105 protein-coding genes and 1 pseudogene (1 of these 106 running past the window's edge) are annotated in these 115,343 nt (G+C 61.9%); 64 read left to right on the top strand and 42 right to left on the bottom strand.

The genetic code is table 11. The features are described 5' to 3' along the window. The 3 genes in view from GGR20_RS12950 to GGR20_RS12940 are tightly spaced (at most 52 nt apart) and all read right to left on the bottom strand, a layout consistent with a single transcriptional unit that may run on beyond the window. Positions 1–329: the start of an ABC transporter permease gene (locus GGR20_RS12950; protein ID WP_183311779.1), read on the bottom strand. Its footprint begins 514 nt before the window's first position; only the first 329 of its 843 coding nucleotides appear in the window; its start codon is at positions 327–329; its stop codon lies off the left edge, out of view. Beyond that, positions 329–1,288: an ABC transporter permease gene (locus GGR20_RS12945; RefSeq protein WP_183311778.1), complete on the bottom strand. Its 960-nt coding sequence runs from the start codon at positions 1,286–1,288 to the stop codon at positions 329–331. The genes GGR20_RS12950 and GGR20_RS12945 overlap by 1 nt, the downstream gene beginning before the upstream one ends. A 52-nt stretch (positions 1,289–1,340) precedes the next feature. Beyond that, the gene (locus GGR20_RS12940) at positions 1,341–2,858 is read right to left on the bottom strand and encodes an ABC transporter substrate-binding protein (RefSeq protein WP_183311777.1); all 1,518 of its coding nucleotides are present in this window, start codon (positions 2,856–2,858) and stop codon (positions 1,341–1,343) included. Positions 2,859–3,123: 265 nt separating this feature from the next. Here GGR20_RS12940 and GGR20_RS12935 point away from each other — a divergent pair, with 265 nt between their 5' ends. Further along, complete coding sequence (locus GGR20_RS12935) at positions 3,124–3,975, top strand: MurR/RpiR family transcriptional regulator (RefSeq protein WP_183311776.1); 852 nt, start codon at positions 3,124–3,126, stop codon at positions 3,973–3,975. Positions 3,976–4,094: 119 nt separating this feature from the next. On the opposite strand, the gene murQ is transcribed toward GGR20_RS12935, so the two are convergent. Further along, positions 4,095–5,030 (bottom strand): N-acetylmuramic acid 6-phosphate etherase, encoded by a 936-nt coding sequence (gene murQ / locus GGR20_RS12930; protein WP_183311775.1) that lies wholly within the window; start codon positions 5,028–5,030, stop codon positions 4,095–4,097. A gap of 215 nt (positions 5,031–5,245) precedes the next feature. On the opposite strand from murQ, the gene GGR20_RS12925 reads away from it, so the two are divergent. The 7 genes from GGR20_RS12925 to GGR20_RS12895 all read left to right on the top strand — a co-directional run bounded on the left by GGR20_RS12925 (position 5,246) and on the right by GGR20_RS12895 (position 12,195). Next, positions 5,246–6,097 carry a MurR/RpiR family transcriptional regulator gene (locus GGR20_RS12925; RefSeq protein WP_183311774.1) on the top strand — a complete coding sequence of 284 codons (852 nt, stop codon included), beginning with the start codon at positions 5,246–5,248 and terminating at the stop codon, positions 6,095–6,097. Between the two features lie 174 nt (positions 6,098–6,271). Further along, on the top strand, positions 6,272–7,333 hold the full coding sequence (locus GGR20_RS12920; protein WP_183311773.1) for an ABC transporter ATP-binding protein: 1,062 nt from the start codon (positions 6,272–6,274) through the stop codon (positions 7,331–7,333). Between the two features lie 53 nt (positions 7,334–7,386). Further along, a complete protein-coding gene (locus tag GGR20_RS12915; protein WP_183311772.1) occupies positions 7,387–8,628 on the top strand; it encodes an extracellular solute-binding protein in 1,242 nt (413 codons plus the stop codon). Between the two features lie 174 nt (positions 8,629–8,802). Further along, positions 8,803–9,723, top strand: coding sequence for a carbohydrate ABC transporter permease (locus GGR20_RS12910; RefSeq protein WP_183311771.1), 921 nt, complete (start codon positions 8,803–8,805; stop codon positions 9,721–9,723). Further along, positions 9,720–10,592 carry a carbohydrate ABC transporter permease gene (locus tag GGR20_RS12905; protein WP_246349592.1) on the top strand — a complete coding sequence of 291 codons (873 nt, stop codon included), beginning with the start codon at positions 9,720–9,722 and terminating at the stop codon, positions 10,590–10,592. Before GGR20_RS12910 ends, GGR20_RS12905 begins: the two co-directional genes overlap by 4 nt. Continuing rightward, the gene (locus GGR20_RS12900) at positions 10,589–11,254 is read left to right on the top strand and encodes an N-acetylmannosamine-6-phosphate 2-epimerase (protein ID WP_183311770.1); all 666 of its coding nucleotides are present in this window, start codon (positions 10,589–10,591) and stop codon (positions 11,252–11,254) included. The genes GGR20_RS12905 and GGR20_RS12900 overlap by 4 nt, the downstream gene beginning before the upstream one ends. Then, complete coding sequence (locus GGR20_RS12895) at positions 11,251–12,195, top strand: BadF/BadG/BcrA/BcrD ATPase family protein (protein ID WP_183311769.1); 945 nt, start codon at positions 11,251–11,253, stop codon at positions 12,193–12,195. The genes GGR20_RS12900 and GGR20_RS12895 overlap by 4 nt, the downstream gene beginning before the upstream one ends. Before the next feature lie 4 nt (positions 12,196–12,199). Here the strand turns inward: GGR20_RS12895 and GGR20_RS12890 are convergent, their stop codons facing one another. Genes GGR20_RS12890 through GGR20_RS12870 form a run of 5 tightly spaced genes read right to left on the bottom strand, consistent with a single transcriptional unit; the run spans position 12,200 to position 17,988 of the window. Then, the gene (locus GGR20_RS12890; RefSeq protein WP_183311768.1) at positions 12,200–13,339 is read right to left on the bottom strand and encodes an NAD-dependent epimerase/dehydratase family protein; all 1,140 of its coding nucleotides are present in this window, start codon (positions 13,337–13,339) and stop codon (positions 12,200–12,202) included. A gap of 27 nt (positions 13,340–13,366) precedes the next feature. After that, on the bottom strand, positions 13,367–14,869 hold the full coding sequence (locus tag GGR20_RS12885) for a glycosyltransferase family 2 protein (RefSeq protein WP_183311767.1): 1,503 nt from the start codon (positions 14,867–14,869) through the stop codon (positions 13,367–13,369). Positions 14,870–14,894: 25 nt separating this feature from the next. Continuing rightward, complete coding sequence (locus GGR20_RS12880; protein WP_183311766.1) at positions 14,895–16,325, bottom strand: UDP-glucose dehydrogenase family protein; 1,431 nt, start codon at positions 16,323–16,325, stop codon at positions 14,895–14,897. A 26-nt stretch (positions 16,326–16,351) separates the two neighbouring features. Further along, positions 16,352–17,434 carry a UDP-glucuronic acid decarboxylase family protein gene (locus tag GGR20_RS12875; protein ID WP_183311765.1) on the bottom strand — a complete coding sequence of 361 codons (1,083 nt, stop codon included), beginning with the start codon at positions 17,432–17,434 and terminating at the stop codon, positions 16,352–16,354. Continuing rightward, positions 17,431–17,988 carry a hypothetical protein gene (locus GGR20_RS12870; RefSeq protein WP_183311764.1) on the bottom strand — a complete coding sequence of 186 codons (558 nt, stop codon included), beginning with the start codon at positions 17,986–17,988 and terminating at the stop codon, positions 17,431–17,433. Before GGR20_RS12870 ends, GGR20_RS12875 begins: the two co-directional genes overlap by 4 nt. A 298-nt stretch (positions 17,989–18,286) precedes the next feature. Between GGR20_RS12870 and GGR20_RS12865 the strand changes: the two genes are divergently transcribed. Next, on the top strand, positions 18,287–19,417 hold the full coding sequence (locus GGR20_RS12865; protein WP_183311763.1) for an endo-1,4-beta-xylanase: 1,131 nt from the start codon (positions 18,287–18,289) through the stop codon (positions 19,415–19,417). Positions 19,418–19,432: 15 nt separating this feature from the next. Here the strand turns inward: GGR20_RS12865 and GGR20_RS12860 are convergent, their stop codons facing one another. From GGR20_RS12860 to GGR20_RS19115, 3 genes are all read right to left on the bottom strand, one after another. After that, on the bottom strand, positions 19,433–20,182 hold the full coding sequence (locus GGR20_RS12860) for an AfsR/SARP family transcriptional regulator (RefSeq protein WP_183311762.1): 750 nt from the start codon (positions 20,180–20,182) through the stop codon (positions 19,433–19,435). Between the two features lie 146 nt (positions 20,183–20,328). Continuing rightward, complete coding sequence (locus tag GGR20_RS12855) at positions 20,329–20,811, bottom strand: hypothetical protein (protein WP_183311761.1); 483 nt, start codon at positions 20,809–20,811, stop codon at positions 20,329–20,331. A gap of 5 nt (positions 20,812–20,816) precedes the next feature. Beyond that, positions 20,817–21,698 (bottom strand): LuxR C-terminal-related transcriptional regulator, encoded by an 882-nt coding sequence (locus tag GGR20_RS19115; protein ID WP_183311760.1) that lies wholly within the window; start codon positions 21,696–21,698, stop codon positions 20,817–20,819. Between the two features lie 545 nt (positions 21,699–22,243). Between GGR20_RS19115 and GGR20_RS12845 the strand changes: the two genes are divergently transcribed. The 9 genes from GGR20_RS12845 (at position 22,244) to GGR20_RS12805 (ending at position 34,972) form a co-directional block, all read left to right on the top strand. Then, positions 22,244–23,641 carry a midas domain-containing protein gene (locus GGR20_RS12845; RefSeq protein WP_183311759.1) on the top strand — a complete coding sequence of 466 codons (1,398 nt, stop codon included), beginning with the start codon at positions 22,244–22,246 and terminating at the stop codon, positions 23,639–23,641. 111 nt (positions 23,642–23,752) lie between these two features. Further along, positions 23,753–25,762 (top strand): hypothetical protein, encoded by a 2,010-nt coding sequence (locus tag GGR20_RS12840; protein WP_183311758.1) that lies wholly within the window; start codon positions 23,753–23,755, stop codon positions 25,760–25,762. A 20-nt stretch (positions 25,763–25,782) separates the two neighbouring features. Beyond that, positions 25,783–28,266, top strand: coding sequence for a type I secretion system permease/ATPase (locus GGR20_RS12835; protein WP_246349591.1), 2,484 nt, complete (start codon positions 25,783–25,785; stop codon positions 28,264–28,266). Between the two features lie 3 nt (positions 28,267–28,269). Then, complete coding sequence (locus tag GGR20_RS12830; protein WP_183311757.1) at positions 28,270–29,604, top strand: HlyD family type I secretion periplasmic adaptor subunit; 1,335 nt, start codon at positions 28,270–28,272, stop codon at positions 29,602–29,604. A 283-nt stretch (positions 29,605–29,887) separates the two neighbouring features. After that, complete coding sequence (locus GGR20_RS12825) at positions 29,888–31,747, top strand: feruloyl-CoA synthase (protein WP_183311756.1); 1,860 nt, start codon at positions 29,888–29,890, stop codon at positions 31,745–31,747. A 3-nt stretch (positions 31,748–31,750) separates the two neighbouring features. Continuing rightward, positions 31,751–32,992, top strand: coding sequence for a thiolase family protein (locus GGR20_RS12820; protein ID WP_183311755.1), 1,242 nt, complete (start codon positions 31,751–31,753; stop codon positions 32,990–32,992). Next, positions 32,992–33,753: an SDR family NAD(P)-dependent oxidoreductase gene (locus tag GGR20_RS12815; protein WP_183311754.1), complete on the top strand. Its 762-nt coding sequence runs from the start codon at positions 32,992–32,994 to the stop codon at positions 33,751–33,753. Before GGR20_RS12820 ends, GGR20_RS12815 begins: the two co-directional genes overlap by 1 nt. 8 nt (positions 33,754–33,761) lie before the next feature. Further along, positions 33,762–34,181 (top strand): acyl-CoA thioesterase, encoded by a 420-nt coding sequence (locus GGR20_RS12810; protein ID WP_183311753.1) that lies wholly within the window; start codon positions 33,762–33,764, stop codon positions 34,179–34,181. 20 nt (positions 34,182–34,201) lie between these two features. Continuing rightward, a complete protein-coding gene (locus tag GGR20_RS12805) occupies positions 34,202–34,972 on the top strand; it encodes a crotonase/enoyl-CoA hydratase family protein (protein ID WP_183311752.1) in 771 nt (256 codons plus the stop codon). A 25-nt stretch (positions 34,973–34,997) separates the two neighbouring features. On the opposite strand, the gene GGR20_RS12800 is transcribed toward GGR20_RS12805, so the two are convergent. After that, a complete protein-coding gene (locus GGR20_RS12800) occupies positions 34,998–35,468 on the bottom strand; it encodes a MarR family winged helix-turn-helix transcriptional regulator (protein ID WP_183311751.1) in 471 nt (156 codons plus the stop codon). A gap of 320 nt (positions 35,469–35,788) precedes the next feature. Here GGR20_RS12800 and GGR20_RS12795 point away from each other — a divergent pair, with 320 nt between their 5' ends. The 3 genes from GGR20_RS12795 (at position 35,789) to GGR20_RS12785 (ending at position 38,704) form a co-directional block, all read left to right on the top strand. Beyond that, positions 35,789–36,277 (top strand): TRAP transporter small permease, encoded by a 489-nt coding sequence (locus GGR20_RS12795; protein WP_183311750.1) that lies wholly within the window; start codon positions 35,789–35,791, stop codon positions 36,275–36,277. Beyond that, positions 36,274–37,596: a TRAP transporter large permease gene (locus GGR20_RS12790; RefSeq protein ID WP_183311749.1), complete on the top strand. Its 1,323-nt coding sequence runs from the start codon at positions 36,274–36,276 to the stop codon at positions 37,594–37,596. Before GGR20_RS12795 ends, GGR20_RS12790 begins: the two co-directional genes overlap by 4 nt. A gap of 88 nt (positions 37,597–37,684) precedes the next feature. Continuing rightward, positions 37,685–38,704, top strand: coding sequence for a TRAP transporter substrate-binding protein (locus GGR20_RS12785; RefSeq protein ID WP_183311748.1), 1,020 nt, complete (start codon positions 37,685–37,687; stop codon positions 38,702–38,704). A gap of 95 nt (positions 38,705–38,799) precedes the next feature. Here the strand turns inward: GGR20_RS12785 and pobA are convergent, their stop codons facing one another. Further along, on the bottom strand, positions 38,800–39,957 hold the full coding sequence (gene pobA, locus GGR20_RS12780; protein ID WP_183311747.1) for a 4-hydroxybenzoate 3-monooxygenase: 1,158 nt from the start codon (positions 39,955–39,957) through the stop codon (positions 38,800–38,802). A gap of 50 nt (positions 39,958–40,007) precedes the next feature. Here pobA and GGR20_RS12775 point away from each other — a divergent pair, with 50 nt between their 5' ends. Next, on the top strand, positions 40,008–40,880 hold the full coding sequence (locus GGR20_RS12775) for a helix-turn-helix domain-containing protein (RefSeq protein WP_246349590.1): 873 nt from the start codon (positions 40,008–40,010) through the stop codon (positions 40,878–40,880). Positions 40,881–40,895: 15 nt separating this feature from the next. Here GGR20_RS12775 and pcaQ read toward each other — a convergent pair whose 3' ends face one another. Further along, positions 40,896–41,819: a pca operon transcription factor PcaQ gene (pcaQ, locus tag GGR20_RS12770; protein WP_476699216.1), complete on the bottom strand. Its 924-nt coding sequence runs from the start codon at positions 41,817–41,819 to the stop codon at positions 40,896–40,898. 159 nt (positions 41,820–41,978) lie between these two features. Here pcaQ and pcaD point away from each other — a divergent pair, with 159 nt between their 5' ends. From pcaD to GGR20_RS12720, 10 genes are all read left to right on the top strand, one after another. Beyond that, a complete protein-coding gene (pcaD, locus tag GGR20_RS12765; RefSeq protein ID WP_183311745.1) occupies positions 41,979–42,770 on the top strand; it encodes a 3-oxoadipate enol-lactonase in 792 nt (263 codons plus the stop codon). Next, on the top strand, positions 42,763–43,152 hold the full coding sequence (pcaC, locus tag GGR20_RS12760) for a 4-carboxymuconolactone decarboxylase (protein ID WP_183311744.1): 390 nt from the start codon (positions 42,763–42,765) through the stop codon (positions 43,150–43,152). The genes pcaD and pcaC overlap by 8 nt, the downstream gene beginning before the upstream one ends. Continuing rightward, positions 43,149–43,895 carry a protocatechuate 3,4-dioxygenase subunit beta gene (pcaH, locus tag GGR20_RS12755; RefSeq protein WP_183311743.1) on the top strand — a complete coding sequence of 249 codons (747 nt, stop codon included), beginning with the start codon at positions 43,149–43,151 and terminating at the stop codon, positions 43,893–43,895. The genes pcaC and pcaH overlap by 4 nt, the downstream gene beginning before the upstream one ends. A 1-nt stretch (position 43,896) precedes the next feature. After that, complete coding sequence (gene pcaG / locus GGR20_RS12750) at positions 43,897–44,508, top strand: protocatechuate 3,4-dioxygenase subunit alpha (protein ID WP_183311742.1); 612 nt, start codon at positions 43,897–43,899, stop codon at positions 44,506–44,508. An 88-nt stretch (positions 44,509–44,596) separates the two neighbouring features. Continuing rightward, positions 44,597–45,625: a 3-carboxy-cis,cis-muconate cycloisomerase gene (locus GGR20_RS12745; protein ID WP_183311741.1), complete on the top strand. Its 1,029-nt coding sequence runs from the start codon at positions 44,597–44,599 to the stop codon at positions 45,623–45,625. 156 nt (positions 45,626–45,781) lie between these two features. Then, positions 45,782–46,504 (top strand): 3-oxoacid CoA-transferase subunit A, encoded by a 723-nt coding sequence (locus tag GGR20_RS12740; protein ID WP_183311740.1) that lies wholly within the window; start codon positions 45,782–45,784, stop codon positions 46,502–46,504. Then, positions 46,501–47,172: a 3-oxoacid CoA-transferase subunit B gene (locus tag GGR20_RS12735; protein ID WP_183311739.1), complete on the top strand. Its 672-nt coding sequence runs from the start codon at positions 46,501–46,503 to the stop codon at positions 47,170–47,172. Before GGR20_RS12740 ends, GGR20_RS12735 begins: the two co-directional genes overlap by 4 nt. A 1-nt stretch (position 47,173) precedes the next feature. Then, positions 47,174–48,376, top strand: coding sequence for a 3-oxoadipyl-CoA thiolase (gene pcaF / locus GGR20_RS12730; RefSeq protein WP_183311738.1), 1,203 nt, complete (start codon positions 47,174–47,176; stop codon positions 48,374–48,376). A gap of 99 nt (positions 48,377–48,475) precedes the next feature. Continuing rightward, the gene (locus GGR20_RS12725; RefSeq protein WP_183311737.1) at positions 48,476–49,390 is read left to right on the top strand and encodes an ROK family protein; all 915 of its coding nucleotides are present in this window, start codon (positions 48,476–48,478) and stop codon (positions 49,388–49,390) included. After that, a complete protein-coding gene (locus GGR20_RS12720) occupies positions 49,387–50,106 on the top strand; it encodes a copper homeostasis protein CutC (protein ID WP_183311736.1) in 720 nt (239 codons plus the stop codon). Before GGR20_RS12725 ends, GGR20_RS12720 begins: the two co-directional genes overlap by 4 nt. On the opposite strand, the gene GGR20_RS12715 is transcribed toward GGR20_RS12720, so the two are convergent. From GGR20_RS12715 to GGR20_RS12700, 4 genes are all read right to left on the bottom strand, one after another. Next, positions 50,092–50,673: a DUF6969 family protein gene (locus tag GGR20_RS12715; RefSeq protein WP_420827447.1), complete on the bottom strand. Its 582-nt coding sequence runs from the start codon at positions 50,671–50,673 to the stop codon at positions 50,092–50,094. The genes GGR20_RS12720 and GGR20_RS12715 overlap by 15 nt on opposite strands. Positions 50,674–51,100: 427 nt before the next feature. Further along, positions 51,101–52,315, bottom strand: coding sequence for a YeeE/YedE family protein (locus GGR20_RS12710; RefSeq protein ID WP_183311735.1), 1,215 nt, complete (start codon positions 52,313–52,315; stop codon positions 51,101–51,103). A 93-nt stretch (positions 52,316–52,408) separates the two neighbouring features. Then, positions 52,409–53,311 (bottom strand): sulfurtransferase, encoded by a 903-nt coding sequence (locus GGR20_RS12705; protein WP_183311734.1) that lies wholly within the window; start codon positions 53,309–53,311, stop codon positions 52,409–52,411. 128 nt (positions 53,312–53,439) lie between these two features. Then, positions 53,440–54,132 (bottom strand): FadR/GntR family transcriptional regulator, encoded by a 693-nt coding sequence (locus GGR20_RS12700; protein WP_183311733.1) that lies wholly within the window; start codon positions 54,130–54,132, stop codon positions 53,440–53,442. Between the two features lie 141 nt (positions 54,133–54,273). Here GGR20_RS12700 and GGR20_RS12695 point away from each other — a divergent pair, with 141 nt between their 5' ends. The 5 genes from GGR20_RS12695 (at position 54,274) to GGR20_RS12675 (ending at position 60,149) form a co-directional block, all read left to right on the top strand. Further along, entirely contained in the window at positions 54,274–55,830 is a 1,557-nt protein-coding gene (locus GGR20_RS12695; protein WP_210283174.1) for a sugar ABC transporter ATP-binding protein, read from the top strand. After that, the gene (locus GGR20_RS12690) at positions 55,827–56,822 is read left to right on the top strand and encodes an ABC transporter permease (RefSeq protein ID WP_116588065.1); all 996 of its coding nucleotides are present in this window, start codon (positions 55,827–55,829) and stop codon (positions 56,820–56,822) included. Before GGR20_RS12695 ends, GGR20_RS12690 begins: the two co-directional genes overlap by 4 nt. An 88-nt stretch (positions 56,823–56,910) precedes the next feature. Then, a complete protein-coding gene (locus GGR20_RS12685; RefSeq protein ID WP_183311732.1) occupies positions 56,911–57,855 on the top strand; it encodes an ABC transporter substrate-binding protein in 945 nt (314 codons plus the stop codon). A gap of 125 nt (positions 57,856–57,980) precedes the next feature. Continuing rightward, positions 57,981–58,712, top strand: a complete 732-nt coding sequence (locus GGR20_RS12680) for an SDR family oxidoreductase (RefSeq protein WP_183311731.1) — start codon at positions 57,981–57,983, stop codon at positions 58,710–58,712. 162 nt (positions 58,713–58,874) lie between these two features. Continuing rightward, complete coding sequence (locus tag GGR20_RS12675) at positions 58,875–60,149, top strand: L-fuconate dehydratase (protein ID WP_183311730.1); 1,275 nt, start codon at positions 58,875–58,877, stop codon at positions 60,147–60,149. 21 nt (positions 60,150–60,170) lie between these two features. On the opposite strand, the gene GGR20_RS12670 is transcribed toward GGR20_RS12675, so the two are convergent. The 5 genes from GGR20_RS12670 to GGR20_RS12650 form a co-directional block, all read right to left on the bottom strand. After that, positions 60,171–60,905 (bottom strand): hypothetical protein, encoded by a 735-nt coding sequence (locus tag GGR20_RS12670; protein WP_183311729.1) that lies wholly within the window; start codon positions 60,903–60,905, stop codon positions 60,171–60,173. Between the two features lie 22 nt (positions 60,906–60,927). Next, complete coding sequence (locus GGR20_RS12665) at positions 60,928–61,695, bottom strand: DeoR/GlpR family DNA-binding transcription regulator (RefSeq protein WP_183311728.1); 768 nt, start codon at positions 61,693–61,695, stop codon at positions 60,928–60,930. 108 nt (positions 61,696–61,803) lie between these two features. Then, positions 61,804–63,237, bottom strand: coding sequence for a M81 family metallopeptidase (locus GGR20_RS12660; RefSeq protein WP_183311727.1), 1,434 nt, complete (start codon positions 63,235–63,237; stop codon positions 61,804–61,806). Continuing rightward, entirely contained in the window at positions 63,237–64,487 is a 1,251-nt protein-coding gene (locus tag GGR20_RS12655; protein ID WP_338084930.1) for an MFS transporter, read from the bottom strand. The genes GGR20_RS12660 and GGR20_RS12655 overlap by 1 nt, the downstream gene beginning before the upstream one ends. A 147-nt stretch (positions 64,488–64,634) precedes the next feature. Further along, on the bottom strand, positions 64,635–65,141 hold the full coding sequence (locus tag GGR20_RS12650; RefSeq protein ID WP_183311726.1) for a hypothetical protein: 507 nt from the start codon (positions 65,139–65,141) through the stop codon (positions 64,635–64,637). A gap of 367 nt (positions 65,142–65,508) precedes the next feature. On the opposite strand from GGR20_RS12650, the gene GGR20_RS12645 reads away from it, so the two are divergent. The 7 genes from GGR20_RS12645 to GGR20_RS12615 all read left to right on the top strand — a co-directional run bounded on the left by GGR20_RS12645 (position 65,509) and on the right by GGR20_RS12615 (position 74,206). Next, the gene (locus tag GGR20_RS12645) at positions 65,509–66,663 is read left to right on the top strand and encodes a Gfo/Idh/MocA family protein (protein ID WP_183311725.1); all 1,155 of its coding nucleotides are present in this window, start codon (positions 65,509–65,511) and stop codon (positions 66,661–66,663) included. An 11-nt stretch (positions 66,664–66,674) separates the two neighbouring features. Next, entirely contained in the window at positions 66,675–67,562 is an 888-nt protein-coding gene (locus GGR20_RS12640; RefSeq protein WP_183311724.1) for a carbohydrate ABC transporter permease, read from the top strand. 107 nt (positions 67,563–67,669) lie between these two features. After that, the gene (locus tag GGR20_RS12635; RefSeq protein WP_183311916.1) at positions 67,670–68,512 is read left to right on the top strand and encodes a carbohydrate ABC transporter permease; all 843 of its coding nucleotides are present in this window, start codon (positions 67,670–67,672) and stop codon (positions 68,510–68,512) included. Positions 68,513–68,673: 161 nt separating this feature from the next. Then, positions 68,674–69,861, top strand: coding sequence for an extracellular solute-binding protein (locus GGR20_RS12630; protein WP_183311915.1), 1,188 nt, complete (start codon positions 68,674–68,676; stop codon positions 69,859–69,861). Between the two features lie 205 nt (positions 69,862–70,066). Continuing rightward, positions 70,067–71,143 (top strand): ABC transporter ATP-binding protein, encoded by a 1,077-nt coding sequence (locus tag GGR20_RS12625; RefSeq protein WP_183311723.1) that lies wholly within the window; start codon positions 70,067–70,069, stop codon positions 71,141–71,143. Between the two features lie 27 nt (positions 71,144–71,170). Then, on the top strand, positions 71,171–72,037 hold the full coding sequence (locus tag GGR20_RS12620; protein WP_183311722.1) for a MurR/RpiR family transcriptional regulator: 867 nt from the start codon (positions 71,171–71,173) through the stop codon (positions 72,035–72,037). 162 nt (positions 72,038–72,199) lie between these two features. Then, on the top strand, positions 72,200–74,206 hold the full coding sequence (locus tag GGR20_RS12615; RefSeq protein ID WP_246349589.1) for a beta-N-acetylhexosaminidase: 2,007 nt from the start codon (positions 72,200–72,202) through the stop codon (positions 74,204–74,206). Positions 74,207–74,378: 172 nt separating this feature from the next. Here GGR20_RS12615 and GGR20_RS12610 read toward each other — a convergent pair whose 3' ends face one another. Beyond that, on the bottom strand, positions 74,379–75,836 hold the full coding sequence (locus GGR20_RS12610) for a M81 family metallopeptidase (protein ID WP_183311721.1): 1,458 nt from the start codon (positions 75,834–75,836) through the stop codon (positions 74,379–74,381). A 190-nt stretch (positions 75,837–76,026) separates the two neighbouring features. On the opposite strand from GGR20_RS12610, the gene GGR20_RS12605 reads away from it, so the two are divergent. The 3 genes from GGR20_RS12605 (at position 76,027) to GGR20_RS12595 (ending at position 78,403) form a co-directional block, all read left to right on the top strand. After that, complete coding sequence (locus GGR20_RS12605) at positions 76,027–76,410, top strand: RidA family protein (RefSeq protein ID WP_183311720.1); 384 nt, start codon at positions 76,027–76,029, stop codon at positions 76,408–76,410. Positions 76,411–76,565: 155 nt separating this feature from the next. Continuing rightward, positions 76,566–77,342: an SDR family oxidoreductase gene (locus GGR20_RS12600; RefSeq protein WP_183311719.1), complete on the top strand. Its 777-nt coding sequence runs from the start codon at positions 76,566–76,568 to the stop codon at positions 77,340–77,342. Then, positions 77,339–78,403: a D-TA family PLP-dependent enzyme gene (locus GGR20_RS12595; protein ID WP_183311718.1), complete on the top strand. Its 1,065-nt coding sequence runs from the start codon at positions 77,339–77,341 to the stop codon at positions 78,401–78,403. Before GGR20_RS12600 ends, GGR20_RS12595 begins: the two co-directional genes overlap by 4 nt. Here the strand turns inward: GGR20_RS12595 and GGR20_RS12590 are convergent, their stop codons facing one another. After that, positions 78,404–78,817 carry a type II toxin-antitoxin system VapC family toxin gene (locus GGR20_RS12590; RefSeq protein WP_183311717.1) on the bottom strand — a complete coding sequence of 138 codons (414 nt, stop codon included), beginning with the start codon at positions 78,815–78,817 and terminating at the stop codon, positions 78,404–78,406. It lies immediately after the preceding gene. After that, a complete protein-coding gene (locus tag GGR20_RS12585; RefSeq protein WP_183311716.1) occupies positions 78,814–79,266 on the bottom strand; it encodes a DUF7662 domain-containing protein in 453 nt (150 codons plus the stop codon). Before GGR20_RS12585 ends, GGR20_RS12590 begins: the two co-directional genes overlap by 4 nt. 133 nt (positions 79,267–79,399) lie before the next feature. On the opposite strand from GGR20_RS12585, the gene GGR20_RS12580 reads away from it, so the two are divergent. Then, positions 79,400–80,230, top strand: a complete 831-nt coding sequence (locus GGR20_RS12580; RefSeq protein ID WP_183311715.1) for a sugar phosphate isomerase/epimerase family protein — start codon at positions 79,400–79,402, stop codon at positions 80,228–80,230. 70 nt (positions 80,231–80,300) lie between these two features. Continuing rightward, on the top strand, positions 80,301–82,031 hold the full coding sequence (locus tag GGR20_RS12575) for a diguanylate cyclase domain-containing protein (RefSeq protein ID WP_183311714.1): 1,731 nt from the start codon (positions 80,301–80,303) through the stop codon (positions 82,029–82,031). Here the strand turns inward: GGR20_RS12575 and GGR20_RS12570 are convergent. From GGR20_RS12570 to GGR20_RS12545, 6 genes are all read right to left on the bottom strand, one after another. Then, complete coding sequence (locus GGR20_RS12570) at positions 82,028–82,786, bottom strand: iron ABC transporter ATP-binding protein (RefSeq protein ID WP_183311713.1); 759 nt, start codon at positions 82,784–82,786, stop codon at positions 82,028–82,030. The genes GGR20_RS12575 and GGR20_RS12570 overlap by 4 nt on opposite strands. Then, positions 82,783–83,757: an iron chelate uptake ABC transporter family permease subunit gene (locus GGR20_RS12565; RefSeq protein ID WP_183311712.1), complete on the bottom strand. Its 975-nt coding sequence runs from the start codon at positions 83,755–83,757 to the stop codon at positions 82,783–82,785. Before GGR20_RS12565 ends, GGR20_RS12570 begins: the two co-directional genes overlap by 4 nt. Beyond that, complete coding sequence (locus GGR20_RS12560; protein ID WP_183311711.1) at positions 83,750–84,712, bottom strand: ABC transporter permease; 963 nt, start codon at positions 84,710–84,712, stop codon at positions 83,750–83,752. Before GGR20_RS12560 ends, GGR20_RS12565 begins: the two co-directional genes overlap by 8 nt. Before the next feature lie 69 nt (positions 84,713–84,781). After that, positions 84,782–85,684: a siderophore ABC transporter substrate-binding protein gene (locus tag GGR20_RS12555; protein ID WP_183311710.1), complete on the bottom strand. Its 903-nt coding sequence runs from the start codon at positions 85,682–85,684 to the stop codon at positions 84,782–84,784. A gap of 125 nt (positions 85,685–85,809) precedes the next feature. Then, positions 85,810–86,721: a LysR family transcriptional regulator gene (locus GGR20_RS12550; protein WP_183311709.1), complete on the bottom strand. Its 912-nt coding sequence runs from the start codon at positions 86,719–86,721 to the stop codon at positions 85,810–85,812. A 26-nt stretch (positions 86,722–86,747) separates the two neighbouring features. Next, positions 86,748–87,491, bottom strand: a complete 744-nt coding sequence (locus GGR20_RS12545) for a sulfite exporter TauE/SafE family protein (protein WP_183311708.1) — start codon at positions 87,489–87,491, stop codon at positions 86,748–86,750. Between the two features lie 325 nt (positions 87,492–87,816). On the opposite strand from GGR20_RS12545, the gene GGR20_RS12540 reads away from it, so the two are divergent. Together GGR20_RS12540 and GGR20_RS12535 are read left to right on the top strand one after the other, a co-directional pair. After that, positions 87,817–89,583: an ABC transporter ATP-binding protein gene (locus GGR20_RS12540; RefSeq protein WP_183311913.1), complete on the top strand. Its 1,767-nt coding sequence runs from the start codon at positions 87,817–87,819 to the stop codon at positions 89,581–89,583. Next, a complete protein-coding gene (locus GGR20_RS12535) occupies positions 89,580–91,475 on the top strand; it encodes an ABC transporter ATP-binding protein (protein WP_183311707.1) in 1,896 nt (631 codons plus the stop codon). The genes GGR20_RS12540 and GGR20_RS12535 overlap by 4 nt, the downstream gene beginning before the upstream one ends. Positions 91,476–91,574: 99 nt before the next feature. Here the strand turns inward: GGR20_RS12535 and GGR20_RS12530 are convergent, their stop codons facing one another. The 5 genes from GGR20_RS12530 to GGR20_RS12510 form a co-directional block, all read right to left on the bottom strand. Next, on the bottom strand, positions 91,575–92,555 hold the full coding sequence (locus tag GGR20_RS12530; protein WP_183311706.1) for an acetyltransferase domain-containing protein: 981 nt from the start codon (positions 92,553–92,555) through the stop codon (positions 91,575–91,577). A 148-nt stretch (positions 92,556–92,703) separates the two neighbouring features. Further along, positions 92,704–94,551 carry a DNA helicase RecQ gene (gene recQ / locus GGR20_RS12525; protein WP_183311705.1) on the bottom strand — a complete coding sequence of 616 codons (1,848 nt, stop codon included), beginning with the start codon at positions 94,549–94,551 and terminating at the stop codon, positions 92,704–92,706. Positions 94,552–94,610: 59 nt separating this feature from the next. After that, the gene (locus GGR20_RS12520) at positions 94,611–95,474 is read right to left on the bottom strand and encodes an SDR family oxidoreductase (protein WP_183311704.1); all 864 of its coding nucleotides are present in this window, start codon (positions 95,472–95,474) and stop codon (positions 94,611–94,613) included. 10 nt (positions 95,475–95,484) lie between these two features. Next, on the bottom strand, positions 95,485–95,799 hold the full coding sequence (locus tag GGR20_RS12515) for a plasmid stabilization protein (protein WP_183311703.1): 315 nt from the start codon (positions 95,797–95,799) through the stop codon (positions 95,485–95,487). Positions 95,800–95,982: 183 nt separating this feature from the next. Continuing rightward, positions 95,983–96,558: a DNA-3-methyladenine glycosylase gene (locus GGR20_RS12510; RefSeq protein ID WP_183311702.1), complete on the bottom strand. Its 576-nt coding sequence runs from the start codon at positions 96,556–96,558 to the stop codon at positions 95,983–95,985. A 48-nt stretch (positions 96,559–96,606) separates the two neighbouring features. On the opposite strand from GGR20_RS12510, the pseudogene GGR20_RS19110 reads away from it, so the two are divergent. The 5 genes and pseudogenes from GGR20_RS19110 to GGR20_RS12490 all read left to right on the top strand — a co-directional run. Beyond that, positions 96,607–96,771 (top strand): annotated as a pseudogene (locus GGR20_RS19110) (class D beta-lactamase); the annotation flags it as partial. A 47-nt stretch (positions 96,772–96,818) separates the two neighbouring features. Beyond that, positions 96,819–97,406, top strand: a complete 588-nt coding sequence (locus GGR20_RS12505; RefSeq protein ID WP_338084726.1) for a penicillin-binding transpeptidase domain-containing protein — start codon at positions 96,819–96,821, stop codon at positions 97,404–97,406. Between the two features lie 100 nt (positions 97,407–97,506). Beyond that, positions 97,507–98,430 carry a VOC family protein gene (locus GGR20_RS12500; RefSeq protein WP_183311701.1) on the top strand — a complete coding sequence of 308 codons (924 nt, stop codon included), beginning with the start codon at positions 97,507–97,509 and terminating at the stop codon, positions 98,428–98,430. A gap of 109 nt (positions 98,431–98,539) precedes the next feature. Next, the gene (locus tag GGR20_RS12495; protein ID WP_183311700.1) at positions 98,540–99,085 is read left to right on the top strand and encodes a DUF924 family protein; all 546 of its coding nucleotides are present in this window, start codon (positions 98,540–98,542) and stop codon (positions 99,083–99,085) included. 61 nt (positions 99,086–99,146) lie between these two features. Continuing rightward, entirely contained in the window at positions 99,147–99,329 is a 183-nt protein-coding gene (locus GGR20_RS12490; protein WP_183311699.1) for a hypothetical protein, read from the top strand. 31 nt (positions 99,330–99,360) lie between these two features. On the opposite strand, the gene GGR20_RS12485 is transcribed toward GGR20_RS12490, so the two are convergent. Next, positions 99,361–101,157 carry an ABC transporter ATP-binding protein gene (locus tag GGR20_RS12485; protein ID WP_183311698.1) on the bottom strand — a complete coding sequence of 599 codons (1,797 nt, stop codon included), beginning with the start codon at positions 101,155–101,157 and terminating at the stop codon, positions 99,361–99,363. Between the two features lie 834 nt (positions 101,158–101,991). Between GGR20_RS12485 and GGR20_RS12480 the strand changes: the two genes are divergently transcribed. Continuing rightward, positions 101,992–103,242 carry an aminopeptidase gene (locus GGR20_RS12480; RefSeq protein WP_420827446.1) on the top strand — a complete coding sequence of 417 codons (1,251 nt, stop codon included), beginning with the start codon at positions 101,992–101,994 and terminating at the stop codon, positions 103,240–103,242. A 93-nt stretch (positions 103,243–103,335) separates the two neighbouring features. Here GGR20_RS12480 and ppk2 read toward each other — a convergent pair whose 3' ends face one another. Continuing rightward, positions 103,336–104,190, bottom strand: a complete 855-nt coding sequence (gene ppk2 / locus GGR20_RS12475; RefSeq protein WP_183311697.1) for a polyphosphate kinase 2 — start codon at positions 104,188–104,190, stop codon at positions 103,336–103,338. 87 nt (positions 104,191–104,277) lie between these two features. Here ppk2 and GGR20_RS12470 point away from each other — a divergent pair, with 87 nt between their 5' ends. Beyond that, positions 104,278–105,570: a sensor histidine kinase gene (locus tag GGR20_RS12470; RefSeq protein ID WP_183311696.1), complete on the top strand. Its 1,293-nt coding sequence runs from the start codon at positions 104,278–104,280 to the stop codon at positions 105,568–105,570. Positions 105,571–105,716: 146 nt separating this feature from the next. Here the strand turns inward: GGR20_RS12470 and GGR20_RS12465 are convergent, their stop codons facing one another. Further along, a complete protein-coding gene (locus tag GGR20_RS12465; RefSeq protein WP_183311695.1) occupies positions 105,717–106,256 on the bottom strand; it encodes a GcrA family cell cycle regulator in 540 nt (179 codons plus the stop codon). A gap of 384 nt (positions 106,257–106,640) precedes the next feature. Between GGR20_RS12465 and GGR20_RS12460 the strand changes: the two genes are divergently transcribed. The 6 genes from GGR20_RS12460 to GGR20_RS12435 all read left to right on the top strand — a co-directional run bounded on the left by GGR20_RS12460 (position 106,641) and on the right by GGR20_RS12435 (position 113,676). Next, positions 106,641–107,840, top strand: coding sequence for an aspartate aminotransferase family protein (locus GGR20_RS12460; RefSeq protein ID WP_183311694.1), 1,200 nt, complete (start codon positions 106,641–106,643; stop codon positions 107,838–107,840). A gap of 131 nt (positions 107,841–107,971) precedes the next feature. Next, a complete protein-coding gene (argF, locus tag GGR20_RS12455) occupies positions 107,972–108,904 on the top strand; it encodes an ornithine carbamoyltransferase (protein WP_183311693.1) in 933 nt (310 codons plus the stop codon). A gap of 163 nt (positions 108,905–109,067) precedes the next feature. After that, positions 109,068–110,087: an Hsp33 family molecular chaperone gene (locus GGR20_RS12450; RefSeq protein ID WP_246349588.1), complete on the top strand. Its 1,020-nt coding sequence runs from the start codon at positions 109,068–109,070 to the stop codon at positions 110,085–110,087. A gap of 112 nt (positions 110,088–110,199) precedes the next feature. Beyond that, on the top strand, positions 110,200–110,919 hold the full coding sequence (locus GGR20_RS12445; protein ID WP_183311692.1) for a helix-turn-helix transcriptional regulator: 720 nt from the start codon (positions 110,200–110,202) through the stop codon (positions 110,917–110,919). A 179-nt stretch (positions 110,920–111,098) separates the two neighbouring features. Beyond that, positions 111,099–111,749 carry an acyl-homoserine-lactone synthase gene (locus tag GGR20_RS12440; RefSeq protein WP_183311691.1) on the top strand — a complete coding sequence of 217 codons (651 nt, stop codon included), beginning with the start codon at positions 111,099–111,101 and terminating at the stop codon, positions 111,747–111,749. 13 nt (positions 111,750–111,762) lie between these two features. Next, positions 111,763–113,676, top strand: a complete 1,914-nt coding sequence (locus tag GGR20_RS12435) for a glycosyltransferase family 2 protein (RefSeq protein WP_183311690.1) — start codon at positions 111,763–111,765, stop codon at positions 113,674–113,676. On the opposite strand, the gene GGR20_RS12430 is transcribed toward GGR20_RS12435, so the two are convergent. Then, the gene (locus GGR20_RS12430) at positions 113,607–114,641 is read right to left on the bottom strand and encodes a sulfate/molybdate ABC transporter ATP-binding protein (RefSeq protein WP_183311689.1); all 1,035 of its coding nucleotides are present in this window, start codon (positions 114,639–114,641) and stop codon (positions 113,607–113,609) included. The genes GGR20_RS12435 and GGR20_RS12430 overlap by 70 nt on opposite strands. Positions 114,642–115,343 lie beyond the last annotated feature (702 nt).

Here is a 115,343-nt window from a genome sequence, read left to right as displayed (position 1 = left end):
ATACCGTCCCACAGGCCACCCCACCATGCCGAGAGCAGGCCGATGATCGTACCGGCCACCGTTGCAATGGCCACCGAGGCGAAGGCAATCAGCATGGACTGGCGAATGCCCACCATCAGGCGGCTGAAGGCATCGCGACCGAGCAGGTCCGTGCCGAACCAATAGGTTTCGCTGGGTGCCTTGAGCCGGTCGATGGCAAAGAGCTTGAGCGGGTCATGCGGGGTCAGGCCCAGCGTGCCCAGAATGGCGGCGAGCAGATAGAGCCCGATAATGACCAGGCCAATGCGCCCGGAGGGGTGACGGAACAGCGATGAAAAAAGTTTGCCCATCAGCGCCTCCCGATCCGGATGCGCGGGTCAAGGGCAACATAGGCGAGATCGACGAGTAGATTGACCACCAGGAAGTTGAAGGCAATGAACAACACTGTCCCTTGCACCAATGCATAGTCGCGCTGGGTGATGGCATCGAGCACCAGCCGGCCCAGGCCGGGCAGGGCGAAGATCTGTTCAACGATCACGGCGCCACCCAGCAGATAGCCGAATTCGACGCCGGACAGCGTCACCACCGGAATGAGCGCATTGGGCAGGGCATGATGCCAGATCACGCTCATCGGCGTGGCACCCTTGGAGCGGGCCGTGCGCACGTAATCGTCGCTCAGCACGTCGAGCATGGCTGAACGGGAAATCCGGGTTACCGAGGCGGCAAAGGCAAAGCCGAGCGTGATCGCCGGAAAGATCAATTGCCCGATGCTGGCCAAAGGATCGGTAAAGAGCGGCGTGAAGGTACCCATGGCCGGCACGAAGCCGAAGAACACCGAGAGCACATAAATGATCAGAATGCCGACGACGAAATTGGGGGTCGACTGACCCAGCATGGCCAGAACCCGCACCACCAGGTCGCTGGGGCGCTCATTGCGCGAGGCGGCCAGTACGCCCAGCGGCACCCCGACGCTGAGCGCGATCACCATCGACATCAGCGAAAGCTGCAGGGTGAGCGGGAAGCGCTCGAGGATCACCGTGAACACCGGCTTGCCATAGATCGAGGAAATACCCAGATCGCCCTGGAACAGGCCGGTCAGCCAGCGCAGATACTGCGCCCAGATGGGTTGGTCGATGCCGAAATAGGCGGCCAGTGTCTCGCGCTGAACCGGCGTCAGCAGCCCCGCTTCGGTGCCCAGCATGGCGGTGATGGCGTCGCCCGGCACCAGCCGGATGGCGACAAAGACAAGAATGGAAACCCCGAGAAGGATCAGCGGGAAGGTCAGCAGGCGCTGAACCACATAACTCATGGGACGTGATCCGAATGGGACCGGCCCGAAGGCCGGTCCGTTTGATTTTGGACTATTCTACCGAGACGTTGACCAGGCCGAACAGCGTGCCGGTCGGCGAAGGGGTGAAGCCGGAAACGGTGTCGCGCTGGGCGGTGTAGCTATAGCCGGTCGAGAGCCACAGCCAGGGTGACTGCTCGGCCAGGCGGCTTTCAAAAGCCTGGAAGATTTCCACGCGCTTGGCCGGATCGGTTTCGGCTTGCCCCTGCTTCATCAGGCTGTCCAGTTCTTCGTCCGGGAAGTTGGAGACGTGGGCCAGATTGCCTTCATTGGTGAAGTAGCGGTTGTACATTGGATAGGGGTCCGGACGGCCACCATTCTGGGCCACCGCCATGTCGAAATCCCCGGCAAGCCAGGCGTCGACATAGACGTTGAGTTCCATCATCTCGATTTCAAGATCGATACCGATTTCGGCGAGCTGGGCCTGCAGGACCTGTGCCTCGGACGCAGCGACCGGAGGCTCGCCGGTTGCTGCAATCACTGTTGCCGAGAATCCGTCGACACCAGCTTCGGCCATCAGTTCCTTGGCCTTGTCCAGATCCTGCTCGTAGCAGAACAGGTTGGCCGGGTCCTGCGCAAAGGCCGGCATGGTCAGCGGGCCGGTCACCTTGCCTTCGCCGGCCAGCGCGGCATCGATGATCTCCTGCCGGTCAATGGCGCAGCTCATGGCCTGGCGGACCTTGAGATTATCCATCGGCGGACGCGAAGGGTTGAGCTGAAGCACATTGTAGTTCAGCACGCCGACACGGTTCAGTTCGAGACCGGCTTCCATCGGCACCAGCGTGGCAACCAGCGGGTCGTTGAGCAGGGCGAAATCGGTCTGCCCGGCGCGCAGCGAGGCCAGGATTGCCATTTCGTCGGGCAGCACCGAGATGGTGATGCCGTCAATGGCCAACTCGCCACCGGCCCAATTCTCATTGGCGCTCAGGACTTCGCGGGCATTGGGTTCCCAGCTTTCCAGCACGAAGGGCCCCGAGCCAACGGTTTCGGTGCCAATCGTGCCTGCTTCGATCTCCGCAGCAGGCAGGACGGCGGCGTTGATTGTGGCCATGGCGACCAGGATCGGCACGTCGGCGGTCGAGAGGTTGAACACGACAGTGGCCTCATCCGGCGTATCGATGCTCTCGATCGAAAGGAAATTCGAGCGGGCCGCAGCCGAGGTGGCTTCATCGAGGAGGCGCTCGAATGACGCCTTGACGTCGGCCGAAGTCACCGACGCACCGTCGGAGAATTTGGCATCGGGATCGAGCGAGAAGGTCAACGTCTTGGCGTCGTCGGAGAATTCCCAGCTCGAGGCGATGGCCGGCACCACATTGAGTTCGGCATCCATGCGCACCAGCGGCTCATAGATCAATTCGAGCAGGCGGAGCGAAGAAAAGGCAGTCTGCTTGTGCGGGTCAAGGCCGGTGGCGTCCTGCGACCAGGCCATGCGCAATTCCGCGGCCTGCGCGGGCAGCGCAGTTGCGACCGAAGTCAGGGCAGTGGCAACGGCGAGGCCGGCCAGAAGCGTCTTGGGTGAAAACTGGTTCATCGATATTCCCTCACTGTTGAGCCGGCACCGCTTCCGGGGGCCGTGCCAAGGTCGTCAGGTGCCTGTCCAAACCTACGCGGTCCGCTGGCCAGCCACACCAACCTCTGTGACAAGCCTATGAAGTCCCGGTCCGGGCTGTCAATAATTTTCATGCTTGATGACTACGTTGAACTTTTGTTTCAATGGGCGGTAGCCGAGGGTTCGGGTATAGGGGCGCAGCACCTGCACGCTCCGGTCCCGGAAGGCGGGCCGAAGGGGATATGATTTGGGCATCCAATCGACGATCGAAGCGTCTGCGGACAAGTTCACACCGGCCATGCAGCGCGTCGCCACGGTGATCCGCGATCAGCCCCGCATCGTGCTCGATCAGACTATTTCAGAACTGGCCGAAAGCTGTGGCACCTCGGTCGCCTCGGTGGTCCGCTTCTGTCGCGCGCTGGGCCTGTCTGGCTACGCACAACTGCGCATGTCGCTGGCCACCGAACTGGGCAAGGAGGCGGCCCAGTTCGGTAATGATCTCATTCTCGGGGCTGAGATCGCCCAGTCCGACACCTTGCAGGAAATGGCCTCCAAAGTGGCGTCGCTGGAAATCCTGGCGATCGATGAAACCGTCTCGGGCCTCGACTATGGAGTGCTCGAACGCGTGGTGGCGGCGGTTGATCAGGCCGACCGCATCTTGTTGTTCGGCATCGGCGCTAGCCAATTCGTCGCCCAGGACCTGCATCACAAGCTGTTCCGCATTGGCCGCAATGCCTTCCTCCTCGCCGACCCGCATGAGGCCTGGACCGCAGCTTTGCTGTCGCCCCAAGGCACGGTCGCTTTGGGTTTCTCCCATTCGGGCGCCACGGCCGACACGGTGCGTTTTCTGGAAATCGCCCGCGACGCCGGGGCCCTGACCGTGGCTTTGACCGGTGCGCCGCAATCCGCCCTGGCAGAGGCCGCCGACGAGTGCCTGGTGGCCCGCGCCCGCGAAAGCCGATTGCGCGCCGGCGCCATGGTCAGCCGCATCGCCCAATTGGCCATTGTCGATTGCCTGTTTCTCGGCGTTGCCAGCCAGCGCTACGAACAGACCGTGGATGCGCTCAAGCGGACGCGGGACGTGACGCACCCCAAATAGTCTAGCCATCCCAGAGGGCCGAAGCGCCGCCGGCAATCGTGCCGCGCTCAAATATCAACCCTTCGGGTCGGTCCTGCTCCAGCAAGAGCGGGCCATCGAGATCGACCCAGCGCGCCTGCTCACCCGGCCGCGCGCGGCTGGTGTTGGGCGGCGGCGCGGCGCAGGAAGCCTCCGGCCTCCTCCAGGGCAAGCGCCCCCTCTGCCGCAGTCATGCCGGTCAGGGCCATCAGGATTGCCAGCTTCACATTGTTCTTGCTGGCTACCAAATACGCCTCGGCCTCTTCGGCGGTACAATCGGCCACCTCGATCAGAATGCGGGTGGCGCGGGCTGCCAGCTTCTCATTGCTGACCGAAAGATCGACCATGAGATTTTCATAAGTCTTGCCGATGCGGACCATGCTGGCCGTGGTCAGCATGTTGAGGACCAGCTTCTGCGCCGTGCCCGATTTGAGCCGGGTCGATCCGGTCAGCGCCTCGGGGCCAACCAGCGGCGAAATGGCAATGTCGGCCATATTGGCAATGGCGGAGTCCGGATTGCAGGAAAGCGCCGCCGTCACCGCGCCAACACTCTTGGCGTAGTCCAGCCCGCCAATGACATAAGGCGTCCGGCCGCTCACCGCGATGCCCACAACCACGTCCCGAGAGGAGACGTTCACCCGCTGGAGGTCCTTGCGGCCCTCTTCGCGGGAATCTTCAGCGCCTTCGACCGGGTGGCGCAGGGCGTGATCGCCCCCGGCAATGAGCCCCACCACCATGCCTTCGGGCACGCCGAAAGTCGGCGGACATTCCGAAGCGTCAAGTACGCCCAGGCGTCCGCTGGTGCCGGCGCCCATATAGATCAGGCGTCCGCCGGCCTTGAAGGCCTCAACGATGCAGTCCACGGTGGCAGCGACTTGCGGCAATACCTGTCGCACGGCTTCGGCAACCCGGGCATCCTCGGCATTCATTGCCGCAACGATCTCGCTCGACGACATCAAGTCGATCTGCAGCGTGTTCGGGTTGCGGGCTTCGGAAACGAGCTGTTCCAGCTCAGCCATCAGGGTCGTTTTTGCCATTGTGCCTATGCTCAAATTCCGCTTCGATGCTAGAAGTGAATATTCCTGCTGTCAACGAGACATGGAATATTGTATTCCAAATTGATAATGTCCCTGGGGATATGTCTTTGGCGTGACGGGCTGTCTGACGGGGTACAAGCAGGTTGCAATTTGAGGGGGGTCGGCTTTAGTCCTCGAAAGGCGAGGCGGCTGGGCCGGCGGGCACGGGAACAGACATGTCGATACTCAAGGTCCTCAGCGCCAAGCTGGACACCATGACCCAGGCCGATCGCCAGATCGCCCAATTCATCATCGACCACCCCGAGCAGATGCTGACCCTGTCATCGGCGGCATTGGCCGAAGCGACCGGTCGGAGTCAGTCCAGCGTCGTCAAGTTCAGCCAGAAGCTGGGCTATGCCGGCTACCAGCAACTCAAACTGGCCGTGAACAAGGCCAAGGCGCTGGAATGGCATGCTCCCGGCGGCGTCATTCATGGCTCGATCGATGCCAGCGACAGTTATGTCACCATTCTGCAAAAGCTGATCGGCTCCAAGCTGCTCTCAATGCGCGAAACCCTGGCAGCCAACAATGAGCAGACCATCGATCTGGCCCTCGACGCGCTGGCCAATGCCCGTAAGATCCAGCTTGCCGGCGTCGGGGCCTCGTCGCTGGTGGCCAAGGATTTTTCCTACAAATTGCTCAAGCTGGGGCGCATGGCGCTGATCGACAGCGACAGCCATATCCAGATCTCCAACGCCTCGGCCCTCAATGGGGACGATGTGCTCTTCGCCCTGTCCCATTCCGGGCGCAGCGTGGAAACCCTGCGCATTGCCGAGATGGCCCGCCAGCGTGGCGCCACGGTGATTTCGATGACCGGATTGCAGCCCAACCCTTTGCTGGAACTGGCCGATATACACCTCTTTACCGTCGCCGATGAGGAGCGCGTGCGCTCCTCGGCCATCACCTCGCGTGACGCGCAATTGATGCTGATGGACATGCTGTTCATCCTGATGATCCGCATGCAGGCGGATGCGCACGACTTTATCCACAATTCCGAAACCGCCGTGACGGTGCTCAAGGCCCGCTAGGCGCTCGGGAATTGGCGTCTGAGCGCAGATGGTCGTCGATCATGCCGCTGTGGTCACGATGTAATTTAATATTCTTGACACTTGGAATCGATGGAATTTACTATTCCAACAACGCAGGCAACAGGCTAACCTGCCCAAGGGACCTGCTATCGGCAGGACGGACGGAGAAAGCAATTGGCGCAGCTATCGCTTCGCGGCATCAAGAAGCGCTATCGCGAGACCGAGGTCTTGCATGGCATTGATCTGGAAATCGGAGATCGCGAATTCGTCGTCTTTGTCGGCCCCTCGGGTTGCGGCAAGTCGACCTTGCTGCGCCTGATTGCCGGGCTTGATCCGATTACCCATGGCGAATTCGTGCTCAATGGCAGCCGCATGAACGATGTGGCGCCCTCGCGCCGTGGCATCGCCATGGTGTTCCAGTCCTATGCGCTTTATCCGCATATGGATGTCTATGAGAACATGGCCTTTGGCGCCCGTCTGATGGGACTCGACAAGGCCGAGGTGGAACAGCGCATCGCCGACGCCGCGCGCATGCTGCGGCTTGGCGAGTTGCTCAAGCGCCGCCCGCGCGAACTCTCTGGTGGCCAACGTCAGCGCGTCGCCATTGGTCGCGCGCTGGTGCGCAAGCCCGACGTGTTCCTGCTCGATGAACCGCTGTCCAATCTCGATGCGGCCCTGCGCTCCGAGGTTCGCCTCGAGATCGCGCGCCTGCACCGCGAGATCGGCGGCACCATGATCTACGTCACCCACGACCAGGTCGAGGCCATGACCCTGGCCGACAAGATCGTGGTGATGAACAATGGCCGCATTGAACAGGTCGGCTCGCCGCGCGAACTCTATGAGACCCCGGCCAATACCTTCGTTGCCAGTTTCATCGGCTCGCCACGCATGACGCTGGTCGACGTGACCCGCGACGGGGATCGCCTTGCCATCGCCAATGGCGGGGCAGCGGCGGTCGGTGCGCTGCCGGATGAAACAGACCTCAAGCTGGGCCTGCGGCCCGATGCAGTGCACCTCACCCGTGGCCCGGCCGAGGGCTTCGCTGCCCAGGTCGTCTACACCGAATATCTGGGCGACAATGCTTATGTCTATGCCCGGCTGGCCGATGGCACGCTGCTTTCGGCCCGCACCACACCCAACGATCTATTTGCGCCGGACGAGAAGGTGACCGTGACGGTCGAGCCGGGCGCCGCGCATTTCTTTTCCGCCGAGGATGGCCGGCGGCTGACGCCCTGAACCGGGCGTCGGGACAAGACCACCAAAGAGAACTCGCAAGGAGAGGGAACTCCATGAAGACCAATCTGATACGCATCGGCGCGGCCCTGGGAGCCGTGCTCGTCGCTGCCCCCGCATTCGCGCAGGACTTGACCCTGTGGAGCTGGCGCCAGGAAGACCGCGCAGCCTATGAACAGTTCATCGAGACGTTCGAGGCGGCCAATCCGGGCATCACCGTGAACTTCGAGACCTTCGAAGCCACCAATTACAACACCATTCTGTCCACCGCCCTGGCCGGTGGCACCGGGCCGGACCTGGCCATGGTGCGCGCCTATGGTGGCCTCGAGAACGTCGCCTCGGCTGGCTATCTCGAGCCATTGAGCACCGAAACCGTGCCGGCGCTGGCCGATTTCTCTGCTGCCTCGCTGGCGGCCGAAAGCATGCGCTCGGACGGCCAGATCTATGCTGTGCCCTTCGCCAGCCAGACCCAGTTCGTTATCTACAACAAGGCGATTTTCGACGCCAACGGCCTCGAAGAGCCGCAAAGCTGGGCTGATCTTGAAGCTTTGGGCCAGTCGCTCAAGGACGCCGGCGTCATCCCCTTCGCCAATGGCACCGCCACCGCATGGCAGAACGAAACCGTCACCTTCGGCCTCGGCTCCTCGTTGATGGGCAAGGACTTTTATGAAGAGCTGATCGCCGGCGAGACCGATTTCACCGATGAGCGCTTCACCTCCGCTCTGGGCGAAGTCGCCGATATTGCTGCCGACTACTTCCCCGACGGCTTCATCGGTCTCGACTACCCCTCGGCCCAGCAGCTCTTCGCCTCGGGTATGGCCGGCATGTTCATCGGCGGCTCCTATGAGCTGTCCAACTTCAAGAACCAGAACCCCGACATTGAGCTGGGCATGTTCGCCGCGCCAGGTGAAACGGCCGAAGACGAGAAGCTGGTGGCCGTCTATTTCGACGGTGGCTATGCAGTGAATGCGGCCAGCCCGAACAAGGACGCAGCGATCACCTTCGTCAACTATCTGGCCAGCCAGGAATTCGGTCAGGCCTTCGCCAACACGCTCAATAACATCTCGACTGTTCCGGGCGTCACCTTCGACAACCCGCTGCTGGGCGAAGTGGCAGAGCTGAACCAGTCATCGATCCCCTATCTGATGCTGGCGCATTTCCGCTATGGCGAACCCTCCGGTTCGGTGCTGATCCAGGGCGAGATGCAGAAGCTGTTCGCCGGTGAAACCACGCCCGAGGCCATTGGTGAAGTGCTCACCACCGGTCTTGCCGCCTGGTACGAGCCCTTCCAGAACTAAGGCGGTCTCCCTTCGCCTGCATCTCCTCGCACCCCCACCTAACCTCCCCCTGATAGGGGGAGGGACCGGCTGGTGGGTGTGAGGAGATCATCAAATACTCGATGCGGCTCCTCCCTCTTCTGCAGGGGGAGGCTGGGTGGGGGTGTCCCCTCACAGAACTTCAAGCGAGCTCCAATGCCCAAACTTCGGATGACAGGCCGCGGCCTCTGGATCACCGCACTGATCGTGCCGCCGCTGGCCTTCGTGGCGCTGTTTATCGTCTATCCGATCATTTCGGCCTTCGCCTATGCCTTCTTTGACTGGCAGGGCCTGAAACGTCTCGATTTCGTGGGCCTGGAAAACTTCCGCACGGTGCTGTTTGTCGAGCCCTATCGGAGCTGGACGCTCAACGCCTTCAAGAACAACATCATTGTCTTTTTCGCGCTGATGGTGCTGCAGAACGGGCTGGGCTTCATCCTGGCCTATGCGCTCTGGCGCGAATTGCCCGGCGCCCGTTTCCACCGCATTGCGGTGTTCCTGCCCGTGGTGCTGTCCACCATCATCGTCGCCTACCTGTTCAAGCTGTTCTATCACCCCTTGTTTGGCGTGGTGAATCTCAGCCTGAGAAGTGTCGGGTTGGACGGGCTGGCGCAGCCCTGGCTTGGCCAGAGCGGCACCGCGCTCTGGAGCATCATTGCCGCCCAGGCCTGGCACATGGTGGGTTTCCCCACCCTGGTTTTCCTTGCCGGCATGCAGCGCATTCCGGGGGAAATCCTCGATGCCGTGCGCATGGAAACCCAAAGCGAATGGGTCAAGATCACCAAGATCGTCTGGCCGCTCGTCGCTCCCAGCGCCACCATCGTGTTTACCCTGCTGTTCGTGGGGGCCTTCAACTGGTTTGAGCTGCCCTACATCATGGGCGGGCTCGACGGGTCGCCCTTTGGTTCGACCGACGTGCTGGGGCTTTATTTCTACCGTACCGCCTTTGGCAATGTGTCTGCCGGCCAGCAGGATTTCGGCCTCGGTTCGGCCCTGGCCGTGCTGATTTTCCTTTTCATCGCCGCCGTCGCTACGGTCATCACCGTGCGCCTGCGCGCCAGGGAGATCCAGATATGAGCACCGCGACCACCACCGCCATGGCTTATCAGGACCGCAAAGGGATTCTGGGCACGCTGGGCCGCGACGGGCTGTTGCAGATCATTCTGATCGCCAACACCATCATTATGCTGGCGCCGATTGTCATCATGGTGTTTTCGGCCTTCAAGACCACGCCGCAGATCTTCCAGTCGCCTTTCGGCATTCCCGATTTCACGCAAGTGAGCAACTTCGTCAAAATCTGGACCCAGACCAATTTCCTGCGCTACCTGGTCAATTCCTTTATCGTGACGGGCGCCTCAATGGCGCTGATCCTGACCCTGGGTACCATGGCGGCCTATGCGATTGGTCGCTATGCCTTCACCGGTTCGAACTTCATCCTGATGTTCTTCCTGGCCGGGCTGACCCTGCCGCTCAAACTCGCCATCATCCCGCTCTTCATGCTGATGCGCGACCTCTCCATCCTCAACAACCAGCTCTCGCTGATCTTTGTCTATACCGCCATGGGCCTGCCCACGACGGTGTTCATCATGACCGGTTTCATCCGCACCCTGCCCAATGAGCTTGAAGACGCCGCGCGCATGGATGGTGCCTCCGAAGCGCGTATCATGTGGTCGATCATGCTGCCCTTGGTGCGACCCGCCATGGTGATTGCCGGCATCCAGAACGTCGTGCCGATCTGGAACGACTTCTTTTTCCCGCTGGTCTTCATCCAGAACGATGACCTCAAAACACTGCCGCAGGGCCTCACCACCTTCATGGGCGAATACACCACCGATTGGGGTGTGCTGTTCTCCGGCCTGACCCTGTCTGCCGCCCCGATCATCCTGATCTATATCGTTCTGTCGCGGCAGTTCATCGCCGGCATGACCTCCGGGGCCGTCAAATGAAGCTGCCCAGGGGCCTTATCGTGTCCTGCCAGGCGCGGGCCGATAACCCATTGCATGGTCCCCAGTTCATGGGCGCCATGGCGCTGGCCGCCCGCGACGGCGGCGCCGTGGGTATCCGCGCCAATGGTCCGGCCGATGTCGCCGCAGTGCAAGCAGCGAGTCTGCCGGTCATCGGCATTCACAAGGTGTTTTCCGACGATTATCCGGTCTATATCACCCCCGATTTCTCGGCCGCTCGGGCGATTTCAGCCTCAGGCGCCCGAATTATTGCGCTCGATTGCACGCAGCGCCCGCGGGACGGCGAACATCCCAGCATTCTCATTCGGCGCATTCAGGAAGAGCTTGGCGCCGAGGTGTTTGCCGATATTTCCACGCTGGAGGAGGGGTTGAAAGCTTCCGATTGGGGCGCCGATTATGTCGCCACCACCCTCTCGGGCTACACCGAGGCGACCCAGCCCAAGCCAGAAGAGCCGGACCTGGCGCTGCTTGAGGCTTTAGCTGCCCGGCTTGATGTTCCGGTGGTGGCCGAAGGTCGCTACAATCGCCCCGAGCTTGTCGCCCAGGCCTTCAATGCGGGCGCGCATGCGGTTGTTGTGGGCACCATGATTACCAATCCGCGCGACATTACTCGCATGTTCGTCAACCAGGGCGTGCCCCGGTGAGCGAAGTCCATATGGGTCTTGATGTCGGCGGCACGGCCAGCCGCTGGGTAGCCTGCGATCCAACCGGCGCAGTGCTGGCGCGTGGCCGCGTTGGCGGTGCCACTGCCCATGTGTTCAACCCGGCCGAACGCGCGCGGTTGGCAACGGTTTTCGATCAAGTGGCCGGCGCACTTGCTGAAAACGGGCTCAAACCCACAACCCTCTCCGGCGGTCTGACTGGCTTTGGCGCAGCCGCCGCCGATGAGATTGCCGGCCTTGCCCAGCAAGCGCTCGGATTGCCGCGCGATGCCATCCTGCTGATGGACGACATCATCCTTGCCTTTGCGGCTCATTTCCAACCCGGGGCGGGTCACCTGATCTCCGCCGGCACCGGATCCATCGGCATTCATGTCGGCGCCACCGGCGATGTTGTCCGGGTCGGAGGCAGGGGCATTCTCATCGACGATGCCGGTTCGGGAAGCTGGATTGCCCTCAGGGCGCTCGACCGGCTTTATCGTACGCTCGACCACACCGGCTCTTTTGCCGGTCAGCAAGTCCTGGCCGATCAGATCTTTGCCCTGATGGGCGGGTCGAGTTGGCACGACGTCCGCCAATATGTCTATGCCGGCGACCGGGGGCGTATCGGCACGCTGGCGGTCGGCGTCGCCAGGGCGGCCGAGTTGGGCGATGGGACCGCGCTTGCTATCCTGCAAGAGGCTGGTGCCGAACTGGCCTTGCTTGCCCAGGCCATGCAGACCCGGGCTGGTGAGCTGCCGGTCGCCGTTATCGGGGGTGTGCTGACGCTGCACCCGGCCATTTTCGAGGTGCTGAGCGCACAGTTACCCGGTACGGTGGTTTCCCGTCCCACCATCGACAGCGCCCTGGCCGCCGCCCAGTTGCCGGCAAGCCCTGGCGGCGCACTCTGGCGAACGCTGCTGGCCGATGGGCCGCGACTGGGCTGAGGCCTCAAACAACCAGCCTGCTCCGGGTCAATTCGGCCAGCGATTGCTGTGAGCGATCCTGCGGGCGGTTCACCGTCTGCACCCATTCGATCAACTGCGCCATCCCCGCCTCGAACTCCTGCGTCGGCCTTATGCCGAACAAACGCTCAAGCTTGCTGATATCGGCAAAGCAGTGGCGGATATCCCCGACCCGATACTGGTTGAGGATGGTCGGCGCGATGTTCTTGCGCAGCAGCCGCGCCAGCGTGGACGCGATCTCGTTGACGGTCCGGGCCTGCCCGCTGCCGACATTGCACGCTTCCCACACTTCAAGATCGCTTTCGAGCACTGTGGCAAAGGCATTGGCCACGTCGAGCACATGCACGAAATCGCGCTTCTGTTCGCCGTCCTCGAAGATCATCGGCGGCTGGTCGTTGAGCAGGCGCGAGATGAAAATGGCTGCAACCCCGGTATAGGGATTGCTCAATGCCTGGCGCGAGCCATAGGCGTTGAACAGCCTGAGCGCCACGGTGGGAATCTTGAGCGCCCGGCCGACCGAGAGAAACATCTCCTCGTGGTCGCGCTTGTTGACCGCATAGATCGAGGCGGGCTGGAGCAGTTTGTTCTCATCGGTCGGCACGGGCAGCAGGGTCCCGCCATCCTTGTGCAGTTCCCAGTGATGAGCCTGCAATTGTTCGTGGTCTCGCATATCCGGCATGACCGGGCGACCGCTCTCCGCCTCGACATATTGGCCCTCGCCATAGATCGACATGGATGAGGCAACCGTCATGCGCTCGACACTGTGCTCGGTGCGCGACAGCACTTCGAGCATGATGGCCGCGGCCATGGTGTTGTTGCGGGTATAATCGACAATATTGGTCATGCTCTGCCCGACCCCGACAGAGGCGGCGAGATGGGCCAGATGGGTAATGCCGGAAAGGGCGCTCTCGAACACGCCGTCATCGAGAATATTGCCCCTGATGCGGCGCGCAGCGGGGTTGAGATAGACCGGCCAGCCTTCGGCATCGCGCTCGGCGTCGCCATGCACCTGCTCGAGCAGACAATCGAGAACGGTGACTTCAAACCCGCGGGCCAGCAACAGGTCCACCAGATGCGAGCCGATAAAGCCGGCGCCCCCGGTGACCAGAACATGTCCTTTCGCCATTGTGTTACTCCTTACTCGCTACGCATCTCATGAGGATTTTTTGGCTCCTGCCTCCAGGGCAGTGGGCAATTTTGATTTGGCAACTGCGGCGGAACGCGCCTTTGGGCTCGACTTTCTTGTGCGCGCGACGCGGACAAGATCGTGGTTGGCATCGGTCTTCTCGGTGCGTTCCCACACCAGGCCCTCATTGCGCAGGAACATGCGGAAGCCGATCCAGAGCGGAACCAGCCAAACCAGCCACCACACCAGGATAAAGACCGGATTTACCCGCAACAGATAGCGGATGCGGTCCTTCCGCGTGGGCAGCACCAGCGCCGCGCGGCGCCAGGTCCGCACATACAGCGCGCTCATCGACAAGGCGAAGGCTGCCAAATTAGCCAGGGACAGCACGATGGCCCAATCGGGCAGGACGTTCTGGCCGTTCCAGGCCGACCAGGTGGCCCAGGCGCCGAGCGGCAGGCCGATGGAGTTCAGCGAAAGCGACAGGCAGGGCAGGAAGTTCAGCCAGGCCTTGAAACGGGCCGGCCAGGGCATCCCCATGGCCTTGAGCGGGTGGGTCAGGCTCTGGAAAAAGCCTGCCACCCAGCGTTTGCGCTGGGTAATGCCATGCGCAAAAGTCAGCGGTACTTCCTCAATCAAGGGGTTCTCGATCACGCCCAGCCGCTTGCCATTGGTCCAGAAGCGCATGCCCACCTCCGGATCCTCGATGGTCAGCCAGGGGTGAAACCCGCCCAGCTTGATGAGGTCGGAGGCGCGGAAGAACAGTCCTTTGCCCAGCACCCAGAAGGGGTGTCTCCCGTTGGCCGAGAGATGGGGATATTTCGAACCGTCCCAGGCCATATGGTCAAACGCGTGCCAGCTCGCTGCCCAGCTCGCATTGAGATTGCCCGCAATATTCTGCGCCTGGAGCACGTCATATTGCCCCATGCCGGCGACTGCGGCCAGAAAGTGGTCGCTGGGCGGGCAACTGTCCGCGTCGATATAATTGACCAGGAAATCCTGGTCCGGCATCACCCGCTCGGCGATCTGGTAGAAGGCATAGATCAGCTGCCGGGTCTTTTTGGGCGGCAGGTTACGGTTCTGGGCGAACTTGCCCTCGTGCCACCAATAGGCCTTCTTGCAGCGATCCCAGGCCTTCCACACCACCAGCCACGATTTGTGCGATGTCGCCGGCACCTCGATGATCTGGAGGAAGGGGAATTCCTTTTGCAGCCGCCGCAACGAGCGCACGGTGAAGGCGTCATCGGCATTGGGAATGGCGACGACGCTGAACTTGTCCTTGGGATATTCGAGCTGGGCCAAGCTCAGAAACGTGGTGCGCATAGTCGATTCAAGTTCGCGCAACACCGGATAGAACAGCACGATGTAAGGATATTCTTCCTCGGGCTTGTTCCGCGCCGCATTGGGGTCCACCCAATTGACCGGCCGGGTGAAGAAATAGAGATCGAGCGATTGCGAGAGGGCATAGGCGATCTGCACGGTGCAGAAGGCGCCAATCAGCAACAGGCTCATTGTTTCGTTGATATCCATGGCCCGGCCTCTCGCGACGTGGCTTCTACCCGTTCATGCCATCCTGCAGCGCAGGGTGTGGGCGCTGCTTCGCCCCATTTATGAAGGCCTCCCTGGCCTGATTACGAGCTCTGTGCCGCTGTGCCGCGACGAGGTTGTGCCGGCGGGGTTGCTGGGGCGGTCGACCGATGGCGTGGACCGCAAAACCGGCATTGAGAAAGGCTTGCGGATCAAGGAAATTGCGCAAATCCACCAAGACCTTTTTGCGCACCAATTGCCCCAGCCGCTCGGCATCGAGCGTGGCAAACTCGGGCCAATGGGTTGCCAGCGCGATACAGTCCGCCCCTTCTGCGCAGAGATAGGCATTGTCCGCGAAGTGAACATCATGCAGATGCATCCGGGCACGGTTCATCCCTTGCGGATCAAATACTTGCACCGTCGCGCCGGCTCGCTGCAGGGCATCGATCAAGGCCAGGGACGGTGAATCGCGCATGTCGTCGGTATCGGGCTTGAAGGTCAGGCCCAGCACCGCGACGACCCGCCCGGTCAAATCCCCGTGCAAGGCTTTCGAGATACGTCGGCCCATGGAGCGCTTGCGCGCCTCATTGGAGGCGATGACGGTTTCGACCAGGCGCAGATTGACGCCATGTTCCTGGGCGATCGCCTGCAGCGCGGTCGTGTCCTTGGGGAAGCACGACCCGCCATAGCCCGGCCCGGCCTGTAGAAAGGCTGCGCCAATCCGCTCGTCGAGCCCAATGCCATGGGCGACCTCTTCGACATCGGCGCCGACCGCTTCGCAAAGATCGGCCATTTCGTTGATAAAGGCGATTTTGGTGGCCAGGAACGCATTGGCGGCGCATTTGACCAGTTCGGCCTCCCGCCGGCCCATGCAGATCACTTGCGTTCCGGTCCGCTCCAGTGGGGCATACAGCGCCCGCAGCGTATTGCGCGCTGTCTCGTCGCCAGCGCCCACAACGATCCGGTCCGGCGCCATGAAGTCGTCGATGGCCGAGCCTTCACGCAGGAATTCGGGGTTGGAGATCACCGAGAAGTGCATTCCGGGCCGCGCCTTGTGCATCAGGGCCTGCACGCTGTCGCCAGTGCCCACCGGTACCGTGGACTTGATAATCACCATTTGCGGATGGACCGCCTTGGCAGCGACTTCCTGAGCCACCGCGAAAATGGCGCTGAGATCGGCGCTGCCATTGGTCCGGGGTGGCGTGCCCACCGCGACCATGATCGCGTGGATTTCCTTGCTCAGCGCCGGCAATTGGCTCGTGAAGCCCAAGCGCCCCTGCGCCACATTCCGGGAGATCATCTCGGAGAGTTGCGGCTCGTAGATGGGAATTTGGCCAGCCCGAAGCTGCTCGACCTTGCTCGCATCATTGTCCACGCACATCACGTGGTGCCCCAGCTCCGCCAGGCATGCGCCCGAAACTAATCCGACATATCCCGAACCGATAATAACGAGGCGCATGGTTCTTACTCACTCTGTTACTGTAACTAGATTTGCACGATGGGCTCGCTCTGAGTGGCCGGTGCATAGGCCGACCCACGACTCTGCGCCGGTGCCAGCGGCTGGTTGAGATTGGCAAAGAAGCGGATTGTTTTCTCCAGCCCTTCGGTCAGGGGCACCCGCGGCCCCCAGCCAAGCAGGGTACTGGCACGGGTGATGTCGGGACGCCGGCGGCGCGGGTCATCAACCGGCAGGGGGCGATGAACCAGCTTTGATGGCGAGCCTGTCATCTCGATGATGATGCGTGCCAACTCGCCCACCGTAATCTCGGCGGGATTGCCGATATTGACCGGGCCATCGACCTCGGGTCCCGACGCCATGAGGCGGACAAAGCCTTCGATCAGATCATCGACGTAGCAGAACGAGCGGGTCTGCTGGCCCTCGCCATAGACCGTTATGTCCTCGCCGCGCAGGGCCTGAAGGATGAAGTTGGAAACCACGCGACCATCATCAGGCTGCATCCGGGGGCCGTAGGTATTGAAAATGCGCACGATCTTGACCACCACCCCGCTCTGATGGGCGAAATCGGTGAACAGCGTTTCGGCAAAGCGCTTGCCTTCGTCGTAGCAGGAGCGCGGCCCCACAGTGTTGACATTGCCGCAATAGTCTTCGCGCTGCGGGTGCACTTCGGGGTCGCCGTAAATCTCCGAGGTCGAAGCGTGCATCACCCGGGCGCCGTCCCGCTGGGCGCGGTAGAGCACATTGGCGGCCCCCTCCGCGCAGATCAGCGCGGTGCGAACCGGGTCGCTCTGATAGTGCACCGGCGAAGCCGGGCAGGCGAGATTGTAGATTTCATCAAAGGCTGGCAATTGCTCGGGCAAGGCATCCATCACGTCGTGTTCGACCAGCTCGAAGCGGTTGCTGCGGGCCAGCGCCGCCACATTGGCCGGACGGCCCGTGTGAAAATTGTCGATGCAGGTCACCCGGTGTCCCTCACCGATCAGCCGGGCGCAAAGATGGCTGCCGAGAAACCCCGCCCCACCCGTCACACAGATGGATTTGGGCGTGGCTGTCCCCCGACCGGTGCGGTTCTGACGCACCGGTCTGGTCGCTTTATGTTGCGGGCTCATTGCTGCACCAGTCCGGCGCCGAGCGTCAGATCCTTCGGTCGGGGCAAGGGCATGGGGATATCGAGCATGCCGACCTTGGCGACAGCACCGGTTAGCCAGCCGCCCTGGGGCGGCCGCGCCACCGCGCGAAACCCTGCCTCGTAGATCGGCAGCAGCCCCGCCTGATAATTGTATTCGACGATAGCGCCATCATGGATCAGCACCATGTCGGCCGAGGTCACCTCGATGTCATTGACCCGGACGAAGTCGATGAACAGGTTGCGATCGAGCACTCCGTCCTCGCCGGCGCCATCGATGCGGGTGAACTTGTCATTGGTCAGAATCAGACTGATTTCGGCGTCCGGGGTCAGCAGGTCATCCGGAACCGTGAAGGAGAATTGTTCCAGGAATGAGCTGGGGCGCGGTTTGGTAAACAGGCGCCCATCGGCCTCGGTTTCGATCGCCATTCGCAGCGTGCCGCTGCCAACCACCTTGTCATTAATCAAAAGATCAAAGCTTGGCGGGCCATCATAGGCCTCGCCGGCTATGGAAATGGTGACCAGCGAATCGGCCATAGCGGGCAGTGCCGCCATTAACATAAGGGCCGTAGATGTGCCCAAAATTTTCGCACTTACTACTTGTGATATCTTGCACATCTTGACTCACCACTAACAAAGTTGCTGTACCACAAAGCTGTATGCAGAACTTCTCCCGCACCGAATGACTCTGTAAGTGGATAGTCTAGCTTTTGATTTGGAACGGTGCCATTAATACAACGATCTAGATAGTTCTGACTAATTGCCGCGCTCCGCTCCTTGCTTCACTTTTCCATTGGTAGGGTTGGTCGGTGGTCGATTCGGGGGAGGCAAAACGGTGAAGCGTCGAGAACTGATTATAGGTGCAGCCGCAGCGCTGTCCGTGGGGCAGTTGATTGGCTGCGCTCGTGTCGACAGCACGCAGACCGGATCGGTCACCTCTACCCCGGATCCGACACAGGCGCGCCAACCGCGCCCTGCAACAGCGCCGCCAGTACGCGCCCTGCGCTCAGCGGCGTCCTCGCGCGGTCTTTATTTCGGTGCCGCCATTCAGACCGCAACCCTTGGCGACAGCCGGTTCCGTGCCAGCGTCGCGCGCGATTGTTCCGTCATCACGCCTGAATGGGCCATGAAATGGGACTCTATCGCGCCCAGCCGAAATTACAGTTATGGCGAGATGGACCAGCTCGCCAGCTTTGCCGCCCGCAATGGACTGACTATGCGCGGTCACACCCTGCTCTGGCACAAGAGCCTGCCGCGCTGGGCGGCCTCGGCTCTGGCGTCCAACCGCGACTGGGCGCTGATCGACGATCACTTCTCCAAGGTCATTGGCCGCTATGGCAGCCAGGTGCGCGAATGGGATGTGGTCAACGAACCGATAGAACCCAATCATGGCGGAAACGGCCTGCGGCGGAACCAGTTCTACCAGGCCTTTGGCGAGGCCTATATCGAGCGCGCCCTGGAATCGGCCAAGGCACGCGCGCCGCGTGCCCGTATGGTCATCAATGAATACGGGCTCGAATATAATAGCAGCTATGAAGGCCAGCGCCGTCTCTCGCTGCTCCGCCTGCTGGAGCGGCTGCGCTCGCGCGGCGCACCGGTCGACACGGTCGGCCTGCAGGCTCATCTGGATCTGCGCAAGGGCAATGTCTATGCCGATGGCATATACGGCATGATGCGCGATATTCGCGGCATGGGGCTCAAGGTGGCGATTACCGAGCTCGATGTTGCAGAGGCCAATACCGGCCTTTCCATCGAACGACGCGATGCCCTCGTGGCCGACGAAACCCGCCGCTATCTCGATATCGTCTTGCAGTTCAACAATGTTCTGGGTGTCAGCACCTGGGGATTGAGCGACAGCCATTCCTGGCTGCGCACCCAGCGCAGCGTCGCCAACCGCGGCCTGCCCTATGATCGCGAATGGCAGGCCAAGCCCATGCACAGTGCCATCCTGACTGCATTCGCTTAGAGCATTCGCGCACCGCTAACGCACGGTTTCCATCAGGCTGGTGTAGAGCGCCCGTGTTTCCGGGCTTGGCTCAATACCCAATTCCTTGGACAACACGCTGCGCATCGAGGTGTAAAGCTCGGTCACCCGGCCATAATGCCGACGCTCGGCCGCCTCCTCCATCAAGACGCAAACGGCGTCCTCACGATAGGGGTCCAGTTCGAGCAGCCGCCGCGCGCAGATGCTGCGCTCCGCATGGTTCAGACCAGCCCCCGCGCGCATTCCCTCGGCAATGCCGTCCACCGCATGCAGCAGCAATTCGTTGCGTCGGGAGGAGAGCCAATCCTCGAATTCCTCGCTGCTGGAGTCCTGGTCGGCCAGCAACTCGCCACCATAAATGCGCGCAAGTTGCAGTGGGCTCAGCGCAACCTCACCCTCGATATGCCGGGACAGCTCGATCAGGTCACAATAGACGTCATCGTTCGGGGTCAGATGCAGGGTCGAGATATTGGCCTCAATCAGGGTGAAGCCGTTTTCCTCCTGGACATGCCTGATGCGGGCAACCGCCTGGCGCAGATTAGCGGCCGCCTTGCCGTCGTCGGCATTGGGCCAGAACAGCGCGGCCGTCCTGCTGCGCGCTTGAACCCGTTCGGGAGGGGAGAGGATCAAATAGGCCGCGATCCGGAAAAAATTCGCGGGGACATGCTGAACCAGATTACTGCCCACGAGCAGGCAACTGGGGCCAAGCAGTTTTATTGTCGTGTGGTGTGGCGCTTGAGTACTCATCTGCGCCCTCCATTCCCTCATTTACGCAGTCATACCCCGTATGCGGACTACCATCTTACCCTAACAACGCGGACAACGTGCGATTTACTCTAAGCCTGGCCGAATCTCACGATTATTTGTTCACTCCATTCAGGCTGTTGGCGAACTCATGGCTCGATACCGCTGGCGGCAAAGAACGCCCACAGATCCCGATTGACCGATGTGATAGCCTGGATGGCAGTCTGAACCCGCTCGAACTCAGTATCGTCAAGCGCTTCGGACTTCCCGTATTTCAGCGCATCGTCAAACTCGACAACGCGCATCAATTGTGTCCCGCTCAATTCGCCATTGGAATCGAATGAGTAGATGCAATGATTGTACTTGTTTCTGACTTTGGCCTCTTTCTTGAGGCGTTCGGTCAGGCCTAGCACTGCGACCCGCGTCTCTGGCGGTGTTGCCGGCAGCTTGGCCAGCCGGTCGAGCAGGTCCAGCCGCGCCCGTGTGGTGTTCAGCGTCAGAAAGATAATGACCGCGGCATCCTTGGACGTCCCGGCTAGATAGGCGATCAGATAAATGAACAGGCTTTCCGTATTGGTCCACACATAGTTCAACTGACCGACCTGCTGGAGCACCCTGTCCAGACTAGGCATATCGTTCACCCCAGGCCGGGGGCCGGAGAGTGGTCACCGGCCCCTGCGTGAAGACTGCTTTTGCTGAGAGACCCTGTGCTACGAGCGCTCTTATCGAGCCCGTGTTCGTGCAGATAGGCTGCCGCCTGGGTCCGGTTGGTCACCCGAAGCTTGGCGATCAGATTATGCACATGGGCTTTGACAGTGTGCTCCGACAGGGCCATCCGATTTGCTATCAGCTTGTTCTGGTACCCTTCCGACACCAGGGTGAGGATCTCCCGCTCCCGTGCCGTCAACGTATCCAGTCCATTTTCCGCGCCGTTGCTGACCTGATGGTTCTGCTGAAGGGGAATTTCGGCGGCCTGTTTTTGCCCGCCGGGCGGGGCAGGGCTCGCCGAAGTTAGCGGCGCGCCTCGTGAGCTCCGATGGAGAGGCTCGAAATGGCCCGCTGGGGCGCTGTCGCCGTGCGGCAGATATTCACCACCCGCCATCACCAGCCGCATCAGCGCGAACCAGACATCGAGCGGCAAGGAGGTGGGCAGGATGCCCTGGATGAGCCGCCGCTCGGTTAATTGTGGGTCCACGACCGGCACGCCATTATCGGTGGCAACCGCAATGGCCGCATTGGGAAAGCGCCGACTGCATTGTTCGATGAATTCCACGCCGATCAACCGGGCCCCGGCGCCGAGCAGGACCAGCCCAACGCTATGATCTGGATCACTTGTATCGTCGATCCGGTCGACTAGAAAAACATCCGCATCGCGGAAGTGATCCTGCAATGCACTGCTAAGGCATTGGTATATGGCTTGTTGGGGGGCAACAAACACGAGCCGAAGTGTGCCGGACTTAAATGGACGATCTTCGGTCTGACGCGGATTTGGCAGACCGTCATAGAGGTTTTCACGCACTTTACCACTCCCTCCCCTGGCGATTACTGCGAAGCTTTGTCCACAGCTGTGCCTGACACCGTCGCTCTCAAGGTTGACAAAACGTTAACACTGGGGGCGTGACTCTGACGTGATTCGATCCCCGGGAAGACTAACGCAAAAGGTGGGTCTCTAATCCCTTCGGACCGGCAAAGATCAACCGTTCGATTGAGTTTCCGGCGTGATCCGCCCCCGTACCGGGGATTGAAAACGATCTAGCTCCTTTGCGCACCGGACACATGTCTTACGTCGATAAGATTACTCTTAGGCCCTTCGGGCTAGCCTGAAGTGGCAACTATACTTCGTCTCTCACCCAGCAATACTTGAAGCCGCGATGCAGCATAAGCCGCGTCGTATTGGGTGATTTGAGTTCTGGACCAGACGGTGTCGATCAGGTTTTGCGTGCCACACCAAGCGTCCGAGTTTCTCGCCTGTACCCATCAAGCATGAGCTTCCGAAATACCTCCACTTGAGATGACAGGAGGGTTGTTGGTCGCTCAGCCAAGCCATCAATGAGGAGATTACCAATGGCTGACAACTTCCAAAACAATGGTGCGTTCACCGACAATTCCCAGCAGAATGACAATTCGCAACAGAATGACAATTCTCAGGACAACGACCTGAACGCCACCATTCAGGACAACGGCAACGACAAGTCGACCAATAACTCCAACAACGACAATTCTCAGGATAACGACCTGAACGCGACGTTGCAGGACAACGGGAATAACAAGTCGACCAACGACTCCAACAACGACAACAGTTCGAATGACGACAACTCTCTCGATGTCGATGTGGATGACGTTGCCAACAACAAGTCGACCAACGACTCCAACAACGACAACTCCCAAGACAACGATGTAAGCGACGTTGCTAACAACAAGTCAATGAACGATTCGAACAACGACAATTCGCAAGACAACGACGTCAGCGTATCTGACACTGCGAACAATAAGTCGATGAACGACTCGAATAACGACAACTCCCAGGACAATGACGTGGCTCTGGATGTCGATGTGGATGATGTGGCCAACAACAAGTCGACCAACGATTCCAACAACGACAATTCTACGAAGGATTCGAATAACGACAATCGCGATCAGTCGACGCACTTCGCCATGGCTGATTCGCAAAACAACAACTCAATGAACGATTCCAACAACGACAACTCGCAGGACAATGACATTGCCCTGGACGTCGATGTGGATGACGTGGCCAACGACAAGTCGACCAACAACTCCCACAACGACAGCTCGACGACTAATCAGGATGTCGGAAACAACACTGATGTCGGAAACAACACGGATGTTGGAAACAACAAGTCCATGAATGATTCGAATAACGACAACTCGAATAATTCGATGAACAACTCCAACAACGACGCCTCCACTCATCTTGATGCCGACATCGATGTCGCTATCACGGACGCCTTCAACAGCTCCGACGATGATGGGTCGCACAATTCCGATGATGACTTCGCCGACCTCGATATCGGCACCGCCACGATGGACAATCTGTTCATCAATAGCGGCTCGCTCGAATTCGATCCGGGCGATGACGTCAACTTCGAGAACGTCTTCAATGGCGCCTTCTCGGGTGGCGGAGGTGACACTGGCTTTGCGATCAGCCAGGTGGCCGACATCATCGACAACGACAACATCAGCAATGTGCAGAACAACGCCAACGGCTCGTTCAATGCCCAGGCATTCGGAGCTCACGCTGACGCTTCTGGCAACGCCCAGAGTTCAAGCGGCGGTGACGATGCCTCGACCAGCGCCGGTGCGGACGCCAGCGCATATGTGTACGGCAGCGCCTTCAACATGGAAGTCGTGCTTGGTGCCAACCTGCAGCAGAACGCGGTCGACGCGACCGTGGTGGGTGGCAATAACTCCATGTACAACGACGCCGGCAACGACGACGCATAAAGCGAGCGCCCCCAACGCTTGCAAAGATCTGCGCGGTAGCGCCCCCACCGCGCAGATCATCTTACTTCCGCCAGTCCGCTGGGAAACGAATTGGCGAGTAGGAGGTGTCCCGTGTTTTTTCCAAGCGATCCATTTTCAGAAATTGTTGTCCACTTCCTTGGCTACTTCCAGATTGCCGCCGAGGACATGAAGGTCCGGCTTGAGCTTGCTCTTGCGGAACATGATGCCGAACCAGCGCCAGAAGCCCCGGAAATGCAGCAGGTTTCCGTTGATGTGCTTCAGGCTTATGCCCTCGGCAAATATACGCCAGGCGTGTTCTACGCTCCCCCCGAATACCTGATCCGTGGTGAGGCGATGTTTGGCCCGGCCGAGATCGGTCTTGCCAATACCCCTGATTTCACCGCGTCTGAACTGCACTCGCCGTTGTCGCAATGGCCTGCAGGTCCGGGCGACCTTGTGATCCCGCTGATCGGCATCGAGCCTGGCTCGGTCATCGCGGTGATCTCCCAAACCATTCACCTTTCCGATGATGACGTTTTCATCATGGGCACGCTGGATGAGCCACTGACATTCCGCTCAGGCGCCGACACCGGTCTGCTTGGCTTGCAGGCTGCGAGCAATGAGGTGCTCGGCCCCATCGGCAACGGCCCAGGCATTTCGAGCTATGACGATGTGCCCTTGGTCATGGACGCTGTGAACGCGACCGCCAAAGCGCAGCAATCTAACCCCGACGCCCAGTACGAACAGGTCGAGTTTCTAACCGGCACCTACGTCAACGGCAAGAGTGAAGCGGAAGTGCCCGATCTCGCCGATGCGCTGCCAGAGCATCTGCAGGAACAAGTTGCGGATGCGACCACGCCCAACGCCATCGAAGTCACCGGCGAGCACGAGGCGCAGCTCCAGCTGGAGCACGACAATTCGCAAGGCTCTGTCACCTATAACAGCGGCGGCAACTTCCTGGTCAATGAAGCCACCGTGCTCAATGGTGGCCTGGTCGGGACGCACTTCGTCGTCGGTGGAAATTTCCACCAGCTCGACGCCATCGTCCAGACCAACGCCTTCAGTGATATCGATCATGTTAACGATGACCTGCCTCTGTCCCTCAAGGCAGGCGGGGGGACCAAGGCGGTCAATGTCGCCAGCTTCGTGCAGGAGACATTCGATGCCGCCGGCGACAATGCCGAGGCCAATCCGGGCGTGATGCCGCAGAACTGGCAGGTCACCTGTGTTTCGGGCGACGTCATCTTCCTCGAATGGATGAAGCAGCTTACCTTCATGTCCGATGAGGATATGGGCGTTCTGACCGCCTCAGGCAGCGATGCCGTTGTTACCAGCGGCGAGAACATTGCCTTCAACGGCGTGAACTTCGCCGATATCGGATTGCTGTTCGATCTCATACTGGTCGGCGGCAATGTGTTTGATGCCAATGTCATCGTGCAGAACAATATCCTGTACGACAATGACACCGTCACCATGCTTGGTGCTGGCGAAGATGGGGACTATCCCGCTTCCGGAGAGCTCAACACCAGCGGCAACCTGCTCTGGAACCAGGCCGTCATCCATAATGTCGGAGCTACCGAGATAAAGTCCGGCATCTCCGATCACTACAAGGACGCCATGGACGGCCTTGCCGGTGGCAACAAATCGATGCCGGCCAGCTTCTACTCTGCCGAGGAGTTCGAGGGTATCGCCATTCCGCGCGTACTCTACGTCTCGGGTAGCATCTACGATCTGCGCTATGTCGAGCAGACCAATATTCTCGGAGACGGCGACTTTGTCGCCCTGCAGAAAAAGGCCTTCCTCGATGGGCAGCCCGTCACCGAGTGGAACATCGACACCGGCTCCAATGCCCTGGTCAATGTCGCTGCCATAAAAGACTTCGACACCTTTGGTGACAGCATCGAAGTGGGCGGCAACCACTACTCCGACTCCATCCTGATCCAGGCCAATATTCTTCAGGCCCAGGGCGATGATGGTGAGGACGACGATGCTCTGGTGAGCGAAGTCGTTGCCTTCCTCGATCACACCGAAACGCTCGCCGACAACCCCGACTATTCCGCCCTTGGCGACACGACCCATGACGCGGCTCCGGTCGACCTCATGCAATCCGTCCTCGCGTAATTCAGTTCCGGATAGAGCACATGACTTTTGAGCACCTGAGCCGCACCGACCAACAGGCGCTGGGCCGTCAACTACGCCACGCCAACAAGGTCCGGTCCGATCGGATGGATCAAATCATGGATGATATCCACCTGGCGGCCGCCGAGCTCGATGAACTGGCCCGCGGCCATGCGCCGCCATCCCAGGCCGGTGAAGACAATACTGCGCAACGCGCGGTGGAATCGCCATCCGCCAGGGGCTTGAAGAACGCCCCACCACCACGTTCTGTCCTGCGCCCCCGGCCCGAGGAGCGCCAGACTGCGCCTGCCGGGAGCTCGGAGCGGCCCATCCAGAACGCCAATGTGCCGCCGGCGCCGAAGCAGGCGGAAGCGAAATCTGAACCCACGGCCAGTTCCGCTCCGCAGGCACCGGCGCAGGCCGAGGCGAGGGCGGAGCCTGTTAACGAACCTACCCCACAGGCGCGACAGGCGGCTCCAGAACCAGCGCCCGCGCGTGAGGCGCGCCAGACCGCGCCCAGCCCCGAATCCGCGCCGCTGCAGGATGAACCACAGCCCGCGCAGGCAGACCAGGCCCGTGCGGAATGGCCACAACGCGACTTCCGAACCCCGGACCCGGACAAGCCTGAAACCCGCATTCCACCCATCGTGGAGGGTGACCGCGGGCCACTCAAATCGACCAGCAAGACCTCCTCTGGCGATGGCGGCGGCAAGGGCTCGAACGGTTCGGGGAATGGAGGGGGCAGGGGCGGCGGCGGCGCGGGCTTTCACAAACGCGCCGCCCAGCCCAATTTCACCCAGAGCCTGGCCAATGGCATGGCCGTGGTGCGGACCAATCTCGGCATCGTCATGGGCTTTACGGTCTTCATCAATATTCTGGTGCTGGCCATTCCGATCTACCTGTTTCAGATCTCTGACCGCGTGCTGACCAGCCGCTCGATGGACACGCTGGTCATGCTGACCGCCGCCGTGGTTGGCGCCGTGGTGCTCCAAGCCATTCTCGATGCGGTCCGCCGCTTTATCCTCATGCGCACCGCCGTCGAGATTGCCGTGCAGCTGGGGTCTCCCATTCTCAGCGCTGCGGCACGCGCCTCATTGCACAGCAATGGGCGCGACTATCAGGTCCTGGGCGATCTCCAGCAACTGCGCAGCTTTATCGTTTCTGGAACCCTGCTGTCCTTCCTCGATGCTCCCATGGCGCCGCTCTTCGTGCTGGCGGTATTTCTGATCCACCCTCAGCTCGGCCTGATTGTGGTGGGTGCATCGATCTGCCTGCTGATCATCGCCATGATCAACCAGCGCATGACCGCGCGTCCTTTCACCGACGCCAATAATCTGTTGAGCCGTGCCGCCCTGCATCTCGATTCCATGTCGCGCAATTCCCAGATCATCAACGCGCTGGCGATGATTCCCGAGGTGGTGCGCATCTGGGGGCGCGACACAGCAGCCTCGCTACAGGCGCAGGTGCGCGCCCAGGATCGCAACATCATCATGTCGAGTATTTCCAAGGGCGTGCGACTGCTCACCCAGGTGGCCATGCTCGGCTGGGGTGCCTTTTTGGCTATCCAGGGCGAAATTACCGGTGGCATGGTCATCGCCGGCTCGATCATCGCCGCCCGCGCCCTTACCCCTATCGAAGGCACGATCGAAGGCTGGAACGGCTTTTCCCAGTTCCGCGCCTCGTTCGGGCGCATCAAGGGGCTGCTCCACTCCAGCCCGTTCAATTTCGAACGCCTGCTGCTGCCCGAGCCAAAAGGGCGGCTCGATGTCGAGCGCCTGCTCTTCGTGCCGCCACCCAACAAGAAGGTGTTGCTCAACGGCATTTCCTTCTCCTTGCAGCCCGGCGAGTCGCTGGCTGTGATCGGCAATTCGGGCGCCGGCAAGACGACACTGGGCAAGATGCTGGTCGGCTCAATCTTGCCCACCTCCGGTTCGGTGCGGCTTGATCTGATGGATCTGCGCAATTGGGACCAGCGTCAGTTCGGCGAAAGCATCGGCTATCTCCCGCAGGACGTGCAACTCTTCCCGGGCACCATCAAGGCCAATATCGCCCGCATGCGCGAGGATGTCAGCGACAAGGACATTTTCGATGCTGCCGTCCTGGCCGATGTGCATGAGCTGATCGCGGGCCTGTCGCAGGGCTACGAAACCTTCGTCGCCGGCGATGGTGCACCATTGTCGGGTGGGCAGAAGCAGCGCGTCGCGCTGGCACGTGCCTTTTTTGGCAATCCCAAGCTGGTGGTGCTGGACGAGCCGAATTCCAACCTGGACTCGCAGGGCGAGACCGCGCTGGCCAAGGCGCTCGAACATGCCCGCAAGCAGAAGATTACCGTCGTGACCATCACCCAGCGGCCGGCCCTGCTCAATGTGGTGGACAAGATACTGGTGCTCAACAATGGCTCGGTCTCCATGTTCGGCACGCGGTCCGAGGTCATGGCGGCCCTGACCGGCAAGTCCGGGAACAGTCCCACGGCTATCAACGAGACCAAGCCCTCGGGGGAGAACTAGACCATGTCGGCCGTAGGGGAATTACAGAACCTGGAATGGTATAGCGGTGTGCCGCGCTCGATCCGCGCACCGGTCTGGATCGGTGCATTGCTGGTGGTGCTGGCCTTTGGCGGCTTCGGAACATGGTCGGCAACCGCGCCACTCTCGGCCGCGGTCATCGCTCAGGGCAGCTTTGTCGCGACTGGCGAAAACAAGATCGTCCAGCACCTTGAAGGCGGCATCATCAAGGACTTGCTGGTGCGCGAAGGCGACAAGGTGATTGCCGGGCAAAGCTTGCTGCTGCTCGACGAGACCTCGGCGAACGCGACATCCAAGCAATTGCAATTGCGTGTCATCCGGCTCGAGGCCATTCGCGCCCGGCTCAATGCCGAAGCCCTGGAACTGGACGAATACGTGCCCCCCGAGTCCGTCCAGGATCATATGGGCAATCCCGACATTGCCGCGGTGGTTGAAGGCCAGCGCACCAATTTCATCGCCGGGCGCGAAAAGCTCAACAACGAACTGCAACTGATCGAGCAGAACCTGGCGGCTCTGCGCTTCCGCATCAGCGGTCGCCAGGCGCAGATCGAATCCATGCAAAATCAATTGGCGCTGCTGCGCGAGGACCATCTGGCGATGCTGGAACTGTTCGGAAAGGGCGTGGTGGCACAATCCTCCGTGCGCGCCGTCGAGCGGTCAGTGCTCGATGCCGAGGGTGATATCTCGCGGCTCGAGTCCGAAGTGCAGGAGACCTATACCCAGATCGAGAAATACACCGGTGAGATCGTTCAGGCGCGCGACGCGGTCCGTCAAGCCGCGCTCGATGAGATGCAGACAGTGGAAGCCGAACTCGAGGCGCTACGCGAACAGACCCTGCAGGCGCAGAACATCCTCAACCGCACGACCATTTCTTCCCCGGTCGCTGGCACCATAGTGCGCATGTACTACCACACCACTGGCGGTGTGGTGGAAAGCGGTCTGCCGATCTTCGAGATCCTGCCGGCGGGCGTTCCTCTGATTGTCGAGGTCCAGGTCCCGCGCATGCAGATCGATGAGGTCAAGGAGGGTCAGGCGGCCAACATCCGGCTGACGGCTCTCAATCAGCGCACCACGCCTGTGCTCGAAGGCAAGGTGCAATATATTTCCGCCGATACCATCGCCGGGGTCGAGGGCACCCAGCGGGACGTCTATCTGGCGCGCATAACCATTTCACCTGACCAGCTCGGACGCGTTCCCGGCTTTTCGCCCACCCCGGGCATGCCGGCAGAAGTGCTGGTGCGGACGCGCGAGCGGACCTTTCTTGACTATCTGATCAAGCCGGTGACCGACTCCATGGCGCGTGCCTTCCACGAGCAATAGCTCAAACTGGCGAGTTGAGGGCGACGGCTGAGAGGTCTTCATCGCGCGCCGATCTTGACATAACGCCGCTGGTCCCTGCGCATCGCCGTGCCCGATGGGCTACTAATCGATGTCGAGCTACCCGAGGAGGCGGCGCGGCTGGCGGCGCTCCCCTCGACACATGCGAGACGGCTCCCGGCGGTCGGGGCACCTCTGCAGGGCTGACTTTGGGCTAGGATCGGCACTTGGTCCCTTGCCAAAACAATAGTTATGAGTCATAACAATATCCGTGAGGAGAATGCTCATGGAATATAGGACGACCCCAATCCGCCCCGTGCGGCTGGGCAATATGGCTGCGCGTGAAGAGCGTCGCGCCGATGGCACAAGCATCATTCGCTCGGTTGAGGAACTCGGCCCCTATCCGCGCGCCATCGTTGATGCGCTCGAGGACTGGGCTGCCCGCACGCCAGATGCCATTCTGATCGCCGACCGGCAGGGTGAAGGCTGGCGCAAGCTGAGCTTCGCCCAGGTGCTGGAGCGCATTCCGCCGCTCGCCCAGGCCCTGCTCGACGCGGGTCTGTCTCCTGAACGTCCATTGATGATCATTTCGGGCAATGAGATCGAGCATTTCCTGCTCGGCATGGCGGCCATCTGGGTTGGCATTCCCTATGCGCCCATCTCGCCGGCCTACTCGCTGATCTCCACCGATTTCGGCAAGCTGCGTCACATTGCGGGGCTCCTCACCCCCGGCATGATCTATGCCAGCGATGGCGAAAAATTCGCCCCCGCCATCGACGCCGTGTTCGGTGCCGATGTGCCGCTGATCGTGCGCTCAAATCCCATCAGCGGCCGTGCCGTCAGCGTGTTTGACGAACTGCTGCAAACCCCGGTCACGCCGGCCGTGCAGCAGGCGCATGACGCCATCACGCCCGATACGGTGGCCAAGGTTCTGTTCACCTCCGGCTCCACCGGCCTGCCCAAGGGCGTCATCACCACCAACCGCATGATGGCCTGCAACCAGCAAATGATCCGCCAGGCGCTCGCCTTTGTACAGGACGAGCCGCCGGTCTTGCTCGATTGGATGCCCTGGAACCACGTTGCCGGCGGCAGCCACAATACCGGCATCGCCATCTATAATGGCGGCACCTTTTATATCGATGATGGCCAACCGACCCCGGCGCGCTTTGGTCGCACGCTGGAAAATTTGAAGACTGTTCAGCCGACCCTGTTCACCAATGTGCCCAAGGCCTATGAATTCCTGGTCGCGGCATTCGATGAGCACCCCGAAGCGCGGCGCAACCTCTTTGCGCGCTTGAAGCTGCTGCAATATGCCGGCGCCGGGCTCAGCCAGCACGTCTTTGACGGGCTGGATCGCGCCGCCCGCGCCGAAACCGGCGAGCGGGTGATGATTATCACCGGCTATGGATCGACCGAAACGGCGCCCTTTGCTTTCACCACCACCTGGGCCGTGGAACAGGCCGGCCATATCGGCTTGCCGGCCGCGGGCATGACCATCAAGCTGGTGCCCAATGGCGACAAGACCGAGCTGCGCCTCAAAGGCCCCAACGTCACCCCAGGCTACTGGCGAGACGAAGCAAAGACCGCCGAAGCTTTCGACGAAGAAGGTTTCTACAAGATCGGCGACGCCGTACGCTTCGCTGATCGCGAGGATCTCACCAGGGGCTTTGTGTTCGACGGGCGCGTCACCGAGGATTTCAAGCTTTCGACCGGCACCTGGGTCAACTTCGCCGCCGTGCGTGGCGCCGTCATTGCTGCCTGCGCGCCATTGATCCGCGACGTGGTGGTCACCGGGCTCGACCGCAATTTCATCGGCGCCATGATCTTCCCCGATCTGGCCGCCTGTGCGCGCCATGCCGGTCTGCCGGCTGAGGCCGAAGCGCCGGTCATTCTCGCGCATCCTGCGGTGCGGGAGAAATTTGCCGATAGCCTGGCGGCCCTGGCCCGGCAATCTACCGGCAGCTCCAACCATGTTGCGCGGGCCCTGCTGATGGCAGATGCGCCTGACATCGATAAGGGCGAGGTGACAGACAAGGGCTCGATCAATCAGCGGGCCGTGCGCACCCATCGCGCCGCGCTGGTCGAAACCCTTTATGCCGACACGCCCGGCCCCGACATTTTCGTGCTTTCCCGGAAAGGCGCCTGAGATATGAGCAAAGGCCTTCGCCTCACTTTCGACGACGCCTACCTGCTCGGTGGCGCCCGCACCCCTTTTGTCGATTATCGCGGTGCCCTCAGCGCGATTTCCCCGATTGATCTGGGCATCAAGGCGGCGCGCGCCGCCATCGAGAAGACCGGTGTGAAAGCCGCCGATATCGGCCATACCATTGCCGGTTCGATGGCCCAGGCCTCGTTCGACGCCTATGTCACCCCGCGCCATATCGGACTTTATGCCGGTGCGCCCATCGAGGCTCCGGCCCATCTGGTGCAGCGCATCTGCGGCACGGGTATCGAGGTCATCGCCCAGGCTGCTGACTCGGTGTCTCTGGGCCGTGTCGATCTGGCGCTGGGTGCGGGCTGCGAAAGCATGAGCCGCAATCCCATCGCCGCCTATACCCACCGCAATGGCTTTGCCATGGGGCAGGTGGAGTTCAAGGACTTCCTCTGGGAAGCGCTCTACGATCCTGCCGGTTGCGTCAATATGGGCGACACGGCCGAAAATCTTGCCAAGCAGTATAATATCCCCCGCGAACGGGTGGACCGCTTTGCCGAGCGCAGCTTCAACCGGGCAATTGTCGCGCGCGACGCCGGCATTCTGGCCGAGGAAATCGTGGCGGTGACCAGCGAGGTCTTCGAAATCGAGACGCTCGACAAGCGCGGCATCAAGCTGCCGCGCGGAGTGGAGAGCGTCGACACCGACTCCCATATTCGTCCCTCGCCCTACGAAGTGTTGTCCAGGCTGCGTCCCGCATTCGGCGGCGTGCAGACCGGCGGCAATTCCTCTGCCATTGTCGATGGGGCCGGCGCCGTGCTGGTGGCCTCGGGTGCCTATGCAAAAGCCAATGGTCACACGCCGCTGGCCCGCATTCTCGCCAGCGCTGCTGTCGGCGTGCCGCCCCAGATCATGGGCATCGGCCCCGCCCCGGCCATTCGCGCCGTTCTCGAAGTGGCGGGCATGACGCTCGACCAGATCGACCGGGTGGAAATCAATGAAGCCTTCGGCGCCCAGATCCTGGCCTGTGTCGATGAACTGGGACTCGATGAAGACAAGCTCAACGTCAATGGCGGCGCCATTGCCATTGGACACCCGCTGGGCGTCACCGGCATTCGCCTCGGGCTGACCCTGGCGCTTGAGCTCAAGCGCTCCAATTCCCGCTACGGCATTGCCTCGGCCTGTATTGGCGGCGGGCAGGGCATTGCGCTCCTTATCGAGAATCCGGAGGCCGCGTGATGGACGTTTCGGGCAGAAAAGCCTTCGTTACGGGCGGCGCCTCCGGCCTTGGCGCCGCGACCGCGCGAGCCTTGGCGTCTTCCGGAGCAATTGTCGGCATTTTCGACCGCGATGCGGACAAGGGTCGGGCGATTGCCGACGACCTTGGCGGGCAATTCTTTGCCGTGGATGTATCGGACGCCGCCAGCGCCGAAGCAGCTGTCAATGCTGCCATTGGCGCGCTCGGCACGCCCTCGGTGCTGGTCAATTGCGCTGGCATCGGTACGGCGGCCCGCATCGTCGGTCGTGATGGACCGATGCCGCTCGACGCCTTTTCCCGCGTCATCAATGTCAATCTGGTCGGCAGCTTCAACATGATGCGGCTCTGCGCCCATGCCATGTCGCTGGCCGAGCCGGACGAAAATGGTCAGCGCGGCGTGGTCATCTCCACCGCCTCGGTCGCCGCCTATGAAGGCCAGATCGGTCAGGCGGCCTATGCCGCCTCCAAGGGCGGTATCGTTTCACTGACTTTGCCGGCGGCGCGCGAATTTGCCCGCTTTGGCATCCGTGTCCTCGCCATCGCGCCGGGCCTGTTCCTCACGCCACTGCTCGAAGGCCTCCCACCCGAGACCCAGGACGGTCTGGCCGCGGCCATTCCCAATCCGCCGCGCCTTGGCAAGCCCAGCGAGTTTGCCGATCTGGTCATGGCCATGGTGGGCAATGATTACCTCAATGGCGAAGTGGTGCGGCTCGACGGCGCACTGCGCATGCAGGCGAAATAGGAACTGCCATGTTTTCCAACATCACCAGGGTCGAAATCCAGTTCGGCGATTGCGACCCGGCCGGTATCGTCTATTACCCCAATTATTTCCGCTTTTTCGATAATGCCACCGCGGCCATGCTCTCGGCGGCCTTTGCCATGCACAAGCGCAACTGGCTCGATCATTTCGGTATTGCCGGCATCCCCATGGTCGATACCGGCGCGCGCTTCATCCGCCCATCCAGCTTTGGCGATGTGATCGAGATCAGAAGCGAAATCACCGGTTTGGGCCGCTCCAGCTTCGCGGTGAAACATAGCGTGTTCAGAGATGGCGACCTCGCCATCGAGGCCCACGAAAAGCGCGTTTGGGTGGTGCGCGGCGAGGATGGCGGTATCCGCTCGGCGCCCCTGCCCGAAGACGTGCGCAGCTTGTTGAGCCAGACAAAATGAGTACCGTGAAGGACACATCGATGACCAAGGACCAGGTGCTGACCCTCGAGCAAAAGGACAAGGTCAGCCACCTTATGCTCAACCGCCCGGAAAAGCGCAACGCGCTCAACGACGATCTCGTCGCCGCGCTCGATGCCTTTTTTGCCAACATACCTGAGCAAACCCGGGCAATCGTGATTTCCGGTGCTGGCGGACATTTTTCCTCGGGCCTCGATCTCTCCCAGCATGTTGCCCGTGAACCGCTCGATGTCATGGCCCATTCGCGCAACTGGCATCGCGTCATGGCCCGCATCGCCCACTCGACCGTACCGGTCGTCGCCGCCATGAGCGGCGCTGTCATGGGCGGTGGACTTGAGTTTGCGGCCGCCTGTCATGTGCGCGTCGCCGAGGAGACCGTGCGGTTTCAGATGCCCGAAGGCATGCGCGGCATCTTCGTGGGCGGTGGCGGCTCGGTGCGCATCTCCCGGTTGATCGGGCCGGATCGCCTGACCGAGATGATGTTGACTGGCCGTACCTATTCCGGCGTCGAGGGTGAGCGGTTGGGTCTGGCACATCATCTGGTGCCCGAAGGGCAGGGGCTGGAAAAGGCCTTCGAACTGGCAGGACGGATCGCAAAAAACTCCCCGACCATCAACGGTTTTATTATCCAGGCCATCGCGCAGATCGCCGCGATGCCGCCCGAAGCGGGCCTTTATGCTGAAAGCCTGACGGCGGCCCTCAGCCAGACTGGGCCGGATGCCGAGGAGGGGCTGAAGGCGTTTCTGGAAAAGCGGCCACCCAACTTTGGCTGAGGGCGTTGCGGGCGCCGGGTGGACGTCAGATCAGCCGATCCAGCAGTGCCAGCAATTGCGCCCGCGCTGCCGGGCCACCCAGTTGAGCAACGGTTTCGTCCTCGAGCTGGGCGTGTCGGGCCTGGGCCTGGGTCAGGAAAGCCTTACCCTCCGCAGTCAGATGCAGCGCATTGGCGCGCTTGTCTTCCATCGAAGGGACGCGCTCGACCAGTCCGCGCTCTTCCAGCCCGTGCACCAGCGTGACAAAATTGGCGCGTTTGATGCCAAGCACCTCGGCGATTTCGGTTTGCTTGCGGCCAGGATTATCGCCGATCAGCACGAGCACCGAGTATTCCGCAGGCCGCAGTTTCAATTCATCGAAGACGGCAAGAAATTTCTGGAACACACTGAGCTGGGCGCGGCGCAGCCGGTAACCGACAATCGAGGTTGTCGCATCCGTCTGCAGCGCCGTATCGCCCTCGGAGGGCTCAGGAGGAGGAGTTCTTCGTTGGACCATTGCCAGATGACCCTAGCGAGGCCGATCAGGAAGGCAAGCGGACATGCGAACATCGCGCGTGAATGCATGGGAAAACTCTGCCCCATGAATCGGGTCGGCGGACAGTTTCACCTAATTGGTTATCGATCAGGCCGATTGTGACGGTGTTTAATCGCTATAATCGCAAAAATGTATAATCTGGCTGTTATGGGACGGCGGGCAATTGTCATTTTACTTGACCGCGCCCGACGCCCTAAAACCGGTGTGATGTATGGGGGGAGACCTGCGTGTTTAGAGACGAGTCCCTGTTGGGGCGGTTTATAGTAGGTTTGGCCAGGTGGATGGCGATCGTCGGTGGGCTGGTCTTGCTGGCCATGGTCGGCATGATTGTGGTTAGCATCATCGGTCGTGCCCTGCTGTTCGTTGGTCTCAAGCCGATCACTGGCGATTATGAGCTGGTCTCCATCGGCATGGGCTTTGCGATCTTTGCTTTCATGCCCTGGGCCCATCTCACCCGAAGCCACGCTGTGGTTGCGTTGGTCACCGACAGTCTCGGCCTGCGCGTCAATAGCTGGATCCTGGTCGTCACCGACATCATGATGCTCGCCGCATCCTGGTTCATCGCCTGGCGCCTCTACTACGGCATGATGGACAAGTTTGCCTATCGTGAGACCACCCTGTTGCTGCGCTTCCCGCTGAGCTGGGCCTATGCAGTGGCCTTTGTCGGCGCGGTGGTCATGGCGGTGGTGGCTGTCTATGTGCTGGGCCGCTCGCTCAGCTATGCCCTCAAGGGTGAAGCCGAACCCAAGCAGGCGGGAGCCGAAATATGACCCCCTTGATGCTCGGCTTTCTCGGACTGCCGCTCGTTCTGGTCCTGATCTTTCTGCGCGTGCCGATCGGCCTGGCCATGCTGGGTGTGGGCGTGTTCGGCAGTTGGTTGATCACCGGCAGCTTCAATCCTGTCTCGGCCCAGTTCAAGAACCTGACCTATTCCACATTTGCCTCTTATTCGCTCTCTGTGGTGCCGCTGTTTCTGCTGATGGGCCAGTTCGCCACGCTGGGCGGCTTGTCCTCAGGCCTGTTCAATGCAGCCGCCGCCTGGCTCGGCCACAGGAAAGGCGGGGTGGCCATGGCTGCCATTGGCGCCAGCGCCGGCTTCGGGGCCATTTGCGGCTCTTCGCTGGCCACCGCCGCCACCATGGGGCAGGTGGCCCTGCCCGAGCTGAAGAAATATGGCTATTCCGGTGCGCTTTCCACCGGTGCCGTGGCCGCCGGCGGCACGCTTGGCATTCTCATCCCACCCTCGATCATTCTGGTGATCTTCGCGGTTCTGACCGAGCAGAACATCGCCAAGCTCTTCATGGGCGCCTTCGTGCCAGGAATCCTGGCCGCCATCGGCTACATCGTCGTCATTATGATCTATGTGCGCATGGTGCCCGGATCCGGTGGCGTGCGCGAGCGCTTGCCCTATGGCCATCGGTTCCGCGAGCTGGCCAAGACCTGGCCGGTGCTGGTGGTGTTCGTGGCTGTGATCGGCGGCATCTATGCCGGCATCTTCACCCCGACCGAGGCGGCTGCGGTGGGCGCGGCCGGTACCTTCCTGATCGCCCTGGCGGCCCGCAGCCTGGATCGAAAATCGATCATGCAGGCGTGCCTCGCCACCGCCAGCGCCACTGCCATGATCTTCCTGATCGTGCTCGGCGCCGCGGCTCTCAACAGTTTCCTGGCGCTGTCCCAGGTGCCTCAGGTCCTGGCGACCTGGGTTGGCGAGCAGGGTTTCAATCCCTGGATCGTGATGATCCTGGTGCTGATCTTCTATCTCGTCATGGGATGCGTCATGGACTCGCTCTCCATGATCCTGCTGACCGTGCCGATCATCTTCCCGATGATGTCCGTGCTCGATTTCGGCCTGACGCCTGACGAGTTCGGCATCTGGTTCGGCATCATCGTGCTGATCGTGGTCGAAGTCGGCCTGATCACGCCGCCCGTGGGGATGAACCTGTTCATTATCAATTCCATGGCGCCCGAAACGCGCCTGTCCGACACCTATCGCGGCGTGTTGCCCTTCGTGGCCAGCGACATGGTCCGCACCGCAATCCTGGTAGCCTTCCCGCCCATCACCCTGTGGCTGGTCTGGATGCTCTATTAGGTAAGAACCTGTTCCGGCCTGGTTCCGCTGGAGCCGGGCCGGGACAATGACCCGGCCAGACATGGCCATGACGAGGGAGGGATACCCAATGAAGACCAAGAGCCTGGTAGTGGGGGCGCTGGCTGCGCTCGCCATGTCCACCACCGCCTTTGCCCAGGAAGTCACCCTGCGCATTCACCAGATGCTGCCGGCACAGGCAACCATCCCGGCCCAGGCCATCGAGCCCTGGGCCGCCAAGGTTTCCGATGAATCCGACGGCCGCATCAAGTTCGAGCTCTACCCGGCCATGCAGCTGGGTGGCGCTCCCCCGGAACTGTTCGACCAGGCCAAGGACGGCGTTGTCGACATCATCTGGACCGTGCTCGGCTATACGCCCGGCCGCTTCCCCAAGTCCGAAGTGTTCGAACTGCCCTTCATGATTCCCAACGGGGAAGTGGGTTCGGCTGCCTTCTACAACTATGTGCAGGAAAACTCGGCTGATGAGTTCGCCGGTGTGCATGTCATTGCGCTTCACACCCATGGCCCCGGTCTGTTCCACTCCAAGGACCCGGTCACCAGCCTGGAAGATCTCAATGGCATGAAGGTGCGTGGCGGTTCGCGCATCATTTCCGACATGCTGGCTGAACTCGGCGCCGAGCCGATCGGCATGCCCGTGCCACAGGTGACCGAGGCGCTGTCCAAGGGCGTGATCGACGCCACGACCATTCCCTGGGAAGTGACGCCGTCCCTGCGCGTCGCCGAACTGGTGGAGAACCATACCGGCTTCACCAGCCAGTACGGTCTTTATACCCAGACCTTCGGCTTCGTGATGAACATGGACAGCTACAACAACCTGCCCGACGATCTGAAGGCTGTGATTGACGCCAATTCCGGCCTCGAGACCTCGCGCATGTTCGGCCGCGTTATGGATAATGGCGACGCCACGGGCCTCTCGATTGCCGTCAATGCCGGCAATAATGTCGTGCAACTCGATGAAGCCGAAACCGCCCGCTGGATCGAAGCGGCCGGGCCGGTTGTCGATCGGTGGCTTGCCGACATGGATGGCCAGGGCATTGACGGTCAGTCTCTGCTCGATGCGGCCCGTGCCGCCGTTGCTGCCGAGATGTAATCGGCCGGTTCAGGCAAAAGAAGAGGCCCGGTCGGGAAACTGACCGGGCCTCTTCTTTTTGCGGTAGCCTTGTGCAGCAGAGGGGCGTGCGGCTGCTAGCTTGGCAATCCGACATAGTTCTCGGCCAGCACCTGCTGGGCGGCAACCGAACCGCGGAGATAGTCGAACTCGGCACGCTGGATGCGGCGCCCGAACCGACCGGTTTCGGGGAAGGTGTGTAGCAGGCTCGTCATCCACCAGCTGAAGCGCTCCGCCTTCCAGATACGCGCCAACGCCCGCTGCGAATAATTGTCGATCCCCGCCGCAGACTTCTCGGCATAAAGCTCGATCATCGCATCGGCCAGCATGGCCACATCGCTCATCGCCAGATTGAGCCCCTTGGCGCCCGTCGGCGGCACGATATGGGCGGCATCGCCGGCCAGGAACAGCTTGCCGAAGCGCAGCGGTTCGGCCACGAAGCTCCTTAGCGGCGCGATGGATTTCTCGATCGACGGGCCCGTCTGCAGCGCCTCGGCCGTTTGCGGATTGAGGCGACGGCGCAACTCGTCCCAGAACCGCTCATCGCTCCAGTTCTCGACCTTTTCGTCGTTCGGCACCTGCACATAGTACCGGCTGCGGACATTCGAGCGCTGCGAGCACAGCGCAAAGCCGCGCTCGTGATGGGCATAGATCAGCTCATGGGCCACCGGCGGCTTGTCGACCAGAATGCCCAGCCAGCCAAAGGGGTAGGTGCGCTCGAACGTGGTCAGCGCCTCTTGTGGCACGCTGGCTCGGCTGACGCCGTGATAGCCATCGCATCCGGCAATGTAGTCGCAGTCGAGCCGCTGGGTGACGCCGTCCTGCTCCCAGCTGACCGAGGGGCTGCCGTCGAAGTCATGGATCGCGACATTGGCCGCCTCATAGATGGTATTGCCCTCCCGGGCCTCCATTAGGTCGCGCGTGACCTCGGTCTGACCATAAACAGTGACGTGCTTGCCAACCAGTTTCGTGAAGTCGATCCGCAGCCGGTCACCATCGAAGGAGAGGTCGGTGCCGTGATGAACAAGGCCCTCCGCCCTGAGCCGGCTGGCCACCTGAGCCCGCTCCATCAGATCGACTGAGCCTTGCTCCAAAACGCCGGCGCGGATGCGTCCGAGCACATACTCGGCGCTCTTGCGTTCGATGATGACATTGGCGATGCCGGCAAGGTCCAGCAGGCGGCCCAGCATGAGGCCGGCCGGGCCGGCGCCGATAATGGCGACTTGGGTACGCATTCGCTCCTCCATTTTTGCCGCCATGATGCGCCTGCATGAGGTCGTCGTGAATGGACAGAGCACGCAATCTCTTGCACTATCTGAACATGAATTCGATCCCGACCTATGCGCTCTATGGTGAAACCGAGGGGGAGGCTCGGCAGGACTGGTTGCACTGGGAAACCATCCAGGCCCGTAGCCGCCTGCACGATTATCGTATTGCGCCACACCGGCACGACCAGTTCTTCCAGGTGCTTTATCTCACGGCCGGCCGGGCCGAGATGACGCTGGACGGCGACGATCATCTGTTGCTGCCCGAAAGCATTGCGGTGGTAACCGCGGGAACCGTGCACGGCTATGCGTTCAGCGCCGATGTGCGCGGCACGGTGGTCACCCTGATCGAGCGCGACATCGTCGGGCTCGGCGTGCCGCGCCCGCAGGCCATGGTGATCCATCGCAATTGCCGGGATATCGCCATGGCGCTGGGCCGTTTGACCGCCGAGGCGGACCGGCCCGGGACCGGCCATGACGTGGCAATGCGCGCCCATCTCATGCTCTTGCTGGTCGCCTTGCGGCGCGCCGATGTCGCCGCTATGCCGTCCCAGGAAAATGGCCGGGCCGCGCATCTGGTGGCGCGGTTTCGTGACCTCGTCGAACAGCAATACCGCCATTCGCGCCGCGTGGCCGACTATGCGGCCGCGGTGGGCATCAGCCACACCCATCTCAATCGTCTGTGTCGGCAGCGTCTCGGCCGCTCGGCTCTTGACGTCATCGAACAGCGCATTGCGCTCGAAGCGCGACGGCAATTGCTGTTCTCGACCCTGACGATCAAGCAGATCGGGGCAGAACTGGGCTATGACGACCCGGCCTATTTTTCCCGTTTCATGGCCCGCATGTTCGGCGTGCCGCCAGCGGTCCTGCGCGAACAGATGCGGCGCCGCTAGACGCGCAGTCCTCGCTTAGTGCCCGTCTTTCCGCAGCCGCTCGGCAACCTCCCGCACCGACTGCATCAGACTGGTCGTGGACAGTGATGTCGGGGTGTCGGTGCGCGTGGTAAAGCCCACCGGTCCCAGCGTCTCCCTGGTATCGACCGGCAGCAGCGCCAGCCGCCCCTCGGCGACATCGTCGGCCACCACCCCCTCGGAAATGATCCAGATGGCCTCGGTCTGGCGCACATAAGACCGGCCAAAGGCATTGGACACGGTCTCGATCTCGTCGCGCAACTGCGTCACTCCATGGGCCAGCAGGATGCGTTCCACCACCGGACGGATCACTGAATCCGGGGTCGGCATCAATGTCTGGTAATTCTCGATCAGCCGGAGATTGAACTCGGGTGCGCTAAGAACAGGGTGGCCGGGCCGCACTGCCAGCACCACGCGCTCGGAATAGAGATGCTCGAAGCTGAGGCCCACCATGGCATTGGGTTCGGCCATGCGGCCGATGACCAGATCGACATCGCCGGTGCGCAACAGCGAGAGCAGATAGCCATTGGGGCCGGTGATGATGCGGGTGGTCACCCCGCCATTGTCTTCGGTAAAGCCGCGCACGGCATCGGGCAGCATGCGTGCCGAGACGGTAGGCAGCGCGCCCACCCGCACCATGGCGGTGTCATGCGTCCCGCGCGCCGCGTCGATCCCCTGGCGCAAGGCGGCGATGCTGGTCGAAGCATAGCGGAAAAACACTTCGCCAAAGGCCGTCAGGGCCAGTCGCCGCCGGCTGCGATCAAACAATTGCCCGCCCAGCAGGGCTTCGAGTTCCTGGATCGTCTTGGTGGCGGCGGGTTGGCTGATATTGAGCGCCTCGGCCGCGCCGGCCATGGAGCGCAACCGCGCCACCTCTAGAAAGCAGGCGATATGCCGAAGACGAATGCGAGGGTCGATAATGCGCGGCGACATTGTATTTCCGGTTATGCCATCTGCGCTTTTGATAGCAAATTCGGGGTTACCGGTGCAAATTCAATAATCCCGGAGTTATCGTATGGGGCGGACATATCATTTTACACCTGCGCTGGCATTCCCTTAAATCAGGGGCAAGAGGAAGCCATGCCATTTGTCCGTATCAGCGGCACTTTGCTGCACTACCGCCTGACGGGTCCTGAGGGCGCCCCCGCGCTGGTCTTTGTCAATTCGCTGGGCACCGATGCGCGCATCTGGGATGCAGTGATCGCCATGTCCTCCGACAGCTATCGCTGTCTGTCCTATGACAAGCGCGGCCACGGGCTGAGCGACGCGCCCGAGGGTGACTATGCCCTGGACGAACATCTCGACGATCTTGAAGGCCTGCTCGAGCATCTCGACCTGGGCAAGGTGGCGGTGGCTGGCGTGTCCATTGGCGGGCTGATTGCGCAGGGGCTTGCGCTGCGCGCGCCGGACCGCATTGGCGCACTTGTCCTGTGTTGCACCGCCCCGCGCATGGGAGACGCCGCCATGTGGAGCGCGCGCATCGAGACGGCTCGCACCAAAGGCCTCGAACCCATGGCCGATCCGGTCATGGAGCGTTGGTTCAGCCCCGATTTCCGCCAGCATCGTCCCGATGAGCTGGCTGGTTGGCGCAATCTCTTCCTGCGCACCAATCCCCTTGGCTACGCCAATACCTGCGCAACGCTGCGCGACACTGATCTTGGCGCAGACATTGCGCGGATTCAGGCGCCAACGCTGATCGTGGCCGGCGATGCCGATCTGGCGGCGCCGGTCGAACTGGTTCGCAATTGTACCGCCATACCCGGTTCGCGCTTCGAGATCCTCAGCGGTGTCGGCCATATCCCATCCATCGAACAGCCGGCACATCTGGCTGACCTGATCCAGGACTTTCTCAAGGAGGCCGACCATGGCTGATACGTCATTGTTCGATCGCGGCATGGCGACCCGCCGCGCCGTTCTGGGCGACGGCCATGTCGACAAGGCCGCCGCAAAGACCACCGAACTCGATGACGCCTTTCAGACCTTCATCACCGAAGGGGCCTGGGGCTCGGTCTGGTCGCGTCCGGGCCTTTCCAAGCGCGAGCGCTCCATCGTGACCCTGGCCCTGCTGGCCGGGCTGGGCCATGAGGAGGAATTCGCCATGCATGTGCGCGCCACGGTCAATACCGGCGCCACCGAGGATGATATCAAGGAATTGCTGTTGCACGTCGCCGTCTATGCGGGCGTGCCAGCGGCCAATAGTGCCTACAAGATCGCCAAGCACGAACTGGCTAAACGTGAGGAGACGGCCCAATGAGCGGCATCATTCTACCCGGGGCCGACGGCCAGCTGTTCCAGCGCGATCGCGACTGGCATCCCAAGGCGGATACGCCCGGATACAAATCGACGACGTTCCGCGCCCCAAAACACAGCTTGCTCTCGCTCGGCCCCACCAAGTCTGAGATGACCGGCCCAACCTTCGGTCACGAAAAGCTGGGCGAACTCGACAACGACCTGATCCGCAATTTCAGCCAGGATGGCACCGACGCCATCGGCCAGCGTATGATCGTTTATGGCCAGGTGCTCGACGAGAATGCGCGGCCTGTGCCCAATACGCTGGTCGAATACTGGCAGGCCAATGCCGGCGGACGCTACCGTCACAAGAAAGAGGGCTATGTCGCTGCGCTCGACCCCAATTTCGGTGGCTTTGGCCGCTCGATCACCGACGAGAACGGGTTTTACCACTTCCGCACCATCAAGCCCGGCGCCTATCCCTGGCCCAATACCGGCAATGACTGGCGTCCCGCTCATATCCATTTCTCGGTCTTCGGCCATGCCTTTGCGCAGCGCCTGATCACCCAGATGTATTTCGAGGGCGACCCGATGATCTGGCAGTGCCCGATCGTTGCCACCATCAATGACAAGGCCGCGATCGACCAGTTGACCGCCCGGCTCGACCGCCTCAACACCACACCTATGGATGCCCTGTGCTATCGTTTCGATATCGTGCTGCGCGGCCGCCGTTCGACCATGTTCGAAAACAGAAAAGAGGGGAACTGACATGCTGCACCCCACCCCGACCCTGAAAGAGACCCCGTCCCAGACCGCCGGCCCCTATGTTCATATCGGCATGACGCCGAATTTCTGCGACATCACCGGGGTTATTCCGCAGGATCTCGGTACGACCATGATCCATGGCGAGGTCGAGGGCGAACGCATCAATGTGGCCGTCCGTGTCTTCGATGGCGTCGGCGTGCCACTCTTTGATGGCGTGGTCGAGATCTGGCAGGCCGATGCCAGCGGCAATTTCGTCGGCCCGACCGCCCCCAATTCCAACGCCGTACCCGCCTTCACCGGTTGGGGGCGACAGCCGCTGAGCGAAGCGGGTGCCGCCACTTTCGAGACGATCAAGCCCGGCCGCGTGCCCGGTCCCGATGGCAAGCTCATGGCACCCCATATCGCGCTCTGGATCGTGGCCCGCGGCATCAATATCGGCCTCCAGACTCGGCTTTACTTCGAGGACGAGGCCGAGGCCAACGCGACCGATTTCGTGCTCAACAAGATCATGGATAAGCGCCGCCGCCAAACCCTGATCGCCCGTCGAGAAGGCGCCACCTACACTCTCGACGTCCACCTTCAGGGCGAGCAGGAAACTGTATTCTTTGATATGTGAGCTATAGCCCCCACCCAGCCTCCCCTTTTTCAGAGGGGGCCGGGTGGGGAGCGACTTTACACACAAAAGCCGGGCCAAGGATTGCTGCATGACCCTTCTCTCCGCCCTTGCCGGCGATCCGGAAATTGAAAGCCTGCTTTCCGATGCCGCCCAGCTTGACGCCATGCTGGCGTTCGAGCGGGCCCTCGCCGAAGCCAGTGCCGACACCGGCTGGATCAGCGAAGAAGCAGCGGCGGCCATTGGCAAGGCGATCGAGGATTTCACGCCGGACTGGCCAGTTCTCGAAGCGGGCATGGCGCAGGACGGCGTCGTCGTCCCCGCGCTGGTGAAACAACTGAAGGCGGATCTCGCCGAGCCACATCGGACCGTATTGCACAAGGGCGCCACCAGTCAGGATGTCACCGACACCGCCCTGATGCTGCAATTGGCCGGTATCTTTGTTGTCTATGAGGCGCGCCTGACCGCTGTGATCGACCAGCTCGACGCGCTGAGCAAAGAACATGGTACGCGCGAACTCATGGCCCATACCCGCATGCAGGTGGCACTGCCCACCACCTGGGCTGCAAAACTTGCCAGTTGGTCCGAACCGCTCAGGCGTCAATTGCAGTCCATTGCCAGCCTGCGGCGGAGCCTGCTGGTGATCCAGCTCGGCGGTCCGGTGGGCGATCGGAGCAGCTTCGGCGAGCTTGGCGATGCGATTGCCGCCAGAATGGCCAAACGCCTCGATCTGGGTCTCGCCACACCCTGGCAGGCGACGCGCGATCCGATCATTGCGCTGGGCAGCCTGCTCACGCAGGTTACCGGCGCACTCGGTAAGCTGGGTGTCGATGTGACCCTGCTGGCTCAGAACGAAGTCGCCGCGGTCCGGCTGGCGGGCGGCGGGGGGTCTTCGGCCATGGCGCACAAGTCCAACCCGGTCAATGCCGAGGTGCTGGTTGCGCTGGCGCGCGCCAATGCCGGCCTGTCCGGCACCTTGGCCCAGGCCCAGCTGCACGAAAACGAACGTTCCGGGGCTGCCTGGACGCTCGAATGGCTCACCCTGCCATCCATGCTGATCAACACCGGCGCCAGCCTGCGGCTCGCGCAAAAACTGCTCGATCAATTGCGCCTCGACTAGGTTTCAAGGTTATGCAACTGGCCGCGATCCTGCTGAATTGCCAGCGCAAACGGTCTTTCTCATAACCGCAAGGCTATAGATGGGGCGGCGCATTTCATTTCCGTTGCGTCCCGCTTGCTGTCAGAACAGGCTCGCCCTCTCGGAAAGGATTTGCCCATGGACAAGACAATTTCCGATCTCGCCACGGCGGTGGCAGGGATCGAGGATGGCATGGTGCTGATGGTTGGCGGTTTCGGCGGCTCCGGCGCGCCGATCGAGCTCATCCACGCGCTGATCGATCGCTTCAAGGCCACCGGCAGCCCCAAAAACCTCACGATCGTCAACAACAATGCCGGTAATGGCCGCATTGGTATTGCCGCAATGATCGACGCGGGCATGGTGGGCAAAATGATCTGCTCCTTCCCGCGTTCCGCCGATCCGCGCGCCTTCACCGAGAAATATCTTGCCGGTGAAATCGGACTCGAACTAGTGCCGCAGGGTACGCTGGCCGAACGCATCCGCGCCGCCGGCGCTGGTATCCCGGCCTTTTACACGCCAGCGAGCTACGGCACCGATGTGGCCAAGGGCAAGCCGGTCGCCGAGTTCGACGGCAAGCATTATGTGCAGGAACGCTGGCTCAAGGCCGACGTGGCGATCCTAAAGGCCGAGCTGGCCGATACGCTGGGCAATCTGACCTATCGCAAGGCGGCGCGAAATTTCTCCCCGCTTATGGCCGCCGCTGCCGCCAAAACCATCGTGCAGGCGACCAGGATCGTCCAGCCCGGTGAGATCGACCCTGAACATGTCGTCACCCCTGGCATTTTCGTCGACGGAGTAGTCGAGATTACCGAGCCCCAACAGGAAGAAGCCTTGATGCGGCAAGGAGTAGCCTACGCATGACCAGCAAGCTTTCCAATGCCCAGATCGCCTGGCGCGCCGCGCAGGACATCGAGGATGGTGCCTATGTGAACCTGGGCATCGGCTTCCCCGAAATGGTTGCGAAATTCCAGCCGCCGGGCAAGCAGGCCATCTTCCACACCGAAAACGGCGTGCTCAATTTCGGCGAGGCGCCTGCCGCGGGCGAGGAGGACTGGGACCTCATCAATGCCGGCAAGAAAGCGATCACGCTTCGGCCCGGCGCGGCTTTCTTCCACCACGCCGACAGCTTCGGCATGGTGCGCGGCGGCCATCTCGATGTGGCAATCCTGGGCACGTACGAAGTGGCCGAAAATGGCGACCTCGCCAACTGGTCGACCGGCCCCAAGGGCGTGCCGGCGGTGGGCGGCGCCATGGATCTGGTGCACGGCGCCAAGCGCGTCGCGGTCATTACCGATCATGTGACCAAGGATGGTCGCCCCAAGCTGGTCAAGCGCTGCGCGCTGCCGCTGACCGGGGTGGGTTGCGTTACGCGCGTCTATACCAGCCTTGCCGTCCTGGACATCGAAAATGAACGTTTCGTGCTGCGCGAAAAGCTGCCCACAATGAGCGTCGAAGAGCTTCAGGCCGTTACCGGCGCCGAACTCGTTCTTCCCGACCAGATCGGCGACCTCGTCGCCCCGGAGCTGTGAGATGACCGAGGCCTTTATCTGCGCCTACAAGCGCACCCCCATCGGTCGCTTCGGCGGTTCGCTCTCCGCTGTTCGTCCCGACGACCTCGGCGCTATCCCCCTCAAGGCGTTGATGGCCGAGCACGCATCGGTGGATTGGGAAGCCGTCGACGACGTCATCTTCGGCAATGCCAATGGCGCTGGCGAAGAAAACCGCAATGTCGCCCGCATGAGTGCGCTGCTGGCCGGCCTGCCGGTCGGCGTGACCGGCACCACCATGAACCGCCTCTGCGGCTCCGGCATGGATGCTGTGATCACCGCGGCGCGCGCGATCAAGTCGGGTGAAGCAGACCTCATCATCGCCGGCGGCACCGAGTCCATGAGCCGAGCCCCCTTCGTCATGCCCAAGGCCACCTCTGCCTTTTCGCGCAATGCCGAAATCTACGACACCACCATTGGCTGGCGCTTCGTCAACCCGCTGATGAAGGCGCAATATGGCGTCGATTCCATGCCCGAGACCGGCGAGAACGTGGCGCGCGAATTCGGCGTCAGCCGCGACGCGCAGGACGCGTTTGCCGTGCGCAGCCAGGAAAAGGCCGTCGCCGCACAGAAGAACGGCCGTCTCGCAAAAGAGATCGTCTCGGTGACCATCCCGCAGCGCAAGGGCGACCCCATCGTTGTCGACTCCGACGAGCACCCGCGCTCCGGAACCACGGTCGAGACCCTGGCCAAGCTCAGGCCGCTCTTCCCTGATGGTACGGTGACAGCGGGCAATGCCTCGGGTGTCAATGATGGTGCGGCTGCGCTGATCATTGCATCCGAAGCCGCGATGAAAAAGCACAGCCTCACCCCCATCGCCCGCATTCTGGGCGGCGCCACCGCCGGCGTGCCGCCGCGCATCATGGGCATGGGGCCAGCGCCGGCCAGCAAGAAGCTTTTCGACCGCCTGGGCCTGACAGCAGCCGATTTCGACCTCATCGAACTTAACGAGGCCTTCGCCAGCCAGGGCATCGCCGTGCTGCGCGACCTGGGCATTGCCGAGGACGACGCCCGCGTGAACCCCAATGGCGGCGCAATCGCCCTGGGTCATCCGCTCGGCATGAGCGGCGCCCGCATCACCGGCACCGCAGCGCTGGAACTCAGCCTATCGGGCAAGCGCCGAGCGCTTGCCACCATGTGCATCGGCGTGGGGCAGGGCATCGCGATCGGTCTCGAACGCGTATAGGCTCGGCACTCTGGGTGCGCTCCGGCCATTCTTGGGCGCCCGCGCTTGATCGTGCGGGCGCATCCGGACTAAATGCCGGGCAAAAAAGGCCCCGGCACAATGATCACCTGTTTCGATATTGGCGGCACCACCATCAAGGCGGCCACCGCGACCGGTCCAGACGCCTTGGTGCCGCTGGGCCGCGTGCCCACGCCGCGCGACAATTTCGAAGCCTTTGCCGCGGCGGTTGCCAATCTCATCGAAAAGGGTGGCGCCCCGACCGGCAGCCCGATCTCCATTTCTGTCACCGGCGTTGTCGATCCCGAAACGGGGCTGGTCACAGTGGCCAATATCCCCTGCATCGATGGGCACAATCTGGCCGGCGATCTCGGCGCGCGCCTTGGGTGCCAGGTGCTTGTCGCCAATGATGCTGACTGCTTTGCCCTGGCCGAGGCATTTGCCGGCGCCGGGCGCGGCCACCGCGTGGTTTTCGGTGCCATTCTGGGCACCGGAGTGGGCGGCGGCATTGTTGCCGATGGCCGCCTGTTCCGCGGCGGCGGCGGCCTCTCCGGCGAGTGGGGACATGGTACGGCAGTCGCCACTGGGGTCAGTGTCCCACCCTTCGACATGCCGCATCTGCCCTGCGGTTGCGGCCTTGAGGGCTGCGTCGACACCGTTGGCGGCGCACGCGGCATCGAGAAATTGCACAAACACCTGCATGGCACCGATCTGCCGAGCACGGACATCGTGGCGCAATGGGAAGATGGCGGCGCCCAGGCCGCGCAAACGCTCGATCTCTATGTTGAACTGGTCTCGCTTCCCCTGGCGCTGACCGTTAATATCGTCGGACCCGACATCATTCCGGTTGGTGGAGGCCTTGGTAATGCCCATGGCTTGGTTTCCCGGTTGGATGTGGCGGTGCGCCGGCGTATCCTGCGCAATATTGATCGCCCGCTCGTGGTCCCCGCCCAATTGACCGTCGACGCCGGGTTGATCGGCGCGGCCAGCCTGGCATTCTCGGAGGGAGTGGCATGACCCTGCTCGAAGTCTGCGTGGATACAGCCGAGGGCCTTGCCGCCGCTATTGTTGGCGGTGCCGACCGGGTGGAACTCTGTTCGGTACTCGAACTGGGTGGCCTCACGCCCCAGGCCGGGCTGATGGCGCTGGCGGGCAGGGCACCGGTACCGGTGCGCGCCATGATCCGTCCGCGTGCAGGGGACTTCGTCTTCACCGCCGGCGACCTCGAAGTCATGCTGGGGGATATCGAGACGGCGCGCCAGGCCGGGCTTGCCGGCGTGGTGCTGGGCGCCAACCTGCCCGATGGGCGGCTCGACCTTGAGAAACTGGAACGCCTCGTCGATGAAGCCGGCGAGATGCAGAAAACCCTGCACCGCGCCATCGACCTGGTGCCGGATTTTGCCGTAGCGGTCGAGCAGGCCATTGCCCTGGGTTTCGACACCATCCTCACCTCGGGCCGCGCATCGAGCGCACTCGAAGGCATTGGCGACCTCGAACTCGCCAACAAGGTTGCGGATGGGCGCATCACCATCATGGCCGGAGCAGGCGTCAATGCGGCCACCGCGCCGCACATCCTTGGTCGCATACCGCTGGGCGCCGTGCATGGCTCCTGCTCCGCGTCAGTGCCACCCGACAGCGACGCTGCGCAGCGCCTTGGCTTCGTCAGTCCGACACGCCGCGCCACCAGCCTCGACGAGGTTGCCGCACTAAAGGCCGCTTTAGCGGCCCAGTAGAAGTTCTGAAGTCACTTCCAGCGCCCGGTCTTCGCGGGCCGCAACGCCCTCCGGTGGCTGATGCGCCGCGATCACCGCATCGCGCTGGCGCACCAGCGCGGCGATCTCGTCCTCATAGGCCACCAGCACCGCCGTCAGCCAGCGATTGACCAGATAGGACGGGCGCGGCATCTGCATGTCGAATTGGGCGAGCAGCGCAATGGTGGTATCCGCATCCGCCCAGTCATCGCCCACCACCCATTGATTGACTGTGAACAGCCGCACCAGCCGCCCATGGGCATCAACACCCACAGCGCAAAGGTGATGGATCGGGCCTTCCGGTCCTTCTGGACGGAGGAAACAATGGAAGTGCCCATGCTCGGCCGAGCCTTTCTCGGCCGGGTGGCAATGATAGAACCATTGCGCATTGCTGGCAGGATCGAACACCTCGCCGGGGGGATAATGTTCCCAGGCGGCAATGTCGGTGACGCCCGCAAAGGTCTCGCTCAGCACATTGAGCCCGCCCTTGGCGAGGACGGCCTCGCAAAAGGCGATTTCCGTGCGGGCCTGATCCCGGGCGGCGCTCATCAGCCAGATACCACCAGGTCCGGCGCTTCGTCTGCCCCGTCCGGAAGTGGCTTCGGGGCTGGAGGTGGCGGTGCCAATTGCGGCATAGCGTCTGCTGGCGGCGCGGCTGGCGGTGGTGGAGGTAACGCCTTTTGCGAAGCTGCTGGCGGTTGTGCCGGCGGCGGTGGCGGAGCGGCCTTGGCAGGTGCCCCAGCGGCGCAAGGCGCGGCTGCTGGCGGTGGCGGCGGTGCAGCCTTGACAGGCGCCCCAGCGGCGCAAGGCGCTCCGGCCGCACATGGGGCGGCGCCCGCCGAGCAGGGCGAAGCGCCGGCGCTGGCGCTGGTTTCAGCGGTCGGCCGCGGCGGCACCGGATTGGTCACATGGTCATAGGCAATGGCCGCGGTCGAAACGGCCAGTGCGGCGCCGAAAAGAAGTGTGTTGCGCGAACTCATTTGCGGCTCAATCCATCAAGGCCAAACAGGGGGCGTGCCCAAACGCCGGCGAATGAACCGGCGAAGGCGGCAGCAAACCACAGCCAGCCATGCAGGCTCCCCGTGGCAATGCCCGAGAACAGTGCGCCGATATTGCAGCCGAATGACAGGCGGGCACCATAGCCCATCAGCAGGCCACCCAGGATTGCAGCGAGCAGGGAGCCGAGCGGCAGTTTCGCCTTGGGCGCGAACTTGCCCGCGACCGCGGCTGCAATGGCGGCGCCCAGGACCAGGCCGAAATTCATCACCGAAACCGAATTGGCCAGCACTGAGGAGTTGAGCGCCTGGGCCTGCGCCGGCCAGGTCCAGAATTCCCAGCTCGCGACATCGATGCCGATGCCTTGCGCGATTTTTGCACCCCAAAGGCCAAAACCATAGGTGATCGACCAGGGATGACCGGCGGTCAGCAGCGTGGCGATGTTGAGCAGGGCAAGCAGAAGCCCGGCGCCGACCAGCGGCCAGGGGCCAAGCCACAGCCAGCTCCAGCCCGGGCGGGCCGGCACTGGCTCGGCTTCAAGATTACCATGCGCACGGCGTTCAATCAGCGCGGTGACAAGCGCCACCAGTGCCAGGGCCGCAATGGTTACAGCCAGTGCGCCGGCAATGCCGATTTCGGCCCCCAGGCTGAATGTGCCCAGCGAGGGCTGCTCCAGCCAGAACGGCAGGTGAGCCGTTCCGATCAGCGCCCCGATAATGAAGAATGTCAGCGTCACCAGCATGCGTGCCGATCCACCGCCAACGGTGAACAGGGTGCCTGAGCCGCAGCCACCGCCCAATTGCATGCCCAGGCCGAACATGGCCGCCCCGAGCAGAACGGAAACCCCGACCGGCGCAGCGGCACCAACAATGGCCTGCCCACCGATCGAACCGGCGGCAACCAGCGGGATCATGGCGATGGCGGCCACCCCGATCATCAGCATCTGCGCCCGCATCGAACGGCCGCGTTTTTCCACCACCATGCGGCGCCAGCCGCCGGTAAATCCGAAACTGCCATGAAACAGGGTGGCGCCTAGCGCGCCACCGATCAGGAACAGCGCACCCTGGCGTAGATCGACCAGGCTGGTCACCATAAGGAAACCTGCCACAAGCACGGCTGTGGCGATAATCAGGGGCCAGCGGTCGGGTAGGACCGGGGGCAGGTATTTAGGACCGGATGCGGATATGTCGCTCATGGTGCTTCTGATTTCTTGTGCTGAACACGTTTTGGATGCTGCGCCGGTCGGGCGCAACATCCATTCTGGCGTCTGACCTTTGTGGGGTTCGGTCTATTCGACCGGGCGCGCCGGATCGGCCGTCCACTCAGCCATCGATCCATCATACATGGCGGTGTTCTTGTTGCCGCCTACTTCGTGCAGCGCAAACCACACCACCGACGCCCAGTGACCGGTATTGCAGAAGACGATGTTCTCTTCATCGGCACCCAGGCCGATGCCCTCGGCCAGCGCAGCAATGGTCTCGGGCTGGGCAAAGCTGGCATACTCAGCGCTGTAGACCGCGGAGTTCTCAAGGTTCAAGGCGCCGGGAATGGTGCCGGCAACGCGAGCAACCGGGCTCTTGGCTTCGCCAATGAACTGCGCATTGGGCCGACCATCGACCAGCTTTGTACCTGCTGCCAGTGCCGCTTCCACGTCTGCGGTGGTGGCCCGCAGCTCTTCGCGTACTTCATAGGGGAATTCAGCCGCTTCCGGCACGCTGGCCTCGGCCACGCGCTCGCCGCCCTGGGCGTCATACTGGCGCCAGCCGCCATCGAGGATCGAAACCTCGTCATGGCCGAGATACTTGAAAGTCCAGTAGACGCGAGTTGCGCCACCGAATTCGGAACTGTCGGTGCCCCATGGCACGATCACCACATGGTCATCGCCATCAATGCCCAGGCTCCCGATCAGTTCGGCAATCTGTTCGGCCGGCGGGATCTGGCCCGGCACGCCTTCGATTTCGGTGCGCCAGCCGGCGGTGTTGTACGGGGCAACAACGGCGTTGGCGATATAGGGCAATTCGCCCAGATCGGTGTTTTCGATGTCGGCGCGAATGTCGAGGATGACGAGATTGTCGTCACCGGCACGAGCCTTCAGCCATTCAGCGCTCACCAGCGGGGTGACATCCTGAGCCTGCACGGCAATCGGGGTCACGGCCAGCACAGCGGCGGTGGCAAAGGTGGAAAGGCGCATGGGAGAACTCCAAAGTCTGTTTGTCACAAACCTATAGAACTTGGGTTGTCAAAGCGAAGTCTTGGAACCCAATTTCCGTTCGAAACGGGGAAATTTCGACTGTGGTCCGCAGCGCGCGGGGCAATGGCTTACTCCCAGGCCTCCAGCATGGCATCGGCAACAAAGTCCAGGTGTTGCGCCATGGCAGACCGCGCACCTTCGCTGTCGCCGCCGACCACCGCCGCAACAATCGCCTCATGGTCAATCAGAATGTGTTCGCGTACCGTGCCGGTTTCGATCAGGTGCTGATGAAACCGGGTGTCGAGCTCGTCGCCACGGGCCTTCCACAGGCCATCAAGCAATTCGCGCAGCACTGCGTTGCCGCAAGCATCGGCCAGTGTCATGTGCAGCATGCGATCACTCTCGACCAACCAGCGCCCGGTCGCAGTCTCGTGCCGCATCCGGCTCAGGGTCTCTTCGAGCCGGATCTTGCCTTCGGGCGTAATGGTCTGGCTGGCCAGGGCTGCTGCCTCGGGTTCCAAAAGGCGACGCACTGAGGTGATCTCAAGCGGTGAGGAGCTCAATTCCGGCAGAGCATTCGTGCTGCTCTCGCGCTGCCGGACAAAGGCACCGACGCCAACGCGCACCTCCACCAGTCCGGCCACTTCAAGCGCGATCAGGGCTTCGCGCACTGTCGGTCGGGAAACGCCAAGGCTCAGCGCAAGTTCGCGTTCGGAGGGAAGCTGTTGCCCCGCCTCCACAGCGCCAGCCGCGATCTGATCGCGAATCTGGTCTGCGATCTGAATATAGAGTTTGCGGTTGGATACGGCCTGAAGTTTCATGGTTCTCCCCTCGCCAACTCATAAACAGAAGCCGTCCGCCTGTCTACTGGTCTGACCACTTGACAGCCAGGCGAACTTGCCATTACCTCATGCTGGCATCGGAAGTCCGGCACAAGACCGGATGGCTATGGGAGGCTACCAATGGGAGGATCGACAATCGATGCTGCGGCACGAACCGTGCCGCTGGTAGAAATGCGCAACATCGACAAGTCGTTTCCCGGCGTGCGGGCGCTCAGCCAGGCGCAGTTCGAACTGCTGCCCGGCGAAGTCCACGCCCTGATGGGCGAGAATGGCGCGGGTAAGTCGACCCTGATGAAGGTGCTGTCCGGTGTCTATGACCGGGATGCGGGCGAAGTTCTGCTTGATGGCAAGCCGGCCGAGATCACCTCGCCACGCCAGGCTCAGGACGCCGGCATCTCCATTATCCACCAGGAACTGGCCCTGATGCGCGATCTGACAGCCGCGCAGAATATTTTCATCGGCCGCGAACCGCGCCGCTTCGGCATTCTTGATGAGCGCCAGCTCAACCGCGACACCGACGCCATTTTCAAGTCGATGAATCTCAGCCTCTCGCCAACCGTGCTGGTGGAGACGCTGACCATTGCCAAACAGCAAATGGTGGAAATCGCCAAGGCACTGTCCTATCGCAGCCGTGTGTTGATCATGGACGAGCCCACAGCTGCGCTCAACGACGCCGAAATCGCCGAGCTTTTCGCCATCATCAACCGGCTCAAGGCCGAGGGTGTGGGTATCGTCTACATCTCGCACAAGATGGATGAGATCAAACGCATTTCGGATCGCGTGACGGTCATGCGCGACGGCGAATATGTCGGCACGGTGCCGGCGGCCGAAACACCTATGGAGACCATCATCTCCATGATGGTGGGCCGCACACTGAATACCGAAGCGCACGCCATTCCTGACACCTCCGGCCAGCCGGTCGCGCTCGAGGTCAAGGGGCTCAATCGCGGCCGCGAGATACGCGACGTCAGCTTCTCCGTGCGACAGGGCGAAATCCTTGGCTTTGCCGGCCTGATGGGTGCTGGGCGAACCGAGGTGGCCCGCGCTATTTTTGGCGCTGATCGCAAGGAAAGCGGAGAGATCTGGGTGCACGGCGAGCGCGTCGGCATCACCGCGCCACGCGATGCTGTGGCCAAAGGCATCGGCTATCTGTCTGAAGACCGCAAGCTCTTCGGCCTGGCCACCGGCATGGATGTTCGCAACAATATCGCCCTGGCCAGCTTGGAGCGGTTTACCAATCCCGCCGGCGTGCTCGACGAGGCGGGGATGGAAAAGTCGGCTCGCGATTACATCCGCCAGCTGGCCATCAAGACGCCCGGCGACACCCAGGAAGCCCGGCTGCTCTCGGGCGGCAATCAGCAGAAGGTGGTCATCGCCAAATGGCTGCTGCGCGATTGTGACATTCTGATCTTCGATGAGCCAACTCGCGGCATCGATGTCGGCGCCAAATCCGAAATCTATAAATTGCTCAACAACCTCGCCGCTCAGGGCAAGGCGATCATCGTCATTTCCTCCGAGCTGCCCGAGATTCTGCGTCTCAGCCACCGTATTGCCGTCATGTGCGAGGGGCGGATGACCGGGATCCTGCCGGGCGATGCCAGCCAGGAGGAAATTATGCGCCTTGCCACCATGCGTGAAGCGGCGATGAGACCGGATGCCGAAAGGAAGATTGCATGACCGACACCGCTGCCCCAGCCCAGAAATCCGGCATCCGCATGACTGGCGCCTTCCATCGCCTGCTGGCCTTTTCCGGCCTAATCGCCTTGGTTGTCGTGTTCTCGGTGGCGTCTCCCAATTTCATGCAGACCCAGAACATCCTGGCCATTCTGCAGGCGACTGCCGTCAATGGCGTTCTGGCCATCGCGGTGACCCTGGTCATCATCACCGGCGGGATCGACCTTTCGGTGGGAACGCTGATGACATTCTGTGCCGTGATCGCGGGCGTCTTCCTCACCTATTGGGGACTGCCCATGCCGATCGGCATTCTCGGCGCCATCCTCGCCGGTGCGGCGAGCGGGCTGATCTCGGGAACGGTCGTCGCCAAGCTCAAGGTGCCCCCCTTTATCGCGACCCTGGGCATGATGCTGATCCTGAAGGGGCTTTCGCTGGTCATCTCGGGTACCCGGCCGATCTATTTCAACGACACGCCCGGCTTTAACCAGATCGCCCTGGGTTCCGTCGTCGGCCAGATCATTCCGGCGGTGCCGGTGCCCAATGGCGTGATGATCCTGTTCCTTGTCGCCCTGCTCACCGCCTTTATTCTGGGTAAGACCGCGCTGGGCCGCTACACCTTTGCGCTCGGCTCCAATGAGGAGGCCGTGCGGCTGTCCGGCGTCAATGTCGATCGCTGGAAAATCGGGGTCTATGCCCTTTCCGGCGCCATTGTCGGCGTGGGTGGGGTGCTGATCGCCAGTCGTCTAAACTCCGCGCAACCGGCGCTGGGGCAGGGTTACGAGCTTGAAGCCATTGCCGCTGTCGTCATCGGTGGCACCTCGCTTTCGGGCGGTCGTGGCACCGTGCTGGGCACGCTGATCGGGGCGCTCATCATCTCGGTCCTAGCCAATGGCCTGCGCATCCTTTCGGTGGCGCAGGAGTGGCAGACCGTGGTGACCGGGACCATCATCATCCTGGCCGTCTATGCCGACATACTGCGGCGCCGCAAACTTTAGGCACCGACTCCGCTGCGTGCCGCCGGCGCGCCAAAACCTAGAAGAACAAGTTTTCAGCAGTTTCACAGCAGCATTTGGGAGGATTTCAATGCTCAACCGTCGTAGTCTAATTGGCGCCATCAGCGCCGTCGCCATGCTCGCCGCTTCCGGCCCCGCATTGGCCCAGGATCAGGTCGATATCGCCCTGATTTCAAAAGGCTTCCAGCACCAGTTCTGGCAGGCCGTGAAGGCCGGGGCCGACCAGGCCGCCGCAGATCTGGGCGTCTCCGTCACCTTCGAGGGCCCGGAAAGCGAAAGCCAGGTCGACCGCCAGATGGACATGCTGGCCGCTGCCCTGTCGCGCGAGCCTGACGCGATCGGTTTTGCCGCCCTCGACAGCCAGGCCGCCCTGCCGCTCTTGCAGCAGGCCAACGATGCCGGCATCCCGATCATTGCCTTTGACTCGGGTGTCGACAGCGACATTCCGCTCGCCACCGCAACCACCGACAACGTCGCTGCTGCCGCACTTGCTGCCGACGTCATGGCCGAGAAAATCGGTGGCGAAGGCAAGGTGGCCGTGGTTGGTCACGACCAGACCAGCCGCACCGGCATCGACCGTGTCGAGGGTTTCGTCAACCGCATGAAGGAAGCCTATCCGAACATCGAGGTCGTCTCGATCCAGTATGGCGGCGGCGACCAGCTCCAGTCGACCGAGATCACCAAGTCGATCCTGCTCGCCAATCCCGACCTTGATGGCATCTTCGGCTCCAATGAGGGCTCGGCCATCGGCGTTGCCAATGGCAAGCAGGAGCTGGGCAGCGATGTCGTCGTCATCGGCTTCGACAGCGGTGCGGCCCAGAAGGGTATGATTGAGAGTGGTGTCATGGCTGGGGCCATCACCCAGAACCCGGTCGGCATCGGCTACCAGACGGTCCAGGCAGCCGTTGCTGCTCTCAACGGCGAGGACCTGCCCAAGGTGATTGACACCGGCTTCTACTACTACGACGCCACCAACATGGACGACCCGGAAATCGCGGCCGTTCTTTACGACTAAGACCGTCATTCCTCTCTCTGGGAAGAGGGGTGCACGAAACGGCTGAGGGCTCACCGCATTGGTCCCTCAGCCGCCTTCTCCCCTTTGCGGAGAGGGCTGCCAACAAAACAATATTGGACCAAGCAATGGCCGACCTCTCCGGAAAAACCGTCCTTATCACCGCCGCTGCGCAAGGCATCGGCCGGGCTTCTGCGGAAGCCTTTGCTCGGGCGGGCGCCAGGGTTATCGCCACTGACATCAATGCGGCGCTGCTTTCTGAACTCGATGTGATCCCTCATGTGACGACGCGGGTGCTCGACGTTCTTTCCGGCGATGCTGTCAAACAGGCGGTGGCCGAGATCGGCCATATCGACGTGCTCTTCAACTGCGCCGGAGTTGTTCATAGCGGCACTGTCCTCGAAATGAGCGACGAAGACCTCGACTTCGCGCTCGATCTCAACGTCAAGGCGCAGATACGCACCTGCCGCGCGGTGCTGCCTCAGATGCTCGAGCGCAAGGATGGGGCGATCATCAACATGGCCACGGTCGCCTCCTCGATCAAAGGCGTGCCCAACCGTGCCGCCTACACCATCTCCAAGGCAGCCGTTGTCGGCCTCACCAAAGCCATCGCCGCCGATTACACCACGTCCAATATTCGGGTGAACGCCATCTGCCCCGGCACGGTGGACTCTCCCAGCCTGCATGAGCGCTGGAAGGCCACCGGCGATTTCGAGGCTGCGAAAAAAGCCTTCATCGCCCGTCAGCCGATCGGCCGGATCGCCCGGCCCGAGGAAGTGGCTGACCTCGCCGTCTATCTGGCAGGCGCCACCTATACGACCGGCCAGGTCCATATCATCGATGGCGGCTGGACGGCGTGATGCATTGAAGAGGTGAGAAAGGCCCCCTCACCCTGACCCTCTCCCCCAAGGGTGAGGGGACGCAGGAGCCGTAATATCAAGACGGGCGCGATGCCCCACCTCTCCCTTTGGGGAGAGGTCGGCCCGGAGGGCCGGGTGAGGGGGCCTTATGGATAGTTGTACATGACCAAGATCACCTCCCTCAGCACCCACGACCTGCGCTTTCCGACATCCCAGTCCCTCGACGGGTCCGATGCCATGAACCCGGACCCCGACTACTCTGCCGCCTATGTCGTGCTGGGGACCGATGGCGATCGTGAAGGCCATGGGCTGACCTTCACCATCGGCCGCGGCAACGAGGTGGTGGTCGCGGCCATCAATGCGCTGACCGACCGTGTCGTCGGTCTGGAACTGGACTGGATCGAACAGGACCCGGGCCGCTTCTGGCGCCATGTCACCGGCGACAGCCAGCTGCGCTGGATTGGGCCGGACAAGGGCGCCATGCATCTGGCGACGGGTGCCGTGGTCAACGCCGTCTGGGACCTGCTGGCCAAGCGTGCCAACAAGCCGGTCTGGCTCTACGTCGCGGAAATGAGCCCCGAACAGCTCGTCTCCATCATCGACTTCCGCTATCTCACCGATGCCATCACCCCCGAGGAAGCGCTGGAGATTTTCCGCGCCGCCGAACCGGGCAAGGCCGAACGCATCGCCCGGCTGCGCAATGAAGGCTATCCCTGCTACACAACCTCGGCGGGATGGCTGGGTTATTCGAACGAGAAGCTGACGCGCCTGGCCACCGAGGCGGTGGAAGCCGGCTTCACCCATATCAAGATGAAGGTCGGGCGCGACCTTGATGACGACGTCCGCCGCCTCGAAATCGTCCGCTCGATCATGGGCCCGGACCGCTATTTGATGATTGACGCCAACCAGGTCTGGGAAGTCGATCAGGCCATCGACTGGGTGAACCAGCTCAAGCGGTTCGAGCCCTATTTCATCGAAGAGCCGACCAGTCCCGACGACGTTGAGGGCCACCGCAAGATCCGCGAGGCCGTCGGGCCGGTGAAGGTTGCCACAGGCGAAATGTGCCAGAACCGGATCCTGTTCAAGCAGTTCATCACCCGCGACGCCATCGACATCGTCCAGATCGATGCCTGCCGCATCGGGGGGCTCAACGAAGTGCTCTCGGTGCTGCTGATGGCCGCCAAATACGGCAAGCCGGTCTGGCCCCATGCCGGCGGCGTGGGGCTATGCGAGTATGTCCAGCACCTCTCCATGATCGACTATCTGGCCGTCTCGGGCGAGAAACAGGGCAGGGTGATCGAATATGTCGACCACCTGCACGAGCACTTCCTCGATCCCTGCGTCATCAAGGGCGCGGCCTATATGCCGCCCGCGCGCCCCGGCTTTTCCATCGAGATGAAGCCGGTTTCGATTGCGGAAAATGTGTTCAGGGGGTGAACGGACAGCGCGACCTGCGGATCAAACGCCGCAATTCACGCGCCCCCACTCGCCCAGCACGCCTTCGATCATCTTCGCGCCATTGAGCGGCGCCAAAGCGCGTGCCCCGGTAATGATTTCCTGACCGGCCCTGAGGCTGTGCCCGCGCTGTTCGGCATGGCCAGCCAGCCAGGTAATGGCGCCGACAATATCGTCCCAGCTGGCGCCTTTGCTGACCGTATGGGTCGGCTTGCCATCGAGTTCCAGGGTGACTGGCAATGACGCAAGCGCGTCAACCATGGTGCGGTCCATCGCCCTGCCGACGATGACGGCCCCGTTCGATTGCAGATCGCCGAGCTGCAGATTCCGCGGTGTCGCATCCCGATCGACGAATGGATTGGCGATCAACTCGATCGCCGGATGCAGGCTGGCGATAGCTGCCTCAACGGCCTCGGGCAGAGCACCCCCCGCCAGGTCCGATCCCAGCCGCACCGCCACTTCGATTTCGGCCAGGAAGATGCGTTGCTTTTCGCCATCGATCAGGTCCGCTGTCGCCAGGAACCGATCGGCCGGTATCGGCGCACACAGGGGTGGATCACCAAGACCCGCAGCCACCTTCCAGCCGCCCACCGGGCCGATTTGGGCAATGATCTCGTCCTGCAGTGCATAGACCGCGTCGAGATCGGCGGGCAGCAAATGCTCGGGAACCTGGTCGAGCAGAGGGGCGCCCTCATGCGCGGCAACCAGGGCGGCGGCCAGTTCGGCAATGGACTTCATGGATCTGTAATTTCCGGAATAATCAGGCCGCGCCTGTTTCGATCAATGCGATGTCCGCATCTGCACAGACCTGGCGAATGGAGTCCACTTGGCAGATGTCCGTAATGAAACTGTGCGCCTGGCTCAAATGCCCGATGCGCACCGGGGCGGTGCGGGCAAACTTGGTCTGGTCGGCCACCACGATCACATGGCGCGCATTGGCAATAATCGCCTGGGCCACCTTCACCTCGCGGAAATCGAAATCCAGCAGCGCCCCGTCCGGGTCGATGGCGGAGACGCCGATGACGGCAAAATCCACCTTGAATTGACGAATGAAATCCACCGCGGCCTCGCCCACAATGCCGCCATCGCTGGCCCGCACCACTCCGCCGGCAATCACCACTTCGGTGCTGGGCACCACGCGCAGGTGGTTGGCCACATTGATATTGTTGGTAATCACCATCAGCCCACGATGCTCGACGAGCGCCTGGCTGACGGCTTCGGTCGTGGTACCGATATTGATGAACAGGGAAGCGTGATCGGGGATCAGCGCCGCGGCCGCCTGACCGATGGCGCGCTTTTCCGCCGGTGCAATCTGCCGCCGCGCTTCATATTCGACATTCTCCACGCCAGAGGGATGCATCGCCCCGCCATGGGTGCGTTTCAGCGCCCCCCGGTCGCATAGAATATTGAGATCCTTGCGGATCGTCTGCGGCGTCACGTCGAAGGCGGCAACCAGTTCCTCGACGCTCACCTCGCCCTGCTGGCGCGCCAGCTCGACGATTTTCGCCTGCCGCATCGATGGGGTCATCGCGTTCGCTCCCTTTCGTTTGCTGATTAACCGAAAGGGCGGCGAGGGGGAAGGGGGAGTGCACCGACCTCACCCGCCCCCTTGCAGAAAGATGGCGAAAGAGACCAGCTATTCCGCCCGTTTCGACCACTTCACTTCTGGCTTGAAGTCGAAATCCGTGTCGAATGGATAGCTCGGGCGCGGCGTGTGCTTGCGCTCGGTGCGCTCGACGAACTGGTCCACCACACCGGGCGACAGCGCCATGATACCCGGATTGGCGATGGGGCCCAGTTCGGGCGAGAGATAGCCCGATTTCACCGCAATGATCTTGGCGCTTTGTGGGTCGAGCCCCAACCGGGTGAAATCGAGGATATTGTGGAATGGGCGGCGGCGCGCGGTCAGCACCAGGTCGATGCCGCCAATCCGCACCACCGCTTCGCGCAGATGGGCGCTCTCGGCCTGGACCAGAAACACCACCTCGGCCTCGGTGTCGACCGGCGTGCTCGCTGGGTCCAGGCTTGCCCCGATATGAAGTGCTACGCGCGCGCCCACCCCCGCTGCGTATGCGGCGTCCGTGGCGGCTTTGTCGGCAATGCCGGCAAAAATCACCCCCTGCGCGTCTCTGGCCATCAGCGCTGCCAGCATTTCGGCGCGATCACCCACGCCGCCGCCGGTCGGATTGTCACCCGATTCGGCCAGGACCACTGGATGGGTCTCGCTGGTCACCGCGCGATCCACGCATTGTTCAATCGAGCCGGTTTCCATGCCGAAGACAAAGCCCTCGCGGATATCCCAATAGTCCTGCGCCAGATGGGCCGCCGCCTTCTCGATGGCCGCCCGGTCGGTGCCGGTCACCACCGCACAGGCCGTGGCGCGCGGCTCGTCGGCCCAGACATAGCCGACCTGGAAGCTGGCATCCCAGATTCCGCTCGGCTCCTCGACCTGATGGATTTGCGTATAGAATGTGCGCGCCGGCTCGTCCTGGGTCGAGGTGCGCTCGCCCGGCAGCAGCACCGGCACCGGTGCCCAGGCAAGCACCGGCTTTACGCCGGTCTTGAGCGCTCGCACCAGCATGGTCACGGCACGACGCATGGTGTCCTGCACGTCGATATGCGGTGCGGTGCGATAGGTCGAAAACATGTCCAGCCCGTCGATGATACGCTGCGAAACATTGCCATGCAGATCATAGGACGCCGCGATCATCACATCCGGGCCCACCACCTCGCGCACCGCCGAAATGAAGTCGCCCTCGGCATCGAACATGCCTTCGACATGCATGGCGCCGTGCATGGCCAGATAAACGCCATCGAGCGGCAGAGCGGCTTTGAGGCCATCGAGAATCTCGGCCTTCCAGCGGTCATAAAGCGCCCGTTCCACCGGCCCGCCGGCAATGGCGCGGGCATGCAGGATGGTCACGAACTCGGCGGGAAAATGCGTCAGGAAGTCGAAATATTGATCCTTGAGCATCGCTGGACCGCGCAGCACGCGAAAATCGGCTTCGCGCGCCAGGACGGGGTTATAGGTGCTGCATTCAGTATGCAGGCCAGCAACGGCAATGCGCATCAGAGAACTCCAGGAACTTCGGCTTCGGGGTTATGGGCAGGCTGGGCCCGACGGGGCGTCAGCCGCCCGGTGAGAAACAGGCTCACCACCAGCATGGGGATGACGCAGGCGACGCCCAGTCTGATGTCGCTATGCTCGGCCACAAAGCCGATCAGCGGCGGGCCGATGAGAAAGCCGGTCAGTGCCACAAAGGACAACACGGCCACATTGGCCGAGGCAGCGCGGTCGCCAATGCCGGCAGCCGCTGTCACGGCCAGCGGAAAACCGACCGAAACGCCAATGCCAATGGTGCCAAAACCGATCAGCGCGATCTCGATGCTCGGCGCCACGAACAGCAGGACCGCACCGAGCACCGCCAGCGTGCCGCACAGCCGTGCCGTGTTGACGCTGCCCAGCCGGCGCTTGAGGAAATCGCCGCCAAACCGGCCGGCAGCCACCATGAAGGCAAAGACCGAATAGCCCAGGCCCACCAGCCCGCCCTCGGCATTGAGCGCATCGCGCAGGAATATGGCCGACCAGTCGGCCATTGCGCCCTCCGTCATGGTAATGCCGAAGACGAACAGGCACACCCCGACCAGCGCCGGGCCCGGCAGCGACCATGCCGAACGTTTCGGCGCTCCGGTCTCGCTTTCAGTGCTGTCGTCCAGCGCAGGCAGCGCCCACCCGGCCAGCAATGCGATGGGAAGCACGGCAAAGGCCAGCAGGGGCAGCGCGATGCCCGGCCCAATCCCTGCGGCGACAAAGCTCGAGCCGATCAGGCTGCCCACCATGATGCCCAGCGACCAGCAGCCATGCGAGGTATTCATGATCAGCTTGCCGGTGGATTTCTCCACCAGGTCGGCTTCGACATTCAGCCCCAGTTCGACAAAGGAGATCGACGACCCGGCCAGCATCAGCGCGATGAACAGGAGGATCGGGTCCGGTGCCAGCACCGGCAGGCAGGCGGCAACCGAATAAAATACAAAGCCGATCAGGATCGCCATGCGGGCGCCGATTCTGCCCACCAGCGGCCCGGCAAAGGGCAGCGTTAGTAAGGTGCCCACCGGCATGCCGAGCAGCGCAATGGCCAACGCCGCCGAACCCAGCCCCAGGGCAGACTGGATCTCGGGAATACGCGGCAGCCACGAACCAAAGGCGATCGGCTGAAGAAAGAACACCAGCATGACAAGGCGCTGTGGCGTGAGGAGTGACATGTAGAACCCGGTTGCTGAAGGAAACCCCTCACCCGTCTCGGCCTTGGGCCGATCCACCCCCTCCCCGTATGGGAGAGGAATAACAGGCGAGCGCGCTCGTCTTCTCCCTCTCGGGGAGAAGGTGCCCCAAGGGCGGATAAGGGGGCTTTGAGCCGAAGAGAGAACGCTTCAGCGAAGCGTTCTCAGATCAAAAGCCCATGCGAGCTATGCTCGCATGGCGGGGGACGCCGCCGAGCCCATCGGATAGGGCAGGTAGCCGACAAACCCGGTGAGCTTCCACTGCCCGTCCACCTTGCGGCAGAAATAGAGGGTCTGCCAGTTCAGCACGTCCTTGCTGCCATCCGCCAGGGCGATTTCGCCGTTGAATTTCTTGTGGGCAATGGCACGTTCGCCGGTGATTTCAATCTCGGTCAGGCTGGTCGCGCGGTGGATGCCGGCTTCCTGGTCTTCGGCATAGACCACCTTCTGGCCCTCAGCGGCCTGACGCAGCCACTCGTCGCGATATTGCGCGAGCGTGGGATAGCTGATGGTCCAGCCATCGGGATTGTCGTTTTTGTTGCCATTGATGCCCATGAAGTCATCGGCAATAAAATCGTCTTCCACCATCGCCCAGTCGGCATTGACGAAGGCCTTGATGTCGCGCGGCACCAGCATGGTCCAGATCGCCGAGCGATCGGCGTCGTTGGGGAAGGGGTTGGTCGATAGGCTCATTTAGCGTCTCTTGCCTGCGTGGTGACGCGCTGATGCACGTTCACCAGTTCTGTTTCAAATTTTCACATGCGTCATGTGTTTGTCGCCTCGTGAAAGAGGCCACATGGATACCAATTGCGACATGGTGCGCCCATAAAGGACTTTTGTCCACACCTTCTCCCAAGCTGACCGCCTCGGATATGCCCAGAAAAGCAGCAAAACGGCGCGCATTTACGCAAGTTTTTATGGTGGCTTAAATTGGTATTGTATTGGCGTCGAATGTGTGTTGACATTGTGTTGGCAAGGCGCCTAGTCTTGAAAATCGTTTACACAAACGACGCCGATCCGCAAGAGGTCGGGGATTGAATAAAACAGGGAATGGCAAGGTATGCGGGTAGGCATTATCGGTCTCGGCTATCGTCTGGGTTATCTGGCGCGGGTGTTTTCCGCAGCGCGGGACGATTTCGAGATTGTGGGTTATGTCGATCCGGCGCCGGCCGGTCTGCCCTATACCCAGGAGCATGGCGTTTCCGTTGGTCGGCAATATGACAGCCTCGAACAGTTGATCGACGAGGCCGATCTCGATCTGCTCATGGTTGGCTCTCCCAACCACATGCATCTTGAGCACATCCGCATCGGCCTCGAACGCGGTATGAAACTGTTTGCCGAAAAGCCGGTGGTGACTTCGCTCGAGGATACCATGGCGCTGGCCGAACTGATCGGCCAGTACGGGTCCGACAATGTCATGGTGGGTCTCGTGCTGCGCTACGCCCCGCTCTATGTCGATCTGCGCAAGGCGCAGGCCGAGGGCAGGCTGGGCGACGTCACCTCGATCGAGGCGTCCGAAACCATCCCGCCCTATCATGGCGCGTTCTTCATGCGCGACTGGCGGCGCTACCAGCAGTATTCGGGCAGCTTCATGCTCGAAAAGTGCTGCCACGACCTTGATCTCTATAATGGCGTCATGGGTTGCCGTCCGCGCTATGTGGCCAGCTTTGGCGGGCGCAAGAGCTTTACCCCTGAAAATGCGCCCCAGGATGCCGGCATCAACGATCTCGACGTCTATCACCGCAAGCCGTCCGGCTGGCAGGGCTCGGACAAGGTGTTCGATAGTGATGGCGATATCATCGACTTCCAAACCGCCATCGTGCAGTATGAAAACGGCGCGGCTCTGACCTTCCACACCAATATGAACGTGCCCGACGATTTCCGCCGTTTCGCGGTAATTGGTGCCAAGGGCATGGCGGAAGGCGACTTTATTCGCAACTATTTCAAGGTCACCGACAGCCGCACCTCAGAGCGGCTCGAGGACAAGACTTACCAGACCTCCGAGTTGAGCCAGCACTATGGCGCCGACGAGCAGATGGCCGAGGATATTCTTCTCCATATGATCGACGGTGTGCCCCTGCCTGTCTCGGTAACCGATGCGCTCGAGGCCGGCCTTCTGGCGCTGTCCATGGATGAGGCTATGCGCAACAAGAGCGTCGTCGACATGGCCCCGATCTGGCAGCGCTTCGACGCTGCTCTGGGCAAAGGGAACTGAGGAGAAAGCCGATGACCAGCACCAGAAGCGCTACCCTCTTCGCCCTCGCCCTGCTGGCTCCGGCCTTGCTCTATATCCTGGTCATCGTGGCCTACCCGCTGGTCGATACGATCATCCTCAGCTTCACCAATGCTTCGCTGCGCCCCGGCTATGACTTTATCGGCTGGGCCAATTACGAGCGTATTTTTGGCGCCGGCAACTTCACCGAAGTCATTGTCCGTACCTTTATCTGGACCTTCTTTTCGGTCAGCCTGAAAATGATCATCGGCATGGCGGGTGCCGTGCTGCTCAATGCAGCAATTCCAGGCCAGATTGTGTTCCGCATTCTCACCATGCCGCCCTGGATCGTGCCCATGGCCATCGGCATCTTCATGTGGGGCTGGATGTATAACGGCCAGTTCGGCATGATCTCCGGCCTGCTGCAGAATTTCGGCATCACCGACGGCCCCATCGCCTGGCTGGCCTATGGCGAGACCGCCTTCTGGGCCACGATCATCACCGATGTGTGGATCGGCGTACCCATGGTCACCATCTATTTCCTGGCCGCCATGCAGTCGATCCCGCGCGATCTGCACGAAGCTGCCTGGACCGATGGCGCGGGCCGCTTCTATCGCTTCCGCCGCATCACCGTGCCGCTGATGGTGCCCGCCATCATCACCATGAGCCTGCTTTCGCTCATCGCCACCTTCAATTCCTTCGACATCATCTGGATCCTGACCCAGGGCGGCCCCTCCGGTTCGACCACCACGATGATCATCGACACCTACAAGACCGCCATGGGCTCGCGCCGATATGGCGAGGGTGCGGCACGTGCCGTGGTCATCTCGCTCTTCGTGACCGCCTTCTGCATTGTTTACTTCCGTGCCGTCCGCAAGCTCCAGCAGGGAGAAGCCAAATGAGCGACGTCGCCCGTTCCACCGAGGTCGCGGCCGCCGACAGCAAGGCCAGCGTCCAGCCTCAGCCCAAGGCCGGGGCCCGCCGCGGTCTCTGGTCAGCCAGTCGCCCGATGATCGATCGCTACAGCCTGCTCGAAGTGATCGGGCTCTATGCCGGCATCGCGCTGTTCCTGTTCTTCGTCCTGGCCCCGTTCATCGAAGGGTTCCTGGTGTCATTGAAACCGCTGGCCCAGCTCTTCTCGACACCCTACAGCTTCATTCCCGAAAACGGGTCTTTTGCGGCCTATTTCAGCATGTGGGAATCCGTGCCTGCCCTGGGCATGCACATCTTCAATTCCTTCTTCATCTCCACCGTTGTCACGGCCATCGTGGTCGCCATAGTGGTGCCCGCCGCCTATGCCTTCGCCCGCTTCAATTTCACCGGTGCCGGGCTGCTCCTGGCCGGGTTCCTCGCGGTCAACATGTTCTCAGGCGCCGTGTTGTTGATCCCGCTGTTCCGGCTGATGCGCACGCTGGGCTTGCTCAATACCTATTGGGCCATGATTGTGCCGGGCGCCGCTTTCCTCATTCCGTCCTCCGTCTGGCTCTTGCGCACCTATATGATGCGGATTCCGCGCGAGTTGGACGAAGCCGCCTGGGTCGATGGCGCCAGCCGCCTCTACACCCTGCGCCGGGTCATCCTGCCGCTGGCCATGCCGGGCGTCGTTGTGGTCGCCATCATGACCTTCATCGGTGCCTATGCGCAGCAGTTCATCTTCGCGCTGACCTTCAACTCCAAGACAGAATTCATGCCGCTGCCGGTCGGGCTCTTCGCCTTCTTCGGCAAGCAGGAAGTGATCTGGAACGAGCTGATGGCGGCGTCCTTCATCGGAATCCTGCCGGTCATGATCGTCATCGTGTTCCTGCAGCGCTATCTCGTCGCCGGTCTCACCGCCGGTGCCGTGAAGCAGTAACCGGAACGGTGCCAGTCCGGGCCAGGTCCGGGTCGGAACCGCGCCGTCAAGGTTTGGAGATCGTTCAACAGCCAATGTTGAACGGCTCCGGAAGGGCCGAGGGGCCCGTAAACAAGGGAGACTACCAAGTGAAAAAGACAATCGGTTTGGTGACCGTGTCCATGCTGGCTTTGGCCGGTGCCGCTCCGGCGGCCTATGCCCAGGACAAGGAAATCACCTTCATCAACTGCGGTGACGAACTGACCGCTGGCTATGCCGAGTATTTTGCCGAGTGGGAAGCCGAAAACCCTGGCTACAAGGTCATGCCCGAGATCGTGGGCTGGGGCCAGTGCCAGGACAAGGTGACCACGCTTGCCGCCGCCGGCACGCCGGTTTCCCTGGCCTATGTCGGTTCGCGTACGCTCAAGCAGTTCGCCATGAACGACCTGATCGTGCCCATCCCGATGACCGAAGAGGAAAAGGCTTCCTACTACAACTTCGTGCCCGAAACCGTGACCTTCGACGGCACTCAGTGGGGCGTTCCGGTAGCCTTCTCGACCAAGGCCCTGTTCTGGAACAAGGATCTGTTCGAGGAAGCCGGCCTTGATCCCGACACCCCGCCCAAGACCTGGGAAGAAAAAATCGAGTTCGCCAAGCAGATCACCGAGAACACCGACGCTGCCGGTTACGGTGCTGTGGCCAAGACCTTCGACAACACCATGCACCAGTTCCTGCATTGGGTTTACACCAATGACGGCCTGGTGATCGATGACGAAGGCAACATCACCCTGAACTCGCCGCAGGTTCTCGAAGCGCTGACTGCCCTGCGCGACATCATCCCCTATTCCGAAGAAGGCCCGACGGCCTACGAGCAGAACGAAGTTCGCGCCATCTGGCTCGACGGTGGCGTTGCCATGATCGAAGCTTCGGTCGGTGCCGCTCTGCGCGCCGAGGAAGCCGGCATGAACTGGGGCGTCGCACCGCTTCCGCTCGGCCCGCAGGCCAAGGGTCCGGGCACGCTGCTGATCACCGACTCCCTGGCCGTGTTCAAAGGCACCGGTGTGGAAGAACAGGCGATCGACCTGGCAAAGTTCATCACCGCGCCTGAGCGTCAGTGGGATGCCGAAATGGCCCAGGGTCTGACCCCGCTGCGTCCGCTTGAGCCGCAGACTTCGGACCTGGTTGCCGAAAAGCCATACTGGAAGCCGTTCCTGGACGGCATCGAGTTCGGTGGTCCCGAGCCGCTCTTCAACGACTATATCGGTCTGCAGAACACCATGATCGAAATGGTCCAGTCGGTCGTGACCGGCGCCGCCGAGCCGCAGGAAGCCATCGATAAGGCTGCGTCCGAGCTCGAACTCTATAAGTAACTTCGAGCCGTCCTTAGGGCAGATCGATCCGGTGGATCGATCTGAGGCGAGAAGGCCATGAGAGCTATGCTCGAATGGCACCTCCCGACCGCCAGCCGTCGCCCCTCAGGGGCGGCGGCGCACCAGACGCGTTGCTCATCCTGCCCAACCAGTCACTGGCAGAGCGGCGCGACACCAAGATTCATTTCGCCCGGAGACGCGAACCATGTCGCAGCTGAGCCTCAAGCGCCTCGAAAAGTCCTTCAACGAAGCCCGCATCATCAAGGGCATCGATCTTGATGTTTCCGATGGCGAGTTCGTGGTTTTCGTCGGCCCCTCGGGCTGTGGCAAGTCCACCCTGCTGCGCATGATTGCCGGACTTGAAGATGTCAGCGAAGGTGAGATCGAGATTGGCGGCCAGATCGTCAATGATCTGCCGCCCGTACAGCGCGGCATCGCCATGGTGTTCCAGTCCTATGCGCTCTACCCGCATATGAGCGTTTACGAGAACATCGCCTTCCCCCTTCGCGTTGAAAAACTGCCCAAGGCCGAAGTCGACAATCGCGTCCAGGCCGCCGCCAAGGTACTCCAGCTCGAAAGCCGTTTGCAGCACCGTCCCGGCCAGCTCTCTGGTGGCCAGCGTCAGCGCGTTGCCATCGGCCGCGCCATTGTCCGCCAGCCCAAGATTTTTCTCTTCGACGAACCGCTGTCGAACCTGGACGCTGCCTTGCGTTCGGAAATGCGCATCGAGCTGATGGAGCTGCACAAGCGCCTGGGCTCGACCATGATCTATGTGACCCACGACCAGATCGAAGCCATGACCATGGCCGACAAGATCGTGGTACTCAATGCCGGTGAAATCGCGCAGATCGGCTCGCCCCTCGAGCTTTATCACAAGCCCGACAACCTGTTTGTCGCCGGTTTTATCGGCTCGCCCAAGATGAACTTCATCAATGGCCGGGTGCGCGCCGCCAATGGCACCACCGTCACTGTCGATCTGGGCAAGCTGGGCACCATCGAACTGCCCCGCACCAGCACTGAAGTAGCCGGACAGGACGTGACCCTGGGCATTCGCCCCGAGCACCTGACCTTGGGCCGCGGCGAATTTGTCATCGAAACCACCCCCAATATCGTCGAGCATCTGGGCATCCACACCATCGGCTATGCCACCCTGCCGGGGGGCGAGAACTTCATCGGCCTGTTCGAGGGCAATCCCGATCTGGACGATGGCAAGCCCATGGCCGTTGGGTTCGACATTGCGCAAGCCCACCTGTTCGACGCTAAAGGGCTGGCTGTCTACTAAGGTATCGGCCGGCAAAGGGGGCGCGTGATGCTGGACATAGTGGGGCTGCTGCAGACCGAGAAGGACGCCTTCACGCGCTCCGAGCGGGCCCTGACCGAAATCGTCCTCGCCGATGTCGACAGCGTGCTGAAAATGAGCATCGTCGATCTGGCCGCTGAGGCCGATGTGTCCCCGCCCACCGTCACCCGCTTCTGCCGGCGGCTCGGCTGCGATAGCTACGCCGATTTCAAGGTGCGGCTGGCCCAGTCGCGCTTTGTCGGCCAGCGCTATTTCGCCCCGACATCGGGTCCGCTGAGCGTGCATGAGATTGCGCAGGGCATCGTCAACGGCATTCAGTCCACCATCTACGACACCTTCGATACGCTCGATTTCGACGCCATCGAGCGGGCCGCCGAATCCATCGTCAAATCCAATTTCATCCTCAGCTTCGGCTCCGGTGGCGCCTCTTCGATGATGGCGGTGGAAACCGAGGCCCGCCTGTTCCGGCTTGGCCTCAAGGTCGCCGCCTCGATCGACCATCAGGTGCAGATGATGCGCGCCGCCTCTGCCCCTTCTGGCGCCGTGGTCATTGCCTATTCGCTCTCCGGCAACAACGTCCCGCTGGTCAAGGCGCTCTCGGTGGCCGGCGAATATGGCCTGACCCGAGTTGTGGTCTCACGCCCCGGCTCGCTCATGGCCGAGCAGGCGGACATCTTGCTGCCCGTGCACTGGCGCGAAAATCAGGACATCCTGCGTCCCACCCCGGGCCGCTATGCCTTCCTCGCCACGCTCGACATTCTCTCCCAGACCATTGCTGCGCGCCTCGGCCCCACCGCGATTGCCAGCATGCGCCGCATAAAACATCAACTGGTCGTCAATCGCGACGGCGACGACGCCCAGCCGCTGGGGGACTGATGCTTCCGCACGCACCAACGCAAGCCACCCTCACCTAGCCTCCCCCTGTCCAGGGGGAGGGACGGTCTTGTTGTTGGCGCCGGCAAACCCGCCCAGCACTCGATCAATCCCTCCCCTCCTTCAGGGGAACTCGACCACCACGACACAATACTGGACCCCACCATGTCTTTTTCCCTCGTCACCACCTGGTCCCCTGCCACCGACAGCGAACCGCTGGGCTATGGCATCGAGCTCACCAATAATGGCGATACGCCGATCAGCAATTTCCAGCTTGGCTTTTCCGGTCCCGCCCGTATCGACCCGCAGGCCACCCTGGAAAACGGCAAGCTTTTAAAGCGCCTCTCCAACCACACCATGATCGCCCCGCCCGATGGCTATGTGCTCGAGCCCGGCGCTACCTGGACATCCACGGCCCGCGGCCTGTCCTATGGTCTGCGCCACTGGAGCGACGGCGCCAACTCCGCCTATCTCGTGCTTGAAGGCGGCGAGATCGTCGCCATCCCCACCGCGCCGACCCAGGGCAAGGGCCACAATTCGCCGCTGCTGAAGGGCGCGATGAAATTCCCTGTGCCCGCCAAGGCGCCGGCGCCGTTCTCCATCATCCCCTGGCCTAGGCACGTCGAGGCGAGCGGCAATCGCATTGCCCCTCCGGGCTTCGATCTCAAACCAGAAGGTGACCTGGCCAGCCGCGCCGCCTCGGCCTTTGCCGACCTCACCGCCGAGCTTTTCCCGGTCGAAGCCATCGTGCGCCCTGCTGCCGAAGCCGGCATGCCGGTCCATATCGTGGAAAAGCCCGGCCTCGGCGCCGAAGCCTATGAAATTGCCTTTGCCGACAACAGCGCCACAGTGTCCGCAACCACGCGCCAGGGCATGTTCTATGGCCTGGTGACCCTGGGCCACGTGCTGCGCGGTGCCAAACAATATCCGGCCACCTTCAGCTTTCCCACCGCAGGCACCATCAGCGACGAACCGGGCTTTGCCTTCCGCGGCAGCCATCTCGATGTGGCGCGTCAGTTCTACACTGCCGCCGAGGTCAGTCGCCTTATCCGCCTCATGGCCTGGAACAAGATGAACAAGTTCCACTGGCACCTGACCGAGGACGAGGCCTGGCGCCTCGAGATCGAGGCCTATCCGGCCCTGACTGAAATCGCCGCCTGGCGCGGCCACGGCAAGGCCTTGCCGCCGCTGCTCGGTTCCGGTCCGCAGCCCACGGGCGGCTATTACAGCAAGCAGACCGTGCGCGAGATCGTCGCCCTGGCCGATGATCTGGCCATCGATGTCATCCCCGAGATCGACATGCCGGGCCATTTCTACGCCGCCCTGCAGGCGCTGCCCGAACTGCGCGATCCCAATGAAAAGGGCGAATACCAGTCCGTTCAGGGCTTCCCCAATAACAGCCTCAATCCAGCGCATGAACCGGTCTATACATTCGTCCAGACCGTCATCGACGAGGTGCTCGAGCTCTTTCCAGCGGGCGTCTTCCATCTCGGCGCCGACGAAGTGCCGCTGGCCGCCTGGTCCGGCTCGCCCCTGGCTCTCGACATGATCGAGCAGATGGCTGGTCCCGCCATGCGCAAAAAACACGAGGCCCAGTTCAACCAGCTCGGCAACGCTCACGGCGCCGACGAAATCGAGGGTTCGCCTACCGCGATCCTGCAGGCCGAATTCATCAAGCGCGTGCACAACTACATCGCTTCAAAGGGCGCCATCACCGGCGGCTGGGAAGAGGCGGCCCATGGCGATGCTGTCGCCAAGGACAAATCCTATGTCATCGGCTGGCGCAATGTGGAGATTAACGCCGAACTGGCCGAACGTGGCTTCGACATCGTCGTCTCGCCCGGCCAGCGCTATTATCTCGACATGGCCAATGGCGTCAGCTGGGCCGAGCCGGGCGCCGGTTGGGCCGGTTGGTCCGGCCCGCAGGAAACCTACGAATTCGAAGCCCGCGAGGGGTTCTCCGAGGAGGGCCTGAAGCACCTGATCGGCGTCCAGAGCTGCATCTGGTCCGAGAGCATGACTGACCGCGCCATCTTCGACCGGCTGGTCTTCCCCCGCATCTCGGCCATCGCCGAAGCCGGCTGGACCCTGCCCGAGCGCAAGAGCTGGGAGCGCTTCAAGTCAATGGTCGGCCTGATGCCGATCATGTATGGAAACTGGTCTGCGGAGTAAGCGGCCCCCCGCATCCGACCACGATTATGGCGGTACACCCGATCCGTTCCTCCCCCTATCAGGGGGAGGTTAGGTGGGGGTAAGTAAGGGCAAGCCTGCCGTTCGAGCACTGCTCTCACGGCCATGCCGTCTCAAATCTCTCCACTGGAGAGATTTGCCCTACGGGACAACTTCAAGCCCAGGGATCCTCCACCATCGGCCAGATATCCCTGCGCGCCTTGCGGTAATCCGTCTCCGCCGGCCGGTTGGGATAGGGCTTGCCGGCCGAGCAATAGACGATCTCCGAGGCGATCCTGGAGAATGAGTCGTAAAAATGGTTGGTCGACTTGATCAGCAGGATTTTTCGCGATTTTGGGTCGATCCCCAGCGCCGCAAACAGGCTGGGGTCGAAACTCTGGGCGCGGGTGGAGTTGAGGATCACATCGATCCCGTCGAAATGCACCCATGCCGCATCGCCAAACGGGGCAAAGCTGTCGCCGAATTTCATCTCCGCATTGCGCACCAACCGCTCGACGCGCACTTGCGCATCGATCGGCTGGCCGGTGAACGGCGCCGATTTGGCCCCGAAGCGCAGCGGAATGACCGCGCCTTCGCCCGCCGCAAAACAGATCTGCACCGCAATCGGGTCCCAGATAGTGCCCACTGCGACATCGGTAACGCCACGGGCAATCATCTCGGCCAGAATGACCGTGGCATCGCCCGCCGTGCCGCCGCCCGGATTGTCCCACACATCGGCAATCACCACCGGGCCCTTCGGCGCGGCCAGCGCGGCCTCCACGGCGGCCTTTTCATCCACCTGGGCAACCATGAAGGTGCCGCGCATGTCATAAAGCGCGCGCCCGAGCTTTTCGGCCAAGGCCGCGCCCATGTCGGGCTGATTGTTGGTGATGGCCACCAGCTTGGTGCCCATTTCGGGCACATCGCCCGCCATGAAACCATGCACGACCGAGAGCGAGAGCAGCTCCGGCTCAGACTTTTCCAGCGCCGTCAGATTGTCGACAAAGCCGCGCATGGGTTGTTTCGAGGTCGGGAACACGTCGATCATGCGGCAATCGAAAATGCTCATCACCGGCTTGATTTCCCCCTTGAGGGCGCGCACGGCGATGTCCCACAGCTCGCGGGCCCGCTCGACGAAATCGGTATGCGGGAACTCTTTGAAATAGACAAAGAAGTCCGCGGCTGCCGCGCGCTTGGCAGTCAGGTGACTATGCGGATCAAGCTCGGCACAGACCAGCACATCGGGGCCCACAATGGCGCGGATGCGGGCCAGCAGATCCCCCTCTGGGTCGTCATAGCCCTGGGCGACCATGGCGCCATGCAGTCCCAACACCACGCCATCCACCGGCATGGCGGCGTGCAACTGGCCGATGATTTCGTCGCGCAATTCCTCATAGGTCGCCTGGGCAACAAGGCCAGCCGGATCAGCCCAGCTTGCCGTCCCCTCGATCAGCGTCCATCCTTCCCGCGCGCAGACTTCGCGGCCAACGGTGATCGGCGCTGTGCACAGGGTCGGGGTCGATGGATGCTGGCCCGGCTTGGCATGCAGCGACGCCTCGAAGGCACGCTTGTCGATGGCAATCGGGGAGAAGGTATTGGTCTCGGTGGCCAGGGCTGCGGTGAAAAGGCGCAAGGGAAGCTCGTGCGATAAAAATGGCAACAATGCTGAAGCGGTGTCGCAGCCACGCTACACCATGCGGTGGCGCGATTCACGTAAGAAATTTACATTTTTTGTCATGCCTATCGCATCTTCCTACCGATTGTGGCTATAAAACTGCTACCGAGAGAAATTGAGTTTCAAAAACCTACAGAAAGGACATTCCATGCCGATCAAACGCTATGGTGCAGACAAATCCGGCGCCGGCGGGCAGAACCTGCCCTTCGCTCGTGCCGTCGAGGCTGACGGCTGGCTTTATGTCTCGGGCCAGGTGGCTATGAAGGATGGCGAGATTGTCGGCACCGGCATCATCGAACAGACCCATCTAACCATCAAAAACGTCATCGCCATTCTCGAAGAGGCCGGTTACGGGCTCCAACATGTGGTGCGTTGCGGTGTCTGGCTCGATGATCCGCGCGACTTCTGGAGCTTCAACGCGGTCTACAAGTCCTATTTCGGCGAACATCCCCCCGCCCGCGCCTGCGTGCAGTCCACCATGATGGTCGACTGCAAGGTCGAGATCGACTGCGTCGCCTATAAGGGGCCGTAAAAGCACTTGCTTGATGGGATGGCCCTCACGCCTCCCCTGATGAGGGGGAAGAGTGGGCTTTACCGTAGGGCGCGATTGCGCCGCGCGGGTGGAGAAGTCCCTCCCCCTATCAGGGGGAGGTTAGGTGGGGGCATCCCCATGGTAGGAAGCACGAAATGACCCAGTCCCCTTTCCGTCTCGACGGCAAGACCGTTCTCATCTCCGGCGCCGGTGGCGGCATCGGCCGCACGCTGGTCGAGACCTTCCACGCGGCCGGTGCCAATGTCGTCGGTGCCGACCGCGAAGCTTCGATGCTCGCAGGTCTGCCGCTCGCGCGCAGCATCCTCTTCGATCAGGCCGATGCCACATCGACCCGGGCCGCAGTTGAGGCCGATATCGCCGCCCATGGCGTGGTGGACGCGGTTATCGCTAATGCTGGTTTCACCCGCGCCGAACATCTCGGTCATCTCGACGACGATGTCTGGGCCAGCGAAATGGCCATCAATCTCAATGGCGCCTATGCCCTGGTCGATCCGATCACCAATGCCATGGCCGCGCGCGGCGCGGGCAATGTGGTGTTCGTCTCCTCAGTCAATGCCATCCAGCATTTCGGCAACCCGGCCTATTCGGCGGCCAAGGCGGGGTTGATCGCCTTTGCCAAGGCGATTGCCGTTGAACGCGGTGGCGAGGGCGTGCGCGCCAATGTCGTGGCGCCCGGTTCCGTTCGCACACCCGCCTGGGATCACCGGCTGGAGGCCGATCCAGGGCTACTCGATAAGGTGCTGCCGCATTATCCGCTGGGCCGAATGGTGTCTCCACAGGAGGTCGCCAATGCCGCCCTGTTCCTGGCATCCGAGGCCGCTTCGGGAATTACCGGCGTGACCATCCCCGTCGATGCTGGCCTCACCGCCGGCAATCTGCGCTTCGTCAACGAAATCCTGAGGGCGCAATGACCCACTATTCTGAAATCGACACCCCCGCTGTGCTCATCGATCTTGACCGGGCCGAGTCCAACTTGAAAAAGGCGCAGGACGCAGCCAACAAGGCCGGCATCGCCCTCCGCCCCCATATCAAAACCCACAAGCTGCCCTTTTTCGCCAAAAAGCAGGTCGAATTGGGCGCAGTCGGCGTCACCGTACAGAAACTGGGCGAGGCCGAAGTCATGGCCGATGCCGGTCTCACCGATCTGTTGTTGACCTTCAACATCATCGGGGCGAGCAAGCTCAAGCGCCTCAAGGCATTGCACGACCGCGTCACCATTCGCGTCGTCGCAGACAGCCCCGATTGCGTCACCGGGCTGGCGCAGGCTTTCACCAATGCCGAACACCGCCTCGGCGTCTTTGTCGAATGCGACACCGGCATGGGCCGCTGTGGCGTGCAATCACCCGCCGCTGCATTGGATCTGGCGCGCCAGATCATCGCCGCACCGGGCCTCGGATTTGCCGGCCTGATGACCTATCCGGCGGCCGGAAAATACCGCGAAGCGGCGCAATGGCTCGCCGATGCACGCGATGTCTTTTCCTCCGCAGGCGTCGATCTCCCGGCCATTACCACCGGAGGCACCCCCGATATCTGGCACATGGATGAAGCTGCCAATGTCGCGACCGAATACCGCCCCGGCACCTATATCTATATGGACCGCTCGCAGGTCGCGGCCGGCGCTGCCAGCCTAGACGACTGTGCCCTGACCGTTCTGGCAACAGTCGTCTCCCGCCCCACCGAAACCCGCGCCATCATCGACGCTGGCTCCAAGGCGCTGACCAGCGACTTGCTCGGCCTTGTCGGGCACGGCCATGTCCTGGAATTCCCCGACGCCAAAATCGTCGGGCTCAGTGAGGAACACGGCACGCTCGACATTTCGGCCTGCGCCAGCAAGCCCGATATCGGCGACCTTGTCCGCATCGTCCCCAATCACTGCTGCCCGGTGACCAATCTGTTCGACCAGGTTCACCTGATCCGCGACGACGAACTGCTCCAGGCCATGGACGTCGCGGCCCGGGGCAAAGTGAACTGATCAGCAAGCCAGCGCTCGAACATGGCCCTGTGCAGCATAGCGCAGTATATGCGCGTCCCTCGTCACGATGGTCAGGTCTAGGGCGCGCGCGGTCGCAATGATGATGCGATCGGCCGGGTCTTTGTGAATGGCGCCGGGCAAAAATGAGGCATCAGCCAAAATGTCCGGTGAAAGGTTTGCCAGCCTGAGAGAGCCAACCCTCATGACCCGGTCAAACCAGACCTTCGGGGGGATCGGGGAGTTCATTCGCCCTTTGGCGATTAGCAGGCCCCGTTCCCACGCCGATATTGGCGACACGCTGACCGGTTGATTGGCCTTAAACGCGGCATTCATGGCAACCACCGCGTCTGGCGCCAGGTCTTCATCCTCGGCAATCCAGATGAGGGCGCACGTATCAAGCAGCAACGGGGTCAATGGGATTTTGCACCCTTGGCCGGAAAGTTCGCGTCCTCATATTCATCGTCATAGACCTTGCCCCAGTCCGGGTCCGCTGGCTCGGTCAGGTCCACGCCGGGCATGACAATGCTCGTACCTTTCATGCAGCCGAAGAGCGGATGCTTTGTCTCTGAGGTATTATCGCTGTCGGAAAGAGTGGCCTGCGTCATTTCATCGAACCCCGCCCTCTCCGAGGGCTCAAATTGAACAGTGTGCCGCGCCAGATCGACGTGCCGCGTTTCGTATCCAGCCGATTGCCAGGCAGCCGACTGCACATGCGTGCCGCCGCTATTGCTCCACCATGCCGGGTATAAATAAGCCGACCTTGGCAGCGAAAAACCCAATATCTCCTCTATCTCCGCAAAGGACAGTGGAGCGTTTCCCTGTCGCTGCGCGAGATGCTTCCTCAGTGGTTCGTATTTGGACATTGTAACCTCAATACAGTCACAATAGTACACGGTACTATTAATGTAAAGCGCTTCTGGTCGGCGCCTCTACGCTCTGCCGCTTGCGCACCTGCCGAGGCCATGAGACTCTGGCGGCAAAAAGAGGAGATACCCATTGGCCGACCCGACCCACCGCATTGCCGTTTCCACCTGGTCGCTGCACCGTCTGCTGGGCACCACTTTTCCGCATGATCTGACCACGGACGCGGTGGGGGAAATGCAGGAAACCTACGGGGAAGGCGAGGAATCGCTGCTCGGCCTGCCTTCGGTCCTGGCCAATCACGGCTATCATCGGCTCGAGATCGTCTCGTTCCACCTGCGCAGTCGTGATCCAGTCTATCTGGGCGAATTGCGCGACCAGCTCAACGTCTCGGGTGTGACCCTGCAGACCCTGTTGATCGATGCGGGCGACATGACACATCCTGAACATGGCGCCCGTGACACACGCTGGATTGCTGGCTGGGTCGATGTCGCCAACATGCTGGGCGCGGAAAACGCCCGTATCATCGCCGGCAAGCAACAGCCAACCGCAGAAACCATGGCCCGCTCGGTTGCCGGATTCCAGGAACTGTTGGCTGCCAATGCCGGTTCGCCCCTGCGCCTGTTCACCGAGAACTGGTTCGACCTGCTCTCGACCCCCGAAGCGGTGCACGAACTGCTCGATCGCCTGGAGGGGCAGGTTGGCCTCTTGGCCGATTTCGGCAATTGGACTGGGCCCGATAAATATGAAGGCCTCAAATCCATCTTCCCACGTGCCCAGTTGTGCCACGCCAAGGCCGGGTTCAATGATGGCCAGATGGATGAAGCCGACTACGGGCTCTGCGTCCAGGCGGCAGAAGAAGCCGGCTATGCCGGTCCCTACACTCTGATCTTCGACGCCGACCACCCCGGCGAATGGGCCGGACTGGCCGAGGAGCGGGATTTCATTCTCTCTCGCCTCGAATAAGTTCGGCGCAGGCATGAAATATGTCGCCAGTGAAGCCAGTTGTTAAGGTCCGAGCGCCGAATATGACAACATGGTGACACCAAGTGCGAAACCCCAGGACGTGTTTGCCGCCGATGCCCTGCATTCGGCGCAGACATTCATGCGTCTGCTCGACGCCGCGCCATTGGGCATGCTGGTCTCAACCCTTGACGGCATGGTGGTCTATGCCAATCCCGCCTTCAGCGATTTGTTGGGGCATCGGCCCGAGCCGGGTCATGTGTTTCAGTTTGCCGATTTGGTTTCGGATGAAACAAATACCACCACGCGCCTCCACTTTGAGCGCTTGCTGCGCGGCGAAGTGTCGGTCAGTCGTGGTGAACACCAATTGCGTCACGCCGATGGCTACCCCGTCTGGGCCATGGTCGGGGCCACCATATTGCCGGCTGACGGCGATACGCCGCCGCTCATTCTGGTACAGATGAACTCCATTGAATTGCAGAAGCGCGCCGAGGAAGCCCTGGCCGCCTCCGAAAGCCGTTGGAACTTCGCGCTGGAAAGCGCCCGCCAGGGGGTCTGGGACCACGATATCCGCACCGACACCATGTTTTACTCGCGCATGTGGCGCCTGATGCGCGGCATTCCCGCCGATGAGGCAGTGGACGGCGATCAGGCAAAATGGCTCGAACGCGTTCATCCCGATGACCGTCCCCGGCTCATGGCCAATGTGCATCGTCAGGACCGGGGCGATAGCGACTACGACTCTTTGGAATATCGCGAGCGGACACGCGACGGCGACTATATCTGGATCCTCAGCCGTGGCCGTCCGGTAGAATGGGATGCCCAGGGCACCCCCATTCGCACCATCGGCACCGATACCGATATTACGCACCTCAAGCTAATGGAACAGGAACTGGCCGCCGAAAAGGAGCGGCTGCGGATCACGCTGGAGGCGGTGGCCGACGGCATGATCTCCACCGATCTGGACGGCCGCATCATCTTCATGAATCCGGCTGCCGAAATTCTGACCGGCAGCAACGCCGCCACTACGGTTGGCCAAACGGCCAGCGACGTCTTCCGTCTGCGCAGCGAACGCGGTGAAGAAAAACTGCCCTGTCCGGTGCGCACCTGCCTTGCGCAATCAACCCAAATCCGCATTGATGACGACAGCGTGCTCTGCGCGCTTGACGGGCCTCGGCGCGACATCCGCGCCACCGCCTCCCCGGTTTTTGATGCCGCCGGAACGCTCACCGGCGCCGTATTGGTGTTTCAGGATGTCACCCAAAGCCGGGCCCTGCAGCGTCAACTGGCTCATTCGGCGTCTCACGATGACCTCACCGGCCTGCCCAATCGGGCCAGCTTCGAGCGAGCCCTGTCGGCCGCCATCGTCAGCGCCCGCCATGGCCCGCGCGAGCATAGCCTGGTTTATCTCGATCTGGATCGCTTCAAGCCGGTCAATGATACGGCCGGCCACGCCGCCGGTGATGCCCTGCTCAAGCAGGTGGCGCAAACCATCCGAGGTGTTTGCCGTAGTCACGATCTGGCCGCCCGCATCGGTGGCGACGAATTTGCCATCGTTCTTGAGGACTGTTCCATCGCCCACGGCCGAGAAGTGGCCGACAAGATCGTGCGCGCCATCGGCGCATTGGCCTTTTCCTGGGCCGGCAGGGATTATTCCATCGGCGCCAGCGCCGGGGTGACCATTATTGGTGCTCAGCCCGCTTCGCCATTGGGCTTCATGGGAGAGGCCGATGCAGCCTGCTACGCCGCCAAGGCCCAGGGCAGGGGCTGCGTCGTGGCTTACCCGGAGATGGCGGCCAGCTAGCCGTAATAGACCGAAATCAACTGCCCGCCGATTTCGTGCACCTTGATGTCCATCTCGTAGATTTCGGACAGCACATCCGGCCGGATCATCTCGGGGGCCGGGCCCTGCGCGGCCACCTTCCCGCCCTTCATGGCCACGATATAGTCCGAGTACCAGGAAGCGAAATTGATGTCGTGCAGCACCAGCACCACGGTCTTGCCCAATTCGGACGCGGCCTGCCGCATCAGCTTCATCATGCCCATGGCATGCTTCATGTCGAGATTGTTGAGCGGTTCGTCGAGCAGCACATAATCGGTGTCCTGCGCCAGCACCATGGCCACAAAGGCCCGCTGCCGCTGGCCACCCGAAAGCTCGTCGAGAAAGCGGTCGGACAGCGCGCCGAGATCGAGATAGTCAATCGCCTTGTCGATGTGGCTCCTGTCCTCGACGGTCAGCCGCCCTTTCGAATGCGGGTAACGGCCAAATCCGATCAGGTCGCGCACCGTGATGCGGGCCGAGATATGATTGTCCTGCCTGAGGATCGAAAGCCGCCGCGCCAGCACGTCGCTGGGCGTGCTGGTGACATCGAGCCCATCCACCGTCACGGACCCCGCGCTCATGTCGAGCAGCCGGCTGACCATGGAGAGCAAGGTGGACTTGCCCGCCCCGTTGGGCCCGATGATCGAGGTGACGCCGCACGCCGGAATGTCGAGCGTGACATTGTCGACCACCAGCGTGTCGCCATAGGCGCGGGAGACCGCCTGGGTACGGATCATTTGCGGTTTCCTTTCAACAGCATGGCGATGAAAACGACGCCGCCCACGAGCTCGATGATGATGGCCAGCGCCGAGTCAAAGCCGAATACCCGCTCCAGGATCACCTGGCCGCCAATCAGGGCGATGATGGCCAGCAGCACTGCAGCGGGCAGGATCAGGGCATGTTTGTGACTGCGGATGAGCATATAGGCAAGGTTGGAAACCAGCAGCCCGAAAAAGGTCACCGGTCCGACCAGCGCCGTGGAGACTGACACCAGGATGGCGATGATGATCAGGACCTGGGAGACCACGCTGCGATAGGCAACGCCAAGATTGATCGCATTGTCCCGGCCCAGATTGAGCACGTCGAGTGCCGGGAGCAACCGCCACACCCAGACCCCGGTGCCCAGGATGGCAAGCGTTGACACCATAAGCAGGCTTTTGTCGATGGTGTTGAAGCCAGCGAACATGACGTCCTGCAACACGGCGTAGTCATTGGGATTAATCAGGCGCTGCATCAGCCCGGCAAGGGAGCGGAACAACACGCCAAATACGATGCCGACCAGCACCAGCAGATACAGGTCCCGGGCAGCACGATTGAACAGCCAGCGAAACAGCAGGGTGGACAACCCGACCATGAGCACGGTCTCGAGGGCAAATTGCAGTTGGGCGTTGAACGTGGCGTAGGAGAGGCCGCCCAAAAAGAAAATCTGCACCGTTCGGACCAGCCGGAACAGGGCATCATAGCCCATGATGCCCGGGGTCAGGATGCGGTTGGCTGTTATGGTCTGGAACAGCACGGTCGCCACGGCAATGGCGCCGCCCACCATGGCAATGCCCCAGACTTTCGTCCCCCGGAACGGCAGGACGAAGCCCCAGCTGCCCTTGGCGCCGATCACCATGAACGCGGTAATCGATACTGCGGCCAGCGCGGCCAGAATAATCAGCACCTGCCGTGGCGACAGGCCTGGAGAAGTGGATCGTTCAGGCATCGGCAGGGCGCCTCCGCAACAGCAGATAAAGGAACAGCGCCGAACCGATGACCCCAAAAACCGTGCCGATGGGAATCTCGTAGGGGAAGCGGATCACGCGGCCGATGATGTCGCAAATCAGCAGGAAGCCGGCGCCAAGCAGCACGATCCAGGGAATGGCCCGCCGCGCATTGTCCCCCACGGCCATGGCGACCAGATTGGGCACGATCAACCCAAGAAATGGAATGGTGCCGACCGAAACCACCACGGTCGCGGTGACCATCGCAACGATGGAAAGCCCGAGCGTGAGGACGCGACGGTAGTTCAGGCCCAGATTGGTGGTGAAATCCTGCCCCAGGCCGGCCACCGTGAACCGGTCGGCCGCATACCATGCGATGCCTACCAGCAGCGCGCCGACCCAAAGCAACTCATAGCGGCCGCGCAACACGGCGGAGAAATCCCCAAGTTGCCAGGTGCCCAATGTCTGCAACAGGTCGAGGCGATAGGCAAAGAAGTCCGTGACCGAGGCGATCACGCCGCCCAGCATGATGCCGACAAGGGGCACCATCAGCGTCGAGCGCAGGGGAATCCGGCGCAAGATCTGCATGAACAGGGCGGTTCCGAGTAGCGCCGTGACCGTAGCGGCGAGCATTTTGGCGAGCAGCGGACTGGCAGGCCAAAGGATGGTGATGAGCAAAATGCCAAAGATGGCGCTTTCCACCGTCCCGGCAGTTCCCGGTTCCACGAAGCGGTTGCGCGCCAGCATCTGCATGAGCAACCCGGCGACGGCCAGGGCGGAGCCGGAGAGGATCAGCGCCAGTGTGCGCGGAATGCGGCTGATCAGCAGCACCTGCATCGGCCGGTCTTCCGGCGACGACGAAAACAGGCTCATCGGTGTGACGTCGCTGACACCGATGAACAGGCTGACAATAGCCAGCAAAAGAACGGCGAGAACGCCAATGATAAGCTTGGGCATGGGGCCGGTGCCTGCAGACGCGAAAGCCCCCGCCCGTCAGGGCAGGGGCAAGACATTGAGTTCGCGAGATTAGTCGCTGAGCGCTTCGGTGACTTGGTCGGCCATGATGCCGAACGAGATCAGGCCGCCATTGACGATGTAGGCGCGGACCGGATCGATATAGACCACATCGCCATTTCGCCAGGCAGTGGTCTCGCCAACCAGTTCATTGTCAAGAATGGCAGCGGCGGCGCCCTGGCCTGTGGCGGCATCGCGATCGATGACGAACAGCAGGTCTGGATTGGTTTCGAGGATAAACTCGAAGGAAATGGAATCGCCGTGTGTGGCGGCTTCGACGTCTTCAATGACCGGGGTGACGCCGAGGGTTTCATGAATATACCCGAACCGCGATCCGGGGCCGTAGGCAGTCACTTCGGCACCGCTGGTGAGGACCACCAGACCCTTGCCGGCATCTGCCGCTGCAGCCCGGCTCGCCTCGACCTTGGCTTCGGTCTCGGCGATCAGCGCCGCAACCTCGGCTTCCTTGTCGAAGATCTCGCCAATGATTTCGGCATTGGCCTTGATCGAACCGTAAAAGTTCGTCCACTCGTTGGACAGATCGACCGTGGGTGCCAGATTGGCAAGTTCCGGATAAGCCGTGGAGGAGCGGCCTGCGACGATGATCAGGTCCGGCTCGAGAGCGGCCAGCGCCTCGTAGTCAGGCTCGAAAAGCGAGCCGACCTTGGCATAATCATCGCTGGCATATTTTTCCAGATGCGCCGGCAGGTTCGAACCAGGCAGGCCGGCCACGTCAACGCCGATGGCCTCGAGAGTTTCGATCGCAGCAAAGTCGAAGCTGACAACTTTCTGCGGTACGCCGGGCAGGGTGGTTTCGCCCTGGGCGTGAGTCACGGTGAACTCCTGCGCCAGTGCGGGGGTGGCGAGGGCAACGAGACCGGCGAGAAGCGCGGTGGCGGTACGGCTGAAGGTCATCTCGGTACTTCCGATTTGAAATGGTTAACGCTCTGCGCAAACTTGACTGCGCTGGTCCACTTCAATATCGGCGAGTTTGGGGAGTGTCAAAGCAAAGCTGATATTTTTTATCAGGAAATTTTTGGTCACACGGAGGGGAGATAGGTTTCAGCGGCCAGCGAAACGAAACTCTTCATGGCAGCCGACAGCGGGCTCGATTTACGCCGCGCCACCAGCAATTTACGCATCGCCCAGGGCTCCGATAGTGGCGCGCAGACCAGATCGGTGCCCGCCAGCAGATGCAGGCTTGTCGAGCGCAGAAAGCCGATCCCGAAGCCGGCCTCCACCATCCGCACCAGCGCCGGGAAGCTCTCGACACGCAGCGCTTCATTCAACGGATGGCCCAGCTTTTTCGCCGCTTCGCTCAGCAGCCTGTCGAGCGAACCGGCATGATGAATACCGACGATGGAATGGGGAACCACCGTGTCGAAACTGACCGATTTGCGCGGCTCCATGCTGGCCGCCAATTCATGTTCGGGCGGCACCAGCACCCAGACCCGTTCATCCTCGAAAGGCCGGATTTCGAAGCGCGAGAAATCGTAATTGTCCGAGACGATGGCGATATCGGCCTGTCCTTCATCGAGAGACAACAGCGCCTTGGCCGCGCCCATCTCGGAAATGGCAATCTCGATGCCGGGATATTTGCCCGCGAATTTGGCCAGAAGCTCCGGCAGTCGCCCGGTCAGCGCCGAACTGGTGCAGGCCAGTCTCAGGCTCCCCCGCTGCCCCGAACTGAAATCATCCATGATGGCGTCGAGATCGGCGATGGATCGCAGGACGGTGCGGCATCCCCCGGCATAGGCCTCGCCCGCCTTGGTGAGCTTGACGCCATGGGCCGAGCGGTCGAACAGGACCACGCCCAATCGTCCTTCGAGATCCGAAACCCGGCGGCTGACCGCCGAGGACGCGATGCCTTCTCGTTCTGCCGCGCGGCCAATCGAGCCGGTTTCGGCCAAAAGCAGGATAAGGCGTGCAGTTACACTATCGAATGGTGCCATGTCGTCTCCCGCACGCAACATAGCGATTAGGGGCTCGCGAGCAACAAAATGCCGCGTGCCAGATAGAATATGCCCAGCATAGTGACGATCCAGCGGGTCCATTGGCGGAACCCGTCATCGGACAGACGCTGCAAAATGCGGTAACCCAGATTGGTTCCGGCGATGGCAAAAGGTGCCGCTATTGCCACCAATATCCAGTCGCCGGTGGCCATGGCCACGGTTGTTGCGCTGTAGAACACCACTTTTGCACCATGGGAAATCACTTGCATGCAGGATTTTGTGGCAATCACCTTGCGCCGGTCCATCTGCGTGCGGATGAAGAAGATGTCGATGCTGGGCCCGGCCACGCCCACCGCCAGGTTCAACCCGCCACTGATGAAGCCACAGAAGAACCCGTGCAAAGGCCGACTGGCGTCAAGTTGCAGCCAGCTTCTGGGCAGCCACACCAGGATCGGCATCAGTCCCACAGCGATGCACACGGTTGCCAGGTCCGGCTGATAACGCACCAGGAACAGCAAGGCAGCAGCCACAACGATACCGGCCACCATTGTGGACATGATGCGCCAGTCGATGAAGTGGCGCGAGAACCAGGCCCGAGATCCATTGGCCACGATCTGAATGGCGCCTTGCAGGGCAATCGCTGTGGCCACCGGCAGGATCGTCAGCAACCCTGCCAGCAGCAACATGCCACCAGCCATGCCAAAAATGCCGGAGAGTGTAGAGGTCAGAAAAACCACGCCGACCACTAGGGCCGAGATCAGGGGTGTCATGTGCATGCATCCTTTGCGCGGCTCATGCACCCGGCAACCGGTTATGCGCCAGTCCGGACTGGGCAAGGGGGCATGCCGACGCTATTTTGGCTGCATCGTTGCATTTTTTGCGCAAATTGCACCTTGAATGGAAGACGCAATGCGCTTTTTATAGGCACGCGAGTTTTGATTTGCCCGATTGCCGGTCGACGGTTCCTCCGCCTCTCCCTTTCGGGTCCCACCTAACTGACGTCTGGATACTCCCTTGATCACCCTCAAGGCTGGCCGCGAGCGTTCGCGCGGCGATGCTCGGGACCATGTTGCAGCAGCCCATGCCGGTAAGGGCATGGCGCCATTGACGCGCATTATCCTGTTTTCCCTCCGCCACCCCTTTCAGGCCAGTCTGGCCGTTGGGGCCACCATTATTGCAGCCACCCTGCAACTGACTATTCCGCGTTTGCTCGGGCAGGCCATCGACCAGGCTCAGAACGTGCTCAGCGTCGCCGGCGAAGGTGCCCAGGAAGCGCTGCTCTGGACAGCATTGACCCTGCTGGCCGCGTCGGTCGCGCGCGGTCTCTTCACTCTGGTGCAGAACTATTTTGCTGAAAGCGTCGGCCACCATGTCGGCTATGAGCTGCGTCTGGCCTTTTACGACAAGGTTCAGCGCCTTTCCTATTCCTATCACGACCGGGTGCATTCGGGCGATCTGATCACCATCGGCCTGCTCGATCTGGACGGGCTGCGCATGTTCTTCTCCACCGGCCTGGTCCGCACCATCCTGCTGTTCGTGCTGATCGGTGTCGGCGCCTGGATGCTGCTCTCGACCGACGTGCTGCTCGGCTTCCTGGCTCTGAGCTTTGTGCCCTTTGTGGCCTGGCGCTCATCGGTGGCCCAACTCACCCTGCGCGCCACCTGGCTGATCCTGCAGCAAAAGCTCTCCGTGCTGACCCGCGTCATGGAAGAAAATCTCGGCGGCATTCGCGTCGTCCGCGCCTTCTCGGGCCAGAAGCACGAGCTGAACAAGTTCGACACCGCCTCAAAGGCCGCGCTGGAGCTGGCGCATCGCCGCGTCCGGGTCCGCGTCAAGAACACCTCGATGATGACCTTCTCCTTCTTTGCTGCCATGGGCCTGGTGCTCTGGGTCGGTGGCAACAAGGTCATCGCCGGCGAAATGACCGTGGGCACGCTGGCCAGCTTTCTCACCTTCATGACCATCCTGCAGATGCCGGTGCGCCAGCTCGGCCTGATGGTCAACTCCTATGCCCGCGCCTCCACCTGCGGCGAGCGCTTTTATGCCTTCCTCGATGCGCCCGTCGAGATCGAGGACAAAGCTGAAGCCACCCCGCTCGAGGTCAGCAAGGGCGTGCTGCGCTTCGAGGATGTTCATTTTACCTATCCTGGCTCCACCGTGCCGACCCTCAATGGCATCAGCTTTGAGGCAAAGGCCGGCCAGACCGTTGGTATCGTCGGCGCCCCGGGCAGCGGCAAATCCACGCTCGCCCACCTCATTCCGCGCTTTTACGACATCACCTCCGGCCGCATCACCATCGACGATCAGGATGTGCGCGACGTCACCCTGCAAAGCCTGCGCCGCTCGGTCGCCGTGGTGCAGCAGGATACCTTCCTGTTCACCACCACCATCGAGAACAACATCGCCTATGGCGATCCATGGGCCAAGGAACGCAAGATCGAGCGTGCCGCCGAGAGTGCTCAATTGCATAACTATATCATGGGCTTGCCAGCCGATTACGACACCGTGGTAGGCGAACGCGGCGTCTCGCTCTCCGGTGGTCAGCGCCAGCGTCTCTCCATCGCGCGCTCGCTCGTGCTCAAGCCTGCCGTCATGGTGTTCGACGACTCGACCGCCGCTATTGACGCCGGAACCGAGCATCGCATCCGCTCGGCCATTCGCCGTTTTGCCAGCGACCGCGTGACCATGATCATCGCCCATCGCCTGTCCTCGCTGATGCATGCCGACCTGATCCTGTTCCTCGAAGATGGCAAGATCATCGAGCGCGGCACCCATGAAGAACTGCTCGCGCAAGGCGGGCGCTATCGCGCGCTCTACGATTTGCAGACCCGCCCCGCCGATGACTTGGAGGCAGCCCAATGAGCGTCGTTGATGACGAAAGCGAAGTCGCAGCCTTCCCCGGCCAGCGCCCGCCCCGCGCCTCAGTCGGCAGCCACCGCATCGAGGAAGAAGTTTTCGGCAAGGCCTATGATCCCAAGACGGTCCGCCGCATCTGGGCCTATGTGAAGCCCTATCGGCTCAAGATCTATCTCGCCGTTGCCGCCGTGCTGGTTTTCACAGGCACGCAATTGGCTATCCCGCTCATTATCGGCAATGCCATCGATACCGCGCTGGTTGCGGGTAGCGATCCGAACAATCTGCTCTGGGCCGTGGGCGCATTCGCCATCGCCGTGCTGTTCAATTTCGGGGCGTCCTGGGTGCAGGAAACCCAGGTCGGGCAGGTTGCCGAACATGTGCTGTTTGACATGCGTCGGGCCATGTTCGCCCAGCTTCAGCGCGTTTCGCTCAGCTATATGGACCGCACCGAAGTTGGCCGCCTGATGAGCCGTCTGCAGGGCGACGTCAGTGCCATGCAGGAATTTCTCGAAACCTCCGTGATTTCGGTCGGCGATCTGGTCCTGCTCTTCGGCATTGTTGCCGTGCTGTTGAGCCTCGATCCCTGGCTTGGGCTGGTGACTCTGGTCACCATGCCGGTGCTGTTCATCATCCGCATCTTCTGGTTGCCCCCGGCCAAGCGCGCCTTCTGGGCCGCGCATGAAACCAATTCGTTGACCGCTGGCGCCATGGCAGAGGGCATCAATGGCGTGCGCACGGTGCAGAACCTGGATCGCCAGAAGGTCAATTTCGACCTCTATGACGACAAGGCCTATCAGAACCTGCGCACCCAGCTCACCGGCTCCAAATTCGCCCAGGTCATGGTGCCCATCGTCGATACGCTCACCGGCATTTCCATGGCTACGGTTGTCGTGGTCGGCGGCGCCATGGTGCTCAACGGCGCGCTGCAGGTCGGTGTTGTCGTGGCCTTCCTGTTCTATGTGCAGCGCTTCTTCGACCCGATCCGCTCGCTCACCATGCAATATTCCATCATGCAGCGCGCCATGACCTCTGGCCGCCGCATCACCGAGGTGCTCGACCTGCCCACCGTGATCGAGGACAAGCCGGACGCCAAGGTGCTGACCGGGGAGATGGACGGCTCTGTCGAATTCAAGGACGTGGTCTTCGGCTACGATCCGGAGCGCCCGGTACTCAAGAACGTTTCCTTCAAGGTCAATCCCGGCGAGACCGTTGCGGTCATCGGTCCCACCGGCTCGGGCAAGACCAGCGCCATGGCGCTCGTGCACCGTTTCTACGAAGTCCAGGACGGCGCGGTCATCGTCGGCGGACACGACGTGCGCGATGTCACCCAGGAGAGCCTGGGCGAGCAGGTTGCCATGGTGCTCCAGGAACCCTTCCTGTTCACCGGCACCATCTTTGAGAACATTCGCTACAACAAGGCCTCGGCCACGCGCGAGGATGTCATCGCCGCAGCCAAGGCCGTGGGTGCGCATGAGTTCATCGATCGGTTCGCCAATGGCTATGACACCGTGCTCGAACAGCGCGGCTCCAACCTCTCGCTTGGCCAGCGCCAGCTCCTGAGCTTCGCCCGCGCCCTGGTGGCCGACGCCAAGATACTGGTGCTCGACGAAGCGACCGCCAATATCGATAGCTATACCGAGCGGCAGATTCAGAAGGCGCTGGAAATCCTGCTCAAGGGCCGCACCGGCATGGTCATCGCCCATCGCCTGGCCACCATTCGCGGCGCCGATCGCATCATCGTGCTGCAAAATGGCGAGAAGATCGAAGAGGGCAATCATGACCAGCTCATGGAACTGGGCGGGCTCTATTCGAAGCTCTACAACATGAATTATGCCAGCTTCGATGATATCCCCGATGAAATGGTCACCGGGAGCAACGCCAGAGAATCGAGCACCTAAGCCTTACCTCCAGCCTCTCAAGGCACTCGGTGCAACACCCTCCCCTTGACGGGGAGGGTTGGGGAGGGGTGCTCACGGCTAAGACCTGCCCTAGGCCGGCTACTCGGCCTCCAGCTCCGGATAGATCAGCGCCGAGCACTGCCGGTTATTGGCGTCGAGCTTGGCCTGATCCTCCGCTGACACCAGGCCGCTGAACACCGGCTCCCAGAGATCGTCCCGCTTCACCCCTTCAAGGCCGCATTGGCAATAAATGGCGCAAAGCGCTGCCGTGGTGCCGCTCGCCTCGCAGCTCATCTGGCAGGAGTTGAGAAACTCCGTGTCGCGGCTGGCCGTCTGCGTCCCCATGGCCATGGAGAGCGGCATGATCACCGCGAGGAGCAGAGGCTGGTGCACCAGATAAATCACCAGGCTCCATCGCCCCATCCAGCCAAGCACCCGCGCCGCCCCATTGCGGGGCTGGATCGTCGCCATCCGCTGTTCAACCGCGCTCCCCCGCACCAGCCGCATCGCCAGAACGCCCAGCAGCACCACCCCGAACCAGGGAAACACCGGCACCAGATCATTGGTCGGCGGCGGCACCACCCAGAACCCGATCCAGGAAAACACCTTCTCGTTGTAAAGCGGATCGGCAAAGCCGAAATGCAGCCCGATCACGGCGGCCGCCACAAGTCCCACGAGCCAAAGCGGGGTGAACAGAAAGGGCAAGGCGAGCAGGCTCGTCAGCGCAATGGCGTGCAACACCCCGAAATAGACAAAGCTCTCGGGGAAGGCGAACCAGGTGCCAAGCGAGATCAGCCCCGCGCCGCCCACGACAAACAGCCAGCGGCGCCAGAAGCTGCGCCAGCGCACCCCATCGCCATGCCCCAGCACCAGGCCGATACCGACCAGAAACATGAAGGCAAACAGGATCGTTCGCGCAAAGGCGACCCAGCCGGGATCGAACCCGACATCCACGGGGATGAAGCGGTAAAACGCCAGGTCCCAGCACAAATGGTAGAACACCATCGCGATGATCGCGACGCCGCGGGCGATGTCGACGACCGGGAGGCGGGGGCGTTTCACAGTGAAGGTATCGCTCAACTCATCCCCCTCACCGACCTACGCTTCGCTTCGGCCACCTCTCCCCGAGAGGGAGAGGAAACAGCATCGTGTACGCTCTTGTTCTTCTCCTTCTCGGGGAGAAGGTGGCGCGCAGCGCCGGATGAGGGGGGGTCCTCGTTTGAAGCCCTCATCCCCCAAAACCGCGCACCACGCTGAGAAACTCGTCCCCGTACCGGTCCAGCTTCCCCTGACCCACACCGGGCAGGTTCAGCAGGTCATGCGGATGTTTGGGCTGCGCCAGCGCCATGGCTTTCAGCGTCGCGTCATGGAAGATCACATAAGGCGGCACGCCCTGCGCCTTGGCCAACCGCAACCGTTCCTCTCGCAGCGCTTCGAATAGCGGCTTGGCATGCTCTGGCACATCCACTGACCGCGCCAGCGAGCGGCGCACCTCGACCGACTTCTTCGGCCGGTCCTTGCGCAGGATCACATTGCGTTCGCGCTTGAACACCGAATGGGCGGCCTCGCTCAGCGTCAGCGCGCCATGATTGGCGTGGTCCACCACAATCAGGCCCATGGCCGTCAATTGCCGCACCACCGATTGCCAGGCCCGCGCGTCCAGTTCCTTGCCCTGCCCGAACACCTTCTGGTGCTGATGGCCGAAGCGGGTGACCTTCTCGGTCTCCTTGCCCACCAGTACATCGATCACATGGGCAGCACCAAAGCGCATGCCGGTACGGTAAATGGCAGCCATCGCCTTGATCGCCGCGTCCGTGCCGTCCCAGCTCTCCACCGGTGAGCGGCAGGTATCGCAATTGCCACAAGGCTGGGGATAGGTTTCTCCGAAATGCGCGAGAATGGCCTGCCGCCGACAGGAGGCGGTTTCGCAAACTCCGAGCAAAGCATTGAGCTTGCCATGCTCGACGCGTTTGACCTCATCGGGTGCATTGCCCTCGTCGATCATCCGGCGGCGCTGCACCACATCGGCCATGCCATAGCTCATCCAGGCGTCGGCTGGTTGACCGTCGCGCCCGGCGCGCCCGGTTTCCTGGTAATAGGCCTCGATCGAAGCCGGCAAATCCATATGCGCCACATAGCGCACGTCAGGCTTGTCGATCCCCATGCCGAAGGCCACCGTGGCGACCAGACACAGGCCTTCTTCCTTCAGAAACGCATCCTGGTTGGACGAGCGCAATTCGGCACTCATCCCGGCATGATAGGGCAGGGCGCGGATGCCCTTATTGCTCAGCCAGTCGGCAATATCCTCGACCTTGGCCCGGCTCAGGCAATAAACGATGCCGCTCGAACCCTTGTGGCCGGCCAGGAACTCCAGCAGCTGTTCGCGCGGCTTTTCCCGCTCGACGATGGAATAGGAAATATTGGGCCGGTCGAAACTGGTGGTGAACACCTCGGCCTGTTCCAGCCCCAGCCGCTCGATAATGTCTTCGCGCGTAGTCGGGTCGGCCGTGGCCGTCAGCGCAATGCGCGGCACGCCGGGGAACAGTTCGACCAGATGGATCAACTCGCGATATTCGGGTCGGAAATCGTGCCCCCACTGGCTCACGCAATGGGCCTCGTCGATGGCAAACAGCGCGATCTGCGTGTCGGCCAGCATGTTGGCAAAGCCTGGGGTCGCCACGCGCTCGGGCGCTACATAAAGCAGATCCAGTTCCCCGCGCCGCAATTGTCGGCGCACTTCGCTCGCCTCGTCCTGGCTCAACGAGGAATTGAGAGCAGCAGCGGCCACCCCGGCCTGTTTCAGCGCCTCCACCTGGTCGCGCATCAAGGCGATCAGCGGCGATATGACAATACCGACACCAGGTCGGCAGATGGCCGGGATCTGGTAGCACATGGACTTGCCTGCGCCGGTGGGAAACAACACCACCGCATCGCCGCCTTCGGCCACATGCTCGATCACATCGGCTTGCTGTCCACGAAACGCCTTGTGGCCAAAAATATCGCGCAGCACCGCAAGCGGACTGGGCCGCTCATGGCGCTGAGGCGAGAACAGGTCGATAGACTCAATGGCTTCCACCCGTTCCTTGAATCATGCGGCTGCGGGCAGGGCAACCGGCGAGGCGCCCGAATTGAAGACTACCCCCCGATGATCTCCCCGCCATTGGGGTGCAGCACCTGTCCGGTCATGTAGGAACTCTCATCGCACGCCAGGAATAGATGGCTGGTGGCCACTTCATTGGGCTGTCCCGGCCGCCCCAGCGGCTCATTGGCGCCAAACTGGGCGACCTTGTCGGCCGGGAAGCTGGCAGGGATCAACGGTGTCCAGATCGGTCCCGGTGCCACCCCGTTCACCCGAATACCCTTCTTGGCAAGGCTCCCCGAAAGCGACCGGGTAAAGGCCACGATGGCCCCCTTGGTCGAAGCATAGTCCATCAGGCTGGGCGAGCCGCGATAGGCGGTGATCGACGTCGTATTGACGATTGAGGCGCCTTCCCGAAGATAGGGCAGGGCGGCTTGCGCCATGAACATATAGCCAAAAAAGTTGGTCTCGAAGGTCCGCCGCATCTGCTCTTCGGAGATATCTTCAAGCGCGGTCTCCATGTGCTGCTCGGCGGCATTGTTGACCAGCACGTCAAGCTTGCCGAAATTCTCGATGACCTGACCGACCACCGTTTCGCAAAACGCCTTGTCGCCGACATCCCCGCGCAGCAGCAACGCTTCCTTGCCCTCGGCCTTCACCGCATCAGCCGTGATCGTCGCGTCCTCGGTTTCTTCCAGATAGACCAACGCCACTTGCGCGCCTTCGCGGGCGAACAGGACGGCGCAGGCCCGACCGATGCCGCTATCACCCCCGGTGATGATGGCGACCTTGTCCTTCAGCCGCCCATTGCCGGGAAACTTGGGCATGTAGTCGGGCTTGGGGTGCATCTCGGTTTCCCGCCCCGGCTGATGATCCTGCATCTGGGGCGGATTGGTGTTCTGGTTCGATTCTTCGGACATCAACGACCTCCTAGTGGCGCGCGCGTTCTTCGTTTTTCTTGCGGGTTTCTGCGGCCTTCTTGGCCGATGCGGATCGCTCCGAGGCTGGTCGGTTCGCAGACGCCTCGCCACCCTTCTTGCCGCCCTTGTGCGCGGCTGGATTGTCGGTATGCGTGCCGCGGCCCGAGCCAGACTTGTTACCGCCCCCGTCATCCTTGTTGACGGTGGCCCAGGCCCGACGCTCTGCCTCCTCGTGGGAGACGCCGCGGTCTTCGTAGCCTTCTTCGATATGCTCGGCTTTGCGCTTTTGCTTGTCGGTATAGGCGCTTTTGTCACCTTGGGGCATGGTGGCCTCCTGCATTTGTGTGTTGGCCGGTGCGGGCGGGACAAGAGCCTGGGTCAAGGGGGAATTGACTGATGCGGGAAACCGGAAAAACCGCACCAAAAGCTCTATGCCGCCGTGTCCGGTTGACGCGCACCGGCCTGCACCCACAACGAAGCCGTCCAAGACCGGTTGCGATGGGTGTGATCACAAATCGGGCTGCACTTTCGCCATGGGCCGGCTCAGAAAGCGCGACCCGGCCAGCACGAAACGCCAGGGCGTCTCGGCGCCTTTGGTGATGCCAATGCGCGGACCGGTCGCAATGGGATGCGCCCCTTCAGCGGCCGAGATTGCAAAAGGCGGCGCGTCCAGCGCCAGCCCGTCATGCTCCAGATCAATCCCCAGCGCCTGCGCCAACTTGCCCGGCCCCGAGCATAATTGCCGATCCGCCAATCCGCCTCGCCGTGCTCGCATGATGTCGAGACCCTCCAACGGCTCGAGCGCCCGGATCAGGATGGCGCTGCCGGGTTGGCAGACGAAATTGAGGCAATAGTGAATGCCGTAGATCTTGTAGACATAGGCATGCCCGGGCGGCCCGAACATCACCCGATTACGCGGCGTCGGGCCGCGAAAACTGTGTGACGCCGGATCGGTTGGGTCATAGGCTTCCACCTCGACAATACGCCCACCGGCACCAGCAAACAGCAGGTTCGCGCCGATCAAATCTCGGGCTACCGCCACAACCGGCCGATCAAAGAAGCTTTTTTCCAGCAGGGCCGACATTTGGCCGGAATTTCCATCAATTGCAGACGCTCTGTTTGGAGAACTCAAATGCGTCAAATTTTCCTCCTCGCACTGCTTGCCCTGCTCTGGCCGCTGCTAACAGCTCTACCAGTCGCGGCCCATACGATCTGCACGCTGGTCGCCGACCCGGTCAGCCGCACTGTGCTGCTCGCCGAAGGCGACTGCCAGACCCGCGTCACCCCGGCCTCGACCTTCAAGCTGCCCCTCGCCGTCATGGCCTTTGAAGCGGGCATAGTGAAATCGGCCACCGAACCCGGCTTCCCTTCAAACAGGGTTATGCCGATTGGATTAAGTCCTGGCGCCAGGATACCGATCCCACCATGTGGATCCACAATTCCAACGTGTGGTATTCTCAAAGGATCACCGAGGAGTTGGGGATCGAGCGGCTCACCGCTTTCGCGCGAAGCTTTGGTTATGGAAACGCCGATTTTGCTGGCGATCCCGGTCGCAATAACGGTCTCGAGCGGTCCTGGATATCCTCCTCACTGCAGATTTCGCCGCTGGAACAGGCCGACTTCCTCGCTGCGCTCCTCCAGCGGCAATTGCCGGTTTCCAACCACGCCATAGATGGTGCCCTAAGCTTGCTCGAAATCCCGCGCGCCGCCGAAGGCTGGAATATCTGGGGTAATCCCCGGCGCGCGGACTACAGCTTCGACTATGCCCGCGGTTGGGGCTGGTATGTGGGCTGGGCCGAAAAGGGCGCGATGCGCGTGGTTTTTGCCCGCCTCAACCAGGACGACGAGCGTCACGAGATCACTGGTGGTTTGCGGGCGCGCGACGGACTGATCGCCGAGTGGGCAGACATAGCGGCGCGGGCCGGCCTCTGAACTGGTGCGGATTGTCGAACGCAGCCTTCGCCAGGATCGGCTATCTCGCTGCGCACCGGGCCACTACATATCGGGCAAGACAATTTCCAAGGAGGTCGAGATGATCGACACATCCGTACAGACCAATGTCCGCTCAGAACCTGTCCTGCCGCTCAGCACCACGCTCGGGCCGGTCCACATCGCCGTCACCGACCGGCAGCAGGCGCTGGCCATCTGGCAGGATGTCGTTGGTCTCGATCTCATCTCTGAAAACGGCAACGCCCTGTCCATGGGCGCGGGCGGCAAGACGTTGATCGTGCTCGAAACCGGCGCCACCCGCCCGGTGACCCCACGCACCATCGGCCTTTATCACGTTGCCATCCACTTGCCGACGCGCGCTGATCTGGCGCAAATGGCGGTGCGCGCCCTCAAGCGCAATATACGCATTTCGCCGACCGACCATCTGGTCTCCGAAGCCATCTATCTTTGGGATCTGGATGGCAATGGCATTGAGATCACCTTCGAAACCCCCTGGCGCGGCACTCTGGGCGATCCCGACAAGGGTCAAACCTATGCGGTCACCACCGAGGGAAAACCCCATTCGGGCCGCGATCCCATCGATCTCGATGGCCTCTTGGCCGAACTCGGTGAGAACCCGGTCTTGGCGTCACGCATGCCGGCGGGCACCCGCATCGGCCATGTCCATGTGCACGTAAACGACCTCAACGTGGCAATGGAATTTTATCGCGACGTGCTCGGCTTTGCCGGGTTCCTGTTGATCCAGTCCTTCGGCATGGGCGATGTGGGGCTCGACTATATGCCCCACACCCTGGCCTTCAATGTCTGGTCCGGCCCCAATGCCGGCCTGCCCCCGGTCGGCAGCGCGGGTCTGCGCTGGTTCACCATTGTGCTGCCCGACGCTGAGAGCCTGGCGGCTCTCAAGGAGCGGTTGGAGCGGGCAGGGGCACCTATCGACGTCATCGGCAACGATGTCGAAACCCGCGATCCCTCCGGCAATCGCATTCGGCTCGAACTGGCGTCCTGATCCAGAGAGCTCGCAATGCCAAAGCGCCCTCGGACTTGACCCGGGGGTGCTGCCCCTGCGATCCAAGGCAAGGGTGATGTGTCACCCCAAAAGACCACAGGAGCGCCGCATGCAATCTTATCAGGACGTCATCGATTTCTGGTTCGTCGAACACGGGCGTGACGATTGGTTCGGCGGCAAGCCGGAATTCGACGCCGCCCTCGCAGATCGCTTCGCCGACCTCCATCTTCAGGTCGCGCGGGGCGAAGCCTGGGCCTGGCGCGAAACGCCCGAAGGGCGCCTCGCCGAGATCGTGGTGCTCGATCAGTTCTCCCGCCAGCTTCATCGCGGCAGCGCCGAAGCGTTCGCGCAGGACAAGATGGCACTCGTCTTGGCGCAGGAAGCCATTTCCGGTGGTCATGACATGGCGCTCCCGCATGATTGGGCCTATTTCATCTACATGCCGTTCATGCACGCTGAGTCCCTGGCCATGCAGGACGAGGGCGTTCGGCTGTTCGAGAACTTCGGCAATGAAGGCGCGCTCGACTACATGGTCAAGCACCGCGAGACCATCGCCCGCTTCGGCCGCTTTCCCTTCCGCAACAAGGCGCTGGGGCGGGACAGCACCGCCGACGAAGTGGCCTATATGGACGAACAGGGCGACCGGGTTTTCTAACCTTCGCCAAGGTGCAACGCATCCGAATGCCTTGCGTTGGTCTTTTTAAAGGAGAGACCTCATGGATTTCGTCGCCGGACCCGCCCTATGGCTCATTGTCTTGACTGTTGGCGTCATCGTGCTTGCTGGCGCCATGGCCTATGGTATGCGCCGTAACCGTGATCGAACCTTGTCCGAGAAGGTCAAAACGGAAGTCGAGACCAGACGCGGCTACGAAAAGCAGGACAAGAACCCGCCTGAATAGACAAGGGGCGCCTCGGCGCCCCTTGCATTTGTTAGGCCACAAGGCCTTTGGTCAGCTCCAGCGCCTGCCGCTCGAACAGCCGGCGGTAGATTCCGCCATTGAGCCGGATGAGCTGCTCGTGATTGCCTTCCTCGACGATTTTGCCCTTGTCGAAGACCAGCAACCGGTCGAGCGCCCGCACCGTGGACAGACGATGCGCGATCACCAGCGTGGTCCGGCCATCCATCAGCCGTTCCATGGCCTGCTGGATCATCACCTCGCTCTCGCTGTCGAGACTCGATGTTGCCTCGTCCAGGATCAGGATCGGCGCATCGGCTAGGAACGCTCTGGCAATGGCAACGCGCTGCCGCTCGCCACCTGACAGTTTCACGCCACGCTCACCCACCATTGTCTCATAGGCCTTGGGCAGGCCCATGATGAAATCATGCGCATTGGCCTGTTTGGCCGCCTCGATGATCTCGTCACGGCCGGCGCCCGGCCGGCCATAGGAGATATTCTCGGCCAGCGTGCGGTGAAACAGGATCGGCTCCTGCTGCACAATGGCGAGCTGGCCCCGCAACGAGCTTTGCTGATGCTCGGCAATGTTCTGGCCATCAATGGTGATCGCCCCGTCATTGACGTCATAGAGCCGCTGGATGAGCTTGACGAAGGTCGTCTTGCCCGAGCCCGAATGCCCCACCAGGCCCACGCGTTCGCCAGGCTTTATCTCAACCGAGAAGTCGCGATAAAGCGGCGTCGGATGCGCGCCATACTGGAAGGTCACGCGGTCGAACTTGATCCCGCCCTCTCCGATAGTGATCGGCGTGGCGCCCGACTTGTCGTCGATCCCCAGCGGATGCGCATAGAGCGCCACCAGCTCTTCCATGTCGTTCACCGAGCGCTGCAGATTGCGGATATGCATGCCCACATCGCGCAGATGACCCGAAAGCAGGAAGAACATGGTCAGGACGAAGGCGATGTCGCCCGGCGTCGCCTGTCCTTGCGTCCACAGCCATATCACCAGTCCGAGAATGGCGGTCTGCATGCTGGCCATCATGACCCCTTGCACACCGCCGGCCAGCGTGCCGCGTTTCCAGGTGCGGCGCGTCCGGTGGTCCCATTTGCCGATCACCTGATGCAGCCGCTGCTCCTCGCGCGTCTCGGCGCCAAAGGCCTTGACCACATTGTTGCAGCTCACCGCATCGGCCAGCGCCCCACCCATCCGGGTGTCCCACGCATTGGCCAGCGTGGCCGCCGGGGCCACATAGCCGGTGGAGAGCGCCATGGTCACCCCGATATAGATCACCGAGCCGAGACCCACCAACAGGCCCATCACGGGCCAGTAGGACCCCAGGATCAGCGTTGCGCCCACCAGCATGATGGTCGAGGGCAGCAGCGCCACCAGCAAGGTATCGTTCAGCAGGTCGAGCGCCCACATGCCGCGCGTGATCTTGCGTACGGTCGAACCGGCAAAGGCATTGGCGTGCCAGTCGGTCGAGAAGCGCTGCACCCGGTGAAAGGCGCTGGCGGCGATCTCGCCCATCATCTTGAGCGTCAGCGCAATGATGTTGAGGAACACGAACTGGCGCAGCACCACCGAAGCCAGGTACAGCACCGACATGGTGATGAAGGCGGTCAGCGCCGCAGTCAGGGCGTCATTGCCTCCCCCGGCAATTGCGTCGACCAGCTGGCCGGCAAAAAGCGGGCTCAGGGCTTCGGCCAGGGTGGCCAGCAGCACCAGAAGGGCAATGACAGCCACGCGCCAGGGCTGACCCTGCCAATGCTTGAAAGTAAAGCCGAGCACGTTGCGAAAGGCGTCGGCACGGAAATCGAGCTTCTTGCGACTCATTTGGTGTGTCCGGTGCCGTTTTCCGGCGTCCGGTTCCTCAAAAAGGGGAATGAAAGAGCGCAGATTGGGCCTGAACGGATGACGCCCGAAGGCTGGCTCAACTGCTGGGAAGTACCGAAAAAACCGCGAGTGGTCAGGCCAAAAAGGCGGACCACGGGGAGCAAGCGCCTAAAGTCGGAACTTGCCCGCGAGGGGAGAATACATCACTGCTGTCATGCAACGCCTCCCCTGGTTCAAAATTGAAGCGGCGAACGTTTTGTAGCCAAACCGTTCGCCCTTGCCAATGCCATAAATGTGATCGACAGCTTTGGTGATGCAGGAACGCCACAGGGGCAGCAACTTATCCCCGCCAAAGGAAGCTGCGGCACAATTACCCCACCTCCGCACAAGCTGCGCGGGCGCCACGAACGGTCGGTACGGAGGTCCGGATGGAGATGGGGTCGCCCGTTTTCCGCCGGCGGGCCACTGAATGAACCTGTTTCACTCCGCAGGTTCCATGTCGAGCCGTTCCGGCTGCACCGGTTCGGCAACTGCCACGTCGCCAGCAGGGCGAAGACGACGCAGTCCTCATGGGCGGAGACGAGGACGCAAGTCCGCCATTCAGTCCGTCGACGAGCCTCCGGAGTCTGGGGCGAGGTTTGTCTCACCTTTTGTTTTCGCCGGACGACCGGCACCGAGGCGAAGCTCGCCCCAGACCGCAGCAATCGCAGGCGCCGCGTGCCATGCGAGGCTTCGGCACGTCTCCTTGCGCCGCGGTTTTCCCGGGGTGGCGCGGCGCGCGAGGGAGCGATAGGCTCGCGCCAATCGATTCAAGAGCAAGAAGGCATCAGCCCTGTGAGCAATTCCAGCAAATCCATTATCGACCCGGTCAAGCTCGACAAGCTCGGCGAAGTCGCCATCAAGGTCGGCCTGCAACTGGCCGAAGGCCAGGACCTGATCATCACCGCCCCGATGACGGCCGCACCCCTGGTGCGTCGCATCACCGAACATGCCTACAAGGCCGGCGCGGGTCTGGTGACCACCATCTATTCCGACGAAGAAGCGACCCTGTCCCGCTTCCGCCATGCCAAGGACGCCAGCTTTGATCGCGCCGCCGGCTGGCTCTATGCCGGCATGGCCGAGGCCTACAAGAACAATGCGGCCCGCCTTGCCATCTCTGGCGACAACCCGATGATGCTGGCCAATGAAGACCCCGAAAAGGTCTCCCGCGCCAATCGCGCCAACTCGGCCGCCTATCGTCCGGCGCTGGAACTGATCACCGGCTTCGCCATCAACTGGAACATTGTCTCCTATCCCACGCCCAACTGGGCCAAGTTGGTCTTCCCCAACGATCCCGAAGACGTGGCCATCGCCAAATTGGCCGATGCCATCTTCAAGGCGTCCCGTGTCGATCAGGACGATCCCATCGCCGCCTGGAAGGCGCACAATGCCAACCTTGAGGCCCGCTGGACCTGGCTCAATGGCAAGAAGTTCTCGGCGCTGAAATATACCGGTCCGGGCACCGACCTGACCGTCGGCCTGGCCGATGGCCATCGCTGGAAGGGTGGCGCCTCGGAAGCCAAGAACGGCGTCACCTGCAATCCAAATATTCCCACCGAGGAAGTCTTCACCACCCCGCACCGCCTCCGCGTCGAGGGTACGGTGTCGGCCACCAAGCCGCTCTCGCATAACGGCACCTTGATCGAGAACATCCAGGCGCGCTTCGAGGAAGGTCGGATGGTCGAGCTCAAGGCCACCAAGGGCGAGAACGTCTTTAACAAGGTGCTCGATACCGACGAAGGCGCCCGGCGCCTCGGCGAAGTGGCCCTGGTGCCGCACTCCTCGCCGATCTCGGCGTCCGGCATCCTGTTCTACAACACCCTTTATGACGAGAACGCTAGCTGCCACATCGCCATGGGTCAGTGCTATGCCGACTGTTTCGAAGGTGGCAAGGATCTGACCCCGGATCAGATTTTCGCCCAGGGCGGCAACAAGTCTCTCATCCACATCGACTGGATGATCGGCTCCGATAAGGTCGATATCGACGGCGTTCACGCCGACGGCACCACCGAGCCCGTCATGCGCAAGGGCGAATGGGCGTTCTGATTGCGCCCCTAGATCTCACCTCCCCCTTCGAAGGGGGAGGTAGCGTCGCTCGGCCCGCAGGGCCTGGCAGAGCTTGGTGGGGGTGAGGGCTTCCTACTCCCCCTTCAGCTCCAGGAATTCCTCGGCACTTAGCACCAGCTTGCGGTCGATTTCGCCGATTTCGTTCTCGTCCTTGCCCTCATAGTCCAGCCCATGCAGCACGGTGCGGATGGCGTTGAGCCTGAGGCGCTTCTTGTCATTGGCCCGGATCACCGTCCATGGCGCATGGGCGCTATCGGTCTCGCGCAGCATCCTGTCCCGCGCCTCGGAGTAATCCTCCCACTTGGTCAGGGCCTTAAGATCGACCGGTGAGAGCTTCCAGGTCTTGAGCGGGTCATGGGCACGGTCGTGGAACCGCTTCAACTGCATTTCCCGGCCAATCGAGAGCCAGAGCTTGAAGATCTTGATCCCGTCCCGGGTCAATTGCTTTTCAAAGTCCGGCGCCTCTTCAAGGAAGCGCGTCGTTTCCTCCGGTGTAGAGAACCCCATCACCGGTTCGACCACCGCCCGGTTGTACCAGGAGCGGTCGAACAGCACCATTTCCCCGGCTGCCGGCAGCCAGTCGACATAGCGCTGGAAATACCATTGCGTACGCTCCCGATCATTGGGCTTGGGCAGCGCGGCGATGATGTTGTGGCGCGGATTGAGGTTTTCCAGAAACCGTTTGATGGTGCCGCCCTTGCCCGCGGCGTCGCGGCCTTCAAAGATTATAATCGTGCGCGTACCGGCCTTGGCCATATGCGCCTGGTGCAGCACCAACTGCTTTTGCAGCTTGTAGAACTGCGTGTCATAATCATCGCTGTCGAGCTTGTCCTCATAAGGGTAGGCTCCCGATCCGAACGCCGCCTTCTTGATGGATTTGGGCAGGTCCGGATCGTTGATGTCAAAGCCGTCGATGGGATCGGTCACGCTGTCTCTCCGTTGTCATATAGACCGTGCTATGAACCCGGTTCCCGCGCAAGAGGCGGGCCCATTGCATTGATTCGACCTCCCGACATGGACGATCTGAGAACCACACATCTGACACGCAGGCCCGCCAACGCATTGGTGCGCCTTGCCGGACAGGTGCCGCTGCTGCTCGGTCTGGCGGGCATGGTCATCGTCTTCGTGGTCTTTGGCGGGTTGCGCATCGATCTGGCCATGATCGGCTATCTGGTGCTGGTCGGGTTCGTCGCCATGCTGCCCCAGCCGGTTGTCACAGTCACCCGCACATTGGAAGTGCCGGTTCCGGCACCGGTCCAGCCCGTCATCGAACAGGACATGCTGCCCGCCTTTGTTGAGGCCCTGGGCGATCCGGGCCTGGTGCTCGACGGCCGCGGTGCGGTGTTGCATCGCAATGGCGCGGCTGCCCGACAATATCCCAGCCTGCAACTGGGTCGCGTGATGACCCTGGTCATGCGCAATCCTGATCTGGTGGCGGCCATCGAAGGCTCGCAGCGGACCGGCGAACCGCGCAGTTTCGAACTGCATGAAACTGTCCCCTCGGAAACCTGGGACCGGGTCGTGGTCGCACCCATTCGCCGCCCGGACCGGGACTGGTTTGCCGATGAGAACCGGCAAATGCTTGTCACTTTCCAGAGCCTGACCGAACTCAAGCGGGTCGACGCGCTACGCACCGACTTCATCGCCAATGCCAGCCACGAGATGCGCACCCCGCTCGCCTCCCTGGTCGGCTTTATCGACACCCTGCTTGGCCCCGCCGCTCGCGACGCTGCGGCGCGCGAAAAATTCCTCGGCATCATGCGCAGCCAGGCCGAGCGGATGAGCCGGCTGATCGATGATCTTCTCAGCCTTTCGCGCATTGAAATGCACCAGCACGTGCGCCCCACGGGGTCGGTGGATCTGACAGCCTTGTTGCGCGAAGTGCGCGAGGGCCTGCAGACCCAGGCCAAGGCCGCCGCCATCGATGTGATCCTGACCATGCCCAAGGCGCCGGTCACCGTGTCCGGGGATCGCAGCCAGCTCTATGAAGTGTTCGAGAACCTGATCGATAACGCCATCAAATATGGCGCCGATGGCAAGACTGTCGAAGTCGAGTTGGTGGACATCGACCGTTCCGGCCTCAAGCATATGGTCAGCGTCACCGATCACGGTCCGGGCGTCGAGCCCGAACACGTGCCGCGTATGACCGAGCGGTTTTACCGCATCGACGCCGAAGCCAGCCGGAAGAAGAAGGGCACGGGCCTGGGTCTGGCCATCGTCAAACACATCATCCAGCGCCATCGCGGCCAGATGAGCATCCGCTCCAGGCCCGGCGAAGGGCTGCGCGTCGAGGTTCTGCTACCCTGACACCGACTGCCCGACCCATCTTGTCCCCGCAGGTGTGGGCAGGTGCTATGTTTGGGCGGTGAGAGGCGGGGACTGGCAACGTCCATTTCCATGGGCACACAAAAAAGGCGCCCCGCGGCGCCTTCTTGTAAAAGCCTGTCAGCGCCTCAGCGCTTCTTTTTCTCGAGCTGGTGATAGGCCCGGCGCGAATGAAACTCGCAATAGGGACCGCTCTCCAGGCTGTGTTGGCCGCAGAAGTAAAAATCCTTGGTCAGCGGATCGCCGATCGGCCACTTGCAGGTGCTTTCGCTCAACTGCAGCAGGTTGAGGCGCTTGTCCTCGGGAATGAAGAGTTCTGCGGCGGCTGGTGCCACATAGACCTCTGTGTCCATTTCCGGGCTGGCGGCCAGCGCCGTGGCCCCCATGACCTGCGGACGGGACATCGACACGCGCGGCTTGGCGCTCATCGTGCTGGTGCTCGACGAACTGGTCGAGGGCCGGCGCGGCGCCGAGGGGCGTGCTGCGGGGCGCGAGCGCGGTGCTGTATTGGTGGGCTTGGCCCGGGCCGAAAGCTTGAGACGGTGGACCTTGCCGATCACGGCATTGCGGGTAACCCCTTCGCCCAGTTCAGCCGCAATCTGGCTGGCACTGAGCCCTTCCATCCAAAGCTTTTTCAAAAGTTCGACGCGCTCGTCCGTCCAGCCCATCGGTTGCGCTCCTGAAACCATTGTCAAAACAGAATCCTTCATTGTGCGGCCAGAGTGGCACTGGCTGCCATATCGACTCTACAGCTCGTATGTTGAGCGGGTCCGCCACACGAGATATCGTGTCCCCAACGCCATGGAGAATACGCCATCGGCGGAATCAGGATCAAGAGTCGGGGTCGATTTTCCCCGTTTATTCATTGGTTAAAATTACGCTAACGATCCTTGAGTCAATTCAGGCACTTGGCGGGTTGCAGATTGACTTTATGGCCTCATCTCGCCTAATTCTCGGGCCCAGACGCGCGGCCGAGAGGGCGCGTTTTTGGTTTCTGTGGCAGCTTTGCCACGCGTGTTGCAACCGTTCTTCAGACAAAAGGGAAATTCATCATGTCTGCGCTCTACGGCACCTATGCCCGGTCCGATCTCGCCTTCGAGCGGGGCGAGGGCATGCGCCTGTATGATCAGCATGGCCGGGAATTTCTCGATTTTCATTCCGGCATCGCCGTCAATGCCCTTGGCCACGGCGATCCGCATCTTGTCACCACGCTCAAGGCAGCGGCCGACAAGGTTTGGCACACCTCGAATGTGTTCACTATTCCCGAGCAGGAACGGTTGGGCCAGCGGCTGGTCGACTCCACGTTTGCCGATAAGGTCTTCTTCACCAATTCAGGCGCCGAGGCGCTCGAATGCGCCATCAAGACGGCTCGGCACCACTTTCATTCCAAGGGCGAGCCAGACCGCTACGAGGTGATTGCCTTCACCGGCTCCTTCCATGGCCGGACCCTGGGCACCATCGCCGCCGGCGGCAATCCCAGCTATCTCGAAGGCTTCGGCCCGCCAATGCCCGGTTTCAAGCATGCAGACCCCGGCGACCTCGAAGCCGTCAAGGCGCTGGTTGGCCCGCAGACCTGCGCCATACTGATCGAGCCGGTGCAGGGCGAGGGCGGCGTCACTGCCATGAGCAGCGAGTTCCTCCAGGGCTTGCGCCAGATCTGCGACGAGCATGGCCTGCTGCTCATCTTCGATGAGGTGCAGTGCGGTTTTGGGCGCACCGGCCGCTTCTTTGCGTTCGAATGGGCCGACATCACGCCTGACATCGTGGCTGTGGCCAAGGCCATTGGCGGCGGCTTCCCGCTGGGCGCGTGCCTGGCCACCGAGGCTGCATCCGCCTCCATGGTGCCGGGCACACACGGCTCCACCTATGGCGGCAATCCGCTCGGCTGCGCCATGGGCAATGCGGTGCTCGACCGCATTCAGGCGCCCGGCTTCCTGGATCATGTCGCTCAGATGGGTCAGCGCCTGGCCTGGCATCTGCAGCAGCTCGCGCAAAAATATCCCGACTACGTGCTTGAACTGCGCGGCAAAGGCTTGCTTGCAGGCATCAAGATCGCGCCGCCAGTGCGCGATTTCGTGGCGCGCCTGCGTGATGATCATCAGCTTCTGGCGATTGGTGCCGGCGACAATGTGCTGCGCCTTCTGCCCCCGCTCATCGTCTCCGAAGCCGATATCGAGGATGCGATAAGCCGGATAGGCGCTGCTTTCGACGCGATCGAGGCCGAAACGGCCTCCACGGCTGCGGCGGGCTGAACGTCATGCTGATATTCTATCATTTTGGGCGACGCCGAGGCGGTTCCTGACCCCTGTCCGCCGGGCTTTTTCGCCCGTTCGGACCGCATTTCGTCCAATTCCATTCAAGCGTCACAAAAGGACCCCGGCCTATGAATTCGACCGGAACCCCGAGACATTTTCTCTCCATCGACGATTTTTCCTATGGCGAGCTGCGCGGCATGCTCAACCAGGCCGGCGCCCTCAAGGCACGCCTCAAGGAAGGTGATCGCCCCCAGCTCCTCAAGGACAAGGTGCTGGCCATGATTTTCGAACGCCAGTCCACCCGCACCCGGGTTAGCTTCGATGTCGGCATGCGCCAGCTTGGCGGCCAGACCTTGATGCTTTCGGGTCAGGAAATGCAACTGAGCCGCGAAGAAACCCTGGCCGACACCGCCCAGGTAATGAGCCGCTATGTGGACGCGATCATGATCCGCATCCTCAGCCATGCCGACCTGCTCGAGCTGGCTGAGGCCGCCACAGTGCCGGTCATCAATGGCCTGACGCGCCGGGCGCATCCGTGCCAGATCATGGCCGACCTGCTGACATTTGAAGAGCATCGCGGCAACATCAAGGGCGCCAAGGTGACCTGGGTGGGCGACAGCAACAATGTGCTCCATTCCTGGGTCAACGCGGCCGAGCTGTTTGGCTGCGAGCTGACCATTTCGGTGCCCGAAGAGTACAGCCCCGAAAAGGACCTCAAGGAAGATATCAAGCGGGCCGGTTCTGCAGTGCGCATGGTCGAGGACCCGCGCGAGGCCGTCGAGGGAGCTGATCTGGTCATCACGGACACATGGGTGTCGATGGGCGACACTGATGCAGCCGAGCGGCGCCGCATCTTGAAACCCTATCAGGTCAACACCAATCTAATGAGCTTGGCGAACAAGGACGCCCTGTTCATGCACTGCCTGCCCGCCCATCGCGGCGACGAGGTAACCGACGAGGTGATCGATGGTCCCCAGTCGGTGGTGTTTGACGAGGCAGAAAACCGCCTCCATGCCCAGAAAGCCGTTTTGTGCTGGGCCTTTGGGGTCGAAACGAATTAGACGGGCTTTTGCCTGTCTTTGCTGAACCATCTAGGCTTTCACCCCCGCGCGAGCGGGGGCGTCTGTTTGAGCGGGCAGGGCGCGCCGGCGTCTCACTGCCATGCCAGAGGTTGGCTAGCGCGTTTGGCCTTCAAGGCGTAGCCTTTGGAAAGACAAGTGAATAATGACCACGGAACAGACCATGACTGACAACCTGCTCTCCAGCCTGGGCCTTGATCGCCCCGAGACCGGTGACGACGCCGTGGTGCCCTTCACCCTCGACAAGCTCGATTCCCGCGGCCGCGTGGTACGCCTTGGCGCCGCGCTCGATACCATTCTCAGCCGTCACGATTATCCCTTGCCGGTCGCCCGGCTATTGGGTGAGGCCGTGGTACTGTCGGCGCTGATCGGTTCCTCGCTTAAATTCGAAGGCCGCTTCATTCTGCAGACCCAGACCGATGGTCCGGTCAATCTTATCGTCGTCGATTTTGATGCGCCCGATGGCATGCGCGGCTATGCGCGCTTTGACCAGGACGCCCTGCTCAAGGCCGCCGAGGCGGGCAAGACTAGTCCTGCCGATCTGCTGGGCAAGGGCCATCTGGCCATGACCATCGATCAGGGCGAGCACACCGAGCGCTACCAGGGCATCGTGGCGCTCGATGACAACTCGCTCGAAGAGGTGGCCCACACTTACTTCATGCAGTCAGAGCAGATCCCCACCCAGGTTCGACTGGCTGTGGCGCAGATGTCGACCCGCGGCGACCATCGCCCGCGTTGGCGGGCCGGCGGCATGCTGATCCAGCACCTGCCGCCCAATGGTCTATCGGCCATGGCCGATCTGCCCGGCGATGGCGATTTCGACAACCCCGATATGGTCGATCCCGATTTTGTCGAGGCCGACGGCTGGTCCGAGGCCAAGGCCCTTTTGGGCACGGTTGGTGATCTGGAATTGTCCGACCCGGACCTGTCGCCCGAGCGCCTGCTGTTCCGCCTGTTTCACGAGACAGGTGTCCGGGTATTTCCGCCCCAGGATCTTGAGGAGCGCTGCACCTGTTCGGCCGATCGCATAGAAGACATGCTGGCCAATAGTTTCTCGGATGCGGAGCGTCAGGACATGGCGGTGGATGGCGAAATCGAAGTGGTTTGCGAATTCTGCTCGACTGCTTACCGGTTTAATCCCCACCACTTTCATTCGGAAAGTTAACTCATTGTCAGGTTGGCGTTTTCTTTAAGGCGCCAACCTCATTCTACTTGCCTTCCAAAAAGAACAGGGCCAATGTTCCCCGCATTCAAACGGTCGAAGGGGGAATGCCGGGATGAATGCCGATTTGATGTCCACCATCGAGGGCATCCAGAACCAGACGACCGTCAACGCCATTCTTGACATCATGAATCGGGCCATCAGCAATTATGGCTTCGAGCGCTTCATTGTTTCCGGCTTGCCCGATCCAGGCATGGATGTGCGCCCATTCGTACTTCTCTCCGGCTGGAAAGAGGAGTGGTATGAGCGCTACACCGGGCTAGGCTATGTCCATCTCGATCCGGTCGCACGGCACTGCTTCTCCACCGCAGTGCCCTTTGACTGGTCCCAGGCGCCCTATGATCAGGAAAACGACAAAGCTGCCCGACAAGTCATGGAAGAGGCACGCGAGTTCGGTATGGGCGAAGGCTTTTGCGTGCCCGTTCATATGGAAGGGGGCATGCAAGGGGTCGTATCCCTGGTCGGCAGTCCCGGTCATCTCGACGAAAAGCAGCGCTTCGAATTGCACATGCTCTCTCTTTATGCCCATGGGCGGTTGCGCTACCTCAACGGCCCGGCCGGGCGGCCACGTGGCCGCCGTGTCATCACCCCGCGCGAGGCGGAAATTCTCAAATGGGCCGCGGCAGGCAAAACGGCCTCCGAGATCGCCGAAATCACGGGGCTCACTCCGCGCACCATCAATCAGCATTGCGAGAATGCGCAAAAGCGCATGGGCACCAGCAATCGGCTGCACACCGTGGTCGAGGCGATCCGGCACAAGCTGATCACGCTCTAAACCGGCGCGGCAACGCTGCAGGGATATTGGCGAGCTGCGCCCGGTCATGGGGCAAGTCCGGAGGCAATTCGTTGCAGCTTCGGAAAATTTTGCACAATACTGTGATTTCTACCAATTTCGTTTCGGCATCCCCCTGTGCCAAATACGCAAGTCGATGCGGGTTGCATGGGGGCAGGCCGATGAAGTTGCACATCGTCCGCAGTCCTGCGGACCGGCAGGGCCGTGACTTGTTGGAACAGAGCTTTCGCCTGCGCCACAGGATCTTCGTCGAAATGGCGGGCTGGAGCGCCTTGCGCCGTGACGATGCGCGCGACGTGGACGCCTTCGACAATGGTGATGCGACGCATCTTTTGATTTCCGATTCCGGTGTCGTGGTGGGTGGATCCCGCCTGACCCCTCTGAATCGGCCGAACTTGCTGCAGACTGTCTTTAACGGGTTAGTGCAAGGAGACTTCCCCGCCCACCCTTCGCTTGGGGCCGATTGGACACGTTTCTACGTGCATCCCGATCGACGCGAAGGCCGGCGGCGCGCTCCCGAGTCTGCAGCCCTTTTCTGCGCGGTGATGGAGTACGCCCTGTCGCAGGGCTATAGCTTCATCACCTTTGTGTCCTCCATCTCCATGCTTGAGCATGGCACCGCGGTGGGGTGGCGCATTACACCTATGGGGGAGCCTGCGATCAGTGATGGCAAGCCCATCGTGGCGGCCTGGATCGAAGTGTCCGAACGGGCCTTGCAGAATGTGCGACGGAGCACCGGGATGAGCAGACCACTCGTCCCGGTTTCTTCTTCGCCCGCCCCGATGTGGCCAGACGGACCGCACCTAGCCTGACGGGCTTTTCGGTATGTCCCAAGCAGTTGCCCTCCTGCAAACAATTCTTGGCCCGCACACGTCGGTGGCACTGGCGCGGGCGACCCTGGATCAGGCGCTGGCGGCTGAAGTGGACCCGTTGCATTGGTGCGCCATTCATCTCGACCAGTCCGCCGCCCAGATCATGGCGCGAGCGGCCGGTTGGGCCGGGCTCAGCTTTCTTGACACTGTGCCAGGGCATGGCGAGGCTTGCCTGGAAACAGGCCGTATGGAAGCCCTGGGTCAGGTGCGCCTGTTTCGCACGCGCCTGCATGACCGGGAGGTGGCCTTTGCTGCGCCCGATTTCCTGGGCGTGCTGCGCCTGGCCCGGCTGCGGCAGGAGCGGCCGCATCTGTGCCGCACGATCTTTCTGGTGCCCGAATCCGCCCTGCGCACCTTTTTGGTGGACCATGCAGGCCCGGCTCTGATCGACTCGGCGCGGCAGAACATGGCGCGGTTCTGGCCGCGTGCTGCGGCGCAATTGGAACTGACCGCGCCAGTCCGGCACGGGTTTGCTGCAATCCTGGTGCTGGCAGCCCTGGCAATCCTGTGCACGCCCTTGGTTGGCCCGGCGCTTCTGGCGCCTATCTGGTTTGCCCTTGTCATGTTGCCGACCCTGCTGCGGCTGCTTGCGCTGGCGGTACCGCAACAGGAAGTGCTTCCCACGCGCCGAACAGATAACGCGGATTTGCCGGTCTATTCGATCTTGGTCCCGCTCCGAGACGAGGCCAACATGGTGCCCCAGCTGTTCCAGACGCTGAGGGCCCTCGATTATCCGGTAGAAAAACTCGATATTGTCTTTGTGGTCGAAAGCCGTTCCCCCCGCACCATTCAGGCCCTTCGTCGTCACCTGCCCGATCCGCGCTTTGCGGTGCGGATCGTGCCCGATGCCTTGCCGCGTACCAAGCCCAAGGCGCTCGATTTCGCGCTGCCGCTGTGCAGGGGAGAGTTCGTCGTGGTCTATGACGCCGAAGATCGTCCCGAACCCGACCAGCTTCGGCGTATCGTGGACCAGTTTGTCAAACAGCCCGAATTGGAGTGCATTCAAGCCCGGCTCGTTATCGACAATGCAGACCAAGGCTGGTTGCCCGCGCTGTTTGCCGGCGAATATGCAGGGCTTTTTTCTGTCCTGCTGCCAGCCTTGGCTCGCTGGGGCCTGGTCATGCCGCTGGGCGGAACCTCAAATCATTTTCGGCTGGAAACCCTGCGCGGCCTGGGGGGCTGGGACGCGTTCAACGTTACTGAGGACGCCGACCTGGGCGTGCGCCTGGCGCGCCGCAAACTGCGCTGTGCCACCAGCACCGCCCGCACCTTCGAGGCTGCTCCCACTCACCTGCGACCCTGGCTCGGCCAGCGGACCCGCTGGATGAAAGGCTGGATGCAGACCTACGCGGTGCATAATCGTCATCCCGAGGATCTGCTGGCAGACCTGGGCTGGCGCGGCATGGCCGGGCTGCAACTCGTGTTGCTCGGCATGGTGCTGACCCCGCTGCTGCATGCCGGCTTTCTGCTTTCCCTGCCCCTACTCTACTTCACCGGCCAGTTGGCCGGATCGGCATTCCACCCCTGGTCGCTGGCCTGTCTGGCGGTACTGTTGTTGGGCAGCGCCGTGGCGATTGCGGTCAATCTGGTGGGATTGTCTCGCAGCAGACAGGCAGAGGTGAGCAGGTGGCAGGCCCTGGTGCCCGCCTATTGGGCCTTGATCGCCTTCTCTACCGTGCTGGCCCTGCGCGACTTCACTCAAAGGCCTTTCCACTGGTTCAAGTCGCCGCATCACGCGAGCACCGATCCGGTCGATCCGACCCGGGCCGAGACTGGGAGGCGGGCAGTGTCCGTGGTTCAACCGGCCGGAAACACTTTCCAGCGCCGGGGTCGGAAACCGATCCGGGACCGCTCCGCCGCCGGATGATCGAAGGGCAGGTCGATCTCGACCCGGTGCAATGATTGCGAGAGCTCGATCTCCAGGCGCCGCGTTCCCCCAACGCGACGGCTGGCCACAACCGCGCCACCGAGAACCGTATCACCTTCCACCAGTTCGACTTCATGGGGCCGGAAGAACAATTGACCTGCGCCGGTTACGTCGGGCGCGGCAAGGCCCAGCGTCTGTCCGGCGAGTTGAACGCCGCCATTCTCAACGGTGACGGGCAATCTGCTCGATGCCCCGATAAACCCGAAGACAAAGGGGGAGGCCGGCGTGTCGTACACCGCATCTGGTGTCCCCACCTGTTCGATCCTGCCCTGGCTCATTACACATAGCCTGTCGGCCAGTTCCAGGGCTTCTTCCTGGTCATGGGTTACAAACACCGTGGTGTGCCCGGTCCGCTCGTGAATTTCGCGCAGCCATTTGCGCAATTCGCGCCGCACCTGCGCATCGAGCGCGCCGAAAGGTTCATCGAGCAATAGCACGCGCGGTTCTGTGGCGAGGGCCCGGGCCAGGGCGACCCGCTGACGCTGTCCGCCCGAAAGCTGGCTGGGGAAGCGCTTTTCAAGGCCCGAAAGCTGCACCAGATCGAGTAGTTCCATCGCCCGGCGGTAAATTTCGGCGCCAGCGGGCCGAGTAGCCCAGGGCCGCACCTTGAGACCGAAGGACACATTTTCCAGAATGTTCATATGCCGGAACAGGGCGTAGTGCTGGAACACGAAGCCGATATTGCGCTCTTGCACGCTTCTGTCCGAAGCATCCTTCTCGCCAAACAGAATGCGGCCGCTGGTCGGCCGTTCGAGGCCCGCGATCAGGCGCAACAGGGTGGTCTTTCCTGAACCTGATGGACCGAGCAAGGCGATCAACTCGCCCGATTGGATCTTGAGCGACACATCGTGGAGCGCCGGAAACCGGTCAAACTCCTTGCGAACCCTTTCTGCGCGAACATCCATCTTGCTTCCCGTCGACCTGTTGCAACCGGTATTCGGAACAAATCTGCGCCCATCGCAAGGGGGCTGGTCCGAGCCGGCCACGAATTCTTATTCCCCGACACAGGCGGCGCCATATTCTCGCACGATAGCGGCGGCGAGCGCACTGCGGTTTAACTGGTACGGTGATCCTCATAAGGGGGACGGTGTTGGTGCCTCCCGCTGAGCCTTTCGTGTTTGCCAGGCTCTGGGGGGAGGGCATGCGCGCGGAGTCATCATGACATGCCGGCCGATCCGTCGCTGGGCCCGTCCGCTTCAACAACACGATGCGATGCGAAAAGATCGCCGGAGCACGAAAAGCCCTGCAAATGCTGGGGCTCGGAGTCACTTATGCACAAGGCCCGCACTGCCCCTGGAAGAAATGTCATCTTTCTTTCACGAGGGGTGTTGACGGCCAGAAGGGGCTCCCCTATAACCCCGCTCGTTGACGACGCAAGTGCCTCCGGCGCTTCCACTGACAACGATCCTTAAAGGGCAGAGTTGCTGCCGGTTCGCCGGACAGGAAATGCTGTTCCCCAACGGAATTACAGAGAGTGCAAACTCTCACCGACGCTTTAGTCCTCGCGGGCACTGGGTCAGCTCTTTGACATTGTGAAGAATAGAAGAAAGAGAAACGTGGACGGCGAGGTTCTTGCGAACTGGCTGGGAAGCAATTCCTGGTTGGTT

This window comes from Devosia subaequoris, assembly GCF_014197055.1.
Taxonomy (GTDB): Bacteria; Pseudomonadota; Alphaproteobacteria; order Rhizobiales; family Devosiaceae; genus Devosia; species Devosia subaequoris.
The sequence above is the reverse complement of the archived record's forward strand: the minus strand, read 5'-3'. Positions and strand labels throughout refer to the sequence as shown.

Coding starts and splice junctions, on each gene's coding strand:
- GGR20_RS12485 (WP_183311698.1), bottom strand. CDS start 101,157: ATGAGTCGCAAGAAGCTCGATTTCCGTGCCGACGCCTTTCGCAACGTG.
- GGR20_RS12945 (WP_183311778.1), bottom strand. CDS start 1,288: ATGAGTTATGTGGTTCAGCGCCTGCTGACCTTCCCGCTGATCCTTCTC.
- GGR20_RS12705 (WP_183311734.1), bottom strand. CDS start 53,311: ATGCGCCTTTCCACCTTTGCCACCGCCGCTGTGCTGGCCGTGACCCCG.
- GGR20_RS12815 (WP_183311754.1), top strand. CDS start 32,992: ATGGACGTTTCGGGCAGAAAAGCCTTCGTTACGGGCGGCGCCTCCGGC.
- GGR20_RS12600 (WP_183311719.1), top strand. CDS start 76,566: ATGACCCAGTCCCCTTTCCGTCTCGACGGCAAGACCGTTCTCATCTCC.
- GGR20_RS12825 (WP_183311756.1), top strand. CDS start 29,888: ATGGAATATAGGACGACCCCAATCCGCCCCGTGCGGCTGGGCAATATG.
- GGR20_RS12880 (WP_183311766.1), bottom strand. CDS start 16,325: ATGCGCCTCGTTATTATCGGTTCGGGATATGTCGGATTAGTTTCGGGC.
- GGR20_RS12845 (WP_183311759.1), top strand. CDS start 22,244: ATGGCTGACAACTTCCAAAACAATGGTGCGTTCACCGACAATTCCCAG.
- GGR20_RS12775 (WP_246349590.1), top strand. CDS start 40,008: ATGGACAGAGCACGCAATCTCTTGCACTATCTGAACATGAATTCGATC.
- GGR20_RS12870 (WP_183311764.1), bottom strand. CDS start 17,988: ATGGCCGATTCGCTGGTCACCATTTCCATAGCCGGCGAGGCCTATGAT.
- pcaF (WP_183311738.1), top strand. CDS start 47,174: ATGACCGAGGCCTTTATCTGCGCCTACAAGCGCACCCCCATCGGTCGC.
- GGR20_RS12795 (WP_183311750.1), top strand. CDS start 35,789: ATGGCGATCGTCGGTGGGCTGGTCTTGCTGGCCATGGTCGGCATGATT.
- GGR20_RS12800 (WP_183311751.1), bottom strand. CDS start 35,468: ATGGTCCAACGAAGAACTCCTCCTCCTGAGCCCTCCGAGGGCGATACG.
- pcaH (WP_183311743.1), top strand. CDS start 43,149: ATGAGCGGCATCATTCTACCCGGGGCCGACGGCCAGCTGTTCCAGCGC.
- GGR20_RS12430 (WP_183311689.1), bottom strand. CDS start 114,641: ATGGATGTTCGCGCAGAAAGGGTTCGCAAGGAGTTTGACCGGTTTCCG.
- GGR20_RS12875 (WP_183311765.1), bottom strand. CDS start 17,434: ATGAGCCCGCAACATAAAGCGACCAGACCGGTGCGTCAGAACCGCACC.
- GGR20_RS12515 (WP_183311703.1), bottom strand. CDS start 95,799: ATGCCCCAAGGTGACAAAAGCGCCTATACCGACAAGCAAAAGCGCAAA.
- GGR20_RS12495 (WP_183311700.1), top strand. CDS start 98,540: ATGCAATCTTATCAGGACGTCATCGATTTCTGGTTCGTCGAACACGGG.
- GGR20_RS12860 (WP_183311762.1), bottom strand. CDS start 20,182: ATGAGTACTCAAGCGCCACACCACACGACAATAAAACTGCTTGGCCCC.
- GGR20_RS12905 (WP_246349592.1), top strand. CDS start 9,720: ATGAGCACCGCGACCACCACCGCCATGGCTTATCAGGACCGCAAAGGG.
- GGR20_RS12650 (WP_183311726.1), bottom strand. CDS start 65,141: ATGAGCCTATCGACCAACCCCTTCCCCAACGACGCCGATCGCTCGGCG.
- GGR20_RS12835 (WP_246349591.1), top strand. CDS start 25,783: ATGACTTTTGAGCACCTGAGCCGCACCGACCAACAGGCGCTGGGCCGT.
- GGR20_RS12740 (WP_183311740.1), top strand. CDS start 45,782: ATGGACAAGACAATTTCCGATCTCGCCACGGCGGTGGCAGGGATCGAG.
- GGR20_RS12660 (WP_183311727.1), bottom strand. CDS start 63,237: ATGCGCATTGCCGTTGCTGGCCTGCATACTGAATGCAGCACCTATAAC.
- GGR20_RS12900 (WP_183311770.1), top strand. CDS start 10,589: ATGAAGCTGCCCAGGGGCCTTATCGTGTCCTGCCAGGCGCGGGCCGAT.
- GGR20_RS12575 (WP_183311714.1), top strand. CDS start 80,301: ATGGTGACACCAAGTGCGAAACCCCAGGACGTGTTTGCCGCCGATGCC.
- GGR20_RS12695 (WP_210283174.1), top strand. CDS start 54,274: ATGGGAGGATCGACAATCGATGCTGCGGCACGAACCGTGCCGCTGGTA.
- GGR20_RS12500 (WP_183311701.1), top strand. CDS start 97,507: ATGATCGACACATCCGTACAGACCAATGTCCGCTCAGAACCTGTCCTG.
- GGR20_RS12565 (WP_183311712.1), bottom strand. CDS start 83,757: ATGCCTGAACGATCCACTTCTCCAGGCCTGTCGCCACGGCAGGTGCTG.
- GGR20_RS12805 (WP_183311752.1), top strand. CDS start 34,202: ATGACCAAGGACCAGGTGCTGACCCTCGAGCAAAAGGACAAGGTCAGC.
- GGR20_RS12470 (WP_183311696.1), top strand. CDS start 104,278: ATGGACGATCTGAGAACCACACATCTGACACGCAGGCCCGCCAACGCA.
- GGR20_RS12665 (WP_183311728.1), bottom strand. CDS start 61,695: ATGACCCCATCGATGCGGCAGGCGAAAATCGTCGAGCTGGCGCGCCAG.
- GGR20_RS12645 (WP_183311725.1), top strand. CDS start 65,509: ATGCGGGTAGGCATTATCGGTCTCGGCTATCGTCTGGGTTATCTGGCG.
- GGR20_RS12685 (WP_183311732.1), top strand. CDS start 56,911: ATGCTCAACCGTCGTAGTCTAATTGGCGCCATCAGCGCCGTCGCCATG.
- GGR20_RS12830 (WP_183311757.1), top strand. CDS start 28,270: ATGTCGGCCGTAGGGGAATTACAGAACCTGGAATGGTATAGCGGTGTG.
- GGR20_RS12620 (WP_183311722.1), top strand. CDS start 71,171: ATGCTGGACATAGTGGGGCTGCTGCAGACCGAGAAGGACGCCTTCACG.
- GGR20_RS12680 (WP_183311731.1), top strand. CDS start 57,981: ATGGCCGACCTCTCCGGAAAAACCGTCCTTATCACCGCCGCTGCGCAA.
- GGR20_RS12640 (WP_183311724.1), top strand. CDS start 66,675: ATGACCAGCACCAGAAGCGCTACCCTCTTCGCCCTCGCCCTGCTGGCT.
- GGR20_RS12700 (WP_183311733.1), bottom strand. CDS start 54,132: ATGAAACTTCAGGCCGTATCCAACCGCAAACTCTATATTCAGATCGCA.
- GGR20_RS12910 (WP_183311771.1), top strand. CDS start 8,803: ATGCCCAAACTTCGGATGACAGGCCGCGGCCTCTGGATCACCGCACTG.
- GGR20_RS12435 (WP_183311690.1), top strand. CDS start 111,763: ATGTCCCAAGCAGTTGCCCTCCTGCAAACAATTCTTGGCCCGCACACG.
- murQ (WP_183311775.1), bottom strand. CDS start 5,030: ATGGCAAAAACGACCCTGATGGCTGAGCTGGAACAGCTCGTTTCCGAA.
- argF (WP_183311693.1), top strand. CDS start 107,972: ATGAATTCGACCGGAACCCCGAGACATTTTCTCTCCATCGACGATTTT.
- GGR20_RS12915 (WP_183311772.1), top strand. CDS start 7,387: ATGAAGACCAATCTGATACGCATCGGCGCGGCCCTGGGAGCCGTGCTC.
- GGR20_RS12710 (WP_183311735.1), bottom strand. CDS start 52,315: ATGAGCGACATATCCGCATCCGGTCCTAAATACCTGCCCCCGGTCCTA.
- GGR20_RS12605 (WP_183311720.1), top strand. CDS start 76,027: ATGCCGATCAAACGCTATGGTGCAGACAAATCCGGCGCCGGCGGGCAG.
- GGR20_RS12735 (WP_183311739.1), top strand. CDS start 46,501: ATGACCAGCAAGCTTTCCAATGCCCAGATCGCCTGGCGCGCCGCGCAG.
- GGR20_RS12550 (WP_183311709.1), bottom strand. CDS start 86,721: ATGGCACCATTCGATAGTGTAACTGCACGCCTTATCCTGCTTTTGGCC.
- GGR20_RS12690 (WP_116588065.1), top strand. CDS start 55,827: ATGACCGACACCGCTGCCCCAGCCCAGAAATCCGGCATCCGCATGACT.
- GGR20_RS12520 (WP_183311704.1), bottom strand. CDS start 95,474: ATGTCCGAAGAATCGAACCAGAACACCAATCCGCCCCAGATGCAGGAT.
- GGR20_RS12785 (WP_183311748.1), top strand. CDS start 37,685: ATGAAGACCAAGAGCCTGGTAGTGGGGGCGCTGGCTGCGCTCGCCATG.
- GGR20_RS12745 (WP_183311741.1), top strand. CDS start 44,597: ATGACCCTTCTCTCCGCCCTTGCCGGCGATCCGGAAATTGAAAGCCTG.
- GGR20_RS12820 (WP_183311755.1), top strand. CDS start 31,751: ATGAGCAAAGGCCTTCGCCTCACTTTCGACGACGCCTACCTGCTCGGT.
- GGR20_RS12510 (WP_183311702.1), bottom strand. CDS start 96,558: ATGTCGGCCCTGCTGGAAAAAAGCTTCTTTGATCGGCCGGTTGTGGCG.
- GGR20_RS12460 (WP_183311694.1), top strand. CDS start 106,641: ATGTCTGCGCTCTACGGCACCTATGCCCGGTCCGATCTCGCCTTCGAG.
- GGR20_RS12555 (WP_183311710.1), bottom strand. CDS start 85,684: ATGACCTTCAGCCGTACCGCCACCGCGCTTCTCGCCGGTCTCGTTGCC.
- GGR20_RS12450 (WP_246349588.1), top strand. CDS start 109,068: ATGACCACGGAACAGACCATGACTGACAACCTGCTCTCCAGCCTGGGC.
- GGR20_RS12595 (WP_183311718.1), top strand. CDS start 77,339: ATGACCCACTATTCTGAAATCGACACCCCCGCTGTGCTCATCGATCTT.
- GGR20_RS12885 (WP_183311767.1), bottom strand. CDS start 14,869: ATGGATATCAACGAAACAATGAGCCTGTTGCTGATTGGCGCCTTCTGC.
- pcaG (WP_183311742.1), top strand. CDS start 43,897: ATGCTGCACCCCACCCCGACCCTGAAAGAGACCCCGTCCCAGACCGCC.
- GGR20_RS12635 (WP_183311916.1), top strand. CDS start 67,670: ATGATCGATCGCTACAGCCTGCTCGAAGTGATCGGGCTCTATGCCGGC.
- pcaC (WP_183311744.1), top strand. CDS start 42,763: ATGGCTGATACGTCATTGTTCGATCGCGGCATGGCGACCCGCCGCGCC.
- GGR20_RS12545 (WP_183311708.1), bottom strand. CDS start 87,491: ATGACACCCCTGATCTCGGCCCTAGTGGTCGGCGTGGTTTTTCTGACC.
- GGR20_RS12630 (WP_183311915.1), top strand. CDS start 68,674: ATGCTGGCTTTGGCCGGTGCCGCTCCGGCGGCCTATGCCCAGGACAAG.
- GGR20_RS12570 (WP_183311713.1), bottom strand. CDS start 82,786: ATGATCCGTACCCAGGCGGTCTCCCGCGCCTATGGCGACACGCTGGTG.
- GGR20_RS12585 (WP_183311716.1), bottom strand. CDS start 79,266: ATGTCCAAATACGAACCACTGAGGAAGCATCTCGCGCAGCGACAGGGA.
- GGR20_RS12810 (WP_183311753.1), top strand. CDS start 33,762: ATGTTTTCCAACATCACCAGGGTCGAAATCCAGTTCGGCGATTGCGAC.
- GGR20_RS12715 (WP_420827447.1), bottom strand. CDS start 50,673: ATGAGCGCCGCCCGGGATCAGGCCCGCACGGAAATCGCCTTTTGCGAG.
- GGR20_RS12615 (WP_246349589.1), top strand. CDS start 72,200: ATGTCTTTTTCCCTCGTCACCACCTGGTCCCCTGCCACCGACAGCGAA.
- GGR20_RS12540 (WP_183311913.1), top strand. CDS start 87,817: ATGGCGCCATTGACGCGCATTATCCTGTTTTCCCTCCGCCACCCCTTT.
- GGR20_RS12490 (WP_183311699.1), top strand. CDS start 99,147: ATGGATTTCGTCGCCGGACCCGCCCTATGGCTCATTGTCTTGACTGTT.
- GGR20_RS12535 (WP_183311707.1), top strand. CDS start 89,580: ATGAGCGTCGTTGATGACGAAAGCGAAGTCGCAGCCTTCCCCGGCCAG.
- pcaD (WP_183311745.1), top strand. CDS start 41,979: ATGCCATTTGTCCGTATCAGCGGCACTTTGCTGCACTACCGCCTGACG.
- GGR20_RS12465 (WP_183311695.1), bottom strand. CDS start 106,256: ATGGGCTGGACGGACGAGCGCGTCGAACTTTTGAAAAAGCTTTGGATG.
- GGR20_RS12940 (WP_183311777.1), bottom strand. CDS start 2,858: ATGAACCAGTTTTCACCCAAGACGCTTCTGGCCGGCCTCGCCGTTGCC.
- GGR20_RS12675 (WP_183311730.1), top strand. CDS start 58,875: ATGACCAAGATCACCTCCCTCAGCACCCACGACCTGCGCTTTCCGACA.
- GGR20_RS12925 (WP_183311774.1), top strand. CDS start 5,246: ATGTCGATACTCAAGGTCCTCAGCGCCAAGCTGGACACCATGACCCAG.
- GGR20_RS12720 (WP_183311736.1), top strand. CDS start 49,387: ATGACCCTGCTCGAAGTCTGCGTGGATACAGCCGAGGGCCTTGCCGCC.
- GGR20_RS12625 (WP_183311723.1), top strand. CDS start 70,067: ATGTCGCAGCTGAGCCTCAAGCGCCTCGAAAAGTCCTTCAACGAAGCC.
- GGR20_RS12890 (WP_183311768.1), bottom strand. CDS start 13,339: ATGGCGAAAGGACATGTTCTGGTCACCGGGGGCGCCGGCTTTATCGGC.
- GGR20_RS12855 (WP_183311761.1), bottom strand. CDS start 20,811: ATGCCTAGTCTGGACAGGGTGCTCCAGCAGGTCGGTCAGTTGAACTAT.
- GGR20_RS12790 (WP_183311749.1), top strand. CDS start 36,274: ATGACCCCCTTGATGCTCGGCTTTCTCGGACTGCCGCTCGTTCTGGTC.
- GGR20_RS12445 (WP_183311692.1), top strand. CDS start 110,200: ATGAATGCCGATTTGATGTCCACCATCGAGGGCATCCAGAACCAGACG.
- GGR20_RS12725 (WP_183311737.1), top strand. CDS start 48,476: ATGATCACCTGTTTCGATATTGGCGGCACCACCATCAAGGCGGCCACC.
- GGR20_RS12670 (WP_183311729.1), bottom strand. CDS start 60,905: ATGAAGTCCATTGCCGAACTGGCCGCCGCCCTGGTTGCCGCGCATGAG.
- GGR20_RS12440 (WP_183311691.1), top strand. CDS start 111,099: ATGAAGTTGCACATCGTCCGCAGTCCTGCGGACCGGCAGGGCCGTGAC.
- GGR20_RS12560 (WP_183311711.1), bottom strand. CDS start 84,712: ATGCCCAAGCTTATCATTGGCGTTCTCGCCGTTCTTTTGCTGGCTATT.
- pobA (WP_183311747.1), bottom strand. CDS start 39,957: ATGCGTACCCAAGTCGCCATTATCGGCGCCGGCCCGGCCGGCCTCATG.